The organism is Streptomyces sp. CB01201, from assembly GCF_002803085.1.
GTDB classification, from domain to species: domain Bacteria; phylum Actinomycetota; class Actinomycetes; order Streptomycetales; family Streptomycetaceae; genus Streptomyces; species Streptomyces hundungensis.
The window spans coordinates 866656-979383 of the sequence record NZ_NNBJ01000001.1; the positions used below are offsets into that span (position 1 = coordinate 866656).

Here is a 112728-nt window from a genome sequence, read left to right on the forward strand (position 1 = left end):
CAGGAAGAGCGGCAGCAGGAACAGGATGCCGGGGAACATCTGGGTGGACAGCACGGTGACCGTGAAGACGCGCTTGCCGCGGAAGGAGTAGCGGCTGACCGCGTACGCCGCGAAGACGGCGATCACGACCGAGCAGACCGTCGCGGTGCCCGCCACGATGAGCGAGTTCACGAAGTAGCGCGCCAGCGGGACGGTCGACCAGATGTCGATGTACGGGCGGATCGTGAGACCGCTGGGCAGCCAGCGGAACTTCCCGGAGACGTCCTGGAGCGGCTTGAGCGAGCTGGACACCATGACGTACACGGGCAGCAGCACGAAGCCGGTGAGCAGGGTGAGGAAGACGCGCCGCGACCACAGGAAGGAACGCGGCGGCGCCATCGGTGAGGGCGCGGGCCGGCGGGACGTCCGGGGAGCGTCGGTGGTGCTAGACATCGGCCGTCTTCCTTCCTCGGGAGGTCAGCAGCAGATAGCCGCCCGTCACGATCAGCAGGAAGAGCAGCAGCAGGACGGACATGGCGGAGCCGGTGCCGAAGTTCCAGGTGACGAAGGACGACTGGTAGATGTGGATGGAGATCAGGTCCGCCGCCGCGGGCGCCGACTTGCCGAACAGGACGTACGGCGTGTTGAAGTCGTTGAACGTCCACAGGAACAGCACCAGGACGAGGACTTGGTTGACGGGACGCAGCGAGGGCAGTGTGATCCGACGGATCTGCTGCAACATGCCCGCCCCGTCGAGCGCGGCGGCCTCGTACAGCTCCTTCGGAATGTTCTGGAGGCCGGCCATCACGATGAGGAAGGCGAACGGCCAGCCCTTCCACACCGACACGATCAGCAGGGCGTAGAAGCTGTTGTCGCCGATGAGCCAGAAGGAGGGCTTGTCGGTGAGGTGCAGCTGGTCGTGCAGGACGTGGTTCACCAGGCCGTTGTCGTGCTGGAACATGAACGCCCAGGTGATGACGGCCGCGTAGACGGGCAGCGCGTACGGCACCAGGAAGATGGTCCGCAGCACGCCCCGGCCGCGGAAGTTGTCCTGGAGGTAGAGCGCGGCCGTGGTGCCGATCAGCCAGCACAGGCTGACCGAGAGGAGCGTGAAGACGACGGTGACGAGGAACGAGTGCAGCAGCGCCTCGCCGACGGCGCCGTGGAAGTCCACCGCCAGACGGTAGTTGCCGGTGCCGGACCAGGGCGCGGTGCTCCAGTCGCGGATGTAGAACTGGGTGAGTTCTTTGAAGCTCATCGCGACGCCGATGACCATCGGCACCAGGTGGACGAGGAGTTCGAGGAGCAGGGCCGGAAGCAGGAGCAGGTACGGCAGTCCGATGCGCCTGATCCGCCCGGGGCGGCGCGGGCCGCGCGCCGCCCCGGGGGAGTGCTCGGGCACCGACCGCGTGCCTGCGGGAGGGGCCGTGGTCGTCATGAGGGTGTCGGTCCTCACTTCGCGGGCATCTGCTGCTGGGCCTTTTGCAGCTTGGCCTTCACCGACTCGGTGGTCACCGTGCGACCGGCCGCCGTGTCGGCGAACAGGTCCTTCACGGCGGTGCCGACGGCGGTCTCGAACTGCGACTCGTCGGGCACCTGCGGCAGCGCCTGCGCACTGCTCGTCAGGGTCTGCCGGAGGACCGCCGTGGCCTGGGAGTTGAAGGCCGGGTCCGACTGTGCCGACTTGACCGGCGGGATGGATCCGTAGGTGGTGTTGAGGAGCTTCTGCTCCTCGTCGCTGGTCATGAACTTCACGAACTGGGCCGCGCCGTCGAGGTTGTGGGTGTTCTTGAAGACGGCCATGTTGATGCCGGCGACCATCGAGTTGGTCTGCGCTCCGGTCCCGGGCGCTCCGGACTGGACGGGGGCCGCGGTCACGCCCCAGTCGGAGTCCTTCATCCCCAGCGACTTGAAGGTGGCCGACGCGGTCTGCCAGAGCACCATGCCGGTCTTGCCCTTGGCGAAGTCGCTCAGGGACTGGTTCTGGGCGTACTCGGCGTTGCTCTGGTTGACGATCTTGTCCTTGGCCATCAGATCGACGTACTGCTTGACCGCCGTGACCGCGCCGTCACTGGTGAAGCTGGGCCTGCCGTCCGCGGTGAAGAACTCGGCGCCGTGCTGCTTGGCGAGCACGAAGACCTGGTGGATGTTGTTCGACAGGTTGGAGCCTTCGGCGCCGAGCCCGTTCCTGCCCGTGCCCTCGATCTTCTTGCCGTCGACGACCAGCTCGTCCCAGGTGGCCGGGGGCTTGGTGATCCCCGCGTCCGCGAAGGCCTGCTTGTTGTAGTAGAGCGCGTACGACATCGAGTACAGCGGCACCGCGGCCGGGTCCTTGCCCGGGACTCCGGTGGAGCCGAGCGCCGAGTCGACGAACCGGTCCTTGCCGCCGATCTTGGAGAAGTTGGCGGCGTCCCACGGCAGCAGCGCGCCGGTCGCCTGCAAGGAGGCGCTCCAGCTGTTGCCGATGTTCATCACGTCCGGGCCCTGGCCCGACGTGGTGGCGGTCAGGATCCGGTTGAGCAGATCCGCCCAGGGCACGACCTCCAGCTTGACCTTGATGCCCGTCTGCTTCTCGAACTTGTCGAGCTCGGGCTGGAGGACCTTCTCGTCCACCGAGATGCTGGCGCCCTGGTTGGAGGCCCAGTACGTGAGCGTCTTGGGCGAGTCGTTGGAACCGCCGCCGGAGGCGGAGCCACCGCCGCAGGCCGTGGCCGCGAGGGCGAGTGAAAGGGTGGCGGCGCCTATGGCCGCGGCTCTGATGGTGCGCATGGCCCCTGGTGTCCCTTCCCGGGAGTCGAAAACCGTGAGGTCGCCTTCGGAGACGCCGGAACGGCGGCGTTCGACTCCTGAAGGTCCGCATGGCTTAATTTAAGACGTGAGTTAAGCGGCGCCGGAAGTGAGGCGTCAAGATGTAAAGCAGGGTGTCTCATCCAACGAACTCGCCGCGTGAGGTGCCCGAGTCGGTGTCTGCGGCGGCTGTACGGCCTGTCACCTGCGACGGCGCGACCGGACCGTGCTTTGCAACGGTTGTATCTCGGTCGGGTGTTGAGCCCGGGGCCCCGATTGATGGGTTCAGTGTCCGCTCGGTACGCCGCGAAGTGACATGACACGCGCGCTCTGCTGATACACCGTCAACTGCTCGGCCCGGGATGGGTGCTGGGGACGCCGAGGGTGTCACCACGACGTCGCCAGCAGGTGCTCCGCCGTGGCGGCCGGCCGTGGTTACGCCGTCTCGCGGATGACCAGTTCGGGGTCGAAGACCACGGAAGTCGCCTCCGTGCGCTCGCCACGGATGTGCTGGTCCAGGAGCCGGGCCATCTCCGCCGCCATCTGCTCCACCGGTTGACGGACCGTGGTCAGCGGCGGGCGGCAGGACAGGGCGATGCCGGAGTCGTCGAACCCGATCACCGCCACGTCGTCCGGCACCCGCCGCCCCCGCTCCCGCAGGAGCTGGCAGACACCCTGGGCCATGAGGTCGTTGGCCGCGAACACGCCGTCCACATCGGGGTGTTCGGCCAGGAGACGGGTCATGGCGGCGATGCCGCTGGCCAGGGTGAAGCCGCCCTCGGCGACCGGCACATACGGATGGCCGCCCCGCGCCATCGTGTCGCGGAACCCGGCGAGCCGCTCCTGACTGGCGGGCACGGCCAAAGGCCCCGCCACCGTCGCCGGGCGCCGGCAGCCTCGTTCCAGGAGCCGCCGGGCTGCGAGCCGTCCGCCGTCGCGGTGGTCCAGGTCCACATAGCTCAGCGGCACCGCCGGTGTGGGACGCGCGAACAGGACGGTCGGCAGGTGCGCCGCCGCGAGCAGGGTGGGCAGCGGGTCGTCGGGGTGTGTCGAGACGACCAGCGCGCCGTCGGCGCGACCCTGCCGCAGATAGGTGAGCACCTCGTGGCGGTCGTCGGGCGACTCGGCGAACATCAGGACGGGGTGCATCGAGCGCGGTCGCAGGAAGCCGACCACCCCCGCGACCACCCGGCCGAAGAACGGGTCGGCGAAGACCCGCGCGGCGAAGGCCTCCTGGCTCTCCTCGGGGCCGCCGCCCGCGCCGGACACCACCAGGGCGATGGTCTCGGCGCGCCGGGTCACCAGGGACCGGGCCGCCCGGTTGGGCGCGTAACCCGTGCGCTCGATCGCCCGCTGTACCTGTTCCTGGATCGCCGGGTCCACATTGCGGACGCCGTTGACGACCCGGGACACGGTCGCCCGGGAGACGCCCGCCTCGCGGGCGACGTCCTCAAGGGTGGGGGCCTGCCTGCTCATGCCCCGCACCCTAACGGCATGCCGGGGACACCGTATAGAGCGCTCTCCCTCCTCCCGAAAGGACGCCGGGCCGGTCGTTTCCACGCAGGTGCGAGCAGACTCAGCCGGCCGCCCGCAGTGCCACTTCCAGGGACAGCGGTACGTCCCCCGCGGAGCGGCCCGCGAGCACCCGGAAGGGCCCCGCCTCGGTGCGCCAGCGGCCCGCGCGCTCGTCCCAGTGCCGCAGTGCCTTCGCCGGGACGTGCACGACCGCCGTCACCGTCTGCCCGGCACGGGCATGCACGGCCGCATAGCCCGCGAACCACCGTCGCGGGTACTCCACCGCGCCGTCGGGCCGGGCCAGATACACCTGGACCACCTCACGGCCCGAGCGGGGACCGGTGTTGCGTACCCGGACACGCACGGCGAAGGACTGGCCCACCGTGAGTTCCGGCGGTCCGCTCAGCTCCTCGTAGTCCCAGGACGTGAACCCCAGGCCGTGTCCGAACCAATAGGCCGGTGTCCGGCCCGCCCGCAGCCAGCCCCGGTGACCGATGTGCAGTCCCTCGGTGTAGTCGAGGCGTCCGTCGGACGGGGAGGTGTTGGTGACGGGGGCGTCGGCGAGCGTGGCCGGCCAGGTGGTGGGCAGGCGCCCGCCCGGTTCCCGCAGCCCGAACAGCACATCGGCGAGGGCCGCGCCGCCCTCCTGGCCGGGAAACCAGGACAGGAGCAGCGCCCCGACCTCATTCCGCCAGGGCAGCTCCACCGGCCCACCGCTGTTGACGATCACCACCGTGCGGGGATTGGCCGCCGCGACCGCGCGGACCAGGGCGTCCTGATCGGAGCCGAGCCGCAGATGGACGCGGTCCCGGCCCTCGCACTCGTCGTCCTCGGTCGTGCCGACGACCACGATCGCCACGTCCGAGGTGCGGGCCGCCCGCGCTGCGGCGTCCAGCGCGGCGTCCGTGTCGGGGACGGGCGGGGCGGCGCCGACGATCACCGCGCGACCCGTGTCCGGGGCGAGCTCGCGACGCGCGACAAGGAGGGGGAGGGTACCTGCCGTGACCTCGGCCGTGACGGTCCGCACCGGAGGCATGACATGGATCAGGGCCGGGTCGTCGGTCTCCCTGGCGAAGTCGCCGTTCAGGAGCTCGCGGTCGTCCAGGCGCAGGCTCATCCGGCCGAAGCCGGCGATGCCGAACGTCCAGGCCCCCGTCTCGCGCGGACGCAGCTGGGCCCGGATCTCCACCGTGTGCGCGCCCGGAGGCAGCTCGGGCTCCAACTGCCTTGCACAGAAGCGGTGTTCGGCGTGCAGCTCGACTCCGTCGGCGTCCAGGATCCGCAACAGGACACCGGGCGCCCCGGAGTCCGGATCGGTGCACAGGGTCCCGTCCAGCGCGGGCGGTGGCCCGGCGAGGGTGGGGCCCGGCACATGCACCACTTCCGCCCGGCCGCGCAGCCGCCCGCGCACGCCGTCCAGGAGGCCGACCTCGGCCTGTGGGAACACCCCTGCGCTGCCGCCCCCCTGGGTGCGGGTGCGCGTGGCACGGGCGCCGATGACGGCCACCGTCGCCAGGCGCTCGGTGTCCAGCGGCAGGACGTCCCGGTTGGCCAGCAGGACCGTACCGGCGGCCGCCGCCCGGCGTACCAGGGCCCGAACCGCCGCCGGGCGCGGACGCGGCCGGCTGGGCGGCCGGTCCATCGAGCCCAACGCGCCGAGCCAGTGGCCCAGTTGAAGCAGATGGCGCACCTTGGCGTCCACGGCCTCCTGGGGGACCTCCCCCCGCTCCACCGCTCGCAGCAGCGCGTCCCCCCACGCTCCCTCGGGCCCCGGCATCACCAGATCGAGGCCGGCGCGCGCGGTCTCGCACGTGCTGCGGACCGCCCCCCAGTCCGATACGACCACGCCGTCGAAGCCCCACTCGGTCCGCAGCGGGGTGGTGAGCAGTGAACTCGCCGTCGTGGTCGTGCCGTTGACCGCGTTGTAGCCCGCCATGACGACCCGGACGCCGGCCGCCACCGCCGCCTCGAACGGCGCGAGGTACACCTCCCTGAGCGCCCGTTCCCCGACCCGCACGTCCACGGTCAGCCGGTCCGTCTCGGAGTCGTTGGCCACATAGTGCTTGGCCGCGGCGGCCACCCCCTGTGACTGGACGCCGCGTACCAGGGCCGCCCCCATGCGGCCGGTCAGTTCGGGGTCCTCCGAGAGGCACTCGAAATGCCGGCCGCCGAGGGGGCTGCGATGCAGATTGAGGTTGGGCGCGAGAACCACGTGCACGCCCTTGCGCCGCGCCTCCAGGGCGAGGAGCGAGCCGAGCCGCTCGACCAGCGGCTCGTCCCAGGTGGCGGCGAGGGCGGTGGCCGAGGGCAGAAGCACGGCGGTGTGCCGCTCGTCCCACGACGGGCCGCGCACCCCCGCCGGGCCGTCCGACATCACCCACGGCCGCAGCTCGACGGCCGGCTCCGCCGCCGTGCGCCAGGTGTCCGCGCCGGTGAGCAGCCTCACCTTCGCCTCCGGCGTGAGCTTGTCGATCAGCCGGTCGAGCTCGTCCTCGTCCCTCATCCCGTCCCCCCTCGTCGCCCGTCCCCGTACTCGTCAGTGACGGGTTGTCAGTTATAGATGCCGAACTCGTACAGCGAGTAGCCGTAACCGGTCCCGCGCGCGGTGCCGTTGACGCGGACGTAGCGTCCGGTGCCCTGGAGATCGAAGTCGTCCACACCGCCGTTGCCGTCGGTCACCGTGCGCAGGGTTGCCCAGTTCTGGCCGTCGTCGGACGTCTGGATGGAGTAGGCCTTGGCGTACGAGGCCTCCCACAGCAACTGCACGTGCTTGAACGACGTGCGGGTGCCGAGGTCCACCTGGAGCCACTGCGGGTCGCTCCAGTCGCTGGCCCAGCGGGTGGTGTTGTTGCCGTCCACCGCGTTCGCCGCCGTGCACGGGCAGTCGCCGTAACTCGCCTGGAAGGACGAGGCGGTGGCGGGTTTGCCGCGGGCGATGTTCGTTCCGTTCACCACGGGTGGCACGACCTTGATGGAGCGGGTCTCGACGCCGACATTGCCGTGGCCGTCGGTCGCCTTGACGTAGACCTTCCAGACGCCCGGCCGGTCCGGCGCGGTGAACTTCAGCCTGCCGCCGCCCAGGTTGGTGAACGGCAGGGACACCAACTGCTTGCTGGCGTCAATGTAGTTGCTGTTGTCCAGGACCTCATAGGTGATCGGATCGCCGTTGGGGTCGGTGGCCCGGACGTCCAGCGTGACATCACGGCCGGCCTGCACACTGCCCGCGCCGCCCTCGACATCGAGCGCGGAGATGACCGGGGAAGTGTTGTCGTGCGAGGTGTCCGCGCCGTACGCACGCTTCACCGCGTAGTAGGAAAGCCGCTTCTGGCCGGCGGGCAGCAGGTTGAACCAGATGCCACCGAAGTCGTACTCCGTGCCGTAGTGGAACATCGTCGCACCCAGGGCGACACCCTTGTGTCCCGTGACGCAGCCCCACGCCTTGGTGTAACCGTCGGCCTTGGCCTGGTCGGTGGGCTCCTGCGGCACGCCGTTGGCGTCGTTGGGCACCTCCCACTCGCCGGCGGGCCCGGTCTCCGTGACGATGTACGGCTTGTTGTAACCGCCCTGCTCCCATGCCGACTTGACGTCGCACACGGCGTTGTAGGAGTTGACCGCGTACAGGTCGAGGTCGGGAGCGTTCTTCTTGAAGTACGGCCACGCTCCCACCCAGGCGTCGGTCGAGGTCACCGGGTGGTTGGGATCGATGCTGTGGATCTTCTTGGTGATGTCATTGACGAGCGTGGTGTAGGCGTTGCGCTGCTGCTCCAACGCGGTGCCGCTGTAACAGTTCTGGAGGCCGAGCACGGATTCGTTGCCGACGTCCCACATCAGGACCCCGGGGTTGTCCTTGTAGGTCTGCACCCACTTCGGGAACTCGTCGAGCACCTGGTTCTTGTACGCCGTGTCGGTGAGGTAGTTGACACAGCCGCCCGAGCCGGGACCGCCGCCCGGCTGGAGCCAGAACCCGGCGATCACCTTGATGCCGTGCGCCGCGGCCGAGTCGAAGAGGGGCTTGCTTGAGGCGTCGGTGCCCCAGGTGCGGATGGTGTTGACGCCCATGGACTGGAGGTCGGGCAGGTACTTGTCGGCATCCGCGACGGAGGGACCCCAGGTCAGGCCCTTGATCTGGTACGGATGTCCGTCCACGGACAGCTGCCAGTTGCCCTGGGTGCCGGTCACTTTGACGACACTTCCGGCGGCGTGCGCGGTCGTCGCGGGCAGGGCGGCGAGGGCGCCGACGGTCAGGACTCCTGCGGCCAGGGGGGCCAGCAGTCGGCGTGGGCGGGTGCGGGGTGGTCGGCTCATTGCGGGTCCTCTTGGTGTGGGGGCCGGTGGTGGTGGCCGGCCCGGCCGCGGCGGGACGACGGGGCGGCCGGGCCGGCGTATGGGGAGGGCGAACTGGCCTACGGGAGGCGGTAGTTCGCGTCCAGGGCCGCACCCGCCTCCGGGTGGGTCTGGTCGTAGCCGCGCGCGTCGCACTGGAGACCGCCGACGACGCAGTGGTTCACGAGTGCCTTGAGCGTGGCGTCGTCCCAGGCGTTGAAGAAGTCGTAGTGGAACGAGTAGCTCGGTCCGCTCGCGAGCTTCGCCTGGGAGAGGTCGCCGTTGACCGGGAAGGCCATCTTGAACTCGATCATCGGCAGGGCGACCGGGTGGTCGGCCGGGCAGACGTTGTCGTTGGTGCCGGGCTTGACCACGGGGTAGGCCATGTGACTCTTATGGTCGGGGGTGTCCAGGTACTTCCCGTCCCAGCAACTCGGCGCCTGGAAGCGGATGTTGAGCTGGACATCGGCCCGGTTGGGGCAGTTGGCCGGGAAGTTGACGTTGAAGTAGCTGTCACCGCATTCCCAGCCCTCCACGAAGCCCGGGTGGTTGCGGAACTCGTCGGCCGTCTGCATGGGGCTGCCGACCACGAAGCGAAGCCCCTTGGGGAAGGGCCGGACGCTGGTGTAGTCGGTGACGCCCGCCTTGTAGTAGATGGTCTGGAGGCCCACCGGCAGGATCTTCTGGGTGCCGTTGAACAGGGAGGGCATCCAGTAGCCCGACTTGTCCCCGGGTGCCTTGCAGGTCGTGGAGCCCGCGTCCAGCGAGGCGGTGGTGCTGTTGGCGTTCGTGGTGGTGTTGCCCATGAAGGTGTGGTCGTGGGACTTGCCCGGCTGCTGCGGATAGACGATCGGGTCGTCCGGAGCGGTATGGGTCACCGAACAGTTCGCCTGGAACTCGTGGAAGTAGCGGTGCGGCGGATCCTGCGTGGACGGTGATACCCCGGTGACCGGCGGGTTCGCCGGAATGTAGCCGTCGCCGTCGGGGTCGTCGGGCGAGCCGGCGGTGGACGCGGGCATGCCCGCCATCCCCGCCATGCCGCTCATGTCGTGACCCTGCTGTGCGGCGGTGGCCGACGAGGCGGCAGGGGAACCGCCCGCGGGTGCGTCGACACTCGCGGCGACGCCGCCGAGGCCGAGCGTGGTCAGCAGGACCGCGCCCGCGACCAGCGTGCCGGAAACGAGCTTCGATCTCCGTGGCATGGAGACCTCCTGAAGGTGGGGGATGGGGAGGCAGAGCGGGCCACCGGCTGCGCTAGTTCACCGGCCGGTTGCCGGGAGAGCGCTCTCCCGTCCTGGAGTCTCGGGGCGCCGGAGTGAAGGTGTCAAGGGATGCGACCGGAGAATGGAGAGCGCGCCGCGGCCCGGCCGGCGGACCCAATGGCCTTGCGGGCAGGGCGGGTTGAGCCCCACCTGGCGGATCGTCAGGTTCCCGTCTGTAAGGTGACGACCTATGAACGCAAACCCCGGGGATTTCTGCCGCAACCCTTGACGTTGCCTTCGGCGGGATGAAGCATTCCCCGGCGAGAGAGCGCTCCCCCACCCCCCTTCGTTCACCTCTTGAACCAGGAGAGTCGCCCCATGCCCCCAGTTCCGCCCGACTCCAGCGACCCCCGCCCGTCCACGGTCACCCGCCGCACCGTGCTCGGCGCCGTCGCCGCGACGGCCGCCTCGGCCCCCCTGCTCACGGGGCTCGCCGCACCCGCCTCGGCGGCTCCCGCGGCCGTTCGGCCGCGCGCCCTGCCCGGCGGGGGAGACCTCGGCCCCAATGTGCTGATCTTCGAACCGGGCACCGCCGGCATCCAGGCGAAGCTCGACCAGATCTTCCACCAGCAGGAGTCGGCCCAGTTCGGCACCGGCCGCTACGCCCTGCTCTTCAAGCCCGGAACCTACAGCGGCCTCAACGCCCAGATCGGCTTCTACACTTCGATCGCCGGGCTCGGGCTCTCACCGGACGACACCACCATCAACGGGGACGTCACGGTCGACGCCGGCTGGGCCAACGGCAACGCCACCCAGAACTTCTGGCGCTCCGCGGAGAACCTCGCACTCGTCCCGGTCAACGGCACCGACCGCTGGGCCGTCGCACAGGCCGCGCCGTTCCGCCGGATGCACGTGCGCGGCGGCCTCAACCTCGCGCCCTCCGGCTACGGCTGGGCCAGCGGCGGCTACATCGCGGACAGCCGCATCGACGGGCAGGTCGGGCCGTACTCGCAGCAGCAGTGGTACACCCGGGACAGCGTGATCGGCGGCTGGGTCAACGCCGTGTGGAACATGGTGTTCTCCGGCGTCCAGGGCGCCCCCGCGCAGAGCTTCCCGAACCCGCCGTACACCACGCTCGACACCACGCCGGTCTCACGCGAGAAGCCCTTCCTCTACCTCAACGGCAGCGAGTACCGGGTCTTCCTGCCGGAGAAGCGCACCAACGCGCGCGGGGTCACCTGGGGGAACGGCACGCCCAGGGGCACCTCGCTGTCCCTTTCCCAGTTCTACGTGGCCAAGCCCGGCGTGAGCGCCGCCACCCTCAACCAGGCCCTCGCGCAGGGCCTCCATCTGCTGCTGACCCCGGGCATCTACCACGTGGACCAGCCCATCCAGGTCGACCGCGCCAACACCGTGGTGCTGGGCCTCGGTTACGCGACGATCGTGCCGGACAACGGAGTGACCGCACTGCGCGTCGCCGATGTGGACGGTGTGCGCCTCGCCGGATTCCTCATCGACGCCGGGCCGGTCAACTCCGCCACCCTCCTTGAGGTCGGCCCCGGTGGCGCCTCGCGCGACCACTCGGCCAACCCCACCACCGTGCAGGACGTGTTCGTACGCATCGGCGGGGCCGGCGCGGGCAAGGCCACCACCAGCATGGTCATCAACAACCGCAACACCATCGTCGACCACACCTGGGTGTGGCGCGCCGACCACGGCACGGGAGTGGGCTGGGACACCAACCGCGCGGACTACGGAGTCGTGGTCAACGGCGACGACGTGCTGTGCACCGGTCTGTTCGTGGAGCACTTCAACAAGTACGACGTCCAGTGGCTGGGCCAGCGCGGTCGCACCATCTTCTTCCAGAACGAGAAGGCCTACGACGCACCGAACCAGGCCGCGGTGCAGGACGGCAACGTCAAGGGCTACGCCGCCTACAAGGTGGGTGACAACGTCACCGCACACGAGGCCTGGGGGCTCGGAAGCTACTGCAACTACACCGCCGACACCGGCATAGTGCAGCACCACGGCTTCGCCGCTCCGAACACCGCCGGGGTGAAGTTCCACGGCGTGCTCGTGGTGTCGCTCGGGGGCAACGGGCAGTACGAACACGTCATCAACGAAGCCGGTGCGCCGACCTCGGGCACGTCGACGACGCCGTCCACGGTGGTGTCGTACCCCTGAGCCCGGTCGGACCCGGTCCCTCCCCGGCGCGGGGGAGGGACCGGTGGCCGGGGCGGCCGGAGGCCCTCCATGGGGGTCTACTGGGCAGGCCCCCGGGGCCGAGGCCCCGGCGAGCAGGTGCCGCCCTGCTCGTCACCGGTCGGGGGAGGAGCGCCGACAGGGAGGCTCACGGTGTGGGAGCGGATTCCCGGCCGGGGGCGGCCACCGTGCGGACAAGCAGCACGGCCGCGGCGATGATCATCAGGAAGCCGAGGGCGTAGGGCGTGGCGTGGCCGGTGCTCGCGTAGAGCCATCCGGCGAGCAGGGGCGCGGTCATCTGTATCGCCGAGCCGATGGATGAGATCCCGCCCGCCAGCCACCCCTGTTCGTCCGCGCCGACGGCATTGGACATCAGCCCGTCCAGCGCCGCGGCCATCGCGCCCTGGCCGGAGGCGAACAAGAGGGCTGCCACGGCGAGGAGTTGGGGCATGTCGAGGGACAGGGCGACCAGGGCCATGCCGCCGCACCCCACCGCTTGGGCGACGATCCCCGAGATGACGACACCGCGCTCCCCGATGCGGGGCAGGAGCAGGGCGAGCAGACCGCCCTGGACGGCTATGTCCAGGATCCCGGCGGCCGAGAGCAGCAGGCCGACCTGGGTGGGTCCCCACCCCACGGCGTCCTTGCCGAGGACGGACAGGTTGTTGGCGTAGAAGTAGAAGGGGATGCTGACCAGCGTGAACCCCGTGAGCAGGACGCGTAGTTCGGTGCGGGCGAAGGCGTCCTTGAGGACCTTGAACGGGTGGAGGTCTTCGAGCCCCAGCCGGGCCGTCCGGTTCTGCGGGGCGAGGCTCTCCGGGAGCGCGAAGATCGAGACGACACCCACGAGAACAGCGGTGACCGCGGTGGCGTAGACGGGCGCGTCGAGGCTCACCTTCGCAAGGAAGCCGCCGATGGCGGGCCCGAGCATCATGCCGACGCCGGTGAGCGCGCCGAGCAGCCCGTAGCGCTTGGTGCGGTCCTTCGCCGGGGTGATGTCGGCGACGTAGGCGAATATCGCCGGCATGTCCCCGGCCGTCAGCCCCTGGATGGCCCGCGCCGCGACCAGCACCCACAGAGCGCCGCCGACGCCGAACATCGCATAGCCGGCCGCCGCGCCGAAGGCGCTGATGATCAGGACGGGCCGGCGGCCGACCCGGTCGGAGAGGCCGCCGAGCAGGGGCGCGACGATGAATGCGCACAGGGCGTTGACGGATTCGAGGACGCCGACCCACAGGGCGAGCGAGCCCCCGCCGACGTATTCGAGCGTCACGAACGGAAGGACCGGAAAGACCACGGTCATCCCGATCGAGTTCAGCAGGGTCAGACACACGATGACGAACCAGGCCCGCCGGGGTGCGGCCGGCTCCTTCGTCGTCAGGGGCGCGGGATCAATGGGTGACAGGGTCACGGCTTCCTCCAGCCAGCGTTCGGAACGCCGCGACGCAGCGCCTTTCAGAACGGTACCGTAATCAGAACCGTTCTGACTTCGCAACTGCTATGGTTATTGCATGACGGCACGCGAGGCGACGAATGACCAGCTCGGGCGGCGGGAGCGAAAGAAGGCGCAGACGCGCAGAACGATCGCGGAGACGGCCCTGCGGCTCTTCCTGGAGCGGGGGTACGACGACGTCGGCGTGCGCGAGGTGGCCCAGGAGGCGGACGTGGCAACGGCCACGCTGTTCGCCCATTTCCCGTCGAAGGAAGCGCTGGTGTTCGACCAGGACGACGAGCAGGAGGAGGCACTGCTCGACGTCGTGCGCCGACGCGCCGAGGGTGTCTCCATTCCGGAGGCCCTGCGGCGCTGGTTCCATGCGATGGCCGACACGGCCAGGGGCGAGCCGGACCTCGACCGATTCCACCGGCTCATCGAGACGACACCGGCCCTGCGGGACTACTCGGCGAAGATGTGGCTGCGTCATGAGCAGGCGCTGACGGATGCCATCGCCGCCGAGAGCGGCCTGGCCGCCCCCGACACCGCCTCCCGCCTGGTCGCCCGTACGGCCCTCGGGGTCATCCCGTCGATCACATCGCTCGACGAGGCCACCCGGATCATCGACGAGACCTTCGACTTCGTCGAAGCCGGATGGGCCGCCACCGCGGCGCGGGCGCACGGCGGTGTGGGAGCGAAGAGCGGTCGTCGCGGCTCCGCCGGTGCGTAGTGACACCACCGGTGGGTGGTCGGGGCGGCCGGTCGAGAAACCGCTTTCGCCGACGGCGCGGCACGACGATCATGGGATGGAGCCGTTGTGCCACCTGAAAGGAACCGCTGCCATGCCCGTACCAGCCGACCGGACGGTCCTCCATCCGATGCCCGGGCAGCCGAGGGTGGTGCTGCTCAAGCCCCTCGTGAAGTCGCCGCTGATCGAGGTCGGTGAGTACTCCTATTACGACGACCCGGAAGACGCGACCGCCTTCGAGACGCGCAACGTGCTCTACCACTACGGGCCGGAGAAGCTGATCATCGGCAGGTTCTGTGCGCTCGGCACCGGAGTGCGGTTCCTCATGAACGGGGCCAACCACCGCATGGACGGGCCGTCGACCTTCCCCTTCCCCACCATGGGCGGCTCATGGGCCGAGCACTTCGACCTGCTCACCGGCCTGCCCAACCGCGGGGACACCGTCGTCGGCCATGACGTCTGGTTCGGGCACGGCGTCACCGTGATGCCCGGCGTGCGCATCGGACACGGAGCCATCGTCGCCGCGGGGGCGGTGGTCACCTCCGATGTGCCCGACTACGGGATCGTCGGCGGAAACCCGGCCCGGCTCATCCGCACCCGCTACAGCGATCCCGACGTGGCCCGGCTGCTGGCCGTGGCGTGGTGGGACTGGCCGGCGGAGCACATCACCGAACACGTACGGGAGATCATGGCGGGCAGCATCGACGATCTGGAGGCCGCCGCCCCGCATTCCGCGCATTCCGCCAGGGAGTAGCCGGGGCTCAGTGCCGGGGGCTCACGATCATGCGGATGTCGTCCGCCGCCCGTAGCACGAACCGCTCGACCGGGACCACTTCGTGCCCCGGCTCCGGCGCGAACCGGAGGCGCCTGAGGAGCACGGCGAGCGCCAACTGCGCCTCGACGGTCGCCAGTTGTGCGCCCTCGCAGCCGCGCGGCCCGAAGCCGAAGGGGATGTGGGCGAGCCTCGGCCGCTGGGCCGCCTCCTCCGGGGTGAACCGTCCGGGCCGGGGCCCAGCGGTCCGCGAGCGCCGCCGCCAGTACGGTGAACCGCGCGAAGTGCCGCTCGTGGCCGTCCCGGTGCCCGGCAGCTGGGAACCGTACGACGGGACCGTAGGCGGCGTGCAGCAGCCGCTGGTAGTAGTGGTACAGGCCGCCCGCTGCCGCGATGGCGCCCGCACCACCGTCCGTCCGGGGCTCGGGGCCGGGGATCCGCATGGCCGCTCCTCCTGGCTCGAATCGCGGGACGGCCCGCCGGGCCGCCGCCACCGTGCTGGTGGAACAGCCAACGGGAAGGACCGCCCGGCACAAGGGTGCCGTGAGCCGTGTCTCACCTGGCCGGTGCCGCTTGTCTATGCAACGAGTTGCATAGAAGGATTCGGGCATGGCGCTTGAGCACGCGATCCTCGTCTCGCTGTTGGAGAAGCCGGGCTCCGGTTATGAGCTGGCCCGGCGCTTCGACCGTTCCATCGGCTACTTCTGGGCGGCCACCCACCAGCAGATCTACCGCATCCTCAAGCGCATGGAGGGCGACGGCTGGATCGACGCCCGAGCGGTGGCGCAGCACAGCCGGCCGGACAAGAAGGAGTACTCCGTCTCCGACCCGGGGCGGACCGCCCTCTCGCGGTGGCTGCACGAGCCGATCGAACCCGAGAGCGTCCGGCACGAACTCGCCGTGAAGATCCGGGGAGCGGCCTTCGACGACCCCGCGGCACTGCTCCGCGAGGTCGAGCGGCACCACCGCGCCCACGCGGACCGCCTCGCCCACTATCTCGCCGGCGAACTGCGCGACTTCACCGGACCCGGGGCCCCCGCACCCGACCCGGGCCGCGAACTCCAGCACGTCGTGCTGCGGGGCGGCATCGCGTACGAACGGATGACGCTCGCCTGGCTCGACGACGTGATCGCCACCCTCCACCGCCTCGGCGCCGAGCGCTGAACCGACGACATCCGTACGGGCGCCCGCCCGCGCCGCACCTCCGGCGCCCGCGCCCACCTCGACCGACCGACGATCCCCGCTCCACCGACGTCCTCCGCCCACCCTTCCGAAGTCTTCCGTCCACCCCTCCTCAACTCCCCGAGCCGGAAAGGCGAATGGCCATGGCCGACGCGCTTTTGTTCAACCCGCACACCTATGACCCGACGCACTTCGACCCCGAGACCCGCAGGCTGCTGCGTGCGACCGTCGACTGGTTCGAGCAGCGCGGCAAGCGCCGGCTCATCGAGGACTACCGATCGCGGGCCTGGCTCGCCGACTTCCTGGCGTTCTCCGCCAAGGAGGGCCTCTTCGCCACCTTCCTCACTCCGGCCTCCGCCGCCGGAGAGGGCGAGGGCGACAAGCGCTGGGACACCGCGCGGATCGCCGCCCTCAACGAGATCTTCGGCTTCTACGGCCTCGACTACTGGTACGCGTGGCAGGTCACCATCCTCGGCCTCGGCCCGGTCTGGCAGAGCGACAACGCCGCCGCCCGCACGCGCGCGGCCGAACTCCTCGACCAGGGCGAGGTATTCGCCTTCGGCCTGTCCGAGAAGACCCACGGCGCGGACATCTACTCCACCGACATGCTCCTGGAGCCCGACGGCGACGGCGGGTTCCGGGCCACCGGCAGCAAGTACTACATCGGCAACGGCAACGCCGCCGGGCTCGTCTCCGTCTTCGGCCGCCGCACCGACGTCGAAGGCCCCGACGGCTATGTCTTCTTCGCCGCCGACAGCCGCCACGAGGCGTACCACCTGGTGAAGAACGTCGTCGACTCCTCGAAGTACGTCAGCGAGTTCCGTCTGGAGAACTACCCGGTCCGCGCCGAAGACGTCCTGCACTCCGGCCGGGCCGCCTTCGACGCGGCCCTCAACACGGTCAACGTCGGCAAGTTCAACCTGTGCACAGCCTCGATCGGCATCTGCGAGCACGCGATGTACGAGGCCGTCACGCACGCGCAGAACCGCGTTCTGTACGGCCGCCCCGTGACCGCCTTCCCGCATGTGCGGCGGGAGTTGACCGACGCGTACGTACGCCTGGTGGGCATGAAGCTGTTCAGCGACCGGGCCGTCGACTACTTCCGCTCCGCGGGCCCCGACGACCGCCGCTACCTCCTCTTCAACCCGATGACGAAGATGAAGGTGACCACGGAGGGCGAGAAGGTCATCGACCTGATGTGGGACGTGATCGCGGCCAAGGGCTTCGAGAAGGACAACTACTTCGCGCAGGCCGCGATCGAGATCCGGGGCCTGCCCAAGCTGGAGGGCACGGTCCACGTCAACCTCGCCCTGATCCTCAAGTTCATGCGCAACCACCTCCTGAACCCCGCGGACTACACGCCCGTCCCGACCCGGCTCGACGCGGCCGACGACGCCTTCCTGTTCCAGCAGGGCCCGGCCCGCGGTCTGGGATCCGTGCGCTTCCACGACTGGCGTACGGCCTACGACGCCTTCGCGGAGCTGCCCAACGTGGCCCGCTTCCGCGAACAGGCCGACGCGCTCTGCGCGTTCGTGACCACCGCGGCGCCCGACGAGGAGCAGAGCCGCGACCTCGACCTGCTCCTCGCCGTCGGCCAGCTGTTCGCCCTGGTCGTGCACGGCCAACTGATCCTGGAGCAGGCCCGTTTGACGGACCTGGACGCCGACGTGCTCGACGAGCTCTTCGCCGTCCTCGTGCGGGACTTCTCCGCGCACGCCGTCGAGCTGCACGGCAAGGACTCCGCCACGCCGGAGCAGCAGGGCTGGGCGCTGGGCGCGGTCCGCCGCCCGGTCGTCGACGAGGCCCGCTCGGGCCGGGTCTGGGACCGGGTCGAGGCGCTGTCCGGCACCTACGAGATGGCTCCCTGACCGATGCCCCTGCCGCCGGGCGGCCGCTGACGACCGCCCGGCCGGCACCTCAGCCGAGGTGGGGATAGTCCGGCAGGGTGATCGAGTTGGCCGCGCGGCCGAGCTCGTCGGGCGGGGTCCTGCGCTGCTCCGCCGACCGGTTCTGGGCCAGCCGCTGGTTGTCGCGGACGTAGTCCCGCGTCAGATCCTGGTACCGGGCGAAGGCGGCGCGGTGGTCGTGGGGGTGGTTCGCGAGCTCACCCGCGAGTACATACGCGCCGACCATCGCGATGCTGGTGCCCTGCCCGGATCGGGGCGAAGGGCAGTAACCGGCGTCGCCGACCAGCCCTACGCGGCCGTTCGACCAGCGGTCGAGACGGACCTGGCTCATCGAGTCGAAGTAGAAGTCCGGCGCGTCCCGCATGCTTTCCAGCAGCCGCGGCGTCTCCCAGCCGACGCCGGCGAAACGCTCGGCGAGCATCGACTTCTGCTGGGCGAGGTCGCGGTGGTCGTAGTCCAGTTCCGGGGAGTCGAAGAGCAGCATCGCCCGCGCCTCGGTGTTCTGCCGTGCGCTGTAGACGCCGACCAGCATGTCGTCTCCGGCGTGATACATCTGCCAGTGGTCGAGGTCCAGGTAGTTCTCCACGCTGAAGATGGCGAGATAACTGCCCAGGAAATGAAGGAAGTCCGACTCCGGGCCGAAGGCCAGCCTCCGCACCTGGGAGTGCAGTCCGTCCGCGCCGATCACGAGGTCGAAGGCGCGCGGAGGTGTGTGAGCGAAGCGGACCTCCACGGTGTCCTCGTACTGCTCGACGGAGGTGATGGAATCTCCGAACAGATACTCCGTGCCGTAGCGGCTCGCGTCGAACAGTAAGGTCGTCAGGTCGTCCCGCATGATCTCGACATCGTCGTTGTCGATCAGGCCGCCGGTCAGGGTGGCCTCGGTGGACCGGGACAGCTCCTCGCCCCGGGCGTCCACGAAGGACATGCCCCGCATGTCGGTCGTGGCGGCCCGAACCTTGTCCAGCAGCCCCATCCGCTCCACGACGCCCAACGCCGAGCCGCGGATGTCGATGGCCTGCCCACCCCTGCGCAGCCCGGGTGCCCGCTCCACCACCGTGGGCGTGAATCCGGCCCGCTGCAACCAGTGGGCGAGCGTCAGTCCCGCCACGCTGGCTCCGGATATGAGTACGTTCCTGCTGCTCATGGCTCTCCCGGTCTGCTGATGCGGATCGCTGGTGCGCGTCGCTCGGCCGTGCACCGATGCCCGCGGACGCGCCGAGTCCGAGTCTTCGCAAGGGGCTGCCACGTCCGCAATGCACAGATCGGCAACGAATGGTTGCGTTCCGGGCAATCTGCCGTGGCGCCCCCGCAGGTGGCGCCAGTCGACGGCCGCCGTCCGGTCAGGACCCGTAGACGGCGGTGGCGATCCGGGCGAGCGAGTGGATGAGCGGGGTGGAGGCACTTTCACGCCAGGCGAGCACCAGACGGCTCGGGGGCATGTCGGTCAGGGGCACCACCGTCAGGCCCTCTCCCGCGGGGTGGTCCAGGGGCATCAGTCCGACGGTGCCGTTCCAGAGGACGGCCTGGCGGCACTCCTGGACGGCTCGTACTTCGGGCCCCTCGCGTGGCCGGCCGCCGTTCCAGTAATCCTGCCAGAGCGGGTCGGTGCCCTCCGGAAAGACGAACCAGCGACGATCGGTCAAGTCGGCTACGGATAGAGCGACTTGACCGGCCAGCGGATCGTCGGCGCGAAGCAGGGCGCCCACCCGGTCGGCGCGGAGCCCGTGGACGGTCAGGCCGGTCTCGTCGAACGGCCCCCGGGTCAGGGCGACATCGACCGCCCCGGCGTGCAGCCCGCACGTCGGATCGCTCAAGTCGGCCTCGCGCACGTGCACTTCGACGCGTGGATGCTGCCGTCGGTAGGCGTCGGCCAGCCGTTTGGCGCGCGGGTCACCGCCGTCACCCAGGATGCCGAGGGTGAGGGTCACGGCTCCGGCCGCCTCGGCCACACGCTGGCGTGTCCGCTCCGCCCGGCCGAGCAGGGCACGGGCCTCGTCGAGCAGTACCGCTCCCGCCGGTGTGAGGGCGACCCCCTGCGGAGAGCGGTCGAGCAGCGCGGCGCCGAGTTCCGTCTCCAACTGCTTGATCGCGCGGCTCAGCGGCGGCTGGCTCAGGTGCAGCCGCCGGGCGGCCCGGCCGAAATGGAGTTCCTCGGCGACCGCGACGAAATAGCGCAGCGTGCGTAGCTCCATGCTGCGACGATACCCGTCCGGTATCGGTGCCACGAGACGGGTCTTGGACGGTCGCCGGGCCCGCGCAGTGCAATCGGGGCATGACCTACGAACCGCAGCACAGTGAACTACCCGCCGATCCCGCCGTGTTGGTGGTCGGTCCGGACGACGGCGAGACGATCGTCCTGGGCACCACCCGGCTGCGCCTGCTCGAAGACGGCAGCAACACCGGGCACCGCCTCGGGATCGCCGAATCCGTGCTCGCCCCGCACACCCCCGGCCCGCCGCAGCACCGGCACGCCCAGCACGACGAGGGCTTCTACATCATCTCCGGCACGGTGCGCTTCACCGTCCGGGACCGCGACTACGACGCCTGCGCCGGCACCCTCGTGATGGTCCCGCCCGGAGCCCCGCACACCTTCGCCAATGTGACCGGTCAACCGGCCGTCATGCTCAGCACGTTCACGCCGGACCTGTACGTCCAGTATTTCCGGGACCTCCAGGACATGATCGCCGGCGGTCAGGCGGTGACCCCCGAGGCGACGATCCGAACGATGAGCCGGTACGCCACGGAGCCCGCCGCCGACTTCGGCTGAGGACGGGGCTCAGTAACCGCTCAGCAGGGTCCGGACCCTGCGCAGCTCCTCCGGCCCCGCCGAGCTGCGCCACCGTGACGGGTCGGCCGGCCGGCGCCCCCACAGCAGCAGGACCCGGGTGGCGGCGTCGCTCTCGATGGTGGCGGTCCCTTCGGGCGGGGCCAGCCGAATGCCGGTGCCCTCGGCGTCGGCGGTCACGACGACATCGTCGGTGCCGGGGGAGCGCAGCCGCCCCTCGATCCTGCCGTCGGGCCCCAGATCGAGGCCCTTGCTGCCCTTGGCCAGCAAGGGCCGGCCCACGGACGCCACGCTGTGCTCGGTCATCCAGGGCTCGGTGAGCGCCTGCACCGCCGTGCGGTCGTCGCCGCTCAGGTCCCAGCGGTGCAGGATCAGCTCCTCCCGCATGTGTTCCGCGAAGAACGGCGCGTTCACCGAGCGACCCGTCCACATGATCTCGGTGTCGGGCGACAGATCGCGTTCGGCTGCCGCCGCGACCTCGGCGAGCCGCTCGCAACCGCTCATGAACGCCGCCCAGAGGTCGGAGTCGGACATCCGCCGGTAGGGGTCCTCCCGTTCGAAGCCCCGCGTCTCCACCGGCGCGCCCGAGAGAAACGCCTGGAGGACCCGGGTCAGTTCCTCGGCATTGCCCGTCTGGTGGGCCAGCACGTCCCGTACCGTCCACGCCTCGCACCAGGTGCCGTCGTCGGGCCGGTGGGCCCGCACCTCGTGGAGGAAGGGAGCGAGCTCGGGCAGGGCGTCATCGACGTGGGAGGGAATCACGTGCCACGGGTATCCCGAACCGGCACCCCGCCAAACCGGTCGGCCCGAACGACGCCCGGTCGGCTGACGGACCTCACGACCGCCGCCCGCACCCCGGGCCGGGGCCAGGGCGACCGGCCGGCGATCGGCCCGTACGTACGCGCGATGTCTTCACCCGATCGTGAGTTCCTCCGGCCGAGTACCTGGTGCCTCGCGATTCTGGAAGGGATGGCATATGACGGGCGTCTTCCGTCCGTGCCGCGGGTGATCCGGCTGTGCCGTGGGTGAGGGGAAGCCATGACAGGGGAAGCGGGACGACGTGGGGGCCTGGAGGAACACGCGCTCTTATGCGCGGCGGGCCTCGCCGATCTGGCGGTGAGCACCCTGGGCTCGGCCCTGGGAGTCGTGCGGGGGCTGCTGCGCCGCTCGGACGCCGCCGACCTGGCGGCGGACGCCGAGAACGAACTGCTGGCACGCGGCCGCCTGGTGAGGGACCGGTACGCGGCCGTACCGCCGGCCCATCTGGAGGTGCTCGCCCAACACGCTCTGGCTCGGCGGGCCGGCGATGTCTGAGCGGTGGGATCCGGCCGCGTTCAAGGCCCGCGTCGACGAGGTGCTGCGCCAGTTCGTGGCCGCGGAGGCCGAGCAGCTGTCGGCCGTCGACCCCCTACTCGCGCCGGTGGCAGGCCAGTTGGAGGCGGCGGTCGCCGACGGCAAACGGCTGCGCTCGGCGTTCTGCTACTGGGGCTGGCGCGCGGTGGGGCAGCCCGACAGCGACGCGCTGGTGCGGGCGGCGGCAGCCATGGAACTGGTCCATGCCGCAGCCGTCGTCCACGACGACCTCATCGACGACAGTCCGTTGCGGCACGGCCGCCCCACGGCACACATCGCGTTGCGGGGAGCCGTGCGCCGGCGGCCACGAGCCGTCGCGGCCGCGAGATCACTGGCGATGCTGGTCGGCGACCTGCTGATGTCGCTGGCCGGGCAGCTCTTCGCCACCAGCGGCCTGCCCGCCGCCTATCTGGCGCGGGCCCGCCCGCTGTGGTCGCTGCTCGCCCGGGACCTGATCGCGGGCGAGTGCCTGGAGATCCTGCGCACCGGCACCCCTCCGGACACCTCCGCCTCGCTGAAGGTGATCCGGTACAAGACCGCCAAGTACACCGTCGAACAGCCCCTGTTGATCGGTGCCGCCCTGGCCGGGGCCGGCGAGCGGCTGCGACAGGGCTACTCCGCGTACGGGCTGCCGTTGGGCGAGGCCTTCCAGCTGCGGGACGATCTGCTCGGCCTGTTCGGCGACCCGGCGCGCACGGGCAAGGCCAACACCGACGATGTGCGCGGCCACCGGCCCACCGCTCTGCTGGCCGAGACCTGGCGCCTGGCCGACGACCGTGACCGGGAGCGCCTCGCCGCACTGCTCGGCCGCCGCGATCTGGACGAGGAAGGGCTGGCCGAGGTCCGTGCGGTGATGCGGGACCTCAAGGCCCCCGACCGCATCGAGGTGATGATCGGCGAGCGCGTCGACGAGGCCCTCACCGTGCTGGACACCCTGAACGCGCCGGCGCCCGCCACCGCTGCCCTGAGCGCACTGGCACGCTCCGCCGCCATCCGTCTGTCCTGACCCCCCCCGCGGCAAATCCGTGCGTGCCGCCCCGAGGACTTACCCCACCCGCCGTCGACGACCCTGAAGGACGAGGAGATCTGCCATGACGTACACCGAGGCATCGATGGACGCCCTGCGGCAGGCCGGTGACGAGCTCGCCGACGCCACCGTGGCCACGCTCTTCGAGAGGGGAGAGGTGGGCAAGTTCAACACCCTGATGCGGTACGTCTCCACCGTCGGAGCGCCCCTGCCGGACGGGCTGCCCGACGTGGCGCGGGAGTATCTGCGGGTCACCAGCACGCCGCCGGCCTGGGTGGACTGGGGCGAGATGGAGCGGGCCCGGCTGTTCTTCGTCGACAACAACGTGCACATCTCGACCGCCCTGTCCTTCGCATCCATGCCGGCCTGCTACGTCGTCCCGCAGGTGGCGAAGCTCCTGTCGGCCACCCACGGCCTCAAGTACCCCTCCAAACGCATGGCGGAGACGGGCCAGTTCACCGTCTACCTGATGCGGCCCGACGCCTTCGAGGCGGGCAGCCGGTTCATCCCCGCAGCCCAGAAGGTCCGCCTCCTGCACGCCTCCATCCGCCACCACCTCGAACGCGAGAACCGCTGGGACACGGAGGCGCTCGGCACGCCGATCCCCCAGGAGGACATGATCGGCGGGCAGATGTTCTTCTCGCTGCTCGTCCTGGACAGCCTGCACCGGCTCGGCATCCACATGTCCACGGAAGGCGCCGAGGCGTACTACTACGCCTGGCGTGTGGTCGGCGCGATGCTCGGCATCGACCAGGGCGCCGTCCCCAAGTCCCTCGACGAGGCACGGGAGTTCCTCGATCTGTACATGGTGCGGCACATGGCGCCCTCCGAGGAGGGCGCCGAGCTGACCCGGCAGCTCATCGACCTCTATGAGGAGATCGTGCCCGGCACCTTCTTCGACCCGATCGTCTCCGCGCTCATCCGCCACCTCGTCGGCGACACCTGCGCCGACTGGCTCCAGGTGCCGCGCACCCGCTGGGACACCGTGGTCAAGGCCGTGCCGCACCTCCTGGGCGTACTGGAGACGATCGAGGACCGCTCCCCGCTCGGGGCCTGGGCGCTCGACCGCCTCGGCCACCTCACCGCCGTCCTCGAACTGTCCTCGCTCACCCGTGGCCGCGTCATGCACTACGCCATTCCGGAGCAGCTCAAGAAGGACTTCGGCGTCGACGGATCGGTGCCCCGCACGCACCGGTGGACGCCGCCGCCCGCCACCGTCGCTCCCTGAACGGGCCGATGGGCTCGCGGTCGCTCACCGGATGTCGCACCAGGCGATCGCGTCCTCCACCAGGCTGCCCAGAACCAGGCGCCCGGCGTGCTCGGCCACTCCTGTAGCCATGCGGAACTGCCGCTCGGTGTCGGCCAGTTGACGCAACCCGCGACCTTGGCCGTCGACCTCCACGACAGCGGCGGCGTGCGCGGGCAGGGGCGGTAGCAGCCGGAGCGCGGCGGCCGCCGCCCGGCGCACCGGGGGAGCGGTCCGGTGCAGCCAGTCGAGGGGCGGGGTGGGCGGTCCGGCGAGCGCTACCCAGAACCCGCCGCCCGGGCTGCGGGACATGTTGTCCGGGAAGCCCGGCAGGTCCGGTGCGAACGTGTCGTGGCGGCCCGCCTCGGGGCCGGTCAGCCAATAGCGCGTGAGCCTGCGCGCACCGGTCTCGGCCACTACGACGAACGACTCGTCGGGTGCGAGAGCCACACCGTTCGCGAACTGGAGCCCGTCGAGCAGCACTTCGGGCTCGCCGCCCGGAGCCAGGCGCGCGAGCAGGCCCGTCGGACGGTGCTCCACGATGTCGCTGGGCCAGTCGGCAAGCCCGTACCGCCGACTGGACACCGTGAAGTAGACGGTGCCGTCGGCGGCCGCCGACGCGTTGCTGCAGAACCGCAGCGGTTGTCCGGCCACGGAGTCGGCCAGCACGTCCAGCCCGGGTGTGCCGTCGGGGTCGAGCCGGAGCAGTCCCCGTTGCGCGTCGCACACCAGCAGCCTCCCGTCGGTGAGGACGTCGAGCCCGAGCGGTCGCCCCCCGGTACGGCCGACCTCCACCACCCGGGGGCGACCGCCGGGACGCTCGGGCAGGTCGATCCGCAGGAGGCGGCCGTCGCCCAGGCCGGCGAGCACTCGTCCGGCGTGATCGAAGACGACGTCCTCGGGGCCCGTGCCGTCGAGCTCGATGCGGTGCAGCCGCGGCATGGGGGTGGGACCGTGGCGTCGGCGGCTCATGCGCCGTCCCTGCCCGGGCGGGACCGAAGCAGATGCTCCGGCTCCACGCAGGGGAGCGGGGCGACGGCCGCGCCGAGGAGCGCGACCGGAGCGGCCGGGAAGTGCGCCGGAAGGACGATGGGGACGGGTACGGTCGGGACGGTTACGGTGGGATTCGGCATGGCAGCCCTTCTCATCGCGGACAGGTCACCGGGCTTCGCGCTCGTATCGTCGCGGGTCTCCGCCCGCCGTGGGACGTCCGGGGGTCTTCCCGCGTACGGGCCGTCGGCACGGGTGACCGCTCCCGGCCCCGAAAAACCCGTCGCGAGGCCACGCGGACCCCGTCGCGGTGTGGCGGGGACGGCCCTGACGGGGCCGCCGGGAATCGGATCCAAGTCGTGGCGAATGGATCCGTGAGTTCGGGGCAGACGCGAAACGAATGTTATTTGTACGGGGGACGAGGAGGGGAGTGGCTGTGACTGCCGTAGCGACTGCGACGATGAGGACCGCTGAGCCGGAGACCGGACACGAGGTGTCGGCGCTTCCGGTGATCGAGGACCCGGCCCGCGTGGCCCCTCGTGATGCGCGGGCGCTGTCCCGGCAGTTCTTCGAGCGCCTCGCGGTGCTTGAGGAGGGCACGGCCGAATACCAGTACGCGCGCAACACCCTGATCGAGATGAACATGTCCCTCGTGCGGTTCGCCGCCCGTCGCTTCCGCAACTTCGCGGACGAGATGGAGGACGTGGTCCAGGTCGGCATGATCGGCCTGATCAAGGCGATCGACCGGTTCGAGCTCTCTCGTGAGACGGAGTTCGCGACCTTCGCGGTGCCCTACATCGTCGGCGAGATGAAGCGCTTCTTCCGCGACACCACCTGGGCCGTGCATGTCCCGCGACGCCTTCAGGAGCGTCGTAGCGAGCTGGCCCGGGCCCGCGAGGAGCTCGAAAGCCGCCTCGACCGCTCGCCCACCGTCAAGGAACTCGCCGCCCTCATGGATCTGAGCGAGGACGAGGTCGTCGAGGCCCAGATGGCGGCCAACGGCTACAACTCGGCCTCCCTGGACGCCGCACTCTCGGGCGACGAGGAGAGCGGGGAGGCGGCCCTGGCGGACTTCATCGGCGCCGAGGACCCCGCGATGGATCTGGTGGAGAATTTCCAGAGCCTCGCCCCGCTGATGGCCGAACTCTCCGACCGGGAGCGTCTGTTGCTCCAGCTGCGATTCGGTGAGGAACTGACGCAGAGCCAGATCGGCGAAGAGCTGGGAGTTTCCCAGATGCAGGTTTCCCGACTGCTTTCGCGTACCGTCGCCAAGCTCCGCGCCGGAATGTTCGAGACCGCCACACCCGCCACTGCCTGAGGGTCCGTACGTACGGAACAGAAGAAAAGAAATAGAGCCGACCGGGTTCCGAATCAAGCGCAGAGCTGATTCTTCCTGTCGGCTTTTTTTCGTGTTCGTCTTTTCGCGCTCGTCTCGTGTTCGTCGACTTTGGTTCTCGTGTGTCGGCACACAGCAGGGGCCGGACCCGTCGAAGGGTCCGGCCCCTGCCGTCGGGTGGTTCGGCTACCAGCGGTACCAGCGGCCGCTGCCGCCCCGGGGGCGGGCGACGAAGCCGACGAGCCACACCACCAGGACCACGATGGCCACCCACCAGAGAATCTTGAGGGCAAAGCCCGCGCCGAAAAGGATCAGCGCGAGCAGCAGCACGAGAAGAAGGGGAACCATGGCTATCGACCTCCAGTCCACCGTGTGCCCGAAAGGCACCCGTCACGCACTCGAATCGGCTTGATACATATTCCCTGGCTCAAGCACCCGAATCGCCTGACCGTCCGGAATTCTGGCGCAATCCCGTACCCTTGAAGAAGGCGGCGGACATCCTTCGGGCCCCTGCGGTTTGGATCGGCCGAATGCGGCGAGGAGTACTGCTGTCGCAGTTTGGCGTCGATTCGTGGGAGTGGTTGTCGTGTCCGGTGAGGAAAAGGGCAAGTCGAAGGTCGAGCAGGCCAAGGGCAAGGTCAAGGAGGCCGCCGGCCGTGCCGTCGGTAACGAGCGCCTTGAGGCCGAGGGCCGCGGTGAGCAGGCCAAGGGCGACGCCCGCCAGGCCAAGGAAAAGATCAAGGACGTCTTCAAGCACTGACCGAGTGCGCTGACCGACGCGGTCAGGATGCGGGTGCGGGCCGACCGGAAGATCCGGTCGGCCCGCACCCGTTTTCGTCCCGTCGCCGTAGTCGCATCCGTGGCGGCACCCCGGATGCGGTCGTCCTCGGCGGTACGGGGCGAGGCGGGGTGGCAGGGGGCGGCAGCCGCCTACGCCACCCGGTAAGGCCGGCGCAGAGCCAACGCGAGACGGCCCCTGCGACCCCAGGTGACCTGGAAAAGGACGAACAAGGTGAAGATCGCGGTGGACGACCTCGCCGGCTCCGGCCTCGCCGAATTCTTTGATGAACATGTCAGGCAGAGGGAGTCCATCACGCCTCCGGAGGGCGAACGAGCCCTCGATGCCGACCGACTGGCGTCAGGCGGGCTCGACAGCTTGCATGAGGCGCTGGAAGGCCGTCATGCAGGGCAGACAGTGGTGATCGGTCTGGGTGTCTTCGACGGGTTCGAGGGGCTGGCCGCACAAGGTGGCGCGCTGGTCGTGGGCGACGACGTGCCACACCCGGCGGGTGCCGGTAACGGCCGTGCCGACGTGCATTTCGTACATGGCAGTCCTCCTACAGGGGAGCACTCCACAGCACCATCCCCAGGAGCCCCACGCCTGTCCAGGACGCTATTCGGGTGAATCCGGCGCCGCCGTGGTTAGCCCGCGGCCGCCGGGCCGGGACGCCTGCCGAGCGGCAGGCGTGACGCAGGCCCGGGATGCTGTTCGGAGCCCCGGCCCGGACGTCAGAAGATCACCGTGCCCCACCGGTTGAAGCCCACCTCCGCCGCACCCGGTCCGTGCTGCCCGCGCGTGTCCGCAGGTGGCGGCCTCTCGCCTCGCGGGGAGCCGGCAGCTGCCTCCTTCGGCGGGACGGGACGACGCTTCGCCGGGCGCGGGCCTTTGATCCGATGAGCGCACTCTTCCATGGAGGGGGAAACGAGCGACCGGCCCGGGAGGATACGCCGGGCGCGTCCGGCGCCCGGAACGCACCTGCGCGCCCCCTGGAGGCGCTGGCGGTGTGACTGTCATCCGATTCGCTCGTTTGAAGGGCAAAGGCCACAACGTCCGCCCCGGAGAAGGTGTTCCACCATGCCAGCCCCACAACGCGAGCGTCATCCCCGTCCTGTCGGTCCGGTGCCCGCGCTCGGCCAGGCGGAGGCGACGCTCGTCGAGCACTACCCCCGGCTCGTCCGGCTGGCCTACCTCATCCTTCCGCCTCGGCTCGGTCGCCATCGGCGCGTGCTCGCCGCCCACGGCGTGGTACAGAACGCGCTGCCCGCCCGCCCCGCGCCGATCAAGCAGGGGCGGGTGCCCGCGCCGCGCGACGACCGGGACACCCCGGCCCTCGACTGGATCGTGCGGCGCGTGGTGAGCGCCGCCCTGTCGTACGAGGGCGGCGCCGCCCGCTGGCGCCGGGCCGTGCGGCCGGCGCTGCCCGCCGTGTGGGGGCTGAGGCTGACGCCCCGGATCGGTGGCGCCGACGAACTGGCCCTGGAGCAGCAGTTGGCGACCGTACCCGCCGGGGTGCGGGCGGCCTTCGTGCTCCAGCACCTGGAGGGGTACGCCCCGCACACCGCCGTCGAACTCCTGGCGGCGGCCGGAGTTCCGGACCCGGAGGCCGTCCTGCGCGCCGCCGAGGCGCTCGGGCCGCAGGACGGCACCCGGGCGGGGCTGCTGCTCGGCTCCGTCGAATTCGACCCGTGCACGGTGCAGGCCCGGCCCACGGACCTGCTGCGCCGTCGCCATTGGCGGCGCTGGGGGGCGGCCGGCGCCCTCCTGGTCGCGGTGGTGCTGACCGTGGGCCAGAGCGGCAAGGACCCGGTGTCGCCCGATCTCACCGGCCGCTCCGGCGCCGGAGTCGCGATGGTCGATCCGGCGTCCCTGGGGCGTGCCCCGGGTGCGGCCTGGCAGTCGAGTTCGCGCATCGACTTCACCGTCTGGCCCGCGCGCGGCAGCCTCGTCGAGGACCGGGCGCTGCTGGGCCGCGCGCTGCGCGCCTGGGCACGGCCGGGCGCGGACGTCCGCGTATCGGCCGCGCCCAGGACCGGGACGGGCCCCACGTCCGCACCGCCCCAACTCCTGTACGCGGGACAGGTGGACGACATCGACGTGGTCCTGTTCCACGACGCCGAGCGGATCGTGCGCTACGCGGAAACCGCCGGACACCCGGCCGAACTGACCTTCTCGCGCGCCGACAACGCCGATGTCACCACGGCCGCCGCGCTGGTCCTCGTCCGGACCGAGCACCGGACCCGCTTCCTGTTCGCCCCCTGGGTCGCCGAGTCGACCACGCGCGACCTGCTCGCACCCGACAGTCCGGCCCGCCCGCTGCACGTGGGGGACGACGGAGTCAGCGACGCGGTGGCCCGCCCCGACCTCGCCGGGCCGTGCACCAACTGGCCGGTCCTGCAACTGCGTTCGTCCGAGCGCATCGCCGAGAAGCACGCCTTCCTGCTCACCGACCTCGGCGATCCGTCGCCCGTCCACCTCACCTACACGCCGCCACCCGGCAGCGGCGCCCCGGCCCGTCAGCCACGCGAAGCGACCAGTTCGGCAGCGTTGGTGAGCTGGTCCCACGCGGCCTGTACGTTGCGGTCCGCGGCCGGGGGTGGCGTACGGGCGGTCAACAACTGGGTGTTCGCCGAACAGCAACTGCCGGAGAACGCCGGCCAGGCGGAGTGGCTGTGCTCCCGGGCCGACACCTGGAACGGCCCCGGTCGGGCCGTCGTACGGTTCCAGCCGCCCACCACGGCGGCACGCGAACCCGGCACGCTGATCGCCGACGCGCGCGACACCTCGTACTGCAGTCGCTTCAACCAGCACCTCCTGGCCGACGCCCGCTGGAGCGCGCCCTCGGGCACCCCGTACCTCCTCGCCGCCGGAAGCCGTGCCGTCACCCGGATCACCGTGACGGGCCAGGTGCGGGCGGACGGCACCGGCACGACACTCGCCGTCAAGGCGCCCCCGGGGCGGTCGGCCGACATCAGCGGAGTGCTCAGCACCGGAAGGACGCTCGGCGCCGTCCACTGAGGCCACGGCGAGCAGCATCCGGCCCGAAGGGCAAGTGGACAGCCATGTGCGCGAGGGGCGGCCGGTGTGAATACTGGGTTGTGCCGCCACCGCAACTCGTAGGCCGGGAAGGGGAGTTGACGCGACGGCGGCCAGGGTCCAGCCCGCCCCGCTGTCGAAGGAGCACCGCCATGGACGACTGGTACGTGGACGACCGTTGCACCAACTGCGATGTCGCCCGCCAGTTCGCGCCCGAACTGATCGGTGAGGCCGACGGGAAGTCGCAGATCCTGCGCGCGCCCGGCGACACGGCCGAGAGGCGGCGTCTGCACGCCGCCGTCTTCGCCTGCCCGACCCGCTCGATCCGCCTCAGGTCGGGGCGGGTGGACCGGAGTCTCGACCCGTTCCCGATGGAGCTGGACGACGGACTGTGGATCTGCGGGCACAACTCCCGGCACACCGCCGCGGCCAACTCCTACCTCCTGCTGCGGCCCTCCGGCACCGTGATGATGATCGACACCCCGCGCTGGAGCGCCGAACTCGCCACGCGGTACCAGGCGTTGGGGCCGGTGACCGACGTTCTGCTGACGCACCGGGACCACGCCGCACATGGTCGCCGTTACGCCGACCGCTTCGGTGCCCGGCTGTGGATCCACGAAGGGGACCTTGACGCGGCTCCGGACGCCGACCGGGTCGTGAGGGGCCTCGATCCGATGGAGATCGCGGACGGGGTCACGGTCCATCCACTGCCCGGCCACACCCGCGGGAGCGTGCTCTACCTCGCGGACGACACGTACTGCTTCAGCGGTGACAGCTTCTACTGGTCACGTGCCGCCGGGGACCTGGAGGTGGCGGACAGCGTCACCTGGTACTCCATCGAGGAGCAGGCGGCCTCCCTGGCCAGGACCGCCGGGCGGCTCCGCTTCGCCTGGGTGCTGCCGGGCCACGGCGACCGCCACCGGCTGCCGGCCGCCGAGATGTCCCGGCGGCTGCGGGCGCTGACGGAACGCGCCGCACTGCTGGAGTCCCGGCCGGTCGACTTCACCGCCGTGCGTTGGTGACGACGGGGATCGCGGGGCGAGCGAGGCGCGTGGTGGGGTGTGGCACCGATCTCCCCATCCGTGCCACACCCCGCTCCACAGCGGCCGCCGGCCCTCTGCCCGGCGGCCGACCGGGGCCCCTCAGCCCCGGTCGTACAGGGGGACCCGCAGTCCCACGACGGGCCTCGCACACCGCGGTGTCCAGAGCGGCGCGGGTGCGTACTGCGGCGATCCGGCGCCCATCCGGCGGCTACCGGCCACTGCGATCCGGCCGGGGCCGACCACTCCGCTCCGGCTGATGACCGCGGTCATGACCGTCCTTCGGGGCGGTGTACGAGGTGACGGGTGTAGGCGTCGGTGGTGAAGAACTCCGGCAACTCCCGTGACAGCGCCGTGCGTTCGAAGAGTCCGCGAACGGAGTCGACGGCAGAAGGGGGGAACTCCGAGCCCAGCAGGCCGAGTTCGTGTTCCACCAGCCGCTCGACCGCAGATCGCTCGATCACCCGGTGCCGCAGCCACTGCCATATCTGCACCCGCGCGATCTCGGCAGCGGCGGCGTCCTCCATCAGCCCGTCGATGGCCACCGCCCCGCGACCGTCCAACCAGACGGCGAAGTAGCGCAGGGCGACCGCCACGTTGGTGCGGACCCCCTCGGCCGTGGGCGGGGCGCTGATACGGCGTACGGAGACGAGCTGCGCGGCTGTGACCTCGACGTCGTCACGGGTGCGTTCGAGTTGGTGCGGGCGGGAACCGAGCACCTCGTCGAAGACCTCGCGACAGACCGGTACGAGTGCCGGATGGGCGACCCGGGAACCGTCGAAACCGTCCTCCGCCTCACGTTCCTTGTCGAGCCGGACCTTGGCGAGTGCCGCCCCGTGGGTCCCCGTGTCCTTGCTGGGCACCTGGGCGGCCGTACCGCCGATGGCGTGGGCGCCCCGCTTGTGGCAGGTGTGCACCAGCAGTTCGGCGCAGGCCCGCATGAAGGGGGCGGTCATGGTGACCTGGGCCCGGTCCGGCAGCAGGAAGTCGGTGCGGTGGCCGAAGGTCTTGATCAGGCTGAAGAGGTAGTCCCGGCGGCCCATGCCCAGCCCCGCGCTGTGCTCGCGCAGCTCGTAGAGGATCTCCTCCATGGCGACTGCCGCCGTGATCGTCTCGATCAGGACGGTCGCGCGGACGGTGCCGCGGGGAATGCCGAGACGATCCTGGGCGAAGACGAAGATGTCGTTCCACAGCCGGGCCTCGTCACGGCTCTGCAACTTCGGCAGCGAGAAGTACGGCCCGTGCCCGGCGTCGATCTGACGCCGGGCGCAGTGGAAGAAGTACAGCCCGAAGTCGACGAGGGAGGCGGGCGCGGGGCGGCCGTCGAACTCCAGATGCGCTTCGGTGAGGTGCCAGCCCCTGGGCCGCACGGCGATGGTGGCGAGCTGCTCGCCGAGCCGGTAGTGCTTGCCCTCGGCAGTGCTGAAGTCGATGCGGCGCTCGATCGCGTCGAGCAGAGTGAGCTGGCCGCCCACGATGTTGTCCCAGGTGGGTGCGGTGGCGTCCGCGAAGTCCGCGATCCACACCTGGGCGCCCGAGGTGAGGGCGTTGACCGCCATGCCGCGCTCCGGCTGACCGGTGATCTCCACCCGGCGGTCGGTCAGACCCGGCGCGGGCGGTGCCACCCGCCAGGACTCGTCCGCGCGGATGCCGGCCGTGGCGACGGAGAAGCCGAACGGGGATCCCGAGGCCAGCCGGGATGCCACCCGCTCGCGTTCCCTGAGGACGTGGAGGCGGCGGTCGCCGAACTCGTCCACGAGGAGGCCGACGAACTCCAGGGCCTCGGGCGTGAGGATCTCGTCGTGCCGGTGTCCCGGAGCACCGAGGACCCGGGCACGGACGGTCGGGGCGGAGATGGTCATGCGGGGCTCCTCAGCGGGAGGGGCGGGGGCCGGGCGGCGACGGTCGTGCGGCCCCCCGCCCTCGGGCACGGGCACGGCGGTTCGTGGAGCGGGCGGAGGGCGGCGCGCGCCTCCTAGTGGAACTGCTCCTCCTCGGTGGAGCCCGTCAGAGCTGTGGTGGAGGAGGCCGGGTTGATGGCCGTGGAGACCTGGTCGAAGTAGCCGGTGCCGACCTCGCGCTGGTGCTTCACCGCGGTGAAGCCGTGCTCCTGGGCGGCGAACTCCCGCTCCTGGAGATCGACGTAGGCGGTCATGCCGTGCTCGGCGTAGCCGCGGGCCAGGTCGAACATCCCGTGGTTGAGGGAGTGGAAGCCGGCCAGGGTGATGAACTGGAAGCGGTAGCCCATGGAGCCCAGCTCGCGCTGGAACTTCGCGATCTGGTCGTCGTCCAGCGACGCCTTCCAGTTGAAGGAGGGCGAGCAGTTGTAGGCCAGCATCCGGTCCGGGTGCTCCGCGTGGATGGCCTCGGCGAACTCGCGGGCCTGCGCGAGGTCGGGAGTGCCGGTCTCGACCCAGATGAGGTCGGCGTACGGGGCGTAGGCGAGGCCGCGGGCGATGACGGGGGCCATCCCGCCCCGCACCCGGTAGAAGCCCTCCGCGGTGCGCTCGCCGGTCACGAACCGTGCGTCGCGCTCGTCCACGTCGCTGGTGAGCAGGTTGGCCGCCAACGCGTCGGTGCGGGCCACGATCAGGGTGGGCACGTCGGCGATGTCGGCGGCGAGGCGTGCCGCGTTGAGGGTGCGGATGTGCTGGGAGGTGGGGACGAGCACCTTGCCGCCGAGATGGCCGCACTTCTTCTCGGAGGCGAGCTGGTCCTCGTAGTGGATTCCGGCGGCGCCGGCCGTGATCATCGCCTTGGTCAGCTCGAAGGCGTTGAGGGGACCGCCGAACCCGGCCTCGGCGTCGGCGACGATGGGGGCGAGCCAGTCGGTGGTGTCGGTGCCGCCCTCTGCGGTGGCGATCTGGTCGGCGCGCAGCAGCGCGTTGTTGATCCGACGCACCACCTGGGGAACGGAGTTGGCGGGGTAGAGGCTCTGGTCGGGGTAGGTGTGCCCGGCCTGATTGGCGTCGGCGGCCACCTGCCAGCCGGACAGGTAGATCGCCTGGAGGCCGGCCTTCACCTGCTGCACGGCCTGGCCGCCGGTGAGTGCGCCGAGCGCGTGGACGTAGTCCTGTTCATGCAGCTGGCGCCACAGCCGTTCGGCCCCGCGCCGGGCGAGGGTGGCCTCCTCGCGGACGCTGCCGGAGAGCCGCACCACGTCCTCGGCGGTGTAGGTACGCTCGATGCCCTTCCAGCGCGGGTCGCTCGCCCACCGCCGCGCCAGTTCCGCGGCCGCCGCTGTCGTCCTGTGTGCCTGTGCCATGACCGTCTCCCGGTGGATCGTGAACCGTGCTTCGTGAACGGTGCCAACACGCGGCACTGGGTGCCTTCGTGGTGGTGAGATCGCGGCCCGTCGTTCCCCCTGCCGGCAATCCGAGCAATGGTGCGGAGCTGGCCGAAGAGGGCGGGGATTCCCGAGGTCAGGGCCTGAATCGGTGTCCCGGTTCCGCTTCGGCCGACGGGGTCCGGCGGGCCGCGTTACGACTCTGACACTGGCACTCGGTGCCAACAAGCAGGGGAAGATGCCAAGTTCTGCGTATCTTTCCCTCGCGCTTTGCCAACGTTGCCAACTCCGTGAACGGCGTCGGGGCGACTACGATCACGGACAGTGCAGACGATCGCCACCACACGGGAGCCACGGGTGAGCAAGACGTATGCGGGGGCGCGGCTGCGCCGACTGCGCGAGGACCGGCGGATGAGCCAGGCCGACCTGGCCCGCACGCTCGCCATCTCGCCGAGCTATCTGAACCAGATGGAGCACGACTCGCGGCCACTGACCGTTCCCGTACTGCTGCGGCTGACCGAGGCCTTCGGGGTCGATCCGGGGTTCTTCTCGGAGCGCGACACCAGCCGTTTGGTCGCCGACCTGCGGGACGCCCTCACCGGCGAGGTCTCCCTGGGCCGGGTGTCCGCGTCGGACCTCTCGGACCTGGCCGCGCGCATGCCCGCCGTCGCCGCGGTCCTGGTCGAACTGGGCCGCCGCAACCAGCACTTGACCGAGCAGCTCGCCGCGGTGGCGGAGGGCCGGGGGCCCCGTACGGCGGCCCAGCCGCGTTCCCCGCACGAGGAGATCCGCGAGTTCTTCTACCGTCGGCAGAACTACCTGCACGACATCGACCTCGCGGCCGAGGACCTGGCGGCGGAAGCCGGCGTACGGCCCGGGGAAGTCCTGCGCGCGCTCTCCGCACGCCTCGGTGAACGGCACGGGGTGAGGACGACCACGGCCACGGACTCCGAGCGGCTCCTGCACCAGTACGACGCCAACGCTCGCGTGCTGCACCTCTCCGGCCGGCTGCGCCCGGGCCAGCAGGCGTTCCGGATGGCGACTCAACTCGCCCTGCTGGAGCACGCGGAGGGGATGTCGGCACTGGCGTCGGAGGACTTCGACGAGTCATCCGCCGCATGGCCGCTCGCCCGCATCGGCATCGCCAACTACTTCGCTGCGGCGCTGATCCTGCCCTACCGGCGCTTCCACGCGGCTGCCGAGGAATCCCGCTACGACATCGAGCGCCTCACCGACCGGTTCGGGCTCGGCTACGAGACGATCTGCCACCGCCTCAGCACCTTGCAGCGCCCGCGGCTGCGCGGGGTGCCCTTCTCCTTCGTCCGGGTCGACCGGGCCGGCAACATGTCCAAGCGCCAGTCCGCCACCGCCTTCCACTTCTCCCGGGCGGGAGGCACCTGCCCGCTGTGGAACGTGTACGAGGCCTTCGCCGCCCCCGGCCGCATCCACGTCCAGGTCGCCGCGATGCCGGACGGCCGGCGCTACCTGTGGACCGCGCGGGCGGTCACCCGGCACCGGGGCGGCTGGGGCGAGCCGGGCAAGACCTTCTCCATCGGCCTCGGCTGCGAACTCCGGCACGCCGCACGGCTGGTGTACTCCGACGGGCTCGACCTGGACAACACCTCCGCGGCCGTCCCCATCGGTATGGGCTGCCGCCTGTGCGAACGCACCGACTGCCCCCAACGCGCCGTACCGCCCCTGGACCGGCGCCTGGCCATCGACGAGAACAGCAGCACGTTCATTCCCTACCCGGTGACGGACGCGCAACCGGTGGCGGACGCGTCGGCGGCCGACGGCTCAACGTCCGTCCGCAGCAGGTGACATGGCTCTCGCCGGTGTCGTGACATGACCCCGCACGCCCTGCCGCAGCACCCACCGCTCCAGCTCCACCACGTCCGCCCCGTCGAGCAGCGCCGGGTCGACCGTGGTGCGGATCTGGTGCGGGATCCCGGCGTCGAGGAGCAGGCGCAGGCTGCGGGCGGCCGGGGCCGCGCTGTTGGCGACGCCCGTGACCCTGTCGTACGCGGCAGGCGCGGCCTTCACGTCGAAGCCCACCCAGTCGAGCAGGCCCTCCGAGAGGAGCCGATCGAAGCGGCGCGGGTAGGCGCCGCCGGTGTGCAGGCCGGTCTCGAAGCCGAGCGCCCTCGCCTCGCGCAGCGCGTCGGCCAGCCCCGCCTGGAGGAGGGGTTCGCCGCCCGACAGGACGATGCCGTCCAGGAGCCCGCGGCGGCGGCCGAGATGGGCCGTCACCGTCTGCCAGGAGACGACGGCCGGTGAACGGGGCGGCAGGAGTGCGGGGTTGTGGCAGTATCCGCACCGCCACGGACAGCCCTGGCAGAAGACGGTGGTGACCAGGTGGCCCGGCCAGTCACAGCTGGAGAGCCGCGACCAGCCGCCGATCCGTATCACGCCGTCGTCCCCGCACCTTCGCGGGGACGCGCACTCTCGCGGAAGTGGACCCGCTCGGCGTGCTCGCCCTTCTTGCCGATGTTGAAGGAGGCGACCGGGCGGTGATAGCCCATGACGCGCGTCCATACCTCGCACAGGGCGTCACACCGGGGGCAGTTGACGTGCTCGCCCGCCAGGTATCCGTGCGCGGGGCAGATCGAGAAGGTCGGCGTCACCGTCAGGTACGGCAGCGAGAACCGTTCGAGGGAGCGGCGCACGAGGCTGCGGCAGGCCTCCCCGGTGGAGATGCGCTCCGACATGTACAGGTGGAGCACCGTGCCGCCGGTGTACTTGCCCTGCAACTCGTCCTGCATCTCCAGCGCCGTGAACGGATCGTCGGTCCAACCGACCGGCAGCTGCGAGGAGTTGGTGTAGTAGGGGTGCGCGTCCGAACCGGCCTGGAGGATGCCGGGGAAGCGCCTGCGGTCCTCCTTCGCGAACCGGTACGTCGTTCCCTCCGCCGGGGTCGCCTCCAGGTTGTACAGGTGGCCGGTCTGCTCCTGGAACTCGACCATCCTGGCCCGCACATGGTCGAGCAGCCGCACGGCCAGGGCGTGTCCCGCGGGGGTGGTGATGTCGTGGGTGTCGTACGTGAAGTTCCGGATCATCTCGTTGATCCCGTTCACGCCGATGGTGGAGAAGTGGTTGCGCAGCGTGCCGAGGTAGCGCCTGGTGTACGGGTAGAGCCCGCCGTCGATCAGGTCCTGGACGGTGACGCGCTTGATCTCCAGGCTGGTTCGGGCGAGTTCGAGGAGTCGGTCGAGCGCGGTGAACAGGCCGTCCTCGTCACCGGCGTGGACATGGCCCAGCCGGGCGCAGTTGACGGTGACGACGCCGAGGGAGCCCGTCTGCTCGGCGCTGCCGAACAGTCCGTTGCCGCGTTTGAGCAGCTCGGTCAGGTTCAGCTGGAGCCGACAGCACATGGAACGGATCTGGTTCGGCTGGAGGTCGGAGTTGATGAAGTTCTGGAAGTACGGCAGCCCGTACTTCGCCGTCATCGCGAACAGCCGCTCGGCGTTCTCGCTCTCCCAGGGGAAGTCCCGGGTGATGTTGTAGGTGGGGATGGGAAAGGTGAACACCCGCCCGCCGGCGTCGCCTTCGGCCATCACCTCGATGTACGCGCGGTTGATCAGGTCCATCTCGGCCTGGAGGTCCCCGTAGCGGAAGTCCATTTCCACACCGCCGATCACGGGCACCTCCGCACGCAGATCGGCCGGGCAGGTCCAGTCGAAGGTGAGGTTGGTGAACGGAGTCTGGGTGCCCCAGCGCGAGGGCACGTTCAGGTTGTGCACCATCTCCTGGACACACTGCCGGACCTCGTCGTACGTCATGGCGTCCTTGCGGACGAACGGAGCCATGTACGTGTCGAACGAGCTGAAGGCCTGGGCGCCGGCCCACTCGTTCTGGAGCGTGCCGAGGAAGTTCACGACCTGGCCGGCCGCGGCGGAGAAGTGGCGCGGTGGCCCCGAGTCGATCTGGCCGGGCACCCCGTTGAACCCCTCGGTGAGCAGAGTGCGCAGCGACCAGCCCGCGCAGTAGCCCGCGAGCATGTCGAGATCGTGGATGTGGAGGTCGCCTTCGCGATGGGCGCGCCCGACCGCCTCCGGATACACCTGGTCCAGCCAGTAGTTGGCGATGACCTTTCCCGCGGTGTTGAGGATCAGGCCGCCGAGCGAATAGCCCTGATTGGCATTGGCGTTGACCCGCCAGTCGCTGCGGTCCAGATATTCGGTCACGGAATCGACGGCGTCGACAACAGTCACGTCGGCCCTCCCACGAGGCGTCGGAACGTTCTCCGGGCGTGAGTACGCGCGGATGTGCGCCGGCAGGTATCGGACTCGCGGGTTCGTACGAGTGCGGATGCGTACGCACCCGGCCGTCGTTCCCACTCACCGTTGCGGGGCAGTCCCGGATTCCCACCGGGTTCCCTCTTGCCTCGACGAACGGCATCAGCCGCAGCCGTCGAACCGGCAGAACGAAACACTACATCTGTGATGGGAGGCGATATGCCGACACAAGATGTTGTGTGACCTTGGTCCCGTATGTCGGGCCATGGGGAAGGGACTTCGGTCCCGGCGGGCGGCGGTGACAGGACAGGTACCGCCCGTCGCGCGTCAGGGTCGGCCGACCGCCGACCGCCGACCGCCGACCGCCGACCGCCGACCGCCGACCGCCGACCGCCGAGCGCTTGCGCGTGGGTCAGGCGATGAGCGAGGCGACCGCCTTGTCCACCGGAACGCTGCCGCCGATCAGCTCCAGGGTCTGCCCCGCCGTGCCGGGCTCATGGAGCAGGGCGGCCAGGACGGAGGCGACGTCGTCGCGGGTGATGGCCCCGCCCCCGGTGGACTCGGCGAGGGTGACCAGGCCCGTGCCCGGCCCGTTGGTGAGCTGGCCCGGGCGCAGGATCGTCCAGTCGAGCCCGGCCCGTGCCTGGACGTCCGCGTCGGCCGCGGCCTTGGCGTACAGGTAGGCGGCGAATACGGAATCGGAACCACGGGGCGCGGGCGCGTTCCGGGCGCCCAGCGCGGACACGACGATGAAGCGCCGCACCCCGGCGGCCTCCGCCGCGTCCGCGAACAGGGCACACGCCGCCCGGTCCACGGTGTCCTTGCGGGCCACTCCGCTGCCCGGCCCGGCGCCGGCCGCGAACACGGCCGCGTCCGCGCCCGCCAGGTGCGGGGCGAGTTCATCGAGGGACACCGACTCCAGGTCGCACACGACGGGCTCGGCACCCGCCGTCAGTAGATCGCCTGCCTGCCCCGCTTTGCGGATGATCCCCGCGACGTCGTCTCCGCGTGCGTGCAGCAGCCGTGCGAGCCGCAGTGCGATCTGACCATGACCACCAGCGATAACAATGCGCATGTCACCGACCCTAGGCGCCCGGCCCGGACCGCGCCGGGAAATCACCGATCCTCCACGCCCCCTGGCCCCCGCCCCGATGGCACCACCGCAGCGGGGTGGTGTCGGCGCAGCGGTTCCTCAGGTGGGCAGGCCGGCCAGCCAGCCGGTGAGGAGCCGGTTGACCTCGGCCGGACGTTCCTGCTGGATCCAATGGCCGCAGTCGTCGAGCACATGGGAGGCGACGAGCCCCGGCAGGGTGTCCGGGTACGCCTTGATCGCATCGGACAGCCATGTCGTGGACGCGTCGCGGGCGCCGCCGATGAACAGGGACGGCTGGGTGATGGGGGCGCCGTCGTAGGCGGCGAAGTCCTCCCAGTCGCGGTCCATGTTGCGGTACCGGTTGAGGGCCGGGGTGAGGCCGGTGTGCTCGAACTCGCCCACGTAGAAGTCGAGTTCACGCTCGCCGAGCCAGGCGGGAACCCGGCCGGCGGGGAAGCGCTCGCGCAAGGTGCCGTTCCTGCTGACGAAGTGCGGGTCCGGGGCTCCGGGGGCCGGCATCGTGTCGGCGGACAGTGCCGCGTAGAAGCCCGTCAGCCAGCCGCGGACATCCGGCTCGATCTCCGCCTCCGCGCGGCCCGGTTCCTGGAAGTACGAGACGTAGAACTCCTCGTCCCCGCCCATGCCGTTGAAGAGTTCGCTGGGGCGCGGCCCGCCGCGCGGCGCGTACGGAACGCTCAGCAGCCCCACCGCGCGGAAGACCTCCGGGTGGCACAGCGCGGAGTTCGCCGCGATGGCCGCACCCCAGTCGTGACCGACGATCACCGCCGACTCCTCGCCCAGAGCGCGCACCACCGCGAGCTTGTCCTGGACCAGCTCGACCATCCGGTACGCGGATGCGGCGGCCGGTTTGGAGGAGCGGCCGTAGCCGCGTACGTCGAGGGCGACCGCGCGGAAGCCCGCCGCCGCGAGCAACGGCAACTGATGACGCCAGGAGTACCAGGACTCCGGGAACCCGTGAACGAGCAGCACCAACGGCCCGGTTCCCTGCTCCACGAGATGGATCCGGCCGGCCGGGGCGGGGACCGATCGATGCGTGACCTCCGCGCTGTGCTGCGCCATGCGTTCCCTCCGGGACCGTCGATCGGATGCGAGCCGGACCGGCCCGGCTCGCCGTTCGACTGGTTCACCTCAGGCCCAGCTGCTGTTGGCAGGCGCGTACGACCGAAGGGTCAAATCCGGTGCCCTTGGCCCAGGCGCACACCTGCCCGGGGTCATAACGGGGGCGGGGCTGTTCGCGGTGGTGATGCGGCGGGGTCGCGGGCGCGGGGTGCCGGGCGGCGGCCCGACGCTGGACCGGGGTGCGGTGAGCGGAGGTTGCCGTGTCCTGGCGCGGGCGGTCCGGGGCCGGCCCGTCCGGCGGCCGGACGCTGCCCGTGCCGCGGGTGGTGGGCGCCGAGCCGGTCGCCGGGGCCAGGGCCTCGCGGGCGGGCGCCTGCTCCGGCCCGGGCGACACGGCGGTGAGACGGCCGCCTTCCGGCTTCAGCTGCCGGTCGGGCGGCCCGGACTCGGAGGCGACCGAGACGCAGCCTGTGGCGAGCAGCCCGGCGCACACGACGAGCAGCAGACGGGGCCGGGCCATCAGGACGTCTCACCGGGGAGGGCCGTGGCTGTCGCCCCGGTGGTCGTCGTGGAACGGATGGCTGCCCTGGCGCGCATGCGCATGAATACCCCTCTTGGAAGCTCCTGTACTGGAGGAACTTCGTAGCGGGCGGTCGAGACGGAAGTCGAGCCGAGGGGAGGTCCGTTCATTCCTGAGCGTGAGAAACGTGATCATCGCACCGGGCGACCGTCGCGACGGTCCGCAGGCTCGCCGGTTCGCCGGGCGTCACCGGACGTCACGGTTCGCGTCCCGTGCGCAACGGGCACGTTCACACGGATGGCGTAACGCGCCCGGCCGCCCAGGACGGCTGCCGCCGTGCGTGGTGGCTGGGGGTGGTGGCCCGCGGGTGAGCCGTTGCGCACGGTCGGTTGCGGTCGCCGGGGCGGGTGGGATGTGGCGGGGTGGTAGCGAGGGCCGAGGCTCCGTGTGCGGATGCCGCCGTGCCCATCCCCCGACAGGTCAGGAGTGATCCGCATGAGTACCGGTGACATGTTCAACCGCCCCGAGGGTCTCAAGGGCTTGGTGGCTTACGACCCCGATGGAGAGAAGATCGGCGGGGTCGAACAGGTCTACCTGGCCGACGGCTCGGGCCGCCCGGAGTGGGTCACGGTCAAGACCGGCCTCTTCGGCACCAAGGAGTCGTTCGTGCCGCTGGCCGGCGCTCGCCGTGACGGCGACGCCCTGCACGTCGCGTATCCGAAGAGCCTGGTGAAGGACGCCCCGCGGCTGGACGCCGAGGAGCACCTCGACGCCGCGGCGGAAAGCGAGCTGTACCGCCACTACGGCGTCGACGGCTACGGCAAGCACACCCCGGGGCCCGGTGGCGCCGCCGGGAGCGTCGATGTCCCCGGGAATGCCACGGGTACGGACGTCCACGCCCGGTTCGCCGGTGACGAGGACGCCCTGATCCGGTCCGAGGAGCGGCTGCGGGTCGGTACCGAGAACGAAGAGGTCGGCCGGGCGCGACTGCGCAAGGTCGTCGTCACGGAGGACGTGACCACGACCGTCCCGGTCAGCCACGAGGAGGTTCGCGTCGTGCGCGAGCCGATCCGCGAGGGCGACCGCGCGCGCGTGGACATCGGTGAGGCGGAGACCGAGGTCACGCTCCACGCGGAGCGCCCGGTCGTGCGCAAGGAGGCCGTGCCGGTGGAGCGGGTGCGTCTGGAGACGGAGAAGGTCACCGAGCAGAAGGAGGTGTCCGACACCGTCCGCAAGGAAGAGATCCGGTACGACGACGCCACCGGCAAGGACGAGCGCCGGCGCGGCGAGGGCGGCCGGGGCGACCGCCGTCGCTGACCGGCGTCGCCTGCGACACATGTGACGCGGTCTCCCTCCACTCCCGGCATGCGGGGTGGAGGGAGACCGCGTTGCGAGCGCTCGGCGCACCGACGGCCGGTGGCTGCCGGAGCCGTGCCGAGACGGCCGTGAAGGGTCCGCTCGGGAACTCAGCGGCGATGACGGTTGTGGTGTGGGCTGCGCAGGGTGAGGACGACCGCGAGAGCGACGGGCACGAGGATGAGCGTCGTGAACATCATGCAAGACGCGTGCCCGTGACGCCGCGCCCTACACGCGCTGTCACCCGTGCGGGACGGTCCGCTGCTGCAACCGCTCCCTTGTTCCACCTGCGTGGATCCTCGTTCCCGGCGCTCGTCCGGGGTGAACGGCAACACGTTCGGGGTATCCGCCGCCTGCGCGCGAACCGCTGCCCCGGGCGGGCGTACGTCAGGCGCGGCAGCGCAGCATCTCGAAGGCCGGGTTGGCCCGGTAGTCCGCCCAGAACGCGTCCCCGTACGCCTCGATCCCCGTGGGCGACACCGTGGTCGGCACCCAGGTGAGCTCGCTGAAGCCCGCCTTGGTGAGTGCGGTCTCGAACACCTCGCGCCGTGCGAGCCCCGAAGTGAACGAGATCGGAACGCCCTCCAGCAGAGCGGTGGTCCGCACCCGGGGGCCGGTTTCGAACTCCTCACCCGTCAGCTCGGTGAGGAATCCGTACGGGCGCGGCGACGGCCCGGAGAAGTCGTAGTCCGGTGTCTGGTGGAGCATGAAGAAGTCGCCGCCGCTCTTGAGGTTTTCGTGGACACGACGACACAGAAGCTCGAACTGGCCCACCGTTTCGGCGTAGTTGAGCAGCATCACCGCGGTCGCCACGTCGAACGGCTGCTCCGCGGGCGGCAGGTCGGCCACATCGCCCACCGCGTACCGAACACCCAGTGGGTTCGCCCGCTCGATGCCCAGGGCGGCGGCGATCATCTCGCCGGAGACATCGATGCCGAACACGTCCGCCGCACCGCGCCGTTTCACCTCACGGCTGTAGAAGCCGGTGCCGCAGGCCAGGTCGATCACCTTCTTGCCGGTGACGTCGCCGACCAGGGCGAGGAAGCTGGGTGCCTCCACGTACCGGGCCAACGGCAGCGCCTTGAACCCCTCGAACGCCTCGCCGATCCCGTCGTACGTCTCCTGTGTGCTCACCGCACACTCCTCCCGTAATGATGTCCTGGTTCGGACACCCGGCAGTCTCTCCACACGTGGTGGAAGGCCCGTACTGGCAGAAGCTCCAAAGATCGGTCGGGTCGGGGCGGGGGTCGCACGAACGAGGGGCGGCCACCCGGCATCCGGGTGGCCGCCCCTCGCTGTGGACCGGGCCGCCCCTCGCTGTGGACCAGGCCGGCCGTTGCTGTATTCCGGGCCGGTCAGGCGGGCCTGCCGCCGAAGGGGGCGCCGGTGCCGTAGTAGGTGCCGAGTTCCTCGTTGTAACCGGAATTGCCGAGGTGCTTGTCCCGGTCGAACTCGGGGGCGTTCTTGATCTGCTCCTTGGTGCGGTCCACGTAGATCTTCTGCTCGTCCGCGTCGATGCGTTCGATCGTGCCGGCGGGCAGGAGTACTTCCTTGCCGAAGATCCACGGACCGGTGTCGACCACGATGTAGGCGGATCCCACCTCGTCCGAGTGCTTGTCGACCTTGCCGATGGAGCCGTCCGTCGCCTCGACCTTGTAGCCCGTCAGATCGGCACCGGCCAGGCGGCCGGACGTCTCGCGGTAACCCCAGATGCTGTCGGACATGAGAACAACCCCTTCATCAATTCCATCGATCGCGCTATCCGCGGCCCTGTTTCCTTCTCTCGATTTCCGTCTCTCGAATGGGAGAACCGGGAGGTGGACGAGATCCGCTGACGCTCCAGGTGCCCCCGAATATCCGTTCCACGCGGGCAATCGGCGATTTCTCGCGGGCGCCGTAGGGAATTCGCCGGCGCCTCAACCCGTCGATTCGTGGGGGACGGGATGATCGGGCCGCTTGCTTCCGGAGTGCGGGGCCCCACGACGACCCGTGCCCGCCTCGTCGGTGTCCGGGATCCCGGGATCGGGCCGCTCACTCCGCGCACCGGCCGCGGACCGGTCCGGCGCTTCCCACGGATCACCGTCGGCGCCGGCCTGCTGGTCGGGCAGATCGTGGGGTATCGGCTCGGGTACGGGAGCCCCGGCGGCTCCCGGCCCTTCGGGCCTGCGGTCGCTCATGGCGAAGTACTCGCTTTCGGTCGGCGCTGTGTCGCGCTGCGCGTACCCCGCCGGGCGCGGGTGATTCCGCCCGAAAACGGCTTCCGGACGGGGCACTTGAACGTACTGGGCCCGTCCCTGGGCAGCGCGCGTGCGGTGCCGGGCGGACTGGCGCGGAGCGGCCTGCGCACCGCGCGGAACTAACCTGGTCACAGGCAGGGCACTTCGACAGGGTTCGGTACGCGGCGGGACGCGCCGCGGGCGGGGGAGAGATGGCGGCGAAGTCGCGCGGCGGTGTGGTGGTTCGCGGGGTGGGGATGGGAGGCGCGCCCCGGCCCAGCGATCGCGCCTCGATCCGGCGGACCAACCTCGGTCTGGTGCTGCGTCTGCTGCGCGACGCCGGTCCCCGGTCGCGCGCGCAGATCGCGGCGGACACCGGTCTGCCGCGCCCCACCGTCACCAACCTGGTCGCCGAACTCGTCGAGCTGCGCCTGGTGCGCGAAGGGGACTCGCAGCGGGAGGGCGCCGTGGGGCGACCGGGGGTGAGCGTCGAGATCGACGGCCGGACCATCTGCGGCCTGGGTCTGGAGATCAACGCCGACTACATCAGCGCCGTGGCCCGGTCCCTGCGCGGTGACTGCGTCTTCGAACGCCGGATCCCGCTCGACGTCCGCGCCACCGGGCCCGAAGCGGTGCTGGACACGACAGCCGAGCTGATCCGCGCGGCCGACGCGGCCGTGAGCAGGGTCGACGCCCGGCTCGTGGGCGCGGCGCTGGGAGCGCCCGGCAACATCGACCTCGGCACCGGCCGCGTCCTGTACGCCCCGAACATCGGCTGGCGGGACGTGCCGGCCCTGGCCGGACTGCGCGGACGCCTGGGCCGGGCCGCTCCGCTGCTGCACCTGGAGAACGACGCGAAGCTGGGCGCCATCGCCGAGTATGCGATCGCCTCGGCCGCCGGCATCCACGACCTGATCTCCATCACGGGCGACATCGGCGTCGGCGGCGGCATCATCAGCGGTGGCCGACTCATGCGCGGCGCCCGGGGCTTCGCCGGCGAGATCGGCCACATGCCGCTCGCCCCCGGCGGCCGGCTCTGCAACTGCGGCCGCCGCGGCTGCTGGGAGACCATGGTGGGCCTCGGCGCCCTGCTGCGCCACGCCGCCGACCCGGACGACGCCGTCCATGACGCGGCCCTGGACGTCGCCACGCGCCTCGCCGAGCTGCGAGGGCGGGCGGAGGCGGGCGACCCCCGCACCCTGGCCGCGCTGGACCACATCGCCGACGGCCTCTGCCTCGGCATCGCGCTCTTGGCCGATGTGCTCAACCCGCGCGCGGTCGTCCTCGGCGGCTATTTCCCGGTCTTCGCCGACCAGATCCTGGACCGCGTACGCGAAGGCGTGGCGCGCCGCGTCATGGCCCCCGACTCGGGCGGCTGCGAGATCCTCCCCTCGCCCCTGGGCCTGGACGCCGCGGCCCGCGGCGGGGCCCATCTCGCCCTCGACGCCGTGTACGAGGACCCGAGCGCGGCCGTTGTGTGAGGGCCAGGACGGTCAACGGGGGAGCGCCATCCGGAACGTCGTGTCGCCGGGCCGGCTGGTGACGGCGATGGTTCCGCCGTGGGCGGCGGTGACGGCCTGGACGATCGCCAGGCCGAGGCCGGTGCTGCCGGTCGTGCGGGAGCGGGCGTGGTCGCCGCGCACGAACCGGCCGAAGACCTCCGTCTGAAGGTCCTCGGGAATGCCGGGACCGTCGTCGCTCACGCTCACGGACACCTCGGTGCGCTCGGCGGCGAGCGCGACCGTGACCGAGGTGCCGGGCGGAGTGTGGGTACGGGCGGTGGCGAGAAGGTTGCCGATGGCCTGCTGGAGGCGGTGGGCGTCACCGGTGATGTCGACGGGCGCCTCGGGCAGGTCGAGGAGCCAACGGTGGCCGGCCCCCGAAGCACGCGCGTCGTCCACGGCGTTGAGGACGAGCAGCGTCAGATCGACGGGGTCGTGATCGAGCGGACGCCCGGCGTCCAGGCGGGCCAGCAGCAGCAGATCGTCCACGAGCCGGGTCATGCGCCGGGACTCGCCGTCGACGCGTTCCAGGGCATGGCGCACCTCCGCCGGGACGGGCCCGTGGTGGCGCAGCGCGAGTTCGGCGTGACCGCGGATGTTGGCGACCGGGGTGCGCAGCTCGTGGCTGGCGTCGGCGGCGAAGTGCCGCAGCCGCTGCTCACCGGCCTGGCGGCGGGTGAGCGCGTCCTCGACATGACCGAGCATGTGGTTCAGCGCGCCGCCGACCTGACCCACCTCCGTATGCGGATCGGCGTCCGGCAGCGGCCCCGGCATGGCGATCTCCCCACTGGCGAGCGGGAGTTCGGCCACCTCCGCCGCGCGCGCGGTGACCCTCTGCAAGGGGCGCAGCCGGATCCGTACCCACAGGGCGGCCGCGAAGCCGGTGACGACGAGGGCGGCGCCGAAGAGTGCGGCCTCGACGGCTTCGAGGCGGTGGACCGTCTCCTCCACCGGGTGCAGGGGCAGGCCCGTGAGGAGGATGTCCTGGTCGTCCCCGCGCACGGCCATCACCCGGTAGGCGTGCAGCGGGGCGAGGCGCAGGGTGTGGCCGTGCCCGTCCGCGGGAACGGCCGCCAAGGCGCGGCGGCCCGCGGCGTCGGGCGCGAGAGTGCGGTCGGTGGCGTCGGCCACGACGGCGGCCTGAGTGACCGTGCCGTTCAGGAGCCGGGCGCCGAAGGTACCCTCGGCCTGCCCCCGGGTGTCGGGCCGGTTGTCGGCGTCCGGGGTCGCCTCGTGCTCCAGGCTGGCGGCGAACCGGCCGCCGGAGGAGGCGAGTTGCTCGTCCAGACGCCCGATCAGGAATCCCCGCAGGGCCACGGCGGTGGCGGTGCCGACGGCGAGACAGGCGAGGGCGAGCAGCACGACGAGCCCCACGGTGAGCTGCCCGCGCAAGGTGCGCGGCGGCAGCCGCCTCATGAGGCATCCGGCTTGAGGACGTAACCGACACCGCGCACGGTGTGGATCATCGGAGCCCGCCCGGCGTCGATCTTCTTGCGCAGATAGCTGATGTACAGCTCGACGATGTGGGCCCGGCCGCCGAAGTCGTACGCCCAGACCCGGTCGAGGATCTGCTCCTTGGACAGCACGCGGCGGGGATTGCGCATCAGGAACCGCAGGAGTTCGAACTCCGTACGGGAAAGGTCCAGAGCGACGCCGGCGCGATGGACCTCCCTGGCCTCCTCGTCCATGGTGAGGTCCCCGACGGTCAGCCGGTGCGCGCCGGGTGCGGCGGCCATCCCGGCCCGCCGCAGCAGACCGCGCAGCCGGGCCAGTACCTCTTCGAGGCTGTAGGGCTTGGTCACATAGTCGTCGCCCCCGGCGGTGATACCGGCGATGCGGTCCTCGACCGTGTCACGGGCGGTCAGGAAGAGCACACACACCCGAGGTGCCTCGCGGCGCAGGGCCCGCAGCACGCGCAGCCCGTCGAGGTCGGGCAGCATCCAGTCCAGGACCACCGCGTCGGGGCGGAAGTCGCGGGCGACCGCGAGCGCGCTCGTCCCGTCCCCGGCGCTGCGCACCCGCCAGCCTTCGGCGGTCATGACGGCGCTGAGCACGTCGGTGACATCGGGTTCGTCGTCCACGACCAGGACCCGTACGGGCGCTCCGTCGGGGCGGTGCAGCTGGGAAGGGGGGTGCGGCTCGTTCATCGTTCCCCAGCATCCCCCGGCCCCGCGTGCCCCGGGGCGCACCGTTCCTTTGAGTTTCCTCTGAATCGGCTCCGAGGACGGCCGCGGGCGGCGCTTTCAGAGGGTTCACAGAGGTTCGGCTGTGAGGCTGGCCGCTCCTCGCCCGGACGAGCCCCTATGGGAGGCGCCCGATGACCACCGCGTTCACCAGCACCGCACCGGGACGCGCTGTCGGACACCACCGGCGCTCGCGCCGCAGCCCGGTGCCACTGCTCGCGCAATCGCTGATCTGGGCCGGTGCCGGGGGAGTGCTGGCCCTGTGGTGGAGCGATACGAACGCGGTGGTCGGCCCCGCGGGATGGCTCACCGGCGCGGGCCGCATCACCGGCCTGCTCGCCGGTTACGGCTGCGCGGTGCTGCTGGCCCTCATGGCCCGCGTGCCCCTGCTCGACCACACGGTCGGCACCGACCGCCTCGCGCGCTGGCACGCACTGGGCGGGCGCTGCACGGTGTCGCTGGCCCTCGCCCACACCCTGCTCATCATCTGGGGCTCCTCGGTGGCGTCCCATTCGAACGTCATCAGCGAGACGTCCACCCTGGTCCTCAGCTTTCCCGATCTGCTCAGGGGCACGGCCGGATTCCTGCTGTTCCTGCTCACAGCAGTACTCTCGGCACGCGCCGCCCGGCGCCGGATGAGCTACGAGACGTGGCACTATCTGCACTTCGCCACCTACCTGGCCGTCTTCCTCGTCTTCGGCCACCAGCTCTCCGACGGGGCCGACTTCGTCGCCAACCGAACCGCCCAGGCCGCCTGGTACGCGCTGTTCCTGGGTGTCGCCGCACTGCTGATCCGGTACCGGTTCCTCGTTCCCGTACGCCGTGGACTGCGACACCGGCTGCGCGTGGTGGCGGTACGCCCCGAAGCCCCGGGGGTGGTCTCCGTCCACCTCACCGGCGAGCACCTGGACCAACTCGGCGCCCGACCGGGCCAGTTCCTGCGCTGGCGCTTCCTGACCCGGGGGCTGTGGTGGACCGCCAACCCCTACTCGCTGTCCGCCCCCGCGCATCCTCAGCACCTGCGCATCACGGTGAAGGCGACCGGAGGGCACAGCGCCGCCCTCGCCCACCTGAGGCCCGGTACCCGGGTGTGGGCCGAGGGCCCCTACGGCAGCTTCACCGCGGACCGCCGCACGGGCTCCAAGGTGCTCCTGCTCGCCGGAGGCGTCGGCATCACCCCCCTGCGGGCCCTGTTCGAGACGCTGCCCGGCGAGGTGACCCTCATCCACCGGACCCGCCGCGTCGACGACCTCGCCCTGCGCGCCGAGATCGACGCCATCGCCGCCCACCGGCAGGCCGCCGTCCACTACGTCGTCGACGAGCCGGCCCGTCACTCCTCGCCGCTCACGGCCCGGGCACTCAGCGATCTGGTGCCCGAACTGGCCACGCACGACGTCTACTTGTGCGGTCCGCCGGGCATGACACGGACCGCGATCGAGGCCCTGCGCGCCGCCGGTGTGCCGGCCCGGCACATCCACCACGAGTCGTTCGAGTTCTGAGGAGAACGCGCCATGCGCCGCGCCGTCGTCGCCACCACCGGAACCAGCGCGCTGATCGTCACGCTGCTGGCCCTCAAGCCCCATCAGGTCCCGGTTCCCGCCAGTACCGCGCACCCGTCCGCCTCCTCCGCCGCACCCGCGGGAAGCACCCCATCGGGCGCGGCCACCGGCACGTTCACCGGGGACCCCGTCGACACCCGGTACGGGGCCGTGCAGGTCGCCGTCACCCTGGCCAAGGGCAGGATCACCGCGGTGAACGTGCTGCGGGCACCCGACGAGAACGGCCGCGACCAGCGCATCGCCGACTACGCCCTGCCCCGTCTCACCCAGGAGGCGATCGGCGCCCAGAGCGCCCGGATCGACGCCGTCTCCGGGGCGAGCTACACCAGCCAGGGCTACGCGCAGTCCCTGCAAAGCGCCCTGGACCGGGCCGGTGCCTGAGCCCGGAGCCGGACAGCGACACGTCGAGCACGTGATGGGCACCGTGTTCTCGTTCGACATCCGGGACCGGCCCACCCCCGCCATCCGCCACGCCCTGACGGAGGCCGTACGCCACCTGCACCGGGTGGACGCGGTGTTCTCCACCTACCGGCCCGACAGCCACATCAGCCGGCTCGGCCGCGGCGACATCCACCTCGACGACTGCCCGCCCGAGGTCCACGAAGTCCTGGCCCTGTGCTCCCGGGCCGCCCGCGCCAGCGACGGCTACTTCAGCGCCACCCCCGCGGGCGCCCTCGACCCCTCCGGACTCGTCAAGGGCTGGGCCACGGAGGCGGCCTCGCGCATCCTGCGTGACGCGGGCGCACGGCACACCTGCGTCAGCGGCGGCGGAGACCTCCAACTGAGCCTGCCGGACGCCGACTTGCCCCCTTGGCGCATCGGAATCGCCCACCCCCTGCGGCCGGGTGGGCTCGCCACCGTCGTGACCGCCCACCACGACCTGGCCGTCGCCACGTCCGGGACCGCCGAACGCGGTCCCCACATCCTCGACCCGCACCGCGGCGCCCCCGCCACCTCCCTCGCCTCCCTCACCGTCATCGGCCCGCGCGTGACCCCCACGGACACCTACGCCACCGCCGCCTTCGCCCGCGGCCACGGCGCCCGGGAGTGGCTGGAGGCCCTGGACGGCTACGAAGGCTTCGCCGTCCTGCCCGACGGCCGGCAGTGGCGGACCTCGGGCTTCGACCGGTACGGGTCGTGAGCGCCCCCGACCGGCCCCGGACCCGGCGGGCGGAACCGCCCCCGGATCATTCCGGATGCCGCGCCCGCCGCCGCAGCCACTAGCTTGACGGTCGTCCGCCAGCGCGACGAGCCCGGGGAGCAGTGATGACGACGACCGCGACCACCGCCCGGCCAACGGCCGCCGACCTCGGGCAGCAGGAGCGCAAGGTGCTCCGCGCGATCGGTTGCGGACTGCGGGACGACGAGATCGCCGCCGCTCTCGCGATCCCCGAGGACTCGGTGGCCGGGCACGTGGCGCGCGTCCTCGCCCGGCTCGGGCTGCGCGACCGCTCCGCCGCCATCGTGCACGCCTTCGACTGCGGTCTGGTCGTCCCCGGCCGCGGCCCCCGCACCTGGGCGCCGAGCCCGGTGCCGCGAGCCGCCGCGGGCCGGGCCGAGGTGCGCCAGGTGCGGATCTCGGTGCTCGGCCCGCTCCAGGCAGCACTGGACGGGCGGCTGCTGAACCTGGGGCACCTCCGCCAGCAGGCCGTGCTGGCGGCGCTCGCGCTTGCGGCCGGGCGTACGGTCAGTCAGCGTGAACTGCTCGACGGCATATGGGAGGTGGAGCCGCCCCTCACCAATGTGATCCCGGTGTATGTCTACCGTCTGCGCAAGGCCCTGCGCACCGGGGACGACCCGGGCTCGGTGATCGAGCACAAGCGCTGCGGCTACCGGCTGGTGCCCGGCGCGGTCGATGTGGACGTGACGCGGTGGGAGCGACTGCTCGCCGACATCACCCGGGCCGAGCGCGCGGGCCGGGCGGCCGAAGTGCTGGCTTCCTGCTCCCGGGCGCTGGCCCTGTTCCGCGGTGAGCCGCTGGCCGGTCTGCCCGGGCCGCTCGCCGAACTGGAGCGGACGCGACTGCACGAGAGCAGGGTCGCCCTCATGCAGCGCAAGCTGACCTGGCAACTGCGACTGGGCCAACACCAGCAGGCCATCGGCGAGTTGTACGCCCTCGCCGCCGCCCACCCCTTCAACGAGCCGGTGGCCGCGCTGCTGATGCGCGCCCTGTACCGGACCGGCCGGCAGGCCGACGCGCTGACCGTCTTCGAGCGTGCGCGCCGCCGGCTGGCCGAAGACCTGGCCGTGGTGCCGGGCCGGATGCTGCGACGCACGTACGAGATGATCCTGCACGGCGACGAGGCCGGCCTCGCGGGACCCGCCACCGGACGCGCCAACGGTTCCCTCTCCGGCGCCGTCGCCGACTTCGCGCCCGCTCCGGAGCCGCGCACCGCGGCCGGTTAGCCGGCCGCGGTGCCCGGTCGAGACGGGTGGGACGGTCGAGGAACTCCTATCCGGGGTACCAAGCGCCGTTGTACCAGGTCTCGTTGGCGACGTCGTTGTGGTGATCCATGTCGAAGTCCGGCCAGTAGTTGTCGTTGTGGTTCTTCGGGTAGGTCCCGATGCCGGCGGACTCGTCGCAGATGTAGTCCCAGTAGCAGATCGTCTTGACCGGCACATTGCCGAAGTCCCGGTCGGCGCCCGCGAGCGGGGCGCCGATGACGCCGCCGAACGGCGTGGCACTGCCGTTGGTGCCGGGAGGGCCCTGCCGCTTCGGGTCCGCGAGGAGAATCGCGTTGACGTTGTCGAACGTCCTCCAGTTCTCGCTGACCCACACGTGCACCACCGCGGCACCCATGGAGTACCCGCCCATCTTGACGTGCTGCCACGGGCAGGCGGCACGTTGCAGCCGGACCAGCCGGTTCAGCTCACCCACGCCCTGCCGGACGCTCGGGCCGCTGGGAACCTGGCTGAAGTAGCTCACGTGCTGCTGGATGTTGCCGTGGAACCGGTCGTTGTCCCAGGTGCTCCAGGTGCCGCCGACCACGATCGTGTAAGTGCCGTCGCACGAGGCCGCGGCCCCCGCGGAGGCCGCCTGTGCGGTGGTGCCCTGGGCTGCGGACAGCCCGGCCGTCAGCAGAAGTCCGGCTCCGGCGGCTGCGATCCTGTTGGCTCGCATTCGATCCTCCCCATGTTGGTGGCCCGTGCGTCCACGTCGTCGCGACGCCGGACGCGGCGGACCAGGTCACCAGCACACTCGCAGCGCGGGATGACATCGCGATGAAACCTCCCGGCGCCGACTCCGGCCGCACACCTGCGCCATCGCGATTTCATCGCCGCTTCCTACCGTGTGGGCGCTCGGACGTGGGTCCGGGCCACAGGGAAGGACGGCTCGATGGCGCGCAGGAGATTCAGAGCGAGGCTGCCGATGGCGGTCATGGCCGCGGTGGCGGTGATCAGCACCATGACGGCCGCGGGATCGCCCGGCGCCACCGCGGCGTCGGCCGCCGCACAGGGACCGGACAAGCCCACGATCCGCTACACCGAATACGGGATCCCGCACATCATCGCCTCCAACTGGGAGGGCCTGGGCACCGGGTACGGGTACGCCGCCGCCAAGGACAACATCTGCACCCTGGCCGACACCTACCTCATGGTCAATGCCCAGCGGTCCCGCTACCTGGGACCCGACGGCCGGGCGAGTCCCGGCGAGCAGCAGAACACCACGACCAACCTCAACAGCGACCTGTACTTCCAGCGCATCAACGACAACCACGTGGTGGAGCGGCTGCTCGACAAGCCGGCCCCCGAAGGACCGGAGCCTGAGGTCAAGGAAGCCATCCGCGGCTACGTCCAGGGTTACAACCGGTACCTCGCCGAGACCGGCGTGAACAACATCACCGACCCCGCCTGCCGCGGAGCGGCCTGGGTGCGGCCGATCACCGAGCTGGACGTCTACCGGCACGCGCACGCCGAGATCATCATGGGCAGCGCCGACGCGCTGCTGGACGGCGAGGTGAACGCCGTACCCCCGGGGGCGTCGGCCGCCGCGCCGCCTGCGTCCACGCCCGCCCGGACCGCCGAGAAGATCCGCGACGCCATGGCCGCGAGCCGCCAACAGAGCATGGGCAGCAACGCGTTGGCGGTCGGATCACAGGGCGTGGCCGGGGGAGCGGGCAGCATCATGCTGGCCAATCCGCACTTCCCGTGGCAGGGCAAGAACCGTATGTGGCAGAGCCAGTTGACGATCCCGGGCAAGGTCAATGTCTCCGGCGGCAGTCTGCTCGGGTTCCCCGCGGTGAACATCGGGCACAACGACGACGTCGCCTGGAGCCACACCATCGCCACGGTGGCCCCGTTCGGGCTCTTCGACGTACAGGTGGACCCCCTGCACCCCACCAACTACCTGGTCGACGGCGCCTGGCAGCCGATGACCTCGCAACAGGTCGCCGTCGACGTGCTGAACAAGGACGGCTCGCTCGGCAAGGTCACCAGAACGCTGTGGTCCACCCGCTACGGTCCCATCACCTCGTCGATGCAGGGTGTCGCGCTTCCCTGGGTGGTGAGCGCGCACGCGGTGCGCGATGTCAACATGGACAACCTGCGGGCGCTCAACACCTGGTTCCACCTGGACCAGGCCACGGACGTGCACGACGTGGTGAACACCCTGGAGACCACCGAGGGCGTGCCGTTCTTCAACACCATCGCCTCCGACCGCAAGGGCAACGCCCTGTACGCGGACATCCAGGCGACCCCGAACATCACCGACGAACACGCGCAGTCGTGCCTCACCGCCACCGGTCAACTGCTGTTCAACCAGGCCCTACGGCTGCCCAATGTGCCCCCGGTGTCCATCTTCGACGGCAAGCGCAGCGCGTGCGACTGGCCCGACGACCCGAACGCGGTCGCGCCGGGGCTCCTCGATCCGCACAAGCAGCCGCGCCTGATCCGCTCCGACTTCGCGGGCAACGCCAACGACAGCGCCTGGCTCGCCAACCCCGAGCAGCCGCTCTCCTTCCCCCGGGTCATGGGCGACACGGCACAGCCCCGCTCGCTGCGTACACAGGAGCTGATCCTGACCGCGCAGAACCGGATCAACGGCACCGACGACCTGCCCGGTCGCGGCTTCACACCCGAGAACATGCGGCAGTTGCTGTTCGCCGACAACAGCCGAGCGGCCGATCTGGCCCTCGACGCCACGGTGACGATGTGCCGGAGCCAGCCCTTCGGACTCATCCTCGTGGACGGCAACCTCGTCAACGTGAGCGAGGCGTGCCCGATCCTGGCCGCCTGGAAGGACCACAACTACGGTGCGGACAGCAGGGGTTCGGTGCTCTTCGAGAACTACTGGGCCAATCTGCTCGCCGGGCAGGCGAACGAGAAACTGCCCTGGCGCGTGCCCTTCGACCCCAAGGACCCGGTGCACACGCCCAATTCGCTGGACCCGGGGAGTTCCGCGGTCCGTGACGCGTTCGGCCGGGCGGTCCTCGCGATGCGCAGGGCGGGCTTTCCGCTGAACGCGCCCTTGTCGGACGTCCAGAGGATCACGCGTGGCGCCGAGCAGATCCCGATCCACGGCGGGATCAGTGAACTGGGGGTGCTGAACGTGGTCACTCCCGGCCAGGTCGACGGCAAACTGGACATCACCTTCGGGTCCAGCTTCATCCAGCAGGTGCGGTTCACCGCGGACGGGCCGCCGCAGGCCGCCTCGGTGCTGACCTACTCCCAGTCGGCCAACCCGAACTCGCCGCACTACGCCGACCAGACCAAGCTGTTCTCGGCCGGCCAATGGGTCACCGAGCGCTACACCGAGGACCAGATCGCGGCCTCGCCCGTACTGGAGACCAAGGTCCTGGACTGAGCCGGAATGCCGGTACGCCGGGGACATCCGGCCAGTACCGGCAGGCCGTTTCATCAGGACGTCATCGCGTTCCGATAGGTTTCCGTGCCGCACGACGAGAAGACTCACAAGGGGGCATGCTGCAATGCGGAGAACGAGTCGATGGCGAACAGTGGTGGCCCTGATGGCCGCCATGGTGGGAATGGCCCTGCCGGCCGGTGCGGCCCAGGCCGCCACCGCCGGACCGACCGGGACCACGGCCACTGCGCCGCCACCGCTGACGAACGGGTTCGGCCTGACCCAGGTCGACACCCCGGCGGGAAGTTCCACCAACTTCTCCATCACGGTGACCACGCCCGAGGTCGCGGGCAAGCACCACATCAAGATCATCCTGCCGAGTGGCTACTACGACGACCCCGCCCGGCGTTACCCCGTGCTGTATTTCCTGCACGGCTCGCCCGACGATCCCGTCGCGCAGAACTATCCGGCGCTGACCACCTCGAACTCGATGATCACCGTGATTCCGGACGGCGGCGCCCGGGGCTGGTATGCCAACTGGCTCAACCAGAACACCCCGGCCGGTGCCCAGAACTGGGAGAACTTCCACATCAAGCAGGTGATCCCGTTCATCGACGCCAATCTGCGCACCATCGCCACCAAGAAGGCGAGGGCCGTCGCCGGGGTCTCCATGGGCGGTTTCGGGGCGCTGCACTACGCCCAGGACCACCCCGAACTGTTCAGCCAGACCGCGTCCCTCTCGGGTGACATCGATCTGTCGGCCAACTCCATGGACCTGCGTCTGGCCGTGGTCGCCTCGCTCATCGACGCGCAGGGCGTGATCTGCGGCTCGTCGTCGGGTGTCTGCGACCCCAACAACGATCCGTACAAGCCGGGTGTGGACAGCGACGCCGCGTTCGGCTCGCCCTATCCGGTCTTCAACGCCGACTGGCGGTGGAACGAGGTGGACCCGTCCCAGCACATGGACAAACTCGCCGGTGTCGGTGTCTCCATCTATGTGGGCAACGGGCGCGGCTCGGCCGTCGAGCCGGAATTCTGGCTCGAAAGCGCGTCGAAGCACGTCAAGGACCGCATGGACGCCCTGGGCATGCCGTACTACTACGTCGACTACGGTGACGGCGCCGCCTGGGGCAGCCAGTGCAACGGCGGCCACAACGGGGGGTGCTGGGAGCAGGACCTGCGCGACCTGATCCCGCGTCTGGAGAAGGCCTTCGCCTCCGCCTGACGCCGAGTCAGCGATCTGGGACCGGACTACGGGACGCCATGTCCCGTCTGACGAGACCCAGTTGAGGGGTCGGACCCTGCCATGGTCATGCGCAGGGTCTCGATCCACCATTCGACCAGATGGTCCCGTGCCGAGGCGTCGAGCCCGACGCTCCTGCGGAACTCGTCGCCGAACAAGGGCTCGGTCGCCACGGCTTGGTGCAGTGCGGCCAGCGTGAGCCGGATCGCCCCGCGTGAAGGCGGCGTCCGGCCGGTGGCCGCACAGGTGGTCATGGCCTGGCTGTGGAGTCGGTGCACGGCCTCGTCGAGCAGTCCGCTGCCGGTGTCCCGCCAACCCAACTGCCGCAGCGCGAGGGCCAGTTCTGCGAATCCGTCCGCGTAGAGCGCGAGCAAAGCGCGGACGAGCCCGGCGGGGTCGGCCGCCTGGTCGTCGTCCCACGCGTCCAGTGCGGCGCGCAGCTCGGACTTGAGCTTCGCACCGCCGAAGCGCAGCAACGCCGACAGGAGCTGCTCGCGGGTGCCGAAGTGGTGGTTGACCGCGGCATCGGACACGCCGACCTCGGCAGCCACCGCCCTCACCTGCACGGCCCCCGGGCCGCCGGTGGAGAGCAGCTTGGCCGCCGCCTCCAGGATCTGACGTCTGGCCTCGTCGGGTGTCCGTCGTACGCGCGTAGCCACCCGCACACCCTACCTTGACCCATCAAGGCAAGCGGCTTACCTTGGAGTGTCAAGGTAGGAGGTGCGCGGATGGGCGAGCAGAGCACGGTTCCTGCGATGACGGACCTGGCGGCGGCACTGGGGGTCCGGATCCGCGACCCCGAGCCGCCCGCGTCCGAGTTCTTCCCCTCCCGTGCGGGCTGCCGACTGCACGCCTACGACTGGGGCGGCACGGGCCCGGCCGTACTCCTGCTGCACGGCGGCGGACTGACCTCGCACACCTGGGACTTCGTCTGCCTCGGGCTGCGTGGCGCTGCCCGGCTCGTCGCCCTCGACCTGCGCGGGCACGGCGACAGCGACTGGTCCGAGGACTACCGCATCGCCGCGATGGCCGAGGACGTCATCGCCGCGGCCGATCACCTCGGCTTCGGCCGGGTGGGTCTGGTCGGCATGTCGCTCGGCGGGGTGGTCGCCGCCCACGTCGCCGACACCCATCCCGAGCGTGTCGAACGCCTGGTGCTGGTCGACGTCGCACCCGGCGTCGACTTCGAAAGCAGCGCCCGCGTAAGGGAGTTCATGGCCGGTCTGGGTCCCGTCGCCGAACTCGACGTGGTGGTGGACGCCGCGCTGCGGGTCAACCCGCGGGCGCACCGTGCGAGCGTCGCCTACCGCATGAGCACCCTGTTCCGGCGCGGGGCGGACGGCGGGTGGATGCCGAAGAACGACCCCCGGCCGCCGGACTTCCCCGCCATCCTCGCCGCCATCGAGCAACTGCCCCTCAGGCTCGGCAGGTTGCCGGTCCTCCTCGTGCGAGGCGGGCGCAGCCGGGTACTCCCGCAGTCCACCGCCGAGCGCCTGGTGGGGCGCCTGCCGGACGGTGGACTCGTGGTGGTCCCGGACGCGGGCCACAACGTGCAGGAGGACAACCCGGCCGCGCTGATCGCCGCGCTGCGGACGTTCTTGACCCGCTGACCCGCTGACCCGCTGGGACTCCGGTCCGGCGCGGAGCTACGGGGTGTAGACGGCGTCGCTTCCGTACAACTCCCTGGTGATGCCCGACAGATAGGTGTGCCGGTCCGTGCCGTCCAGGTTGTAGGTGAGGTACACGCCGTAGCCCTCGCTGACCGTACGCTTCGCGAGGCCGGCCGCCGTGCTCGATGACGTCGCCGCGAAATCGATGGCCGCCGGAGAGAGGGCCGACTTGGGCAGGGCGATGCTCGGGACACCCCACGTGCCGTAGTAGGGGTTCCAGGCGTAGTTGAACTTGGACGAGACGTTCACCCCGCCGTAGGAGAGGCGTGATGCGGCGGGGCCGATGTTGTACAGGGAGATGAGCTTGTCGGGCATGTTGGCGCGCAGCGCGGTGACCAGGTGGACGAACGAGCTGCTGTTGGGCTGCCCGGTTCCGTTGTTGCCGTATTCGGCGTACTCGTCGTCGAAGTCGATGCCGTCCAGACCGTACTTGGCGACCGCGTCGGACAGTTGCCTGGCGAACGTGGCGGCCGCGGCCTGGGACGGGAAGTTGGCGAAGCCCGCGCCCTGGTGGTTGCCGAGTACCGACAGCATGACCTTGATGCCCTTGGCCTGGAGCGGGCGTATCTGCGTCTGGACGTTGTCCAGGACCCGCCGCACGTTGTCGTTGAAGTACAGATACGCCGACTTCTTGCTCGTGTCGTAGTTGATGTTCGCCGCGAAGACGACCGCGACGTCGAAGACGTTGCCGCCGCCGTTGGCCAGCGTGTACTTGCCCACGTTGAGCATGCTCTCGTTGTTCACCTCGACGTAGGCCACCGAGGTCGGACCCTTCTTGGCCGTCGCCGAGGGCGCGGGGGTGGCCGCCGGTGCCGCCTGGGTGGTCGCCGTCGCGCCGCCCACCAGGGCCGCGGCGGCCAGGAGCGCGAGGGCGGCGGTCCGTACTCTGCTCCGGTCGAAGATGCGCATTGTCCATCAGCTCCCTGTCACATGGACTTGCCTCATGAACGCATGGGTTGAACCAGCGGTGGGTTGAACCAGCGACGGGAGCCTGCCACACGGGATGCGACACGGATAGGGTGCCTCCGCTTCTCGCGGACGTACGTCGCCCCACTCACCTCCGTCGATCGGCGGGAAGCTCAGGCGCGTTCGCTCAGGTACGCCTCCAACTCGGCCGCCCCGGCCAGCAGCGACCGCCCACGGTCGCGGAGCCGGCCGTGCCATGCGTGCAGGGTGGCCGTCAACGGTTCGAGCCCGCCGGCCTCCCGCACCCGGGTGATGAGCGGGGCGATCTGCTCCAACAGGTATCCGCCGCGCCGGAGTTGATGCACCAGGCGGGCGTCGCGTACGGCCGCCTCGCCATAGCGCCGGTACCCGGTCAGCGGGTCGCGGTGCGGCCGCACCAGCCCGGCGCGCTCCCACTTGCGCAGCGTCGCGGGCCGGATCCCCAGCGACTGCGCCAACGGCCCGATGAACGTGTCCCCGAGCACGGGCCCGTCGCCCGCGCCTGGCTCCGCCGTGTGCTCCAGGCCGCGCAGGGCGTGCTCCACCGCCTGAAGGGTCCTGCGGTCGTCGAGGAGCCGGCCGTGACTCTCGTCGATCAGCCGGAAGGCTTCCTCCAGGGCGTCCGCGTTGACCGCCCGCATGATCGAAGCCGCCGTCCGGTGACCGTGACCGGGCAGCAGGGCGAGAAAGGCCCGCAGTGCCGTCGCGTGCAGCGGCGTGTAGGAGCGGTAGCCGTTCGGCGCGCGATCGGCGGCCGGGAGGATGCCGGCCTCCTCGTAATTCCTGACGGCCTGGGTGGAAAGACCGTGTCCGCGCGCCAGATCGACCGGCCGGAGCCGAGACCCGCTTTGAAGGTTCCGTCGCATTGTCCTGCCAGGATTCATCCATAAGTTTCAACCGAAAGTTCAACGATACCGTTGAAGGCATGGTTACCGACATCAAGAGCGAGCTCAGGGACTGTGTCCAAGCGCTGGAGGCCCGCGCCGTCATGGGCATGCTCCCGGACCGGCCGCGGCTGCTCGCCCTGGGCGAGCCCACTCATGCGGAGGACACCCTGCTGGACGTGCGCAACGACCTCTTCCGGCAACTCGTCGAGGAGGGGTACCGGACCATCGCCATCGAGAGCGACTGCATGATGGGCCTGGTCGTGGACGACTACGTGACCACGGGGGAGGGCACCCTCGACGACGTCATGGCGCGTGGCTTCAGCCATCCCGACATCGGGCTCGGCGCCTCCGCGGCCAACCGTGAGCTCGTGCGCTGGATGCGCGCCTACAACGAGGGCCGGCCCGCGGGCGAGCGGCTCCGCTTCGCAGGTTTCGACGGCCCCCTTGAGATGGCCGCGGCCGCCAGCCCCCGTGGCGCCCTCACCGCACTCCACGACTACCTCTCCACCCACCTGGGCCCGGACCTCCTTCCCCGCACCGAGCAGAGGCTCGACCATCTGCTCGGCTCCGACGACCGCTGGACCGAGCCGGCCGCCATGTTCGACCCGGCTCGGTCCATCGGGCGATCCGCCGAGGCCCGCGAGCTGCGACTGCTCGCCGACGATCTCTCGGCGCTGCTCGACTCGCACACACCGCGGCTGATCGCGGAGACCTCGCGGGACGGCTGGGACCGGGCCCGTCTGTACGCCCGCACCGCTACCGGGCTGCTGCGCTACCACTTCTGGATGGCCGACACCTCGCCGCACCGCATGACGTGGCTGGTGAGCCTGCGCGACCGGATGATGGCCGACAACCTGCTCGCCCTCGCCGAGCGGGGCCCGGCGATGGTCCACGCCCACAACGGCCATCTCCAGCGGAACCGGAGCACCATGTGGATGAGCGGTCTGCCGGTGGAGTGGTGGAGCGCCGGCGCGCTCGTGAGTGCCCGGCTGGGCAAGGAGTACGCCTTCCTGGCCACGGCGCTGGGCACACTCAGGCACCGGGGCGTGGACGCGCCGCCCCCGGACACGGTCGAAGGCCTTCTGTACGCGCTCCCGGAGCAGCGGCTACTCCTCGACGCGCCCCGCCTGGCCACCGCCCTCGGCGCCGAGCCGCCTGCCCCCAGGGTCTCCCCGTACTACGGCTACGCCTCACTCGACCCGGCGCAGCTCGCTCTGAGCGACGGGATCGTGTTCATCAAGGATGTGCCGTCGATGGCACGTTGACCGTCCGTTCCCGCTGCTCAGCGGAGGTGCTTGGACGTTCCGCCGACGGCCTGGCGCGTCCATGGTCGGGAAAGCGCATTGAGGGCCCGGGCGTTACGGGGGTTGGATTGCGGGCCGGAGCGGAGAGGTCCATCTCCGACGTGTCGAAGGGGGCGGCCATGCTCAAGGGTTGTGTGCCCTGGCCCGAGGGTTTCGTCGACCGCTACTGGGCGGCGGGGCACTGGCGCGGCTACACGCTCGACAACCTGCTGCGCGACTGGGCCCTGGAGCACGGGCCGCGCACCGCGCTCGTGCACGGTGACACGCGCCTGTCCTACGCCCACCTGAACCGGCGGGTGGACCGCATGGCCGCGGCATTCCGGCTGCGGGGCCTGCGGCCCGGCCAACGGGTCGTGGTGCAGCTTCCGAACGTGCCGGAGTTCGTGATCACGGTGTTCGCGCTGATGCGCGCCGGAGCGGTCCCCGTGTACTGCCCGCTCTCGTACCGCACACCCGAAGTGGCGCACATCGTGCGAGTCACCCAGGCGGTCGGCTACGTCGGCCCCGCGACGCACCGGGGCTTCGACCACACCGCGATGGCGGCCGGCATCGCGGCCCAATGGCCTTTCCTGCGCAGGGTGTTCACCTTCGAGGAGCCCGGCACCGCGTCCCCGTACGGGGGTCTGACGACCGACCCCGCGGGCTGCCAGTACTCACCGCTCGGCGCCCTGGACTCCCCGCCCGGTCCGGCACTCGCGCTCAGCGCCGATGAGGTCGCACTCTTCGAACTGGCCGATGCAGAAGGCGAGTTGCCCCGCCTCGTGCCGCGCACGCACAACGACTACGCCTACCAGGCGCGTGCCGCAGCCGAGGTGGTGGGGCTGACCGGGGACGACGTGTATCTGGCCGTGCTGCCCGCCGAGTCGCTCTTCGCGTTCGGCGGGCCCGGCATCGTCGGCACGCTCTCCCTCGGTGGCACCGTGGTCCTGGCCGACGGCCAGGACCCCTCCGCCTGGCTCTCGGCCATCGAGCGCGAGCGGGTCACCATCACCTCGTTCCCCTCCGGCTCCGCCCGTCACCTGGCCGACGTACTCCCCACCATCCAGGCCGACTTGGGCTCGCTGCGCCTCGTGCAGATCTGTGGCGAGCTCCTGCCCCGGGAGGCCGCGGAGCGGCTGGGCGCCGCCTTGGGGTGCCGACTGCAGCCGGTCTTCGGCCTCCCCGAGGGGCTGCTCCTGCTGACCCGGCCCGAGGACCCGGCCGAGACCCTCCTCACCACACACGGCCGTCCGCTCTCGCCCGACGACGAGATCCGCATCGTGGACGCCGACGGCAGGGACGTGCCCGAGGGCGAACCGGGTGAGCTGCTCGCACGGGGGCCCTGCACGACCCGAGGCCACTACCGCGAGCCCGAAGGGAACGCGCTCGTCTTCACACCCGAGGGCTACTTCCGCAGCGGCGTTCTCGCCCGGCGCGACCCGGAGGGAAACGTCGTGGTGAGCGGCCGTCCCGGCGGACCCCGGAATGCCCGCCACGATCACTAGGGAATACCGACCGTGTTTGCCGAGCCGTATTTCGGTTACCTGACGTAGTGAAAGGCCGTCAGTAACCGACGGAAGGCAAGGACATGATCCTCGTTACGATGCTCATCCTCGTCGCGGTTCTCGCACCCCTGACCGTGCTCGCGCTCGCTCCCAAGGCGCCCGCGCGACGCAACCCCCTTCCCCGTGGCCGGTTCGCCCGTCGGCGTCTGCCCGTCGTGCCCCCGCAGCCCGGCGGCCGCCGGCACGCCCGCTGACGCCCTGACCTCGTAGGGCCAAGGGGATTCCCGTGGGCCGGGACGCACGATCTGCCGGACAACCACTGGTTGGTGGCTGGATCGTGCGGTCTCGGACACTCGCTCCCGGCATGAGCTGATACCTTCCGCGAGTTGATCTTGCTGGCCGTCGGACGTGGCGGCCGGGTAACCGCGAACAAGGAATCCCGCATTGGCTCGTCATCCGCGCAAGCGCCGGTCCGCTCTCGTCCTGCGCACCGCTGTCCCGACCCTGGTGGCCCTGCTGCTGCCGGTGGCCCCCGCATCGGCGGACACGGGGGCCGCGTCGGGCACCCCGCATCTGGACGCCGTCGAGCAGACGCTCCGTCAGGTCTCGCCGGGCCTCGAAGGGCGGGTGTGGGAACGCACCGCGGGGAACACCCTCGACGCCTCCACGCCCGGCGGCGCCGACTGGCTGCTCCAGACTCCTGGGTGCTGGGGTGACGCCACCTGCGCCGACCGGCCCGGGACCCGGCGCCTCCTCGCCAAGATGACGGAGAACATCTCCCGAGCCACCGAAAGCGTCGACATATCAACCCTGGCGCCGTTCCCCAACGGGGCCTTCCAGGACGCCGTGGTGAGCGGCCTCAAGGCTTCCGTCGCGTCCGGCCACCAGCCCAAGGTGCGCATCCTGGTGGGCGCCGCACCGATCTACCATCTCAACGTCGTGCCGTCGAAGTACCGCGACGAACTCGTCGAGAAGCTGGGCAAGGACGCCGCGAAGGTCACCTTGAACGTCGCCTCGATGACGACCTCGAAGACCGCGTTCTCCTGGAACCACTCCAAACTCCTCGTGGTCGACGGCCGTTCGGCCATCACCGGCGGCATCAACGGCTGGAAGGACGACTACCTCGACACCACCCACCCGGTCAGCGATGTCGACCTGGCCCTGAGCGGTCCGGCCGCCGCCTCGGCCGGCAAGTACCTGAACGAGCTGTGGTCCTGGACCTGCCGGAACAAGAACAACATCGCCAGTGTCTGGTTCGCCTCCTCCCACGGCGCAGGCTGCATGCCGACCCTGGAACCGGTGGCCTCGGCCGAGGCGCCCCGGGGCGATGTGCCGGTGATCGCCGTCGGCGGGCTCGGCGTCGGCATCCAACGTGACGATCCGGCCTCGCGGTTCCGCCCCACGCTGCCCACCGCGCCGGACACGAAGTGTGTCGTCGCACTGCACGACAACACCAACGCCGACCGCGACTACGACACGGTCAACCCGGAGGAGAGCGCACTGCGGACGCTGATCTCCAGCGCGGACCGGCACATCGAGATCTCCCAGCAGGACCTCAACGCGACCTGCCCGCCGCTGCCGCGGTACGACATCCGCGTGTACGACGCGCTCGCCGCCAAGATGGCCGCCGGTGTCAAGGTCCGCATCGTCGTGAGCGACCCCGCCAACCGCGGTGCCGTCGGCAGCGGCGGATACTCGCAGATCAAGTCGCTCGCCGAGATCAGCGACACGCTCCGTGACCGGCTCGCTCTGCGCACCGGCGACCGGGCGTCGGCGCGCGCCGCGATGTGCTCGAACCTCCAGTTGGCGACGGCACGCAGTTCCACGAGCCCGAAGTGGGCGGACGGCCATCCCTACGCCCAGCACCACAAGCTGATCTCCGTGGACGGCTCCGCGTTCTACATCGGATCGAAGAACCTCTACCCGGCCTGGCTCCAGGACTTCGGGTACGTGGTGGAGAGCCCCGCGGCCGCCCAGCAGTTGGACAGCCAACTCCTCGCTCCGCAGTGGCAGTTCTCGCGCGACACCGCGACCGTCGACTACGAGCGCGGAATCTGCCAGGGCTGACCTTCTCGGGAGAGGTGGCGCAGCGGTGGCGGCCGTGATCGTCAACTCCCCTTTCGCGGTTGCCGATTGTGCAGTCGCATGTCAGGGTTCCGGTGATGTGCAGCCGTGATGTCGCGCGAGCCGGGAGGGTGGATGGCCGAGGACCGTGCCATCGACGTCGTCGTCTTCGACGTACTGGGCACCATGGTCGACGAACCGGGCGGCCTGCGGTCGGCCCTGCGGGAAGCGGTGCCCGAGGGCGACGAGCCGACCGTGACCGGCCTGGTGACTGTATGGCAGGACCACGTCGAACACGAGCAGCGATCCATCGAGAAGGGCAGCCGCCCCTACGCCAACTCCGAGACGTTGGACCGCGAGGCGGCCGAGCGGGTGGCCGACCGGGCCGGGCTCACCGACCGCGGGGCCATCGAGCGCCTGGCGACGGCAGCTCAGCGGCTCGCCCCCTGGGACGACGCCCCGGCGGGCCTCGTCCGGCTCGCGCGGCGCTTTCCGGTCCTGGGGCTCTCCAACGCCGGCCGCAGGACCCTGCTCCGGCTCAATGCCCATGCGGACCTCCGGTGGCACCTTGCCCTGTCGGCCGAGGACGCCCGCGCGTACAAGCCCGCGCCGGACGTCTACCGGCTCGCCCTCGACGCGGCGGGCTGCCCGGCGGAGCGCGTCCTGATGGTCGCCGCCCACGCCTGGGATCTGCGCGGCGCTCAGGCGGTGGGCATGCGCACCGCCCATGTGCGCCGCCCGGTCGGCGACCCTCCGCGCACCTCGGACACCTTCGACTGGCAGGTGGGCGGTCTCGCCGAGCTGGCCGCGGTGCTGACGTCGCCGTAGGCGGTCGGTAGCGGTCCGGGCAGCTGGAAAAGCACCGCCCGACCGCCCCGCCGGCGACCGCGGCCGCCGGCGGGGCGGGGCATCAGAACGCGGGCAGTGCCGGCGCGGACTGCGGAGTGATCACACTGCCGCCGCGCACGGTGGGCAGCGCCCTGATGTGACCGGCGGGCGCGGTGCTGCCGGGGGCGAACAGTTCTACCTGGCGGTCCAGCTCGTACCGGTTGTCGACGGGCGGGAACTGGGTCATCCCGGAGCACGACAGGCTGAGCGGGGTGCGGGATTCGAGGGTGAGGGTCGGCTCGTCGCGCCGCTCGACGGTGACGGTCACGACGATGACGTCGTGCTCGGCGAAGCGCGGCGGCGTGGCCGACATCAGCCGCAGATTGCTCCGGGCGTGTGTGTCGGCGTCCTTGAGCGCGATGGTGACCTTGAACTCCCGGTCCGGCGACGTTCCTTCCAGATGGAAGTCGGTGGTGCGGAGCAGCACGCTCCTGGCCGGGCTCCGCTGCGGGTCGACTTCCGTCCGCTGCTTGATGCCGCCCGCGAGATTGACCTTGATGACTTCGTCGTTCAGCTCGATGACGCTGTTGGCGCCCGTCATGTTCGACGGGATCTCGGCACCTACGGCCGGCATGTCCGGCGAGGAGTGCGCGACCGTCCGGTGCGGGGCGGCCGTGGCGGGGAAGCCGCCCGTGCCGAGTGCGGGGGCGGCGATCAGGACCGCTGTGGCCGCTGTGGCCAGACGCGCGGAGGGAGCTCGTTTCATGCCCGGTGAACGAGCGCGAGTCGCTCCGCGTATCGCCCGTCCCGGGACAAATCCGTACCGATGGGTGCGGGTGTCCGGGTCTCACCCACACTTCACATGCGGCGCCAGCGCGCCGATGCGAAGGAGAAGGCGCCGAAGAGCATCAGCCCGACCGCGACCGCGACCAACAGCCAGGGACCGGCGGGGGTGGCGGCGAAGCTGCGCAGCGTGGCATCCACGCCCTTGGCCTGCTGGGGGTCGAAGCGGACGGCGGCCACCAGCACGAAGATCCCGGCCGCGGCCCCCACCATCCCGCGTGCCACCCCACCGCCCACACCCAGTCCGGTGACGACCTGACGGGTGCCGGTGGGCGTGTTCGAGAGGTCGAGACGGCGCAGGAAGCGGCGCATCGCGGCGCGTACCGCGATCCCCACGCCGACGCCGATGAGCACACAGCCCCCGGCACCCACCAGCTGCTGTCCGTAAGGGAGTTGGAGCGCGGTGCGGGTCCAGTCGCGGGACTTCGCGTCGCCACCGCTTCCCCGGTCGCCGACGGCGAAGGAGGCCGTACCCCAGCACACGGACGCGTAGAACACGGCCCGCCCGGCGTTCATGACGCGCGCGGTGGCCTTGCCGTCGCGACCGCGTCCTCGCACCGCCACGATCCCGCGCCACACGGCCATGCAGCCGAATCCCACCGCCAGCGCCCACAGCACCGCGACACCGAAGGGCTTGCCGGCCACCTCGGCGAGCGCCCCTTCACGGTCCGCCTCGCCGCCACCGGCTCCGAACGCGATCCGGATCGCGAGCACGCCGATGAGGACGTACACGACACCGCGGGCGATGAACCCCGCACGGCCCGCGGCGCTGACCGTCTCCTGCTGTGTGAGGTGCTTGCGGCCAAGGCCGCCGCGGTTCCTCTGTATGTGTGACGATGCCACGCTTCCCCCCACCTTTCCTGACGCCGGACGCGGCACGCGTCCCTGGTCGCCGGGTGCCCCGAAGGCGTCCACCCCATGCGCCGGGCCGGTCCCTCGCTTCAGGTGCGAGGAACCGGCCCGGCGGCAGGTGTGGGGCGATCACCCCCGGTGGTCAGGCCTTCGACTGCATGTCCCGGCGGGCCGGGTTGCCCTGCTGCTCGGCCTTGGGGTCCTTCTCGCCGGCCTTGGCGCGCACCCCTCGCTCGATCCGCTCACCGATCGACTTGTCGATGTTGGACCAGTACTCGAAGGCACGCCGAAGGACCGGCTCGGTGACTCCGTTGAGGAGATGGCCCACGACGTTGTCCACGAGCCGGTCGCGGGCCGCGTCGTCGAGGACCTCGCGCACCATCGTGCCCGCCTGGCCCCAGTCGTCGTCCTCGGCGTGGTCCACATAGGCCGCGCGCGTGATCTCCCCGTCGGCCGTCCAGCTCGGCGGGCTGCCGTACCGCTCGGTGTCGGCGGCCGGTCCGCCCTTCGAGTTCGGGGCGTACACGGGGTCGGAGGTCTTGCGATACGCCATCGCCCCGTCCTTCGAGTACGTGTTGACCGGGGCGATCGGCGCATTGACGGGCAGCTGCTGGTAGTTGCCGCCGATGCGGTGGCGGTGCGCGTCCGCGTACGAGAAGAGCCGGCCGAGCAGCATCCGGTCCGGGCTCGGGCCGATGCCGGGGACCAGGTTGTTCGGCTGGAACGCCGCCTGCTCGATCTCGGCGTGGTTGTCGGTCGGGTTGCGGTCCAGGGTCATCCGGCCGACCTCGATCAGCGGATAGTCGCCGTGCGGCCAGACCTTGGTCAGGTCGAACGGGTTGAACCGGTAGTTCGGCGCGTCCTCGTACGGCATCACCTGCACATGCAGGGTCCAGCTCGGGTACTCGCCGTCCCGGATGTGCTCGAAGAGGTCCCGGGTGTGGTAGTCCGTGTCGGCGGAGGCCATTTGGTCGGCCTCGTCCTGGGTGAAGAACTCGATGCCCTGGTCGGTCTTGAAGTGGTACTTCACCCAGAAGCGCTCACCCTGGGCATTGATCCACATGTAGGTGTGCGAGGTGTAGCCGTTCATGTGGCGCCAGGTGCGCGGGATACCGCGGTCACCCATCAGCCAGGTGACCTGGTGGGCCGACTCCGGCGAGAGCGTCCAGAAGTCCCACTGCATGTCGTGGTCGCGCAGGTTGTTGTCCGCGCGGCGCTTCTGGGACCGGATGAAGTGCTGGAACTTCATCGGATCCTTGACGAAGAACACGGGGGTGTTGTTGCCCACCATGTCGTAGTTGCCCTCGCTGGTGTAGAACTTCAGCGCGAAGCCGCGGGGGTCCCGCCAGGTGTCCGGGCTGCCGCGCTCGCCCGCGACGGTCGAGAACCGGGCGACGAGGTCGGTCCTGGTGCCGGGCTGGAACAGCGCGGCCTTGGTGTAGCCGCTGACGTCGTTGGTGACCTCGAAGTGGCCGAAGGCACCGCTTCCCTTGGCGTGGGGCTGGCGCTCGGGGATCCGCTCCCGGTTGAACTGTGCCATCTGCTCGATCAGGTACGAGTCCTGGAGCAGGATCGGTCCGCCCGGGCCGACGGTGAGGGAATGTTCGTCGCTCTCCACCGGGGCGCCGGAATCGGCGGTGGTCGGCTGGCGTGGCGTGTCTGTCATCGGTCTGCCCTCCGTCATTGCGGTGCGCGATGCAACGTACTCAGGCCGTGATCACGAAATGGAAACCGCGGCAGTACGCGTGTAGCCGTCTCCGGGGGTCGGCAAACCCGCGCATACCAGTCAGGTGGATCAGAATGCCGACGGGGATCGGCTCCGGGGGACTCCGGCCGGTTCCGGGAAAGACCCCGAACGGCGTACCTGGCCGGGGCCGGCCGGGCAGTGGATACCAAAGTCGCGGGCCGCCAGACCAAAGGTCGATCCATCGAGGGGCGCGGCCCGCCGAGGATGAGGCCATGGACCTTCAGGAGAGCCCCCACGACCCCACGTCCGTCCGGCCCGTCGCCCGGGCCACCTACATCGGAGCCACCGCCGACGAGCTGCGCCGCAAGACCGGCGCCGACAAGATCGCCGCCGGTGTCTCGCAGAAGGCGCTGTTCCGGCGCCGCGGCTCCATCGCCCTGCACGAGGACCGCCTCGTGCTCGGTGGCTGGAACGACGCCGGCGACCTGGTGCTGGCCGGCGCCGACATCGCCTCGGCGCGGACCCGCTTCACCGAGCTGTACGGGCGCTTCATCGGCGGCCTGCTCAACGCGGGCAAGCCCCTGATCCTGGAGACCAGGACGGCCGTGGGGGAGATCTACCTCCTCATCGACCGCAAGGAGTTCATGGAGACCACCGACGACCGGGCCTGGGAGCGCCGGATCAACGCGTGGCTCGGCGACGCCTGACCACCCCGGCCGGTGCCAAATCGCCTCAACACCCGCCACTGCCAGCGGATTTGACGTCAGATGTCGAGGAAGCGGACATCCCGCGCGTTGCGCTGGATGAAGGAGCGCCGCGCTTCGACGTCCTCGCCCATCAGCACCGAGAACAGGTCGTCGGCCAGCGCGGCGTCGTCGAGCGTGACCTGGCCGAGGACCCGGTGCTCGATGTCCATCGTGGTGACGCGCAGCTCCTCGGCGTTCATCTCGCCCAAGCCCTTGAAGCGCTGGATCGAGTCCTCCCGGACCCGCTTCCCGGCCTCGCGACCCGCCGCCACCAGTGCGTCGCGCTCGCGGTCCGAGTACGCGTACTCGATGTCGTCCCGAGCCCACTTGATCTTGTAGAGCGGGGGACGCGACAGATAGACGTAACCGCCTTCGATCAGGGGCCGCATGAAGCGGAAGAGGAAGGTGAGGAGCAGGGTGCTGATGTGCTGGCCGTCGACGTCGGCGTCCGCCATCAGGATGATCTTGTGATAGCGGAGCTTCTCGATGTCGAAGTCCTCGTGGACCCCGGTCCCGAAGCCCGCGATCAGCGCCTGGATCTCGGTGTTCTGAAGGATCTTGTCGAGCCGGGCCTTCTCGACATTCAGGATCTTGCCCCGGATCGGCAGGATCGCCTGGAATTCGGGGTCGCGCCCGGACTTCGCGCTGCCGCCTGCGGAGTCGCCCTCGACGATGAAGATCTCGCACTTCGCCGGGTCGTTGGACTGGCAGTCCGACAGCTTGCCGGGCATCGCGGCCGATTCGAGGAGACCCTTGCGGCGGGTCAGATCCCGCGCCTTGCGTGCGGCGACGCGCGCGGTGGCGGACGCGACCGCCTTGCGCACGATGTCGGCGGCTTCGTTCGGGTGGCGGTCGAACCAGTCCGACAGGTGCTCGTGCACCACCCGCTGCACGAACGTCTTCGCCTCGGTGTTGCCGAGCTTGGTCTTGGTCTGGCCCTCGAACTGCGGCTCGCCCAGCTTGACGGAGACGATCGCCGTCAGGCCCTCGCGGATGTCCTCGCCGGTGAGGTTGCCGTCCTTCTCGCGCAGCAGGCGCCGTTCGCGGGCATAGCGGTTGACGAGGGTGGTCAGGGCGGTGCGGAAGCCCTCCTCGTGGGTACCGCCCTCATGGGTGTGGATGGCGTTGGCATAGGAGTACACGCTCTCCGTGTACTGGGTGTTCCACTGCATCGCGACCTCGACGGACAGCAGGCGCCCGGTGTCCGCTGCCGCGATGCCGATGACGGTCGGATGCACGGGCTCGCGCTTGCGGGCGTTGAGGTGGCGCACGAAGTCGACGATGCCGCCGTCGTACCGGTAGGCGACGCTCCTGGCGGCCTGCTCCCGTGGGAGGTGCGATCCGGCCTCGCCCGCGCCGGCCGTCTCCCGCGCCGCCGTCCGTTCGTCGGCCAGCGTCAGTGTCAGGCCCTTGTTGAGGAAAGCCATCTCCTGGAAGCGCCGGGACAGCGTCTCGAAGGCGTAGTCGGTGGTGTCGAAGACGTCGGGGTCGGCCCAGAACGTGATGGACGTACCCGTGCGCGAGGTCTCCTCGTGCCGGACCAGCGGCCCGGTGGGCACCCCCTGCGTATAGGACTGGGTCCACCGGTGGCCGTCCGCACGCACCTCGGCCGTCAGCCGTGACGAGAGCGCGTTGACCACCGACAGGCCCACGCCGTGGAGCCCCCCGGAGACGGCGTACCCGCCGCCGCCGAACTTGCCGCCCGCGTGCAGCACGGTCAGGACGAGCTCGATGGCCGGGCGGCCCGTTCCGGGGTGGATGCCGACGGGAATGCCACGGCCGTTGTCCACGACCCGCACTCCGCCGTCGGCCAGGATCGTCACGTCGATCCGGTCGGCGACCCCGGCCATCGCCTCGTCGACGGAGTTGTCCACGATCTCCTGCACCATGTGGTGCAGACCCCGCTCACCGGTCGAGCCGATGTACATGCCCGGCCGCTTGCGGACGGCGTCAAGACCCTCCAGAACGGTGATCGCGTTCGCGTCGTAGGAACCGGGGGACGCCCCGCCCCCGGCCGACATGGCGGTGGCGGCGCCGGCGGTAGCGGTGGTGGTCGGAACTCCGGAGTCGGTCAAGGCGAGGCTCCCTTTCGGGCACGACGAACCACGTTGCCGCGCATGCGCACGGCAGCGGTGGGTCACTGACGGATTGGAGAAGCCCGGGCAGGCGCAAGTACGCCCTCAGGGCTGTGACTTCGAGCGTTCCGGACGCCCGAAGGTGATGTTCACTTTACCGGTCGAGCGAACCGGAGATGGGGCACCAAGGCCCCTGTGTGGCCACTGGAGGCCCTGACGCCCATCCCGGTTAACCCCTCCACGTGGAACCGGCCTTCTCGGCCTCAGTGGCCGCATGCAGCCTTCTGGGGGCATCTGGGGGACGGGCTCAGAAGGGTAATTCCAGCGTCACACACCGTCTGCCAACGGCGACCAATCCGCAGGGCCCGCGGGACCGAATCACTGACAGACGGGGGCCGGACGGTCGGCCCTGCCGTCGTGGTCGGTACGAGGAGGCGCGCGGAGATGGAGCGGCGACAGATAGCCGTGGTGGGCAGTGGGGTGGCCGGTCTGACCGCGGCCCATGTGCTGCAACGGGCCTGTGACGTGACGCTGTACGAGGCGGACGACAGGGTGGGCGGGCATGCCCACACACACGAGCTGCCCCAGGGCCCGGGGAGGATGGTGCGGGTCGACAGCGGGTTCATCGTCCACAACGAACGCACCTACCCCCTGCTGCTGCGGCTGTTCCGGGAACTCGGGGTGTCCACCCAGGACTCGGAGATGAGCATGTCCGTGCGGTGCGACGGCTGCGGACTCCAGTACGCCGGGGCTCGCGGGCCCGCAGGCCTCTTCGCCCGGCCGAGCAGTGTCGTACGGGGTCGCTATCTGCGGATGCTCGCCCAGGTGCCGGCTTTCCACCGGGCCGCGCGCGCCGCACTCGCCGCGGACCGGGAGGGCGAGCTGACCCTCGGGGAGTTCCTGGCCGAGGGCGGCTTTACGCCCTACTTCGTCCACCACTTCGTGACCCCGCTGGTGTCCGCGGTGTGGTCGTGCGGCCCCGAGATCGCCATGGGCTACCCGGCCACGTATCTCTTCCGGTTCCTTGAGAACCACGGGATGCTGTCGGTTCGTGGCGCGCCCAAGTGGCGGACGGTGACCGGTGGTTCGGTCGAGTACGTCAGCAGGGTCGTCAAGCAGCTGACCGCCGTCCACACCGCGACCGAGGTGCGGGAGGTGCGACGGGAGCCGGGCCGGGCCCGGGTGGTCACCGACGACGGGGAGCACGCCTACGACGCCGTGGTCATCGCCGTCCACCCCGACCAGGCGCTCCGGCTCCTGGCCGACGCCACCCCGGACGAGTCCCGTGTACTGGGTGCGTTCCGGTACTCGCGCAACCACACCGTGCTGCACACCGACACCACTGTGCTGCCCACGGCCCGCCGGGCCAGGGCCTCCTGGAACTACCGGATGCCTTCCTGCCGAACAACGGCGGACAAGGTGCAGGTCAGCTATGACATGAGCCGGTTGCAGCACCTTGAGGGACCGCGGCCCTACATCGTCAGTCTCAACGCGGAGGGCCGCATCGACGCCGGCCAGGTGCTGCGCCGCATGACGTACGAACACCCCGTCTACACAAGGGAGTCGGTGGCCGCGCAGAGCCACCTGCCGCGGCTGAACACATCCGTGACCGTCTACGCGGGCGCCTACCACGGCTGGGGCTTCCACGAGGACGGCTGCCGGTCCGGGGTCCGGGCCGCCGCCGCGCTGGGGGTGCCCTGGTGACCGCACCGACCCTGGATCCGACGGTGGACCGGGCACGCACCCCGGTGGCGCCCGCGCTCTACGAATGCGTCGTCTCCCACGCGCGGACCGTCCCGCTGCGGCACTCCTTCCGACACCGCACCTACATGTGGCTGGTCGACCTGGACGAGCTGCCCGTGCTGCCGCGCCCGCTGCGCCCGCTGGCCCGTTTCGACCCCCGCGACCACTTCGCCGGCACGGAACCCTCGCTGCGCGCCGGCCTCGACCGCTTCCTGGCCGCGCACGGCACGCACCTGGACGGTGGCCGCGTCCTCATGCTCGGGCACGCACGCGTGCTGGGGCATGTGTTCAACCCCCTCACGCTGTACTGGTGTTACGGCCCGGACGGCGACCTCAGGACCGTAGTGGCCGAGGTCCACAACACGTACGGCGAACGCCACTGCTATCTGCTGCGCACCGACGAGCGGGGCGCCGCTTCGGTGGCCAAGGAGTTCTACGTCTCGCCGTTCTTCCCCGTCGACGGCTCCTACCGGATGCGGCTGCCCGAACCGGCCGCGAGGCTTGAACTGAGCGTGCAACTGCGACGCGGCGGCGAGCGTCCGTTCACCGCGACCGTGCGCGGCGTACGCACCAGGGCCACGCCCGGGCGGCTGCTGGCCGCCGCGCTGCGGCACCCGTGGTCGACGGCTGCCGTCTCGATCGGCATCCGCCGACACGGCCTGCGGCTGTTCCTGCGCAGGCTGCCCGTCCAACCCCGACCCCGCCACTGTCTCCAGGAGGGCATGAAGTGAAGGCCGCTGTCTCGTACCCCGACGACCGGAGCACCACCGCCGCACCGCGGGTGCGCGTGGACGCGTCCCGGTGGCCCGACGTGGCCAGGGTGCCCCGCAGCTCGCCGGTGCGCGCACGGGTGGCCGAGCGGATCGTGCGGCGGGCGCTCGGCCGGCTGCCGTTGCGGGTGGAGCTGGGCGCCGCCCCGCACACCGGCGACCAGGGCCCGCTCGTCACGGTCCACGACCCGCAGGCCTTCTTCCGCCGCCTCGGCACGGACGGGCTGATCGGGTTCGGCGAGTCGTACATGGCGGGGGAGTGGGACACCGACGACCTGGTCGGTGTCCTCACGGTGCTTGCCGCCAACGTCGCCTCGCTCGTGCCGCGTCCGTTGCAGAGCCTGCGCGGGCTCTGGGCGCGGCGCCACCCGGCCCCGCAGCGCAACACCCTGCACGGGGCGCGGGCCAACATCAGCCGGCACTACGACCTGTCCAACGATCTGTTCGCCCTGTTCCTCGACGAGACCATGACCTACTCCGCGGCCGTCTTCCGCGGCTTCCCGGCCCAGTGGCCGAAGCTGGCCGACGCACAGCACCGCAAGATCGACCGCCTGCTCGACCTGGCCCAAGTCACCGAAGGCACAAGGCTGTTGGAGGTGGGCACCGGCTGGGGAGAGCTCGCCCTGCGGGCGGCCGCCCGGGGCGCCCAGGTGAAAACCGTGACCCTCTCCCAAGAGCAGCGCGCCTATGCGATCCAGCGCATCGAAGCGGCCGGCCATGCGGACCGCGTCAGTGTCGAGCTGTGCGACTACCGGCAGGTGACGGGAGACTTCGACGCCATCGTCAGCGTCGAGATGATCGAAGCCGTCGGCGAGGAGTACTGGCCCGTCTACTTCGACACCCTGTCCGGCCGGCTGGCCCCGGGCGGGCGGATCGTGCTGCAAGCCATCACCATGCCCCACGAGCGCATGCTGGCCACCCGTGACACCCATACCTGGATCCACAAGTACATCTTCCCCGGCGGCCTGATCCCCTCCGTCGAAGCCATGGACCAGGCAGCCCGAGCGGCGGGCCTCGCGACGGTGTACGACGACGCGTACGGACCGCACTACGCCGAGACCCTGCGGCTGTGGCGCGAGCGGTTCGCGGAGCAGGGCGAACAGGTCGCCGCGCTCGGCTTCGACGCCACCTTCACCAGGATGTGGGAGTTCTACCTCGCCTACTCCGAGGCCGGTTTCCGGGCCCGCTACCTGGACGTCCACCAGCTGGTGCTCACGAAGGCGGGTGCCCGATGAAGCCGCTCGCGCCGCGCCTGGCCGAGGCCGTCGAGGGATACCTGGGAGCCATGCCGCTACGGCTGCGGGCCTGGGACGGCAGCGAAGCCGGGCCCGCCGAGGCGCCGACGGTGGTGCTGCGCTCACCACGCGCCCTGCGCCGTCTGCTCTGGCAGCCCGGTGAACTGGGCCTGGCCCAGGCCTACATCGCGGGCGACCTCGACATCGAGGGCGACCTCACCGCCGGACTCGGCGCCGTGTGGCGCGCGGTCCGCGAGCGCGGGCCCGGCCCCGGCCCCGGCCGTCAGCTGCCGCACCGGCACCTGACCGCCGCCCTCGCCGCACTCCGGTGCGGCGCCGTCGGCCCGCGCCCGCCCGCCCCCGGCGCCCGCCAGGCCCGCCTGCGCGGCCGACCGCACTCCACCGACCGGGACCGTGCGGCGATCAGCCACCACTACGACCTGTCCAACGAGTGGTACGCGCTGCTCATGGACGACTCCATGGCGTACTCCTGCGCCTACTGGACCCGCCCCGACGACCCGCACTACGGACTGGCCGAGGCCCAGCGCGACAAGCTGGAACTGATCTGCCGCAAGCTGGCCCTGACCCCCGGCGCCCGCCTCCTGGACGTGGGCTGCGGCTGGGGGAGCCTGTCCCTGTACGCCGCCCAGCACTTCGGTGCCCGCGTCACCGCGGTCACCCTGTCCCGGGAACAGCGGGACTTCGTCGCCGCCCGAGTCCGGGAGCGGGGCCTCGACGACCTGGTGAAGGTGCACCTGCGGCACTACCGGGACATCGCGGGGGCCGACTACGACGCCGTCTGTGCCATCGAGATGGGCGAACATGTCGGCGCGGCGCAGTATCCCGCCTTCGCCGCGCGCCTGCACGCGCTGCTGCGCCCCGGCGGCCGACTGCTGATCCAGCAGATGTCGCGCACCGGAACCGCCCCCGGCGGCGGCGCGTTCATCGAGTCCTACATCGCCCCCGACATGCACATGCGGCCGCTGGGAGACACCGTCTCGCTGCTGGAGAACGCCGGGCTCGACGTGTGGGCCGTGGAGTCGTTGCGCGAGCACTACGTCCGTACCATCGCCGCCTGGTACGCCACCCTGGAGGCGCGCTGGGCGGAGTTCGTGGCCCTTGGCGGGCAGGAGACGGCCCGGGTCTGGCGGCTGTATCTGGCGGGGGGCGGTCTCGCGTTCGCCGAGCGCCGCATGGGCGTCGACCAGATCCTCGCCGTCCGCCCCGGCACGGACGATACGGCGAGCATGCCCGCGACCCTGTACGACTGGTACCGGCCCGAGGAGACACCGTGAACGGTTTCCCGTGGCACGCCTTCGCCGGCAACCTGGCCCTGACGGCCGTCACGGCACTCGCCGTCGTGCTCATCACCTTCGCCGTCGCCGTGGTCAAGGGGCACCACCGGATCGTCGACATCGCCTGGGGCCTCGGTTTCGCAGCGGTGGCTCTGGTCGGCTACGCGGCCTCGGCCGGCCACGGCGACGACGCGCGGCGGCTCCTGGTGACCGCGGCGACCGTCATCTGGGGGGTGCGCCTGGCCGCCCACATCGCCTGGCGCGGCCGTGGGCACGGCGAGGACCCCCGCTACGACCGCATGCTCTCCAAGGCCCCGGGCAGCCGCAATGCCTACGCCCTGCGCATGATCTACCTCTTGCAGGGCGCCCTCATCTGGCTGATCTCGCTGCCCGTCCAGGCCGCCCAGTACACGCACGGGCCGCTGGTGCTCACCGCGGTGGCCGGCGGTGTGCTGTGGGCGGCCGGCCTGGTCTTCGAGAGCGTGGGCGACTACCAGCTGGCCAGGTTCAAGGCAGACCCCGCACAGCACGGCCGGATCATGGACCGCGGCCTGTGGTCGTGGACCCGCCACCCGAACTACTTCGGCGACTTCCTCGTCTGGTGGGGCCTGTTCGCCCTGGCCTGCGGCACCTGGCAGGCGGCCGCGGTGTCCGTCCTGTCGCCGCTCGTGATGTCGTACCTGCTCACCCGGGGCAGTGGGCAGCGGCTCCTGGAGGAGCACATGAAGGACCGCCCCGGTTACGCCGCCTACGCGGCCCGCACCAGCGGCTTCGTTCCGCTGCCGCCGCGCCGCCGGCCAGGGTCGCAGGCGCCCCGCCCGTGAACGCGCCCAGCCTCTGAACGCGCCGCCCGTCCGTGAACATGCCCCGTCCCTGAACGTGCCCCGTGTCCCTGAACGTGCCCCGCCCCTGACCGCGGACGGTCAGGGGCCGCGGCATGTCAGGACAGAACACCCTCCGGCACCTCGACGCCACGCGCGATGACCAGGCGGGCCGTGCCGTCGACCAGGCGGTAGGACAGGCCCACCACCGCCGTGGTGCCCGCCTCGACCGCGTCCGCGAGAACACGCGAGCGGTCGAGCAGCAGGCTGACGCTGTGCCTTATGTGCTCGGCGATGAAGTCCTCGTCCTCGGTGTGGCCCGCGGCCTGCGAGGCGAGCACGCTCGGGGTGACCCGCTCGATGACGTCCTGGACATAACCGGCCGAGGTCGTGCCGCTCCGCACGGCGGAGCGGGCCGCCGCCACCGCGCCGCACGCGTCATGGCCGAGGACCACGACCAGCGGGCAGCCGAGCACACTCACTCCGTACTCGATGCTCCCCAACACCTCCGGGCCCACCACGTGACCGGCGGTGCGCACCACGAAGAGGTCGCCGAGTCCGCGGTCGAAGATGATCTCGGCGGCCAGCCGGGAATCGGAGCACCCGAACAGCACCGCGAACGGATTCTGGCCGGGCACCACCTCGGTGCGACGGGCGGCGTCCTGGTTCGGGTGATCCGGCGACCCTGTGACGAATCGCTGATTGCCGCTCAGCAGCGTCTCCAGGGCGGCACGGGGTGTGGGGGTCTGCGGTGTGGTCATGGGCGGCAGGGTACAACGCCGCCTGCCAGGCAATTCATGGCAGGCCTTGGCAATCGCGGGCCCGGAGCGGCCCTGCCCGACGGGGTGCCGGGAACAGGCGGGAGCAACTCGTAAGGGTGAGTGGCCAATCCGGCTGCCGATCCGCTCCGAATAGGAGCCGTGATGAAAATTCTGAGCAGAGGGATTCGCCTTCCGCTCGCAGCCCTGTCCGGACTTCTCGCCGGGTTCGCCGCTCTGGCCGTCGCGGAACTGGTGTCGGCGGCGGTGCGGCCCGAGTCCGGCCCGGTGATCGCGGTGGGCGGTGCGTCCATCGACCGCACTCCGCCGGCCCTCAAGGACTGGGCGATCCGGCACTTCGGCACCAACGACAAGCTCGTCCTGCAACTGGGCATCCTCGCCGTGCTCGCCCTGCTGGCACTCGTACTCGGCGTGCTGGCACTGCGCTTCCGCCGTGCCGGGGCGGCCGGGGTGCTGTTGTTCGGCGTCGTCGGGGCACTGGCCGCGACGGGCCGGCCCGACTCGACCAGCGCGGCCGACGCACTGCCTTCGGTGGTCGGCGCGGTGGCGGGCGCGGGTCTGCTGTACCTCCTGGTCGGGCGACTGACCGCCCGCCGTGGAAGCTCAACCGGCGCTGTGGGCAAGGGCGTTGAGGGTCCCGTCGGCGGGGAAGGCGCCGTTGGCGAGGAGGACGAGGAGAGGGACGGCTCCCCGGGCTGGGACCGGCGGGGGTTCGTGATCGCGGCCGGTGCCGCGGCCGTGGTCTCGTCCGGGGCCGGCCTCCTCGGCAGGTCGCTGAACGACTCCCGCGGTCAGGGGGCGGTCGCCTCGCGCGCCAAGCTGACGCTGCCGAAGCCGGCCTCCCCGGCCCGGCCGATCCCGTCCGGAGCGATCCTGCACACGCCCGGCATCAGCCCGTTCGTCACCCCCAACGCGGACTTCTACCGCGTCGACACCGCGCTGGTGATCCCGAAGGTCGACGCCACCTCCTGGCGGATGAAGATCCACGGGAAGGGTGTCGGCCGTCCGCTGACACTCACCTACCAGGACCTCCTGAACCGCCGACTCATCGAGCGGGACATCACGCTGACGTGCGTCTCCAACGAGGTCGGTGGCCCGTACGTGGGCAACGCGCGCTGGATCGGGGTACCGCTGGCCGAGCTCCTCAAGGAGGCGGGGGTCCGCCCGCCGTCGCGGGGCGGCCCGGCCGACCAGCTCGTGGCGCGCTCGGTGGACGGCATGACGATCGGCAGTCCCGTCGAGGACGTCATGGACGGCCGGGACGCCATGCTCGCCCTCGGCATGAACGGCGAACCGCTTCCGTTCGTGCACGGCTTCCCAGTGCGCATGGTCGTGCCGGGCCTGTACGGCTACGTCTCGGCGTGCAAATGGCTCCAGGACCTTGAGCTGACCACGTTCGACGCCTACGACTCGTACTGGGTCAAGCGTTCCTGGTCCCGGAAGGCGCCCATCAAGACCGAGTCGCGCATCGACACCCCGAAGCCGTTCGCGCGTCCGAAGCCCGGCACGGTGATGATCGCCGGCGCTGCCTGGGCGCAGCACCGGGGGATCGACCGGGTCGAGGTGCGGGTCGACGAAGGGTCCTGGATGCCTGCGGACCTCGCGGCCGAGGACTCCAGCGACACCTGGCGCCAGTGGTCCCTGCCCTGGAGGGCCACCTCCGGCACCCACACGCTGACGGTCCGCGCCACCGACCGCACCGGTCAGGTACAGACCGAGCAGCGCACCCAGACCATTCCGGACGGTGCGAGCGGCTGGCACTCGGTGGTGGTCACCGTGGACTGACCACACACCCCCGCCAAGCCCGACAGTGCGCCGAACGCGCCCGCGACGCGGCAACCTCCGCGTCCGTCCCACGACAACGCATCACGCCTTGCACCCCGATTCCGCCTCCCTTCCACCCCACAGGAGAAGTCCATGAACGCCCTGCGCATCCGCCGTGCCACCCTCGCCGTCACCGCCGCCGCCGTCCTCCCGCTCGTCCTGAGTGCCTGCGGCGGCAGCGACAGCAAGAAGGACAGCTCCTCCTCGTCCTCCGAGGCCGCCGCGCCCCCCGCCGCCCAGTCCTCCGCCGGCGGCGACACCGCCATGACGGACAAGCCCTTCGGCACGGCGTGCGCCTCCGTGCCGAAGGACGGTGCGGGTTCCTTCGACGGCATGGCGAAGGACCCGGTCGCCACCGCCGCCTCGCACAACCCGGCGCTGTCCACCCTGGTCGCGGCCGTCAAGAAGGCCGGTCTGGTCGACACGCTCAACAACGCCCAGAACATCACGGTGTTCGCGCCGACCAACGACGCCTTCGCGAAGATCCCGAAGGCCGACCTGGACAAGGTCCTCAACGACAAGGCGATGCTCACCAAGATCCTCACGTACCACGTGGTCGGCCAGAAGGTCGCTCCCAAGGCGCTGGAGAACGGCTCGTTCGACACCCTGGAGAAGGGCAAGGTCACCACCGCGGGTTCGGGCACCGAGTACAAGGTGAACGACAGCGCCAACGTGGTCTGCGGCAATGTGCCGACCGCCAACGCGACCGTCTACATCATCGACACGGTCCTGATGCCCAAGTAGTCCCGATGCCCAGGTGAGCAGAGTTCGGGCGGTCCTGTCCGTGCCCTCCGGAACGACGGGGGAGCTTTCGTCCAAGACAGGACCGCCGAAGTCGGCGACCGTAGCGGCATGCACAGCTGCACAGCGGGTCCGGCAGTTCCCGCCCACGACGCCTGGGCGGGCTGGGAAGTCGCCTGCCGGTCCTCATCGTGCAGCCGGTGCTCCCCGAAGGCGTCGACACCGCCCCCGCGAGGACTCCGGGGACCTCTGCCGTCGCGCCCGGCCGGCCCCCCGCCTCGTCGCCCCGCTCGGAGGAGCCGCGCCGTACTTCCTCGTTGAGGCCGTCGCCGACTGACCGCGAGCGCGGGGCGGTGTACCTGGTTTGGAGACGCCGTCGCCGCCCGGACACTTGAGGCGGCTGCCGGAAAGCCCGGTGGGTGACCCTGCCTGAAGGGTGCCCCCACGGAGTCCTCTAGGCGAAGGGGCCCTCTTCCGTGAACCGGCGCAGATGGCGGGCGAAGGCCTCGGCCTCGCCCGGCGGCCAGGAGGACAGGCCGGCCGTGATGTGGTCGGCGAGCCGGGTCCGCAGCTCCGCGACCGTGCGCCGCCCCTGATCCGTGAGGACGAGCAGATTCGCCCGCCGGTCATGGGGGTCCGCCTCGCGCCGGACGAGGCCGGCGGCCTCCAGGCGTGAGGCCCGCCGGGTGACACCGGAGCGGTCGATCCCGACATCGGGGGCGAGATCCGCCGCGCTGCGCGGCCCGGTGCGGGCCAGCGCGCTGAGCACCGGGTACGTCACCTCGTCGAGCCCGTCGCCCATGCCCTCGGTGAGCTTCCTGTGCAACTGTGCGCGCGTGGTGCGCCGCAGCAGAATGCCCAGCGCCTCGGCGATCTCATGCCCCAGTTCGTTCTCCACCCGCACGACGATAGCGTGCGCTCCGCACGCGTCTTGCGGTGGTGGCAACGCTCGTTGCGGCGGGGGCGTCCCGGGGGCGGCGCTGACCTCGGGAAGGCGCTGACGCGGGGCGCCAACTGACCGACGCCACGCTCCTGGAGCCCGGCCAGCGCCTGGTCCTCGACCTGGTCGGCAGGGACTTCTGCGACTCCAGCGGCATCAGCGCCCTGGTCGCGGCACGCCACCACGCCCAGGCCGCAGGCGTCGACATCGCGCTCGCCGCCCTACCGGCCAACACGGTGTGACCCCGGTCAGCACGACGTGATCCCGTCATGACGGCGGAGTACTGCGGGCCCGCGGCCGACCGCGGGGCACGGCACGCATCAGCGTGTGCAGGACGGCGTCGATGGTGTCGCGGGGCGGCTCGTCGGCGACATGGGTCAGGAGCCGGGCCAATGCCCGCAGCAGGGGCGGCGACGCCATGACCCGAGGGTGCAGCACCGGCCGGTAGCCGTAGCGGCCCAGGACGAGGTCGCCGGCCAGGTTGCCCAGCCGGTAGTGGCGGCCCCAGCGCCGGTTGATCTCCGCCGGGTACTGCCGCAACGCGTGTTCCCGGCCGGGTCCGGCGGGCCGGGCCAGCGCCAGGGCGATGGTCTCGGCGGCGACCTCGGCCGCCTCCATGGCCTGCCCGATGCCCTCCCCGCTCCAGGGGCTGACCATCCCCGCACTGTCCCCGACCAGCAACAGGCCCCGGTGGTACTGCGGATGCCGGTTGAAGCCCATCGGCAGGGCGGCGCTGCGCAGCGGGGAGTCGGCGTTCTCCTCCGTCACACCCCAGTCATCGGGGAGCCGGGGCAGCCATCGGTCCAGGGTGGCACGCAGATCGACCGCGCCGTGGTCGCGGTGCGGCAGGGCACCGAGCCCCACGTTGATCCGGCCGTCGCCGAGCGGGAACACCCAGCCGTAGCCGGGGAGATCGCGGCCGGTCCTGCTGCACAGGAGGTCGGCCCACAGCTCCAGATAGGGGTCGTGGGAGCGGGCCTCGCTGCGGTAATAGCGACGGGCGGCGGTCGCGATGGTGCGCTTGGGATCGCGTTCGAGCCCCATGTGCAGAGCGGTTCGGGCCGAGGCGCCGTCCGCGGCGACCACCAGCGGCGCCCGGAAGCGGACCGGCTCCTTGTCCGGTCCGGCGACGGCGGTCACTCCGACGATCCGGCCCGCCCGGTCGGTCACCGGCGCGGTGACCCTGACCCCGGTGCGCAGCCGTGCTCCGGCCGCGACCGCGTGGGCGGCGAGGAGGTCGTCGAAGTCCCGGCGGGTGCGGGTGAGCCCGAAGTCGGGGCCGCTGCCGAGTCGGGGCCAGTCGATCTCCACCTGGCGGCCCTCGCACACCCACCGCATGCCCCGATTGCGCATCCAGCCGGGGGCGTTGATGTCGATGCCCATCCGCACCAGTTGGTGCACCCCCCGGGGCGTCAGCCCGTCCCCGCAGACCTTTTCGCGGGGAAAGCCGCTCTTCTCCAGGAGGACGACATCGACGCCTGCCCGGGCCAGATGCAGCGCCGCCGCCGAACCCGCGGGGCCCGCCCCCACCACCAGGACCTGAGCCTCTTCACCACCCGACGCGCCTTCCTGCGAAGGCCCTTCGGCGCCGTCGGTCCCCGCACCATCGTCTCGTGTGATCACTCGTCCACTATGGAGGATCATCGGCGACGGCAGGGTGAACTGCCGAGGACCGGTGCGAGCAAGGCACGCCGATCGCCCGGCTGTTACGCGGACGAGGCCCGACCGGTGCCGGGGCGCTGCTCGCTCTGCTCCTCCAGACGCAGGGCCTTGTCATGGAGGCGCCGGCGCAGCTCGGGGTCCAGTGCGCGCGCCGCGGCGGCACGCAGCGCGTTCACATGGACCCGCAGTTGCCGGGCGGATCGCTCGCGTACTTCGTCTGCCATGTTCATGGGGGAGACCTCCGGAGGTTCGAGGGGAGGGGCGGGGTGCCCCCAGAGAAGCAGTGCGTCGGCCGCCGTGCACGTCGAACGGCCTCGCGCTAGGGCGTTCGTGCGGCAAGCCCGGCACCGGCCCGCCCGCGGCCGTCCGTACGGTCGCCGCCGGGTGACCGCGCGCGCAGGGACGCAGTCCCCGCCCCGGGCGCCGCCCGCTCCCGGGGTGACCCGGCCGGCCCGCGCCCGCGGTCCGCCGGCTGCGGGCCCCGGATCAAGCGGCGTCGAGCTGTTCGGCGAGAGTCTGCTGGCGTACGCGTTTGCAGGCGCGGGTGATAAGGCGCGAGATGTGCATCTGGGAGAGCCCCAGCTCCGCGGCGATCTGGTTCTGGGTCATCTCCTTGAAGAACCGCATGTAGAGGATCTGCGACTCCCGCTCCGGCAGCGCCCGCAGCGCGGGCTTGACCGCCTCGCGGTCGATGACGTGGTCGAAGCCGGGCTCGGTCGTGCCGAGACTGTCGGCCAGGGACGCCCCGGCCCCTTCGCCCTGGGCGCCGCCGGACTCCGCTTCGAGTGAGAGGCTCCGGAACGACTCGATCGCCTCCAAGCCGGCCAGGACCTCGTCCTCGTCGAGCCCGCACTGGGCGGCCAGCTCGGCGATGCTGGGCTCACCGGGCCGACCGGCCTGGAGCTCGCTGCGGGCGGCTCGGACCTTGTTGCGGAACTCCTGGACCCGGCGCGGCACATGGACGGCCCACAGGGAGTCCCGGAAGTGCCGTTTGATCTCGCCGTTGATCGTCGGAATCGCATACGCCTCGAACGCGCCGCGCGCCGCCTCGTACCGGTCCACCGCCTTGATCAGACCCATCGCGGCGACCTGGTACAGATCCTCGATCTCGGCCCCGCGGTTGCGGTACTTGCCGGCCAGTCGGGCCGACATCGGGAGCCACTGCGCCACCAGCTCGTCGCGCAGGGCGTAGTACTCCGGGCCCTCGTCAAGGGAGTTGAGACGGGCGAAGGCGGCTTCGGTGTCGGGGGCGTCGTCATGGTTCCGCGTGCGCGCAACGGCGGCCGTGGTCATTCGTTGGGCTCCTGGACGTCAGGGGTGGCTGTAGGGACCGTCGCCGAACCCCACGCGTCCTGGCCGCATCCGGAGATGGCACGCCCAGGACATACGGGTCCCGCGGGCGTGCCTCCGGTCCGAAGCACACGGTGCGCCTGCCCTCGACTCCCCACCCCAAACGGCCACCCTCGCCCCGGCGGCCGAATTGCCCCGATCGGACGAACCGGGCCCGATGCCCAGCGCGGTGCCGCCGGGACCGGGCCCGGTATCACGCGCGGTGCCGCCGTCGCCGATCCGCCCCGACCGCACGCGAAGGGCCGTCCGCCGGAGTTCCGGCGGACGGCCCCGATGTGACGCTTCGTCCGATCAGTCCTGAGTGCGCAGGAGCCGCCCCGCACGGACCGACGCTTCCGCGTGCCCGAAGAGACCCGGCAGGCCACCGGTGTGGACCAGGACGGTGCGCTCGCCCGGGCGGATGTCGCCGTCGCGTACGGCGGCGAAGAGCCCGGCGGCGGCGCGGCCGGTGTAGACCGGGTCGAGCAGCACTCCCTCGGCGGCCGCGACGGCGGTGATGGCGTCGAGGACGGGTTGGTACAGCACCGCGTAGGCCTCGCCGACCTGGTCCGCGCGGATCCGCAGCGCCTCCGCCGGCTGCGCCCTGCCGGTCAGGTCGCCTGCCATCGCCGCGGCCGTACGCCCCGGATCGGGGAGGGCGCCGACATCGACACCCAGGACGCGTCCGGGGCCGAGGGCGGCGACGAGCCCGGCCATGGTGGCGCCGGATCCGAGCGCTGTGACGACATGGCGTACGTCCGGCTGCTGGGCCAGGATCTCGGCGCCGGCTTCCAAGTAGCCCCGGGCGCCGAGCGCGCTGGAGCCGCCGAACGGCACGAGGTAGGGCCGGGCGCCGCGCTCGCGCAGCGCGGCACATGTCCGGCGCGCCGCGTCGGTCAACTCGGCCGGTCCTGAAGCCTCTTCGACCCAGGCGATACGGGTGCCGAGGAGGGCGTCGAGCAGCAGGTTCCCCGCGACCGGCTTCCCCGCGACCGACTTCCCCACGACCGACTTCGCCGCAGCCGACTTCCCCGATACCGAGGGCGAGCCCGCGGGTGCGGGCATCACCAGGACCGCGTCGAGGCCGACGCGGGCGGCGGCGGCAGCGGTCAGCCGGGCGTGGTTGCTCTGCGGTCCACCGCTCGTGACCAGGGTGTCGGCCCCGTGCCGCAGCGCGTCCGCCACCAGCCACTCCAGCTTGCGGACCTTGTTGCCGCCACCGCCGAGCCCGGTGAGATCGTCCCGCTTGATCCACAGATCGCCCGCGCGCAGCCCGATCGCCTCGGCCAGCCGAGGCGCGGGCTCCATGGGCGTGGGCCACACCGCCAGCGCGCACTTCTCCGGCATCCGTGTCTCCCTTGTGTCCATGACTGTCCACCGACGGATGGCACCGGACCGACGGCCGGGCACATCTGCCCGGCCACCCTTTCACACGCGTCCGGAAACCCCTCGACCTCCGCGTGAGACCTCTCGGCCCTGGCGTGACCGATGAGTCTCGCGTCCCGGAGCAGTCCCCCCATCGAGGGCGCGCTTTCGCGTACCCGACGCTTTCGCGTACCCGAGGACGACAGAGACGAAATGAGACGAGCCCCCATGACGAAGAGCGCGCACACCGCGGCCGATGCACAGGTGAGTGAGAACGTGAGCGCCGGCCTGAAGGTCGCCGCATCCGCCGCGACGGTGTTCGCCGTGCTGGCGGATCCGACGTCCCATGCGGCGATCGACGGAACGGGCTGGGTCAAGGAGGCGGTCGACCCGGCGCCGCTGACCGAGGTGGGTCAGCTGTTCGCGATGGACATGTACCACCCGAACCATCCCGACGGGAACTACCAGGTGGTCAACAAGGTGCAGGTACTCGAACCGCCGCGTGCCATCGGCTGGTTGACCGGCTCCCGAAAGGACAACGGCGACCTGGAGTTCGGCGGCTGGAGCTGGCGTTACGACCTGGTGCCGCTCGGCCCGTCCGAGACCGCGGTCACCCTGACCTACGACTGGTCGGCGGTCCCGGGGGCCATCCGGGAGTACATCCAGTTCCCGCCGTTCGGCCCCGAGCACCTCGGCAACTCGCTGGACCACTTGGCCGGTCTCGTCTCCGGAGGGTGACGTCACCCGGGCTGCCGCGCCGCGCGGCGAGCGGATGCGGGGCCCTGGGGTGCGGAACCCGGGGGTGCGGAACGCGGGCCCTACACCACGGATTGAGGCCGCTTCGCGGGGGCAAACGTGGGCTGGGACGGTGGATGTCCCGTCGTACGAGCGGGTATACGGGAAGGGCGGTTCAGGATGGCCGAGTTGTCGCCGTCGGCGCCGAAGCAGGAGCCGGTCAACACGGAGCACGGTGACGCTCCGACACCACCGCTGCGACCCGCCGCCTACGAGCCGGCCGACTACGCCGAATGCGTCGTCCGCAGCGCCGCCGAGGCGGAGGTGTCGCCCGTGCTGGTGATGACCGTCCTGCACAACGAGGCGTACAAGCCGCACCACCCGCTGTGGGAGCGGCTGTGGCAGTGGTGGAAGCCGGGTGCGTCCTTCGGGGTCGCCAACATGCACAGCGCCACGTTCGAGGAGGTGCGGCGCAGGCACGGCCTGTCGCAGCGGTGGCAGGACCTCCGTGATGATCCCGCGTTCGCGATCCGGGCGGCGGCCCTGCACCTGCGCGACCTCGACCGAAGCCTTCCCGAGCGGCATGTGCGCCGTTACACGCGCGACGAACTCCTCGCCCTGGGGTACAACGCGGGCGAACGCAACATGCGAGCCTTCGCCCGAGGCGTACCCGCCGGCCCCATGGCGCGGTCGTATCTGCGCCGCTACCGCGCCTACCGGAGCCGGGCCGAGTCCGCGCTTCAGAAGGCCCGCTGAGCGGGGCCGCTCAGCGGTCGCCGGCCTTCCGGGCCACTCCGTACGCCCAGAGGACGAGCGGGACCTGCACGGGGAGCCGCGCGATCGCCGCCGCGCGCAGTGCGGGGGAACGGTCACGCCAGTCGTAGGCCATCTTGACGTTGGCCGGGAGCACTCCTACGAAGAACGCCGCGGCCGCGAGCGCGGCAGGCCTGCGGGTCCGGGGCATCGCGACGCCGGCGGCCAGCGCGAGCTCCACCGCCGCGCTGGCGTAGGTCCAGGTCCGCGGGGTGCCGGGCAGCGCGCGGGGCACCATCGAGTCGAAGAGTCCCGGGTTTGCCACGTGCGCGACGCTCGCTCCTGCGAGCAGTCCCGCGAGGAGCCGGTGCGAAGTCGGGGAGGGGGCCACGGGAGTCTCCTTGGCTGGAGTGGGGCTTGAGTGTTACCCGACAGTAGTCCACGGGTGAGAGGTTCCTCCGCGGATAGGGGCAACGCGGGCGCGACTGCCGTCGGTCGTGCCGCGTGGTCTCTCGGCCCATCTCGCCGAGTGCGACCGGCATTTCGGCAACAGGTCCGGAAATGCGCGCCCTGGCGAGCGAGTTCACAGCGTCCTCGGCCATACTTCGCCCGTGGAGCAGCGATCAGAACACCAGTACATGCCCCTGGGTGGCGCCGCGACGGATCCCGCATACGTCCCCGGCCTCGTCCCGCCGCGTCCGGCCGCGCAGGAGGCGAAGCCTCCGTCCGGCGAATCCGGCGTCGACGGTGACGCCGAACCGGACGCCGACGAGGGCGGCCGAGTGGCGGTGGCGACCGAAGCGGGCGCGGCCGAGGCGGCCGAGGCCGAGGCGCGGGATTTCGCGGCCGAATCCGACGGGAGCGCCGCGTCTGACGCCCAGTCGGACGTGGATGACGGGCCCTCCTGCGAGATCTCCGATCGGCTGGGCTCGATCGTCGCGGGTCGCGGGGGAGTGCGCCTGCGCCTGATGGACGAAGAGGCCGACTTCCGCTGGGACGAGATCAGCGCGGTCGAGTACCGGACACCGTGGTGGACCCGCCGGTTCGAGGTCGTCGTGTACACGCCGAACCACCGCCGCTTCTCGCACGACATCCAGGCCCCCGACCGGGCCGCCCTCGCGCAGTGGACCGAGCAGCTCGACGCGGTGCTCGACGCGTACTTCGAGGACTGACCAGGGCGACACAGCAGCGGCCGAGGCAGCCGGAAACCGATCGTGGACGCTGCCTCGGTCGCACGGCCCGCGGCGCGTCCGTTACGGTTGTGTCCATGTCTACGCCCCGAGTTTCCTAGCCAGGGACCCGCTTCCACGCCAGAAGTGTGTCCTTTTCGCTTTTCTCGGAGCGTTCTCCCATGATCACCGTTCGTGGTGTCGAGCTGCGCGCGGGCGCCCGCCTGCTGCTCTCCAACATCTCCTTCACCGTTTCCCCCGGCGACCGCATCGGCCTGGTCGGCCGCAACGGCGCCGGCAAGACCACCCTCATGGCCGCCCTGGCCGGACAGTCCCGTCCGGCCGCGGGCACGATCACGCCGACCAACCCCGTCGGCTTCCTGGCCCAGGACTCCCGCGCCGCGGACCCCGAGGCCACGGTCACCGGCCGCATCCTGTCCGCCCGCGGCCTGGACACCGCCCTGCGCAAGCTGCGCGCGGCCGAGGCGGCACTGGCCGACGCGGGCTCGCCCGCCGCCCTCGAACGGGCCATGGACGCCTATGCCCGCGCCGACGCCGCCTTCCAGGCCGGCGGCGGTTACGGCGCCGAGGCCGAAGCCGCCCGGGTCGCGGCCGGGCTCGGGCTGCCGGACCGGGTGATGGGCGAGCCCGTCGGCAGCCTCTCCGGTGGTCAGAAGCGCCGGGTGGAGCTGGCCCGCATCCTGTTCGCCGGACACCGTGGCACGCTGCTCCTGGACGAGCCGACCAACCATCTGGACGCGGACTCGGTGGCCTGGCTCCGCACGTTCCTGCTGGCGCACCAGGGCGGCCTCGTCGTGATCAGCCACGACACCGCGTTGCTCGCCGCCACCGTCAACCGGGTCTTCCACCTGGATGCCACCCGGGCGACGATCGACCTCTACAACACCGGGTGGACCGCCTACCTCGCCCAGCGGGACGCGGACGAGCGGCGCCGGGAACGCGAACGCGCCAACGGAGAGCGCAAGGCCGCGAGCCTGCACGCCCAGGCGGACCGGATGAAGGCCCGCTCCGCCACCGCGGTGACGGCCAGAAGCATGGCGCGGCGCGCCGACCGGATGCTCGCGGAGCTGGAACCCGTCCGGCGGACGGAGAAGGTCGCCAGAATCCGGCTGCCCGAACCGGCCCCGTGCGGGCGGATGCCGCTGGGTGCGGTCAGCCTGGGCAAGTCCTACGGCGACCATCGGGTACTGGCCGGTGTCGACCTGGCCGTGGACCGGGGCAGCCGCCTGGTCGTCCTCGGCTTCAACGGCGCGGGCAAGACCACGCTGCTCCGTCTGCTCGCCGGACGCGCGCGGCCCGATGCCGGCCGGGTGGTCCACGGACACGGGCTGCGCCTGGGGTACTTCGCTCAGGAACACGACACCCTCGACCTCCACCGCACGGTCAGGGAGAACCTCTCCGATGCCGCCCCGTACCTCACCGACGGCGAGGTGCGGCACGTGCTCGGCGCGTTCCTGTTCACCGGGGACGAGGCCGACAAGCGGGCCGCGGTCCTCTCCGGCGGGGAGAAGACCCGTCTGGCTCTGGCCTGCCTGGTCCACTCCGGGGCGAATGTGCTGCTCCTCGACGAACCGACCAACAACCTCGACCCCGCCTCCCGCGGGGAGGTCCTGGGCGCTCTCGACGCCTACCCGGGGGCCATCGTGATGGTCACGCACGACGAGGGTGCCATCGACGCGCTGCGCCCCGAGCGGGTCCTGCTGCTGCCGGACGGGGACGAGGACCTCTGGAGCGAGGACTATCGCGATCTGGTGTCCCTCGCCTGACGGGCCGTCAATTTCCCGGCCGGTTGGGCCGGCCGTCGTTCACTGCGGCCGGGCCAACAGGCATGAGAATGAGGGGAGTTCGCCCGACGGCCGACGGTGTCGATGTGACCATGACGATCCAGCCGCTGCATTCGGAGGAGTGGACCGGGCGCCTGGTCGCCGGCCGGTAGAACGAGATGGACAACCTGGCGAAGGCCCTGAGGGACGGCTGAACAGGGCCAACCGGGACGGGCCGTGATCGGGTCGCCGCATTCTGGGCAGGGTCGGTACAAGCACCTACTCACTGGGAGGTCACCGTGCGCCAGTCCCTTCGTTCGATGCGCGCCGCCGTCGCTTCGCCCGCCCCCCGTCGCCTCCGCCGGTCGTCCGCCTGGGCGACCGGCGCGGCGGCCGCGTTCCTCCTCGTCACCGGATGCTCTACGCAGGACGCGATCTGCGGGGGCGACGAGTACCCGGTGCTGAACGTGGGCTCCGCGGGCCGGGCCTGCGTGGACAAGAAGCAGCAGCCACCGCAGGGCTATGTCCGCTTTCCCCAGGGCAAGGTGCCGGAACACGTGGATGACAAGTGGGACAAGTACTGGCGGACCCATACTGTCGACAAGAGCGGGACGATCACGCAGCTCTCACCCCAGTCGTGAGCGGATAGGTACCGGCATCGGCACGGCGCTGCGTCGGCACCGGCACAGCACGGCACTGCAATCGGCACCGGCCCGGCCTCGGCGCTCGCTGCGGCGTCCGCGAACCCCGGCGCCGACGTGGCGACCCGTCGTGCCGAGCCGTCGGACCCGGGTCAGGGCTGTGCGCGGATGCCGTCGATGATGCGGGTCCAGTTGTCGCCCCCGTGGCCGTTCTCGATGGCGTGCCGGTAGTGGGCCCGCACGGCCAGCGGCAGCGCGAGGTCGAGGCCGAGTGAGGTGCTGGTTTCGACGATGTGGTCCGCGGTCGCGCCCATCATGGTGACCGTGCTGAGATCGCCCGGGTGCTCTCCCGCGTCGAGTGCGGTACCGGGGACGCTCTCGCCCGCCCGCAGGATGGCGCCGATCGCGTCGGTGGAACCGAGCAGCTCCGGCAGCGCCTGCGCGGCCTTCATCCCCGCGCTGCCGAGCATGGCCGTCGCGTGCATCAGCGCGGACAACGCGGAGAGGAATACGGTGAGTTGGGCCTGGTACATCATCTGGGCGAGCCCCGGTTCCTCGCCCAGATACCTCGGGACCCCGAGCAGCGCCAGCTCCGCGCGGTGGGCCTCCAGCGCCCCCTCCTGCCCGCTGAAGTAGACGTGGGACGCCTCCGTGCCGATCATCGGCGCGGGGACCATGACACCGCCGGTGAGGAAGCGGGCGCCGTGGCCCGCGGCCCAGGCCGCCGCCTCGCGCGTGCGGTCGGGGGTGTCGGAACTGAGATTGACGAGCGTCCGGCCGGTCAAGGAGGCGGCGGCGCCGTCGAGGACGTCGTACATGGCCCGGTAGTCGGTGAGGCTGAGGATGACGAGGTGACTCGCTTCGACGGCCTCGGCGGGTGTGGCGGCCAAGGCCGCGCCCTCGGCGACGACATCGGCGGCCCGGCCGGCCGTGCGGTTCCAGACGGTGACGGGGCGACCGGCGCCGAGGAGGGTGCGGGTCATCGCCTGGCCCATCGGGCCGAGTCCGATCACCGTGACAGGGCGGTTCGCGCCGGTGGTGAGGTGGGTGGTGCGGTGCTGTGGTTCGTTCATTTCTCCATGATCGAAGAGTGCGGATAGTCTCGGAAGTACCCACTATTTTCTGCGGTACTTACCTTTTAGTGAGGGGGACTTGGGATGGGGAGAGGACCGAGGAGCGGGCCTTACATCTGTGGCATCGACGCCGCGCTCGATGTCGTGAGCGGCAAGTGGAAGGGGCTGATCCTGTGGGAGCTCAACGCCCATGCCGTACGCCGCTTCGCCCAGCTCAGGCGCGGTCTGCCGGGCGTGAGCGAGAAAATGCTGACGCAGCACCTGCGGGAGATGGAGGCGGACGGCCTCGTGCACCGAAAGGTGTATGCCGAGGTGCCGCCGAAGGTGGAGTACTCGCTCACCGAGCACGGTCGCACCCTCAACCGGGCCCTCGGGCCCCTCGGCGACTGGGGAACGCAGCGCATGCGCCGGGAGCATTCCGAGAGGGTCGACCTGACCGACACCCACGACTGACGGGTGCTTCGACCCGCAACCCGGTCTGTCCGCTCAACTCCCTTGGGCGCGCCTCCGGTTCGCCTCAAGTTCCCGCTTCAGGTTCCGCAGGGTCGCGTTGATGTTGCGGTTCTGGAAAGCCGCGAACGTGCTGCCGGACGTGGCGACGCGGTCGAACACACCGGCCACGAAGTCGGGCCACGCCCTGCGGTCGTCGATCCACGTCTCCGTGACGCGCGTGCCGTCGTCGACCGGCTCGAAGCGGTACTCCCAGGTGGCGATGGGTGCGCGCAGGCGTGGCTGCTTGATGCCGATCGCGTGGACGCGGAACGCGAACCGGCTGCCGGGGTCGGCCGCGGTGACCGTGCACCGGGTCACCCAACGGAACAGCCCCCGCTTGTTGCGTCCGACGAACGTGGTGCCCAGCGCGGCCGAGCCGTCGTCGGCCTTCGTGGTCGTGCCCTGGTTCTCCGGGCTCCAGCGGCCCATGTCCGCGGGGCGGCTCACCGCCTCGTACGCGTCGTCAGGAGCAACGCCGATGACGATGCTCCTGCTCACCGTGAATACCCGAGTCATGGCGGACCTCTCATCAGCACGCGCGAAGCTACTGTCCGGTAGGGATTGTGGCATGCCGCGTCCGGTCGGGTAAGGCCGGGGCTTCAGGGCGGGCCGGTGCCGTTGGTGCCGGCACCGGTCGAAGCGTCGGGACGGCGGGGCCGCAGGGCCACGAGCAGTGGCGCCGGCCGGCCCCCGTTGGCGCCGCAGCCGTTGTTCGCGACGGGGCAGCCGCCGCAGCCCGACGTCGGGCAGCCGCCGCCGATCTCCTCACGGGTCAGGCGTCCCTTGCGGACCCAGTACTCCGCCATCGCATCGACCTCGCCCCGGCTGAGCCCCAGGGACCGGGCCACGGCGTCGAGGCCCGCCCCGGTGCGGGCCGCGCTCTCGATCCGGGCGAGCACCTCGCGCAGCAGGCTCATGCGATCAGGCTCCCCACCTGGAAGACGAGGACGGCGAGGGCCCAGGCGACCGCGAGCTGGAGGACGAAGCTCACAGCGGTCAACTTGTTGCCGATCTCGGTGCGTTGAGCGGCGATGGTGGTCATACAGGGGGTGTAGGCGAGCAGGAAGACCATGAAGGCGAGCACGGCCGGGAGGGTGTGTCCGCCGGAGGCGTGCTCGAAGGTGGCCCGCAACTGCGGTCCGAGTGCGCCTGGTTGGGCCCCACCATCCACGTCCGCGGTCTGGTACGTCTGCGCCATGGTGGAGATGACCGCCTCCTTGGCGACGAAGCCCGTGACCAGGGTCGCGGATGCGTGCCACTCGCCGAAACCGGCCCAGCTGAAGACGGGCGCGATGCAGCGGGCCAGCGCGCCGAACAGGCTCTGGGCCACGGACACGCCCCCGAAGCCGCCCTTGCCGCTGCCCGCGGGCACCGAGGAGAGCAGCCATACGGCGGTGACGGTGACCACGACGATGCCACCGGCGGTCCGCAGGAACCCCGCGAGCCTCTGCCAGGTCTGGAGCAGGACTCCCCGCAGGGTCGGCATCCGGTAGGGCGGCAGCTCCAGGATCAGCGGCTCCCGCGCGCTGTCGCGGAACAGCACACGGCGCAGGGCCAGTCCCATGACGACGACGAGCACGATGGACAGCACGTACATGAGGAACACCACGGTCCCCGCGCTGCTGCCGAAGAAGACGCCGGCCAGCAGCACGTAGACCGTCAGCCGGGCACTGCACGTGACGAACGGGATCACCATGCCGAGCAGCAGCCGATGCTGACGGTTGCTCAGAATCCGGCTCGCCGAGAGCGCGGGCACATTGCAGCCGAAGCCGACGATCAGTGGGAGGAAGGCCTGCCCCGGGAGTCCGAGCACCCGCATGAGCCGGTCGGCCACGAACGCGGCACGTGCGAAGTAGCCGGAGTCCTCCAGGAGTGCGAGCAGGACGTACATGATCGCCATCAGCGGTACGAACGACAGGAGTTGACCGACACCGCCGACCAGGCCGTCGACGACCAGGCCGGGCAGCCAGCCGCCCTGATCCGGGTCGCCCACCAGGCCGACGGCCAGCGAGGTCACCGGCCCGGAGAAGAAGCCCTGGAGACCGTCCTGGAGGGGCTTGGCCAAGGTGGTGGTCGCCTGGAATATCGCCCACATCACGCCGAGGAAGAGGGGCAGCCCCGCCCAACGGGAGGTCAGCACCCGATCGACACGGTCGGTCCAGGTGGCGCGGCTCTCCGCCGGACCGCGCACGGCGGCGGCATGCACGCGATGCGCCCACAGATAGCGCCCTTCGGCGAGCAGGAGCTCCGCGTCCTCGTGGGGAGATCCATTTTCGGCGACCAGGGTGCGGGCCCGGGCCGCCGCGGCCTCGCGCAGCGCGCCCCGGACACTCGGCGCCTCGTCCCCGCTCAGCAGGGAGACCGCCGTCCAGCGAACGGGGTGGCGTGCCGCAAGCTCCGGCTCCTCGGAGCTGATGTGATCCGCCAGGCCGCGTACGGCGTCCTCCACCACCGCGCCGAGATCCGCGGCGGGGCAGGGGCGGGGCTCGGCCAGAGCGTCCCGTACAGCGATGGCCAGGGTGTCCAGGCCCTTGCGCTCGCGCGGCAGGACCGGAACCACGGGTGCGTCGACCGCCTCGGACAACGCCTGCGGGTCGACCTCGATGCCCCTGGCCGCCGCCGTGTCCGTCATGGTGAGGGCCACGATCAGGGGGACGCCGGTGTCCTTGACCTGGGCCAGGAGATACAGATTGCGGGCCAGGTTGGCGGCGTCGAGCGTGAACACGACCAGATGAGGACGACCCTGTGCCGCCCGGTCCACGAGCAGATCGCGGGCCAGCGCCTCGTCGGGCGAACGCGGCACCAGACTGTAGGTGCCCGGCAGATCGACGAGAGCGACGGGAGCGGCGCCCTCGCCTCCGGTACGCCAGCTGCCCGACGCGACTTCGACCGTCTTGCCCGGCCAGTTCCCCACCCGCTGCCGGGCGCCGGTGAGCGCGTTGAACAGAGTCGACTTGCCCGTGTTCGGATTGCCGACCAGGGCCACCCGGGCGGCCCCCGGATCGGCCGGTATCGCCGAATTGCCGTCCCCGCAACAGGAATTGGGGGTCCTCCTGGCACTGTCAAGCACGGAGGGCCTCCACCTGCAAACCGGCGGCCGTTGCGCTGTCGAGAGCGGTACGGGCGTCTCCGTGCGCCACCAGCAGCCCGCCGGTCGCGCCACGCCCCACCACACGCAGGGTCGCGCCCGGCACAAAGCCGAGTTCGAGCAGTCGGAGCCGGCAGCGTGGATCGGTCTCCACGCGAAGCAGCGCCAACGACTGTCCGACGGGACTCTCCAGCAGGGTCATCTCCGGTGTCCTTCTCTCGTGCGGCGGTCCAGGGGCGGACTCGATGTCGAGCTTAGGGTCGCCTAAGTTGCTTTTGCGTCGCTATTGGCCTTCTTGGCGGTTACTTGACTTTATGGAGCCTTAAGTCCCTTTCGTTCGGGACCAATGCGTGCCGGTCCGGCGACGGAGGCCCCTGAACCGTGCGGCAGGATGGGCGCACGAGCGACCAGGAACAGCTCGCCGAGTGACCGCAACCACACCGTCGTACGGGGGACCAGCGCATGCATACGCGGGCAACGACACCGGTACCGCAGGCAGCGAATCGACCCGAGGGGCCACCGGTTCGGCTCGGCGCGCTCGTTCCCCTGACCCGGCCCGGCTGGGTCGAAGCGGGTCAACACCTGCTCGCGGGGATGGAGTTGGGGGTGCGGGAGGTCAATGAGGGCGGCGGGGTCGGCGGGCAGCCCGTCGAGCTGGTGGTCCGCGACACCGCGGCCGACCCTCGCAGGGCCGAGGCGGCCGTTGGTGAACTGGCGGCCATGGGTGTGGCGGCGCTGGTGGGGGAGTACCACAGCGTCGTCGCCCGCGCGGTCGCCGCCCGGGCCGACGCCCTGCGCGTGCCGTTCCTGTGCTCGTCGGCGGTTCTCGACGCGCTCACCGAAGAGCCCACGCGGTGGGTGGCGCGCCTTGCCCCGGCGCAGTCCCACGGCTGGCGGACCTACGCGGACTTCCTCCTCGCCGCCGGTCACCGGCGCATAGCCGTGGCGGCCGAGCCGACCGTCTACTGGCGGTCCGGGACCCGCATCCTGCGCGACCACCTCACCCCACGCGGCGCCACCGTCATCGACCTAGATATGCGCGAACTCGGCCCCGCGGAGCTGTGCGACGAACTCGTCGCCCAACACGCCACCGCCGTGATCCTGTTGGTCGGCCACCCGGAACCGGCCGTGCCGATCGTCAAGGCCGTACGCCAGGACCCGCGCCTCAAGGGGATCCTGATGGGTGCGCCGGCCGGGCAGCCGGAGTTCGCGGAATGGGCCGCGCTGCTCGGCGGGGACGGCGCCCAAGTTCCGTTCCTGCGTTATCTGCCCGAGCGGCTCTCCCCCCTCGCGCTCCGCGTCGAGACAGCCCTGCGCGAGACCCTGAGTGAGGCGCCCTCGTTCGTCGCCTTCGAGGGGTACGACGCGATCGCCGTCCTCGCCGACGTACTGCGCTCCCACGGAACCGACCGGGCGCACACGGCCGAAGCCTGGTCGCAGGTCGCGGTCGAGGGCACCCGCGGGACGATCCGCTTCTCCCGCATGCCGGGGATCGGCGTCTGGCAGTGGGCCTGGCCGCCCGTTCAGGTCGTGGACCGTGACCCGGCGGGGCCCGACCGCTTCCGGGTCCTCCACACCGCCTGAGCGTCCTCGCGTCCGACGGAGAGGGGTAGGCCTGCCGCGTCCCGTCGATCCACCGACCCGCGGAACTGCCTCAAGGCGAGCTGATCGCCGCCGCCAACGTCCGCTGTCGGACGACCGCGGACGAGGCGTCGGCGGGGGAGGTGAGCGGACCCAGTGTGCGGGTCAGGGCGAGGAGCCGGGTGACGGCGGCACCGGCGTTGCGGACGACGAGGGTCTTGCCCTGGCCGAGTGCGCAACGGCGCCCGTCGAGAAGGGCGTTGAGCCCGGTGCAGTCGCAGAATGGCACCCTGTCCAGATCCACGTCGACGCCGGCGGGGGAGCGGCGCAGCGCGTTGGTGATCGCGTGCTGGAGCTGGGGGGCGGTGTCGAGGTCGATCTCGCCGGCGACCACGACGGTCACCCGGCCCCCGCGCGCGTACGTCGTGATGTGGATGGGGGGCGTCGGCTCGGCCACGGCTCGCTGTGAAGGCGCCGCGCCCGCGTCCGGGTGCGATGGCCGTACTTGGCTCGACATGACAACCGCTCCCCAGGGTCTCGCCGGCTCGTCCGTCTTCGGCTCTCAGGTTCCGCTTCGCCGCTGTACCCGTCAAGGGATACACGAAACCGGCTTCATCCATGGGGAGGCGTGAAGGCCGCGCGGCGGCGCCGCGCCGTAGCCTCGTGGCAGGCGCCGCACGGCACCGCTCGGCGCCTCAGGGAAGCGTCTTCAGGCCGTCCAGGTTGAGGTCGAGGAGACGTTCGGCCCGGCGGCGGTGTTCGGGGCCCGCCGAGGTGAGGGCGATGCCTTCGAGGGCGGCGGCGACATCGGCGGCGCTGATGTCGCCGCGGATCGACCCGGCCGCCACGCACGCGTCCATCAGGGCGGAGATGGCGTCGTGGATCATGTCCCGGCTGTGGCCGTACGGGTTGCTTCCCGTGGCGGCGATGGCGCGCAGGGCGTCGATCATGCCGTACTTGGCACTCACGTAGTCCAGGAACAGGCGGGTCCAGGCGCGGAGTGCCTCGATGGGCGGCCGGGACGCGAGCAACTCGGGTACGGAGTCGCAGAGTTGGGCCACCTCGTTGCGGTAGACCGCCTCGATCAGGGCCTCCCGGGTGGGGAAGTTGCGGTAGAGGGTGGCGCTGCCCACGCCCGCGTCCTTGGCGATGCGTTCCATGTGGGCGTCCAGGCCCTCGGCGGCGAAGGCACGCATCGCCGCCGCGAGAATCCGGTCCCTGTTACGTCGGGCGTCGGCCCGCAACGGGCGCTCGGCGCTGCCGGTCATGTGTGCTCACCTTTCCCTCTGCTTGCTAAGCGGAGGCTACCCCACTTAGTCTCGAATAAGTGGTGGCGCCCCCACTTATTCCGCAGGTCAGGCGTGACCTGCGATATTCCTCTTGGGAAGGCTATTGACGTGTCAGCTGTTGAGGGCAATCCAGGTGTCGAAGGCAAGGTCGTGGCGATCACAGGCGCCAGTAGTGGCATAGGCGAGGCAACAGCGCTCCATCTCGCCGGGAAGGGGGCCCGGCTCGTGCTCGGAGCCCGTCGTGAGGGTCGGCTGAAGGACGTGGTGGACCGGATCGCGGCCCAGGGCGGCGAGGCCGTGGGGGTCGTGACGGATGTGACGAAGCGCGAGGATCTCCGACGACTGACCGATACGGCGGTCGAGCGGTTCGGCCGGCTCGACGTGCTGATCTCCAATGCCGGCACGATGGCGGTGTCCCCGCTCGACGATCTGCGCCAGGACGACTGGGACGCCATGGTGGCCACGCACATCACGGGCCTGCTGAACGGCATCGGGGCGGCGCTCCCCGTCTTCCGGCGTCAACGGTCCGGCCATTTCGTCAACGTCGCCTCCACCGCCGCCTATGTCGTGAAGTCCCCCCAGGCCGTCTACGCGGCGACCAAGACGGCGGTGAAGGTGCTGACCGAGGGGCTGCGCCAGGAATCCGGACCCGACCTGCGGGTCACGCTCGTCTCGCCGGGATTCACCCACACGGAAGGCGTGGGGAAGGGCGCGAGCCCCGAAGTGGCGGCGGCGTTCATCCGGCAACGGGACGAGATGGCCATCCCTCCCTCCGCCATCGCCACCGCGATCGGTTACGCGATCGAGCAGCCCGCCGGTATCGACGTCAGCGAGATCGTCGTCCGGCCGACGGCCCAGGCCTGAGGGTTCCACCTCACGGAAGGCCCGGGTCACGGGAGAAAGGAAAGGACAAGAGACTCGTGGATGGCCTGAAGGTGGCCTGCCCGGCCGATCGCTCCGGGCAGGCCCCTGGCGCCCCGACCTCAGGGCTCCGGCCTTTCACGCGGGGCGCCGGTATCGCTGATCCCCGGGGGATCAGCGCTTGAGCGTGAAGGTGAAGTCGCCGGAGATCCTGCCGCCCAGCCGGACCGCCGAGACGAGCTTCCCCTCCTCTACCAAGCGCGCGACCTCCGCCCGGGACAGGCCGCATCCTTCGGCTACAAGTCGCTCCGGGCGCACGGGAATGCGGGCGGCGAAACGGACCGAGACGTCGATCACCTCGCGGTCCAGGTGATCCGAGCCGCCGGTGTCGAGACGCCAGGCGCCGGCCCAGTCGAGACCGATGCGGTTGCGCCGCTGCACTCCGGGATCCTGGAGCAACTCGGCTGTGAGAGCAGGGTCGTTGGCGTGCAGCAGGTCCAGGCGCTCGGGTCGTACGGAGCGCACGTTCACCCGTTCCAGGAGCGTGAGCTTCGCGGTGTCCCCGCAGCCCGTACAGAGCACGAGGAGCCATGCGTCGATCACCTTGTGGTTGGCGTTGACGCGAAATCTTCCGCTCGCCCGGAATCGGTCGGACGCGCACGCGTGACAACGGCGGCGAACGAGTGGCAGGCAGGTGGGTGCGACCACCCAGTTGTTGAGCAGCACAGAGGTACACCGGTTTCAGTGAGAAGTCCGCAGCGAAAAGGTGCGCGGCGCACAGACGCGACGCGCGACAGGTCAGCGGTGGGGAGGTCTCACACGGTGTACAACGGGACGTCCTTGCCTGGGGGACTCGGTCGGGCAGCAAGGTAGTGGCCCATGGCGGCGTCGTTCCACTGGTTTTCGCGGAAGGCTCGGCTCGGCCGCCGGGTAGGCGTCGGTGGCCCGTGGTGCAGCGGCTGGGCCCGGGGACCGGTCGGTGCAACTCCCGCCTCAGCGAGGCCCGTTCACGCGGATTCCTGCGCGGCCAGCCGGGCGAGGTAGTCGCCGAATCCGCCGCGAGCGCGTGGGCGGAGCCGGCCCGAGGTGGTCACCGCGCAGTCGGGGGTGCGCAGGATGCGGTGGCCCGTCCGCTGGAGGGATCGCACCAGAGCGTGGTCCTCGCCCACTGCTACGGGAGGGAAGCCCCCGGCCTCGGTGTAGGCGCGGGCGGTCAGGCCCAGGTTGGCGCCGTGTACGTGGGGGTGGTGCCAGGTGTGGCCCCCCGGAGGCCGGGAGGCCTCGTACAGGTGCTGGTGGAGGACGGCCAGCCGGCGTGAGTCCAGGGCCGGGCGGTCCAGGACGACCGTGCCGACGACGGCCTCCCAGCCCTGCGCGGCACGGGACAGCTGGAAGTCGAGCCAGTGCTCGGGTACGACGCTGTCGGCGTCGGTGGAGGCGATCCACACGTCGTCGCGGCCCAGAAGCTCCAGGGCCGTGCGGGCCGCCGCAGCGCGGGCTGCCCCCGCGCTGCGGGCGTCGACGTCGACGGTCAGGGCGCCCGCCTGCCGGGCCACCTCGGAGGTGGCGTCGGTGCAGCTGTCCGCGGCGACCACGACAACGACCCGGCTCCCTGCGACCTCCGGATGCCCGGCGGCGGTCCGGACCGCGGCGAGGCATGCCGGGAGCAGACGCTCCTCGTTGTGTGCCGGGATGATGACCGCGACCGATTCCGGTCCCCGGGTGAGTCCCTGACGGGACGTCATACGAGTCCCTCGTCGGCGGCGGGGGACGCGGGAGGGGACCCGTCGGGGTGCGCGCGGCCGAAGGTCTGGAGCACGAAGTCGTCCTCGCGGTGGTCGGCCAGGAGTGCCAGACCGGGTACGGAGGCGAGGACACCGGTCAACTCGTCCCCGGTCCACAGGTGTTCTGCGACAGGATGGTTCCAGTGCACGGTGACCAGCGTTCCGCCGGGTTCGAGTGCGGACGCGGTGCGCCGCAGGATGTCGTCGAGCGTGTCCCGGTCGAAGTAGTAGAGCACCTCGGACAGCACGATGAGGTCGAAGGTCCCGGGCGGCCACTCCTGGGGCAGGGTGAGTTGACGCACCGTCACCTGAGGCAGGTGCGAGGTACGGGCGACGGCCGTCGCGACGGCCGACTCAACCCGGTCGCAGGCCAGCACCTCATCGCAGCGTTCGGCCAGGCGGAGAGTCAACTCCCCTACGGAACAAGCGGGTTCGAGGGCGCGTCGATAGCGCCGACGCGGCAGGGAAGCCACCGTGAGGTCGTACTTGCGCCTCTCGTACCACCGTTCTGCAAGGTGCCACGGGTCGGCGGACTCGCGGTACATGCCCTCGAAGTACGACGACGGGGTACTCATCGAAAGACCACCTCCTGCTCCCTCGCATGATGGGCGATCTCCTCCGGCGGAAGGATCGCGGCGTCCTCGGGGTCCGGCCCCAGAGGCCTGATCTGGCTGGCGTACCGCGCGATCGCGGCACGTTTCCGGAACTGGACGTCCCCGGGCAGGGTGATGCGCGCAGCCGAATGCCAGGGCACCTCGGGAGCCTCCGGCCGCGCCCAGTGCCACATCCAGACGGGGTAGAGCCAGCAGGGGATCGCCGTCTTCCGGGCCGCCGCGAGCGCGGCCCGGCCCGCGGCCTCGTGGTCGCCGTGCAGATCGCCCGTCCAGGGCGCCACGACCAGGTCCGCGCCGGTGACCAGCGGGAGCAGACGCGCGACAACGCGGTCCTCGTACGCCGCGACCTGAGTGTCAGGGATGCCCCAACGGGCCACCCGGGCACGGGAGATGCCCAGTTCCGCCAGCGCGGCCCGGGTCTCCTGGGCCCGTATCCGCACGAGTTCCCCGGGGGTGACGCTCCTGCTGTGGGGGTGTGATGCCTCGCCGTCCGTCAGGATCACCAGCGTCACATCGACGGCCGATCCGGCGAGCAGGGCGAGCGATCCGCCGAAGCCGAGCACCTCGTCGTCCGGGTGGGCGGCCACGACGACGACCCGGCCCGAGCGGGGCAGGGCCGCCTCGGGCAGCCGGTCCCAGCCGGACCACGCCCGCCACACACTCTCGTCGGTGCCGGGCGCCTGGATGGCGTTGTCGAAGTGCTCCGCCGCGGGGGGAGTGCTCATGGCCGCGGCTCCGGACGTGCGAGGAGCGCGCCGAGCTCGGCCAGATTGCGTTCGGCGTGATGCTGGCGGATGTACACCGACAGGTCGGCGGCATTACGTGCGTGCCGGGGATCGTGGCAGAGGGGGCCCGCACCCGTCGCCCGGCCCACATGGGTCAGCACGTGGGCGCAGACCGATTCGACGAACGCGCGCACGCGGAGGCTGCGCACGCGCGCCACGCCCGCCACGTCGTCGGGATCCTGGTCGATCTCCATGCCCGCCTTCTCCAACACGGCCCAGGCCGCATGGAGTTGAACGTCGACGCTTCCCAGGTGCGCGTCGGTGTGCGGGTCGGCACGGCGTTGGGCGGCCTCCCGCAAGGTACGGGCGACGGCCACCGCGCCGCCGTACCAGCAGGCCGCCACACCGATGCCGCCGTGCTGGAATCCCGGCCGAGCGAGGTACCCGCCGACGGGTCCCACAGGCACCGCCGGCACTTCGGTCAGGCGCACGTCGGGTGTGTCACTGCCGGCCATCCCGAGCGCCTGCCACGTGCCGGGGACGGGTCGGTACCCCACCACGCCGGTATCCACGGCGAACAGCCGCTTCCCCTCGGCGGTATCCGCGGTGACCAGGGCGTGGGTGCAGCTGTGGGCGCCCGAGCAGTACTGCTTGAGCCCGCTGATCTCCCATCCGGATCCGGTCGTCGTGGCCCTGAGTCCTTCGCCGGGCGGCTCGGCCGCCCACACGCCCCATCGTTGGCCCGGGGCCGGTGGCGGGGCGCCGAGTTCGGCGAGTATGGCGGTCGCGTCCACATGGCCCTCGACGAGACGGGCGGCGCACAGGTTCCGCTCGGCCACATCCCGCAGGGCCGCGAACCGCTGAACGGTCCGGCCGGCACCCGGCAGGGGGAATGCGGTCTTCCCCGCGCCGACCTCCTCGACCGTCAGGGCGAAGACGCGTGCGGCTTCCTGACGGGCCGAGTCGAGGCGTGGCCCATCGGCGCCGTCCTCGCCCGGCTCCGCGGGGGAGGACGGCGCGGTTGAGGGCGACAGACCACCAGGCATCGACGCGTACCTCCTGAGTAGCGGTTCATTCCCACTGTGCGGCAAACCGGCGGGCCTCGCACGAGACGGGCCGCCCGTGCCTCGGGCGCCGGGCCGGAGCGTACGGCCTTGATAGGGATCGGTCGGGCTAGGCGGCCAGATCTGTCTCGTCCTGGTCGGCGCCGACGGGCGAGGTGTCATGGGCCGTCGTGAGAAGGGTGTCCGCCACCGCGATGGCGTCCTCCACGCAGGCCGTCGAGGTCAGCACGCACAGGGTGTAGGCGACGTCCTCCAATTCCCTGGCCGCGCTCGGGCCACCGTGGCAGGAGTGGGCGATACGTGCCTCCGCGTAGCGAGCAAGGAGGATGCGCAGGGTCTTCGGGTGAGGTTCGAGCATCGCAGCAGGGCCTCTCGTCTTGGCTTGTGTCCATCGCGTGCCCCCGTGTCCCGCCCGCATGCGCACACATTTCGGTCAGAGTCGCAGAAAGCCCGTTGCGGGACGGAAGCCCGTTGCGGGACGGATGGGAAGCGGGGCTGGGGATGAGGAGAGGAACGCGGGGCACCCGCATGGAGGCGGAACGACGGAACGCAAGGCCCGTCGATCACGACCCCCAAGCACCGAAGGAGTTGTTCTCGCGTGACTGAGCAAGTGTGGAGTTACCAGCCGAACGCGGGCCACCTGGCCGGTGCGGACCTGACCGGCTACAAGGTCGAGGCCACCGACGGAAGTATCGGCAAGGTCGACAAGCACTCCGACGAGGCCGGCGACGCCTATCTGGTGGTGGACACCGGAGTGTGGATCTTCGGCAAGGAGGTGCTCCTGCCCGCGAGCACGGTCGTGCGGATCGACCAGGACGACCAGAAGGTGTTCGTTGACCGGACCAAGGACCAGATCAAGGATGCCCCGGAATTCCACCGGGACAAGCACCTCGGCGACCCGGCCTACCGGGAACAGCTGGGCACCTACTACGGGTCCGGCGCTCCCCTCGGCGGCCCCTTCGGCGGCCGTGCGATATGACGCCGGCTCGCCCCTTCGTTCGCCGCCCCCGGCTCTCCGGCCGGGGGCGGCGCGCGTAACGCTCGTCAGGCCGCGGTGTGTTCCCGCTCGGCCAGCATGCGGAGCTGCTTCTTGTCGGGCTTCCCGGCGTCCGTCAGCGGCAACGCGTCGACGAAGGTGATGTCCGCCGGTACGTACATCGCGCCGCGCTCCTCGCGCACCAGGTCGCGCAGTCGCTGTGCGTCGATGCCACTGCCGGGCACGGGAACCACGGTGGCATGCACCCGCTCCATGCGGTCGGCGTCGCGGACTCCGAAGACGGCGCTCTGCCGCACATGCGGGTGGGAGTTGAGCAGGTCCTCCAGCTCGGTGGTGTACACATGACCGCCGACCACCACGATCATGTCCTTGATCCGGTCGACGACGGTCAAGTAGCCCTCGCCGTCGAGGAATCCGATGTCACCGGTGTGCAGCCATCCGTCCCGCAGCACCTCGGCGGTCAGCTCCGGCTGCTTCCAGTACTCCTTCATGAGCATGGCGGACCGTACGCAGATCTCTCCGTGCTCACCCGTCGGGAGGTCGCGGCCGGACTCGTCGCGGATGGCCACCTCGACCTGGGGCAGCACCTTCCCCGCCGAACGCAGCCGGTCCGGACGCCGAGGGTCGTGGTCCTCCGGCATCAGGAGACTGATGCCGCCGGCCTCGTTCTGGCCGTAGAACTGGACCAGGACGGGACCGAAGCGCCGTATGGCGTCGGCTATGCGCGCGGGGGAGGACTGGCAGCCCCCGTACGAGATGCTGCGCAGCGAGGAGGTGTCGCGCTTGGCCGAGTCGGGGTGGTCCATCAGCTGGTACAGGAGCGGCGGCAGCAGGAAGAGGTGGCTGATGCGGTGGCGCTCGATGGCGTCGAGCACGGCACCGGCGTCGAAGTCCTCAAGGAGTACGACGCTGCCGCGACCTCGGAGCACGGAGTCGGTGATCATCCCGGCGGCGTGCGCGAGCGTGGTGCACACCAGGAGCCGGGGCGCCTCCTCCTCGGGATCGACGATCGAACCGCGGAAGGACTGCACCTGCTCGTGCGTGGTGCAGATGCCCTTGGGGTGGCCCGTGGTGCCGCCGGTGTGCCGGATGGTGCACACATCCTCCGGCCGGGCATCGCCCGCCAACGGCTCGGCGGACTGTTCCGCCGCCAACTCCAGGAGATCCGCGCCCACTTCCCCGGGGCCCAGCACAAGCACGACCGGCACGGGGGCGGCCCCGGAGATCTCGATGGCCCGCTCCGTGTAATGGGGATCGACGATCAGGGCACGCGTCTCGACATCGCGGACGATGGCGGCCTGGGACTCCGCCGAGAGCTTGTTGTAGAGGTGGTTGACCCGGCAGCCGAGCAGATGTGCCGCGTAGCGCACGGCGATCGTCTCCGGCAGGTTGCCGCACAGCAGGGTGACGGTCTGCCCGCGGCCTATCCCCTGGACACGCAGCGCCCGGGCCAGGCGGTACACGAGGGAGCGGAACTCACCTGCGGTGACGCGCCGTTCGTGGTGGACGAGGATCTCGCGCTCCGGGTCGTCTTGCAGTGAGTCGAGATTCTCCGCCACGTAAGTACGGAAGGTGTGGGGGGCTGTTGACATGGTGGGGTGATTCCTCCTGTGAGCCGTACGGCGGTTGGGGGCCGCACGACGGTCACGTATGCGCGATGTCGCCTTGCCATATGGTTGCTACAGGCAACCAAAGCTAGCGTAACGTCTGTAGATCAACATCTCCAACTGGGGCCGCGTGGCTGGATTTGAGGGTCGCCCGAGCTATCGCCCGTGTATCGAAAATCGCATATGCCCCGGCCGTTGAACGTGTCGTAGCAGCCGTGCCGGCGTCCGGCCACACACGGGGGAGCGGACATCGTGAGCGGCCGCCACAGAACGCGAGCGATGCCCACGACCCTGAGGACGGCCGGGCCGGCAAGCAGGACCGCTGCGTTGGCCGCTCTGCTGGTATGGGCGCCGGCGAGCCGTCGGCGTGCGGCCGGTGTCGCATCGCCGTGGCGGAAATCGCCGGCCGAGGTGAGCCTGGTGCACGGGACGGCGGACGCCGCCGAGGGCGGAGTGGTCAGCGCCGAAGAGCTGCTTGAGCGGTGCCGGGGACGCCGTCGAAGACGGCGGGGCGCGTACCTGGGCGCCCGGGGCTCAGCGTCCGGCTGAAGCTGACCCTGAGCCATGCCGGATCCCTCCTCGCGCGGCCTCCTCGGGATCGCACCCAGCCGCTACCTCCTGGCGCGAATGGTCGCTCCCGCCGCGGCCGTGGCCATGGCATGCCTGCTCGTGTTCGGGCTGCTGGGAGGCTGGATCCTCGTCGGCCGGATGCTCGCGCCGCTCACCCGGATCAGGGATGCAGCACGGTTGGCCGAAACCGGGTCCCTGTCCCCCCCGGATCCGCATGAAGGGCTGCCGGGGCGAATTCCGTGAGCCCTTCGACGCCTTGGACGCCAAGCTGTTGGCGGCGCGCAGCCCGCCGATGGAAGCGTGCGGTCCACACCGGGGCGTACGGCGACCAGAGCGTGCCGCGGGTCGAGAACACGGGGCGCGCCCACGGTCCGCCTGTCCAGCACACCGCAGATACGGTCCCGGGCGGCGCGGTGCATTGGATCTTCGGTCGATCTCGGGTCGATCAATTCACCGGGATCTCATCCACCTGTCATCGGGTGCACCCGTCACAGCCGCCGGATTCTTCCTCATATGGCACGCGACCTGCGGTGATAAAAGAAAAATCAAATGTACGCGCATGGCCGGGCCGATGAAGGGCACTCGGAGTTCCGGAGGTTGATAATCATGGTTCCCCTGCTTCTCGTTCTTCTGCTCGCGCTGATTCTTTTCGGTGCCGGCTTCGCGCTCAAGATCCTCTGGTGGGTCGCGATCGTGGTGCTCGTGCTCTGGCTCATCGGGTTCGTCGCCCGCCCGAAGGGTGGTAGCGGCCGCTGGTATCGCTGGTAAGGCAACTGCCGTGTGACCGTGGGGCCCGTGCCGATACGGCACGGGCCCCACGGTCGTGCCCGCACCCCACCGCGGCCGTTCTGCGCACCGCACGTGCGCATCCCGCTTTTCCGGGTAGGCGTCCGGGTGCCGGGGTGGTTGTCGGCGCCGCAGTCGGGAACCGGTTGCCTCCACAGGCACGGCAGCCGCTCCGGTCCTTCGTCCGGCGTGCGTCTCTTCTCGTCGCCTTTTCTTCTCGGCGCGCATTTCCTGTCTGATCCTTTCTGATCCTTTCTGAACCTTCGCCGGACCGGCGATCCCGGTGCCCGTTCGGTCAAGTTGCCCGTGCGGTCCCGTCGGGGCGGTGTTGGAATGAACCTCCCGGCCCCGCGATCATCAGCGCGGCTTCGGCCGAGGGGGACCACCAGTAAGGAGCGAGCCGTATGGGCATGGGCCACAGCTTTCACCGCCCCGAGGACCTGAAGGGCCTGGTGGCCTACGACCCGGAGGGCGAAAGGATCGGCGGCGTCGAGCAGGTCTACGTCGACGACTCCGCGGGGCGCCCCGAGTGGGTCACCGTGAAGACCGGCCTGTTCGGCGCCGAGGAATCCCTCGCACCCCTCGCCGGAGCTCGCCGAGAGGGCAACGCCCTGCACATCGCGCACACGAAGAGCACGGTGAAGGATGCGCCCCGGCAAGACGTACACCAGCACTTGACGGCCGATGAGGAACGCGAGCTGTACCGCCACTACGGCGTCGACGGCCACGGAACGAACGCCCCGGTCTCCGGCCCGGCGCCCGATTCCGCCGGCCCGGCCGAGGAATCATGGACCGGGGCGCCGGCCGGGGGAGAGGGCCGCGAGCCGGGGCGGGCACGGTTGCGGAAGGTGGGCCGGGTGTGAAGTGGACAAAGGTGGACAGTCGAATCGAACGGGCCCCGCGTACGGAGGCGGGGCCGTGGGCCGTTCGCAGGCCGTGGCAGCGGAGCGGCGCGGATGTGCGGATGAAGAAGGAGCGTGTCTGATGGCAGCCAACGACGACCGTGGTGACGACGTCTACCAGCCGGACGGCGGGGACGACGTCGTGGAGGACACCGGCATCCTGGATCCCGAGGACACGTTGAACGACCGGGGAGCCGATCCGTACGACGAGGGCTGGTCCCCGCCCGAGCGGCCGCTGGCCGTGAACCACGTCGGCACCACCGCGCAGGAGCAGCACGACGGCGAGAGCCTCGACCAGCGGCTCGCGGAGGAAGTGCCGGACCCCGAACTCGACTTGGGGGACGACGAGGAGGATCAGGAACTCGCCGACGCCGAGGTGGGCGACCAGCGGGCGGGACGGCTCGTCGCCCCCGACGAGGGCGCGCACGAGGACGCCGAGAAGGACATGCTCGCCTCGGACATGGGCATCGACGGAGCCGGCGCCTCGGCCGAGGAAGCCGCGGTGCACCTGATCGACGACGCCGAGGGCGCATGGCCCGAGGACGAGCGTCCCTGAACCTCGGGGCGCAGGGACGGCGCCTCAGCGCTTGAGGTCCGAGCGGACCAGTGCCGAGGCCAGCCGGGGTAGCTCGTCCGGCGGAACGAGCCGGGCCAGGCCCTTGGCGGTGGACGGCAGGCCCAGCGCGGAAGCGGCTTCCCGGGCCCGGTCGTCGAAGAACGGACGGAGTTCGGGCCACAGTCCCTGGGCCTCACGGCAGAAGATGCCTGCCCCGACCGGGCCGATCCGCGGCACCTCCTGGAGGAGTTCGCGGATCCGCCCCGGGCTGCCGTCCGCCTCGTCCCGCAGCCTTCGCAGGTCACCGCGCCAGCGTCGGAGGATCAGCTCGGCCCCGTCCAACAGGGCGGTGGCCGTGCTCTCGTCGTAGCGACGGTAATGGGCTCGGCCGAGGGCGTCCACGATCGTCTGCCAGTCCGTGGCAGCCATGGCCCGGGCGGTGCGCAGGCGCGTTCGGAACAGTTCGCGTGCGGCGGCGGTGGCGATGTCGGCCTTGATCCGCGTCGAGCACAGCACGGCCAGCACGAGGAGCTGGTAGAGCGGCGACGGCTTGTCGCGCAAGGTGATCCCGGCTTCGTCGGCGTAGCTGTGTCCGTGTTCGCGCAGCAGCTCGGCCAGGGTGGCCTCGGTGTTCACGAGCGCCTCACTCCTCACGTGGGCTGGTGGGACATGCGGGTGGGGTGCCGCCCGCCATGTGCCGCCTGTCGTAAGTACGTAGGCCATTCCTTGCCCGGCACGCTTCACGCCACGCCCACGCCCACGCCCACGCTCTACGTCACACCACGCTCTGCGTCACGCCCCCCCGGCTGTCGAACCATCTGTCGGCCGCATGGACCAGCCGGGGATCCACAGGGCATGGGTTTCGTGGTGCCGGGCGATCTGGCACGCCGCCGCGGGTGGTGCGTGCTGCTCAGCGGGCGCTGCCGAGGTCGCGGTCGGCCTCGCTGCCCTGGAGCATGAGGGTGGTCTCCTCGATGCGGCGGAAGCGGCCGTCGGAGGTGAGGTCGGCGAAGACATAGACCTCCATGGCGACGGTGGTGCCGTCGGTCTTGGTGATGTGGCAGGTGTGGCGGTCGGCGTACCTGGCGCCGTCGTACAGCTCTTCGTGGACGTCGACGTGGCCGTGGGCGACGATGCCGCGCAGGTGCTCGATGTGGTCGAGGAACTCGGCACGGTCGGCCCACACACCATCCGTGCGCTGGCGGTAGTCGGGGGCGAAATGCTGGTCGGCGGCCTCGGTCGGCGTGATGTCGCGGTTGAAGAGAAGGTCGTTGAGGGCGGCCTCGATGCCGGTGCGGGTCATGGGAGTTCCTTCCGGGGAAAGTGCGAGAGCGAGCGATGCGTGCGCTGCGCACGCTTCGCCTCAACCGTAGCATCGAATGCGTGCGGCGCGCACGCGTTGAGGTCAACGACCCGACCAGCTGGGGGATTTGGGTAGCCGTAGCCGAAGCCGTGAGTAGGAGCGGCCGATGCCGGTCGCCCCGCAATCGCAGTGGGGGCGACGCGCGGGGGTCGGCTCTGCGCGCCGCATGCGACCCGTCGCCTGGAGATGCACCCGGCCCGTGAAAATGGCCCGTGCGAATATGGGTTCATGACTCAACGAAAGCCTGCGGGGATGAGCTTTGAGTCCTGGGTCGATCGGCAGATCCGGGAGGCGGAGGAGCGAGGCGAATTCACGCGTCTCGCCGGGATCGGTGAGCCGCTGCCCGATGAACGGGCGCCGTACGACGAGATGTGGTGGATGAAGCGGAAGATGACCCAGGAGGGTCTCTCCGTTGTCGCCTCGGGCTCGCTCGGCCTGCGGAAAGAGGCTGAGGACGCACTGGTGGAGGCGGCCGCCGCGCCCTCCGAGCGCCGGGTGCGGGCCATCCTGGAACCGGTCAACGCGAAGATCGCGGCCAATCTGCGGATGCCGCCGCCGGGGCCCCCGTTGGGCCGCGGCGAGATCGACGTCGAGGCGTTCCTGCGGGAGTGGCGTGAGTCCCGTGACCAGGATGGTCGAAGCACGCGCCACGCCGAAGGTGAGCCGGGTGGGGCACCGGTCCCGAGGGG

The 112728-nt window shown here is 70.9% G+C and carries 106 protein-coding genes, 3 pseudogenes and 1 riboswitch; of the genes and pseudogenes, 50 read left to right on the forward strand and 59 right to left on the reverse strand.

Going from position 1 to position 112728, the window contains the following annotated elements; genetic code table 11:
• The 7 genes and pseudogenes from CG740_RS40720 to CG740_RS03890 all read right to left on the reverse strand — a co-directional run.
• A pseudogene (locus CG740_RS40720) lies at nt 1–378 on the reverse strand (carbohydrate ABC transporter permease); the annotation flags it as partial.
• A 46-nt stretch (nt 379–424) separates the two neighbouring features.
• Nucleotides 425–1417, reverse strand: coding sequence for a carbohydrate ABC transporter permease (locus tag CG740_RS03865; RefSeq protein ID WP_100573419.1), 993 nt, complete (start codon nt 1415–1417; stop codon nt 425–427).
• Between the two features lie 14 nt (nt 1418–1431).
• Nucleotides 1432–2748, reverse strand: coding sequence for an ABC transporter substrate-binding protein (locus CG740_RS03870; protein ID WP_100573420.1), 1317 nt, complete (start codon nt 2746–2748; stop codon nt 1432–1434).
• A gap of 453 nt (nt 2749–3201) precedes the next feature.
• Entirely contained in the window at nt 3202–4242 is a 1041-nt protein-coding gene (locus CG740_RS03875) for a LacI family DNA-binding transcriptional regulator (RefSeq protein ID WP_100573421.1), read from the reverse strand.
• A 100-nt stretch (nt 4243–4342) separates the two neighbouring features.
• A complete protein-coding gene (locus CG740_RS03880) occupies nt 4343–6784 on the reverse strand; it encodes a glycoside hydrolase family 3 C-terminal domain-containing protein (RefSeq protein ID WP_100573422.1) in 2442 nt (813 codons plus the stop codon).
• Nucleotides 6785–6831: 47 nt separating this feature from the next.
• Nucleotides 6832–8586, reverse strand: a complete 1755-nt coding sequence (locus CG740_RS03885) for a discoidin domain-containing protein (RefSeq protein WP_100573423.1) — start codon at nt 8584–8586, stop codon at nt 6832–6834.
• A 98-nt stretch (nt 8587–8684) separates the two neighbouring features.
• Nucleotides 8685–9806 carry a DUF1996 domain-containing protein gene (locus CG740_RS03890; protein ID WP_100573424.1) on the reverse strand — a complete coding sequence of 374 codons (1122 nt, stop codon included), beginning with the start codon at nt 9804–9806 and terminating at the stop codon, nt 8685–8687.
• Nucleotides 9807–10184: 378 nt separating this feature from the next.
• Here CG740_RS03890 and CG740_RS03895 point away from each other — a divergent pair, with 378 nt between their 5' ends.
• A complete protein-coding gene (locus CG740_RS03895; protein ID WP_100573425.1) occupies nt 10185–11990 on the forward strand; it encodes a coagulation factor 5/8 type domain-containing protein in 1806 nt (601 codons plus the stop codon).
• A gap of 166 nt (nt 11991–12156) precedes the next feature.
• Here CG740_RS03895 and CG740_RS03900 read toward each other — a convergent pair whose 3' ends face one another.
• Entirely contained in the window at nt 12157–13419 is a 1263-nt protein-coding gene (locus CG740_RS03900) for an MFS transporter (RefSeq protein WP_199846312.1), read from the reverse strand.
• Between the two features lie 100 nt (nt 13420–13519).
• Here CG740_RS03900 and CG740_RS03905 point away from each other — a divergent pair, with 100 nt between their 5' ends.
• Both CG740_RS03905 and CG740_RS03910 read left to right on the forward strand, forming a co-directional pair.
• Complete coding sequence (locus tag CG740_RS03905; protein WP_100573426.1) at nt 13520–14170, forward strand: TetR/AcrR family transcriptional regulator; 651 nt, start codon at nt 13520–13522, stop codon at nt 14168–14170.
• 112 nt (nt 14171–14282) lie between these two features.
• Nucleotides 14283–14942, forward strand: a complete 660-nt coding sequence (locus CG740_RS03910) for a CatB-related O-acetyltransferase (protein ID WP_100573427.1) — start codon at nt 14283–14285, stop codon at nt 14940–14942.
• A gap of 7 nt (nt 14943–14949) precedes the next feature.
• On the opposite strand, the gene CG740_RS41825 is transcribed toward CG740_RS03910, so the two are convergent.
• Nucleotides 14950–15519, reverse strand: coding sequence for a cytochrome P450 (locus CG740_RS41825; RefSeq protein WP_100573428.1), 570 nt, complete (start codon nt 15517–15519; stop codon nt 14950–14952).
• Nucleotides 15520–15569: 50 nt separating this feature from the next.
• On the opposite strand from CG740_RS41825, the gene CG740_RS03920 reads away from it, so the two are divergent.
• Together CG740_RS03920 and CG740_RS03925 are read left to right on the forward strand one after the other, a co-directional pair.
• Nucleotides 15570–16124, forward strand: coding sequence for a PadR family transcriptional regulator (locus CG740_RS03920; RefSeq protein WP_100573429.1), 555 nt, complete (start codon nt 15570–15572; stop codon nt 16122–16124).
• 161 nt (nt 16125–16285) lie between these two features.
• Entirely contained in the window at nt 16286–18010 is a 1725-nt protein-coding gene (locus CG740_RS03925; RefSeq protein WP_100573670.1) for an acyl-CoA dehydrogenase family protein, read from the forward strand.
• 49 nt (nt 18011–18059) lie between these two features.
• Here CG740_RS03925 and CG740_RS03930 read toward each other — a convergent pair whose 3' ends face one another.
• Nucleotides 18060–19196 (reverse strand): FAD-dependent monooxygenase, encoded by a 1137-nt coding sequence (locus tag CG740_RS03930; protein WP_100573430.1) that lies wholly within the window; start codon nt 19194–19196, stop codon nt 18060–18062.
• A 196-nt stretch (nt 19197–19392) separates the two neighbouring features.
• On the reverse strand, nt 19393–20244 hold the full coding sequence (locus tag CG740_RS03935; protein WP_100573431.1) for a LysR family transcriptional regulator: 852 nt from the start codon (nt 20242–20244) through the stop codon (nt 19393–19395).
• Nucleotides 20245–20324: 80 nt separating this feature from the next.
• Between CG740_RS03935 and CG740_RS03940 the strand changes: the two genes are divergently transcribed.
• Entirely contained in the window at nt 20325–20819 is a 495-nt protein-coding gene (locus CG740_RS03940; protein WP_100573432.1) for a cupin domain-containing protein, read from the forward strand.
• A gap of 9 nt (nt 20820–20828) precedes the next feature.
• Here CG740_RS03940 and CG740_RS03945 read toward each other — a convergent pair whose 3' ends face one another.
• Nucleotides 20829–21599: a maleylpyruvate isomerase N-terminal domain-containing protein gene (locus tag CG740_RS03945; RefSeq protein ID WP_199846313.1), complete on the reverse strand. Its 771-nt coding sequence runs from the start codon at nt 21597–21599 to the stop codon at nt 20829–20831.
• 276 nt (nt 21600–21875) lie between these two features.
• Here CG740_RS03945 and CG740_RS03950 point away from each other — a divergent pair, with 276 nt between their 5' ends.
• The 3 genes from CG740_RS03950 (at nt 21876) to CG740_RS03960 (ending at nt 24445) form a co-directional block, all read left to right on the forward strand.
• Nucleotides 21876–22151, forward strand: a complete 276-nt coding sequence (locus tag CG740_RS03950) for a polyprenyl synthetase (RefSeq protein WP_100573433.1) — start codon at nt 21876–21878, stop codon at nt 22149–22151.
• The gene (locus CG740_RS03955) at nt 22144–23196 is read left to right on the forward strand and encodes a polyprenyl synthetase family protein (RefSeq protein ID WP_100573434.1); all 1053 of its coding nucleotides are present in this window, start codon (nt 22144–22146) and stop codon (nt 23194–23196) included. The genes CG740_RS03950 and CG740_RS03955 overlap by 8 nt, the downstream gene beginning before the upstream one ends.
• Nucleotides 23197–23281: 85 nt before the next feature.
• Complete coding sequence (locus tag CG740_RS03960) at nt 23282–24445, forward strand: oxygenase MpaB family protein (RefSeq protein WP_100573435.1); 1164 nt, start codon at nt 23282–23284, stop codon at nt 24443–24445.
• Between the two features lie 24 nt (nt 24446–24469).
• On the opposite strand, the gene CG740_RS03965 is transcribed toward CG740_RS03960, so the two are convergent.
• Nucleotides 24470–25435, reverse strand: a complete 966-nt coding sequence (locus CG740_RS03965) for an SMP-30/gluconolactonase/LRE family protein (protein ID WP_199846314.1) — start codon at nt 25433–25435, stop codon at nt 24470–24472.
• Entirely contained in the window at nt 25432–25596 is a 165-nt protein-coding gene (locus CG740_RS39540; RefSeq protein ID WP_159030221.1) for a hypothetical protein, read from the reverse strand. The genes CG740_RS03965 and CG740_RS39540 overlap by 4 nt, the downstream gene beginning before the upstream one ends.
• Nucleotides 25597–25913: 317 nt before the next feature.
• Between CG740_RS39540 and CG740_RS03970 the strand changes: the two genes are divergently transcribed.
• Entirely contained in the window at nt 25914–26771 is an 858-nt protein-coding gene (locus CG740_RS03970) for a SigB/SigF/SigG family RNA polymerase sigma factor (RefSeq protein WP_100573437.1), read from the forward strand.
• Nucleotides 26772–26975: 204 nt separating this feature from the next.
• On the opposite strand, the gene CG740_RS03975 is transcribed toward CG740_RS03970, so the two are convergent.
• Nucleotides 26976–27137: a hydrophobic protein gene (locus CG740_RS03975; protein WP_100573438.1), complete on the reverse strand. Its 162-nt coding sequence runs from the start codon at nt 27135–27137 to the stop codon at nt 26976–26978.
• A 238-nt stretch (nt 27138–27375) separates the two neighbouring features.
• Here CG740_RS03975 and CG740_RS03980 point away from each other — a divergent pair, with 238 nt between their 5' ends.
• Nucleotides 27376–27549 carry a CsbD family protein gene (locus CG740_RS03980; protein ID WP_100573672.1) on the forward strand — a complete coding sequence of 58 codons (174 nt, stop codon included), beginning with the start codon at nt 27376–27378 and terminating at the stop codon, nt 27547–27549.
• A 378-nt stretch (nt 27550–27927) separates the two neighbouring features.
• Here CG740_RS03980 and CG740_RS03985 read toward each other — a convergent pair whose 3' ends face one another.
• The gene (locus tag CG740_RS03985; RefSeq protein WP_100573439.1) at nt 27928–28116 is read right to left on the reverse strand and encodes a hypothetical protein; all 189 of its coding nucleotides are present in this window, start codon (nt 28114–28116) and stop codon (nt 27928–27930) included.
• 528 nt (nt 28117–28644) lie between these two features.
• Between CG740_RS03985 and CG740_RS03990 the strand changes: the two genes are divergently transcribed.
• Together CG740_RS03990 and CG740_RS03995 are read left to right on the forward strand one after the other, a co-directional pair.
• Nucleotides 28645–30585: a hypothetical protein gene (locus CG740_RS03990; protein ID WP_100573440.1), complete on the forward strand. Its 1941-nt coding sequence runs from the start codon at nt 28645–28647 to the stop codon at nt 30583–30585.
• A gap of 170 nt (nt 30586–30755) precedes the next feature.
• Nucleotides 30756–31625, forward strand: a complete 870-nt coding sequence (locus tag CG740_RS03995; protein WP_100573441.1) for an MBL fold metallo-hydrolase — start codon at nt 30756–30758, stop codon at nt 31623–31625.
• 287 nt (nt 31626–31912) lie between these two features.
• Here the strand turns inward: CG740_RS03995 and aceB are convergent, their stop codons facing one another.
• Complete coding sequence (aceB, locus tag CG740_RS04000; protein WP_100573442.1) at nt 31913–33505, reverse strand: malate synthase A; 1593 nt, start codon at nt 33503–33505, stop codon at nt 31913–31915.
• A gap of 113 nt (nt 33506–33618) precedes the next feature.
• On the reverse strand, nt 33619–34908 hold the full coding sequence (aceA, locus tag CG740_RS04005) for an isocitrate lyase (RefSeq protein ID WP_100573443.1): 1290 nt from the start codon (nt 34906–34908) through the stop codon (nt 33619–33621).
• A gap of 378 nt (nt 34909–35286) precedes the next feature.
• Between aceA and CG740_RS04010 the strand changes: the two genes are divergently transcribed.
• Nucleotides 35287–36750, forward strand: a complete 1464-nt coding sequence (locus CG740_RS04010; RefSeq protein ID WP_100573444.1) for a short-chain fatty acyl-CoA regulator family protein — start codon at nt 35287–35289, stop codon at nt 36748–36750.
• Here CG740_RS04010 and CG740_RS04015 read toward each other — a convergent pair.
• From CG740_RS04015 to CG740_RS04035, 5 genes are all read right to left on the reverse strand, one after another.
• Nucleotides 36727–37338: an anaerobic ribonucleoside-triphosphate reductase activating protein gene (locus CG740_RS04015; RefSeq protein WP_199846315.1), complete on the reverse strand. Its 612-nt coding sequence runs from the start codon at nt 37336–37338 to the stop codon at nt 36727–36729. The two genes, CG740_RS04010 and CG740_RS04015, sit on opposite strands and share 24 nt — an antisense overlap.
• The gene (locus tag CG740_RS04020) at nt 37335–39140 is read right to left on the reverse strand and encodes a ribonucleoside triphosphate reductase (RefSeq protein ID WP_234376032.1); all 1806 of its coding nucleotides are present in this window, start codon (nt 39138–39140) and stop codon (nt 37335–37337) included. The genes CG740_RS04015 and CG740_RS04020 overlap by 4 nt, the downstream gene beginning before the upstream one ends.
• Nucleotides 39141–39184: 44 nt before the next feature.
• Nucleotides 39185–39364, reverse strand: a riboswitch (cobalamin riboswitch).
• Between the two features lie 212 nt (nt 39365–39576).
• Complete coding sequence (locus CG740_RS04025; protein ID WP_100573446.1) at nt 39577–40239, reverse strand: NAD(P)H-binding protein; 663 nt, start codon at nt 40237–40239, stop codon at nt 39577–39579.
• 117 nt (nt 40240–40356) lie between these two features.
• Nucleotides 40357–41337 (reverse strand): alpha/beta fold hydrolase, encoded by a 981-nt coding sequence (locus CG740_RS04030; protein WP_100573447.1) that lies wholly within the window; start codon nt 41335–41337, stop codon nt 40357–40359.
• Between the two features lie 64 nt (nt 41338–41401).
• Complete coding sequence (locus CG740_RS04035) at nt 41402–41857, reverse strand: hypothetical protein (RefSeq protein WP_100573448.1); 456 nt, start codon at nt 41855–41857, stop codon at nt 41402–41404.
• Nucleotides 41858–42352: 495 nt separating this feature from the next.
• On the opposite strand from CG740_RS04035, the gene CG740_RS04040 reads away from it, so the two are divergent.
• Nucleotides 42353–43174 carry a DUF2382 domain-containing protein gene (locus CG740_RS04040; RefSeq protein WP_100573449.1) on the forward strand — a complete coding sequence of 274 codons (822 nt, stop codon included), beginning with the start codon at nt 42353–42355 and terminating at the stop codon, nt 43172–43174.
• Nucleotides 43175–43600: 426 nt separating this feature from the next.
• Here the strand turns inward: CG740_RS04040 and CG740_RS04045 are convergent, their stop codons facing one another.
• The 3 genes from CG740_RS04045 to CG740_RS40730 all read right to left on the reverse strand — a co-directional run bounded on the left by CG740_RS04045 (nt 43601) and on the right by CG740_RS40730 (nt 45390).
• Nucleotides 43601–44347 (reverse strand): class I SAM-dependent methyltransferase, encoded by a 747-nt coding sequence (locus CG740_RS04045; RefSeq protein ID WP_100573450.1) that lies wholly within the window; start codon nt 44345–44347, stop codon nt 43601–43603.
• Between the two features lie 221 nt (nt 44348–44568).
• Complete coding sequence (locus CG740_RS04050) at nt 44569–44937, reverse strand: PRC-barrel domain-containing protein (RefSeq protein WP_100573451.1); 369 nt, start codon at nt 44935–44937, stop codon at nt 44569–44571.
• Between the two features lie 192 nt (nt 44938–45129).
• Nucleotides 45130–45390, reverse strand: a complete 261-nt coding sequence (locus tag CG740_RS40730) for a hypothetical protein (protein ID WP_100573452.1) — start codon at nt 45388–45390, stop codon at nt 45130–45132.
• A 251-nt stretch (nt 45391–45641) separates the two neighbouring features.
• Between CG740_RS40730 and CG740_RS04060 the strand changes: the two genes are divergently transcribed.
• Nucleotides 45642–46910, forward strand: a complete 1269-nt coding sequence (locus tag CG740_RS04060) for an ROK family transcriptional regulator (protein ID WP_199846316.1) — start codon at nt 45642–45644, stop codon at nt 46908–46910.
• A gap of 12 nt (nt 46911–46922) precedes the next feature.
• On the opposite strand, the gene CG740_RS04065 is transcribed toward CG740_RS04060, so the two are convergent.
• Together CG740_RS04065 and CG740_RS04070 are read right to left on the reverse strand one after the other, a co-directional pair.
• Nucleotides 46923–48347: a sensor histidine kinase gene (locus tag CG740_RS04065; RefSeq protein WP_100573453.1), complete on the reverse strand. Its 1425-nt coding sequence runs from the start codon at nt 48345–48347 to the stop codon at nt 46923–46925.
• Nucleotides 48344–49078 carry a response regulator transcription factor gene (locus tag CG740_RS04070; RefSeq protein ID WP_100573454.1) on the reverse strand — a complete coding sequence of 245 codons (735 nt, stop codon included), beginning with the start codon at nt 49076–49078 and terminating at the stop codon, nt 48344–48346. Before CG740_RS04070 ends, CG740_RS04065 begins: the two co-directional genes overlap by 4 nt.
• 170 nt (nt 49079–49248) lie before the next feature.
• Here CG740_RS04070 and CG740_RS04075 point away from each other — a divergent pair, with 170 nt between their 5' ends.
• From CG740_RS04075 to CG740_RS04090, 4 genes are all read left to right on the forward strand, one after another.
• Nucleotides 49249–50613 carry a ferredoxin reductase family protein gene (locus CG740_RS04075; protein ID WP_100573455.1) on the forward strand — a complete coding sequence of 455 codons (1365 nt, stop codon included), beginning with the start codon at nt 49249–49251 and terminating at the stop codon, nt 50611–50613.
• 12 nt (nt 50614–50625) lie between these two features.
• Nucleotides 50626–51054, forward strand: coding sequence for an FMN-binding protein (locus CG740_RS04080; protein ID WP_100573456.1), 429 nt, complete (start codon nt 50626–50628; stop codon nt 51052–51054).
• Between the two features lie 34 nt (nt 51055–51088).
• Nucleotides 51089–51814: an FAD:protein FMN transferase gene (locus CG740_RS04085; protein WP_199846338.1), complete on the forward strand. Its 726-nt coding sequence runs from the start codon at nt 51089–51091 to the stop codon at nt 51812–51814.
• Between the two features lie 125 nt (nt 51815–51939).
• The gene (locus tag CG740_RS04090; RefSeq protein WP_100573458.1) at nt 51940–53079 is read left to right on the forward strand and encodes a BTAD domain-containing putative transcriptional regulator; all 1140 of its coding nucleotides are present in this window, start codon (nt 51940–51942) and stop codon (nt 53077–53079) included.
• 46 nt (nt 53080–53125) lie between these two features.
• Here the strand turns inward: CG740_RS04090 and CG740_RS04095 are convergent, their stop codons facing one another.
• Nucleotides 53126–53794, reverse strand: a complete 669-nt coding sequence (locus tag CG740_RS04095; RefSeq protein ID WP_100573459.1) for a cutinase family protein — start codon at nt 53792–53794, stop codon at nt 53126–53128.
• 216 nt (nt 53795–54010) lie between these two features.
• Here CG740_RS04095 and CG740_RS04100 point away from each other — a divergent pair, with 216 nt between their 5' ends.
• Together CG740_RS04100 and CG740_RS04105 are read left to right on the forward strand one after the other, a co-directional pair.
• Nucleotides 54011–56476 carry a penicillin acylase family protein gene (locus tag CG740_RS04100; RefSeq protein ID WP_100573460.1) on the forward strand — a complete coding sequence of 822 codons (2466 nt, stop codon included), beginning with the start codon at nt 54011–54013 and terminating at the stop codon, nt 56474–56476.
• 163 nt (nt 56477–56639) lie between these two features.
• A complete protein-coding gene (locus CG740_RS04105; RefSeq protein ID WP_376231502.1) occupies nt 56640–57698 on the forward strand; it encodes an alpha/beta hydrolase in 1059 nt (352 codons plus the stop codon).
• A 26-nt stretch (nt 57699–57724) separates the two neighbouring features.
• On the opposite strand, the gene CG740_RS04110 is transcribed toward CG740_RS04105, so the two are convergent.
• Nucleotides 57725–58375 carry a TetR/AcrR family transcriptional regulator gene (locus tag CG740_RS04110; protein ID WP_159030222.1) on the reverse strand — a complete coding sequence of 217 codons (651 nt, stop codon included), beginning with the start codon at nt 58373–58375 and terminating at the stop codon, nt 57725–57727.
• A gap of 69 nt (nt 58376–58444) precedes the next feature.
• On the opposite strand from CG740_RS04110, the gene CG740_RS04115 reads away from it, so the two are divergent.
• A complete protein-coding gene (locus CG740_RS04115) occupies nt 58445–59326 on the forward strand; it encodes an alpha/beta fold hydrolase (protein WP_100573463.1) in 882 nt (293 codons plus the stop codon).
• Between the two features lie 36 nt (nt 59327–59362).
• Here CG740_RS04115 and CG740_RS04120 read toward each other — a convergent pair whose 3' ends face one another.
• Together CG740_RS04120 and CG740_RS04125 are read right to left on the reverse strand one after the other, a co-directional pair.
• Nucleotides 59363–60295: an endo-beta-N-acetylglucosaminidase H gene (locus tag CG740_RS04120; RefSeq protein WP_100573464.1), complete on the reverse strand. Its 933-nt coding sequence runs from the start codon at nt 60293–60295 to the stop codon at nt 59363–59365.
• Between the two features lie 170 nt (nt 60296–60465).
• Nucleotides 60466–61197: a TioE family transcriptional regulator gene (locus tag CG740_RS04125; RefSeq protein ID WP_100573465.1), complete on the reverse strand. Its 732-nt coding sequence runs from the start codon at nt 61195–61197 to the stop codon at nt 60466–60468.
• Between the two features lie 59 nt (nt 61198–61256).
• Between CG740_RS04125 and CG740_RS04130 the strand changes: the two genes are divergently transcribed.
• The 5 genes from CG740_RS04130 (at nt 61257) to CG740_RS04145 (ending at nt 66898) form a co-directional block, all read left to right on the forward strand.
• Nucleotides 61257–62483, forward strand: a complete 1227-nt coding sequence (locus CG740_RS04130) for an erythromycin esterase family protein (protein WP_100573466.1) — start codon at nt 61257–61259, stop codon at nt 62481–62483.
• Nucleotides 62484–62641: 158 nt separating this feature from the next.
• Nucleotides 62642–64006: an AMP-binding protein gene (locus CG740_RS04135; RefSeq protein ID WP_100573467.1), complete on the forward strand. Its 1365-nt coding sequence runs from the start codon at nt 62642–62644 to the stop codon at nt 64004–64006.
• Nucleotides 64007–64089: 83 nt separating this feature from the next.
• Nucleotides 64090–64260: a hypothetical protein gene (locus tag CG740_RS40220; protein ID WP_167160746.1), complete on the forward strand. Its 171-nt coding sequence runs from the start codon at nt 64090–64092 to the stop codon at nt 64258–64260.
• 190 nt (nt 64261–64450) lie between these two features.
• Nucleotides 64451–66073 carry a phospholipase D-like domain-containing protein gene (locus tag CG740_RS04140; RefSeq protein ID WP_234376033.1) on the forward strand — a complete coding sequence of 541 codons (1623 nt, stop codon included), beginning with the start codon at nt 64451–64453 and terminating at the stop codon, nt 66071–66073.
• A gap of 132 nt (nt 66074–66205) precedes the next feature.
• Complete coding sequence (locus tag CG740_RS04145; protein ID WP_100573468.1) at nt 66206–66898, forward strand: haloacid dehalogenase type II; 693 nt, start codon at nt 66206–66208, stop codon at nt 66896–66898.
• Between the two features lie 82 nt (nt 66899–66980).
• Here the strand turns inward: CG740_RS04145 and CG740_RS04150 are convergent, their stop codons facing one another.
• From CG740_RS04150 to CG740_RS04160, 3 genes are all read right to left on the reverse strand, one after another.
• Nucleotides 66981–67664: a hypothetical protein gene (locus tag CG740_RS04150; protein WP_100573469.1), complete on the reverse strand. Its 684-nt coding sequence runs from the start codon at nt 67662–67664 to the stop codon at nt 66981–66983.
• A gap of 92 nt (nt 67665–67756) precedes the next feature.
• The gene (locus CG740_RS04155) at nt 67757–68584 is read right to left on the reverse strand and encodes a DUF1206 domain-containing protein (RefSeq protein ID WP_234376034.1); all 828 of its coding nucleotides are present in this window, start codon (nt 68582–68584) and stop codon (nt 67757–67759) included.
• A 151-nt stretch (nt 68585–68735) separates the two neighbouring features.
• A complete protein-coding gene (locus tag CG740_RS04160) occupies nt 68736–70259 on the reverse strand; it encodes a catalase (protein ID WP_100573470.1) in 1524 nt (507 codons plus the stop codon).
• A 293-nt stretch (nt 70260–70552) separates the two neighbouring features.
• Here CG740_RS04160 and CG740_RS04165 point away from each other — a divergent pair, with 293 nt between their 5' ends.
• Nucleotides 70553–70987, forward strand: coding sequence for a hypothetical protein (locus CG740_RS04165; RefSeq protein ID WP_100573471.1), 435 nt, complete (start codon nt 70553–70555; stop codon nt 70985–70987).
• 56 nt (nt 70988–71043) lie between these two features.
• On the opposite strand, the gene gyrB is transcribed toward CG740_RS04165, so the two are convergent.
• Nucleotides 71044–73101: a DNA topoisomerase (ATP-hydrolyzing) subunit B gene (gyrB, locus tag CG740_RS04170; protein ID WP_442802797.1), complete on the reverse strand. Its 2058-nt coding sequence runs from the start codon at nt 73099–73101 to the stop codon at nt 71044–71046.
• Nucleotides 73102–73545: 444 nt separating this feature from the next.
• On the opposite strand from gyrB, the gene CG740_RS04175 reads away from it, so the two are divergent.
• Genes CG740_RS04175 through CG740_RS04195 form a run of 5 tightly spaced genes read left to right on the forward strand, consistent with a single transcriptional unit; the run spans nt 73546 to nt 78968 of the window.
• Nucleotides 73546–74805, forward strand: a complete 1260-nt coding sequence (locus CG740_RS04175; RefSeq protein WP_100573472.1) for an NAD(P)/FAD-dependent oxidoreductase — start codon at nt 73546–73548, stop codon at nt 74803–74805.
• On the forward strand, nt 74802–75575 hold the full coding sequence (locus CG740_RS04180) for a DUF1365 domain-containing protein (RefSeq protein WP_234376035.1): 774 nt from the start codon (nt 74802–74804) through the stop codon (nt 75573–75575). The genes CG740_RS04175 and CG740_RS04180 overlap by 4 nt, the downstream gene beginning before the upstream one ends.
• Nucleotides 75572–76849 carry a class I SAM-dependent methyltransferase gene (locus CG740_RS04185; RefSeq protein ID WP_199846317.1) on the forward strand — a complete coding sequence of 426 codons (1278 nt, stop codon included), beginning with the start codon at nt 75572–75574 and terminating at the stop codon, nt 76847–76849. The genes CG740_RS04180 and CG740_RS04185 overlap by 4 nt, the downstream gene beginning before the upstream one ends.
• Complete coding sequence (locus CG740_RS04190) at nt 76846–78144, forward strand: SAM-dependent methyltransferase (RefSeq protein ID WP_100573473.1); 1299 nt, start codon at nt 76846–76848, stop codon at nt 78142–78144. Before CG740_RS04185 ends, CG740_RS04190 begins: the two co-directional genes overlap by 4 nt.
• Nucleotides 78141–78968 (forward strand): DUF1295 domain-containing protein, encoded by an 828-nt coding sequence (locus CG740_RS04195; RefSeq protein ID WP_100573474.1) that lies wholly within the window; start codon nt 78141–78143, stop codon nt 78966–78968. Before CG740_RS04190 ends, CG740_RS04195 begins: the two co-directional genes overlap by 4 nt.
• Nucleotides 78969–79084: 116 nt before the next feature.
• Here the strand turns inward: CG740_RS04195 and CG740_RS04200 are convergent, their stop codons facing one another.
• Nucleotides 79085–79726, reverse strand: coding sequence for a carbonic anhydrase (locus CG740_RS04200; protein ID WP_100573475.1), 642 nt, complete (start codon nt 79724–79726; stop codon nt 79085–79087).
• Nucleotides 79727–79888: 162 nt separating this feature from the next.
• Between CG740_RS04200 and CG740_RS04205 the strand changes: the two genes are divergently transcribed.
• Nucleotides 79889–81529, forward strand: coding sequence for a sulfite oxidase (locus CG740_RS04205; protein ID WP_100573476.1), 1641 nt, complete (start codon nt 79889–79891; stop codon nt 81527–81529).
• Nucleotides 81530–81661: 132 nt separating this feature from the next.
• On the forward strand, nt 81662–82312 hold the full coding sequence (locus CG740_RS04210) for a fasciclin domain-containing protein (protein ID WP_100573477.1): 651 nt from the start codon (nt 81662–81664) through the stop codon (nt 82310–82312).
• Between the two features lie 451 nt (nt 82313–82763).
• Here the strand turns inward: CG740_RS04210 and CG740_RS04215 are convergent, their stop codons facing one another.
• Nucleotides 82764–83207, reverse strand: coding sequence for a MarR family winged helix-turn-helix transcriptional regulator (locus CG740_RS04215; protein WP_100573680.1), 444 nt, complete (start codon nt 83205–83207; stop codon nt 82764–82766).
• 134 nt (nt 83208–83341) lie between these two features.
• Here CG740_RS04215 and CG740_RS04220 point away from each other — a divergent pair.
• Nucleotides 83342–83488 (forward strand): annotated as a pseudogene (locus CG740_RS04220) (STAS domain-containing protein); the annotation flags it as partial.
• Nucleotides 83489–83516: 28 nt separating this feature from the next.
• On the opposite strand, the gene CG740_RS04225 reads toward CG740_RS04220, so the two are convergent.
• From CG740_RS04225 to CG740_RS04240, 4 genes are all read right to left on the reverse strand, one after another.
• Nucleotides 83517–84872 carry a geranylgeranyl reductase family protein gene (locus tag CG740_RS04225; RefSeq protein ID WP_234376036.1) on the reverse strand — a complete coding sequence of 452 codons (1356 nt, stop codon included), beginning with the start codon at nt 84870–84872 and terminating at the stop codon, nt 83517–83519.
• Between the two features lie 83 nt (nt 84873–84955).
• A complete protein-coding gene (locus CG740_RS04230) occupies nt 84956–85141 on the reverse strand; it encodes a DUF6381 family protein (protein WP_100573479.1) in 186 nt (61 codons plus the stop codon).
• Nucleotides 85142–85397: 256 nt separating this feature from the next.
• The gene (locus CG740_RS04235; protein ID WP_100573480.1) at nt 85398–86204 is read right to left on the reverse strand and encodes a SigB/SigF/SigG family RNA polymerase sigma factor; all 807 of its coding nucleotides are present in this window, start codon (nt 86202–86204) and stop codon (nt 85398–85400) included.
• A gap of 348 nt (nt 86205–86552) precedes the next feature.
• Nucleotides 86553–87587 (reverse strand): pyridoxal-phosphate dependent enzyme, encoded by a 1035-nt coding sequence (locus CG740_RS04240; RefSeq protein WP_100573481.1) that lies wholly within the window; start codon nt 87585–87587, stop codon nt 86553–86555.
• Nucleotides 87588–87833: 246 nt separating this feature from the next.
• Between CG740_RS04240 and CG740_RS04245 the strand changes: the two genes are divergently transcribed.
• Nucleotides 87834–88343, forward strand: coding sequence for a polyketide cyclase (locus tag CG740_RS04245; protein ID WP_100573482.1), 510 nt, complete (start codon nt 87834–87836; stop codon nt 88341–88343).
• Between the two features lie 177 nt (nt 88344–88520).
• A complete protein-coding gene (locus CG740_RS04250; RefSeq protein WP_100573483.1) occupies nt 88521–89096 on the forward strand; it encodes a hypothetical protein in 576 nt (191 codons plus the stop codon).
• A 10-nt stretch (nt 89097–89106) separates the two neighbouring features.
• Here CG740_RS04250 and CG740_RS04255 read toward each other — a convergent pair whose 3' ends face one another.
• Nucleotides 89107–89484 (reverse strand): DoxX family protein, encoded by a 378-nt coding sequence (locus CG740_RS04255; protein WP_100573484.1) that lies wholly within the window; start codon nt 89482–89484, stop codon nt 89107–89109.
• Nucleotides 89485–89704: 220 nt separating this feature from the next.
• Between CG740_RS04255 and CG740_RS04260 the strand changes: the two genes are divergently transcribed.
• From CG740_RS04260 to CG740_RS04270, 3 genes are all read left to right on the forward strand, one after another.
• Nucleotides 89705–90265 (forward strand): hypothetical protein, encoded by a 561-nt coding sequence (locus tag CG740_RS04260; protein WP_159030223.1) that lies wholly within the window; start codon nt 89705–89707, stop codon nt 90263–90265.
• Nucleotides 90266–90444: 179 nt separating this feature from the next.
• Nucleotides 90445–92049 (forward strand): ABC-F family ATP-binding cassette domain-containing protein, encoded by a 1605-nt coding sequence (locus tag CG740_RS04265; protein ID WP_199846318.1) that lies wholly within the window; start codon nt 90445–90447, stop codon nt 92047–92049.
• A gap of 317 nt (nt 92050–92366) precedes the next feature.
• Nucleotides 92367–92687, forward strand: a complete 321-nt coding sequence (locus CG740_RS04270; protein WP_100573486.1) for an SCO0607 family lipoprotein — start codon at nt 92367–92369, stop codon at nt 92685–92687.
• 152 nt (nt 92688–92839) lie between these two features.
• Here CG740_RS04270 and CG740_RS04275 read toward each other — a convergent pair whose 3' ends face one another.
• Nucleotides 92840–93760, reverse strand: coding sequence for an NAD(P)-dependent oxidoreductase (locus CG740_RS04275; protein WP_100573487.1), 921 nt, complete (start codon nt 93758–93760; stop codon nt 92840–92842).
• A gap of 84 nt (nt 93761–93844) precedes the next feature.
• Here CG740_RS04275 and CG740_RS04280 point away from each other — a divergent pair, with 84 nt between their 5' ends.
• Nucleotides 93845–94213, forward strand: coding sequence for a winged helix-turn-helix transcriptional regulator (locus CG740_RS04280; RefSeq protein WP_100573488.1), 369 nt, complete (start codon nt 93845–93847; stop codon nt 94211–94213).
• Nucleotides 94214–94246: 33 nt separating this feature from the next.
• Here CG740_RS04280 and CG740_RS04285 read toward each other — a convergent pair whose 3' ends face one another.
• The 4 genes from CG740_RS04285 to CG740_RS04300 form a co-directional block, all read right to left on the reverse strand.
• Entirely contained in the window at nt 94247–94768 is a 522-nt protein-coding gene (locus tag CG740_RS04285; protein ID WP_100573489.1) for an SRPBCC family protein, read from the reverse strand.
• An 83-nt stretch (nt 94769–94851) separates the two neighbouring features.
• Nucleotides 94852–95169 (reverse strand): FeoC-like transcriptional regulator, encoded by a 318-nt coding sequence (locus CG740_RS04290; RefSeq protein WP_100573490.1) that lies wholly within the window; start codon nt 95167–95169, stop codon nt 94852–94854.
• Entirely contained in the window at nt 95166–97322 is a 2157-nt protein-coding gene (gene feoB / locus CG740_RS04295) for a ferrous iron transport protein B (RefSeq protein ID WP_100573491.1), read from the reverse strand. The genes CG740_RS04290 and feoB overlap by 4 nt, the downstream gene beginning before the upstream one ends.
• The gene (locus tag CG740_RS04300) at nt 97315–97542 is read right to left on the reverse strand and encodes a FeoA family protein (RefSeq protein ID WP_100573492.1); all 228 of its coding nucleotides are present in this window, start codon (nt 97540–97542) and stop codon (nt 97315–97317) included. The genes feoB and CG740_RS04300 overlap by 8 nt, the downstream gene beginning before the upstream one ends.
• 260 nt (nt 97543–97802) lie before the next feature.
• On the opposite strand from CG740_RS04300, the gene CG740_RS04305 reads away from it, so the two are divergent.
• On the forward strand, nt 97803–98924 hold the full coding sequence (locus tag CG740_RS04305; RefSeq protein WP_100573493.1) for an ABC transporter substrate-binding protein: 1122 nt from the start codon (nt 97803–97805) through the stop codon (nt 98922–98924).
• Nucleotides 98925–98994: 70 nt separating this feature from the next.
• Here the strand turns inward: CG740_RS04305 and CG740_RS04310 are convergent, their stop codons facing one another.
• Nucleotides 98995–99438, reverse strand: coding sequence for an STAS domain-containing protein (locus CG740_RS04310; RefSeq protein WP_100573494.1), 444 nt, complete (start codon nt 99436–99438; stop codon nt 98995–98997).
• Nucleotides 99439–99616: 178 nt separating this feature from the next.
• Entirely contained in the window at nt 99617–100189 is a 573-nt protein-coding gene (locus tag CG740_RS04315) for a TetR/AcrR family transcriptional regulator (RefSeq protein ID WP_100573495.1), read from the reverse strand.
• 129 nt (nt 100190–100318) lie between these two features.
• Here CG740_RS04315 and CG740_RS04320 point away from each other — a divergent pair, with 129 nt between their 5' ends.
• Complete coding sequence (locus tag CG740_RS04320; RefSeq protein ID WP_100573496.1) at nt 100319–101074, forward strand: SDR family oxidoreductase; 756 nt, start codon at nt 100319–100321, stop codon at nt 101072–101074.
• A gap of 171 nt (nt 101075–101245) precedes the next feature.
• On the opposite strand, the gene CG740_RS04325 is transcribed toward CG740_RS04320, so the two are convergent.
• The 6 genes from CG740_RS04325 to CG740_RS04350 form a co-directional block, all read right to left on the reverse strand.
• Nucleotides 101246–101794: a DUF1062 domain-containing protein gene (locus CG740_RS04325; RefSeq protein WP_100573683.1), complete on the reverse strand. Its 549-nt coding sequence runs from the start codon at nt 101792–101794 to the stop codon at nt 101246–101248.
• A gap of 284 nt (nt 101795–102078) precedes the next feature.
• Entirely contained in the window at nt 102079–102816 is a 738-nt protein-coding gene (locus CG740_RS04330) for a glycosyltransferase (protein WP_100573497.1), read from the reverse strand.
• Nucleotides 102813–103430 (reverse strand): class I SAM-dependent DNA methyltransferase, encoded by a 618-nt coding sequence (locus CG740_RS04335; protein ID WP_100573498.1) that lies wholly within the window; start codon nt 103428–103430, stop codon nt 102813–102815. Before CG740_RS04335 ends, CG740_RS04330 begins: the two co-directional genes overlap by 4 nt.
• Entirely contained in the window at nt 103427–104194 is a 768-nt protein-coding gene (locus CG740_RS04340) for a PIG-L deacetylase family protein (RefSeq protein WP_100573499.1), read from the reverse strand. Before CG740_RS04340 ends, CG740_RS04335 begins: the two co-directional genes overlap by 4 nt.
• Nucleotides 104191–105240 (reverse strand): acyl-CoA dehydrogenase, encoded by a 1050-nt coding sequence (locus tag CG740_RS04345; protein WP_199846319.1) that lies wholly within the window; start codon nt 105238–105240, stop codon nt 104191–104193. The genes CG740_RS04340 and CG740_RS04345 overlap by 4 nt, the downstream gene beginning before the upstream one ends.
• Nucleotides 105241–105367: 127 nt before the next feature.
• Nucleotides 105368–105616, reverse strand: coding sequence for a DUF5133 domain-containing protein (locus CG740_RS04350; protein ID WP_100573500.1), 249 nt, complete (start codon nt 105614–105616; stop codon nt 105368–105370).
• 240 nt (nt 105617–105856) lie between these two features.
• Here CG740_RS04350 and CG740_RS04355 point away from each other — a divergent pair, with 240 nt between their 5' ends.
• Nucleotides 105857–106237, forward strand: coding sequence for a PRC-barrel domain-containing protein (locus CG740_RS04355; RefSeq protein WP_100573501.1), 381 nt, complete (start codon nt 105857–105859; stop codon nt 106235–106237).
• Nucleotides 106238–106302: 65 nt separating this feature from the next.
• Here CG740_RS04355 and CG740_RS04360 read toward each other — a convergent pair whose 3' ends face one another.
• Nucleotides 106303–107847 (reverse strand): AMP-binding protein, encoded by a 1545-nt coding sequence (locus CG740_RS04360; protein WP_100573502.1) that lies wholly within the window; start codon nt 107845–107847, stop codon nt 106303–106305.
• 1191 nt (nt 107848–109038) lie between these two features.
• On the opposite strand from CG740_RS04360, the gene CG740_RS04380 reads away from it, so the two are divergent.
• The 3 genes from CG740_RS04380 to CG740_RS04390 all read left to right on the forward strand — a co-directional run bounded on the left by CG740_RS04380 (nt 109039) and on the right by CG740_RS04390 (nt 110676).
• The gene (locus CG740_RS04380) at nt 109039–109200 is read left to right on the forward strand and encodes a hypothetical protein (RefSeq protein ID WP_037650588.1); all 162 of its coding nucleotides are present in this window, start codon (nt 109039–109041) and stop codon (nt 109198–109200) included.
• Nucleotides 109201–109628: 428 nt separating this feature from the next.
• Nucleotides 109629–110081 carry a PRC-barrel domain-containing protein gene (locus CG740_RS04385; RefSeq protein WP_324901047.1) on the forward strand — a complete coding sequence of 151 codons (453 nt, stop codon included), beginning with the start codon at nt 109629–109631 and terminating at the stop codon, nt 110079–110081.
• Nucleotides 110082–110202: 121 nt separating this feature from the next.
• Nucleotides 110203–110676 (forward strand): DUF5709 domain-containing protein, encoded by a 474-nt coding sequence (locus tag CG740_RS04390; RefSeq protein WP_100573504.1) that lies wholly within the window; start codon nt 110203–110205, stop codon nt 110674–110676.
• A gap of 24 nt (nt 110677–110700) precedes the next feature.
• On the opposite strand, the gene CG740_RS04395 is transcribed toward CG740_RS04390, so the two are convergent.
• Both CG740_RS04395 and CG740_RS04400 read right to left on the reverse strand, forming a co-directional pair.
• Complete coding sequence (locus CG740_RS04395; RefSeq protein ID WP_100573505.1) at nt 110701–111312, reverse strand: endonuclease; 612 nt, start codon at nt 111310–111312, stop codon at nt 110701–110703.
• A 274-nt stretch (nt 111313–111586) separates the two neighbouring features.
• Nucleotides 111587–111979 (reverse strand): nuclear transport factor 2 family protein, encoded by a 393-nt coding sequence (locus tag CG740_RS04400; protein WP_100573506.1) that lies wholly within the window; start codon nt 111977–111979, stop codon nt 111587–111589.
• Nucleotides 111980–112267: 288 nt separating this feature from the next.
• On the opposite strand from CG740_RS04400, the pseudogene CG740_RS04405 reads away from it, so the two are divergent.
• Nucleotides 112268–112663 (forward strand): annotated as a pseudogene (locus CG740_RS04405) (J-domain-containing protein); the annotation flags it as partial.
• Nucleotides 112664–112728: the final 65 nt, after the last annotated feature.

Coding starts and splice junctions, on each gene's coding strand:
- CG740_RS03920 (WP_100573429.1), top strand. CDS start 15,570: ATGGCGCTTGAGCACGCGATCCTCGTCTCGCTGTTGGAGAAGCCGGGC.
- CG740_RS03925 (WP_100573670.1), top strand. CDS start 16,286: ATGGCCGACGCGCTTTTGTTCAACCCGCACACCTATGACCCGACGCAC.
- CG740_RS04285 (WP_100573489.1), bottom strand. CDS start 94,768: ATGACTCGGGTATTCACGGTGAGCAGGAGCATCGTCATCGGCGTTGCT.
- aceA (WP_100573443.1), bottom strand. CDS start 34,908: ATGGCACAGGCACACAGGACGACAGCGGCGGCCGCGGAACTGGCGCGG.
- CG740_RS04145 (WP_100573468.1), top strand. CDS start 66,206: ATGGCCGAGGACCGTGCCATCGACGTCGTCGTCTTCGACGTACTGGGC.
- CG740_RS04035 (WP_100573448.1), bottom strand. CDS start 41,857: ATGGCCCGGCCCCGTCTGCTGCTCGTCGTGTGCGCCGGGCTGCTCGCC.
- CG740_RS04360 (WP_100573502.1), bottom strand. CDS start 107,847: ATGTCAACAGCCCCCCACACCTTCCGTACTTACGTGGCGGAGAATCTC.
- CG740_RS03875 (WP_100573421.1), bottom strand. CDS start 4,242: ATGAGCAGGCAGGCCCCCACCCTTGAGGACGTCGCCCGCGAGGCGGGC.
- CG740_RS04390 (WP_100573504.1), top strand. CDS start 110,203: ATGGCAGCCAACGACGACCGTGGTGACGACGTCTACCAGCCGGACGGC.
- CG740_RS04125 (WP_100573465.1), bottom strand. CDS start 61,197: ATGCGACGGAACCTTCAAAGCGGGTCTCGGCTCCGGCCGGTCGATCTG.
- CG740_RS04135 (WP_100573467.1), top strand. CDS start 62,642: ATGCTCAAGGGTTGTGTGCCCTGGCCCGAGGGTTTCGTCGACCGCTAC.
- CG740_RS04290 (WP_100573490.1), bottom strand. CDS start 95,169: ATGAGCCTGCTGCGCGAGGTGCTCGCCCGGATCGAGAGCGCGGCCCGC.
- CG740_RS04400 (WP_100573506.1), bottom strand. CDS start 111,979: ATGACCCGCACCGGCATCGAGGCCGCCCTCAACGACCTTCTCTTCAAC.
- CG740_RS04270 (WP_100573486.1), top strand. CDS start 92,367: ATGCGCGCCGCCGTCGCTTCGCCCGCCCCCCGTCGCCTCCGCCGGTCG.
- CG740_RS04060 (WP_199846316.1), top strand. CDS start 45,642: ATGGCGGCGAAGTCGCGCGGCGGTGTGGTGGTTCGCGGGGTGGGGATG.
- CG740_RS03975 (WP_100573438.1), bottom strand. CDS start 27,137: ATGGTTCCCCTTCTTCTCGTGCTGCTGCTCGCGCTGATCCTTTTCGGC.
- CG740_RS04200 (WP_100573475.1), bottom strand. CDS start 79,726: ATGACCACACCGCAGACCCCCACACCCCGTGCCGCCCTGGAGACGCTG.
- CG740_RS04350 (WP_100573500.1), bottom strand. CDS start 105,616: ATGCTCGAACCTCACCCGAAGACCCTGCGCATCCTCCTTGCTCGCTAC.
- CG740_RS04175 (WP_100573472.1), top strand. CDS start 73,546: ATGGAGCGGCGACAGATAGCCGTGGTGGGCAGTGGGGTGGCCGGTCTG.
- CG740_RS03955 (WP_100573434.1), top strand. CDS start 22,144: ATGTCTGAGCGGTGGGATCCGGCCGCGTTCAAGGCCCGCGTCGACGAG.
- CG740_RS04235 (WP_100573480.1), bottom strand. CDS start 86,204: ATGACCACGGCCGCCGTTGCGCGCACGCGGAACCATGACGACGCCCCC.
- CG740_RS03935 (WP_100573431.1), bottom strand. CDS start 20,244: ATGGAGCTACGCACGCTGCGCTATTTCGTCGCGGTCGCCGAGGAACTC.
- CG740_RS04250 (WP_100573483.1), top strand. CDS start 88,521: ATGGCCGAGTTGTCGCCGTCGGCGCCGAAGCAGGAGCCGGTCAACACG.
- CG740_RS03865 (WP_100573419.1), bottom strand. CDS start 1,417: ATGACGACCACGGCCCCTCCCGCAGGCACGCGGTCGGTGCCCGAGCAC.
- CG740_RS04070 (WP_100573454.1), bottom strand. CDS start 49,078: ATGAACGAGCCGCACCCCCCTTCCCAGCTGCACCGCCCCGACGGAGCG.
- CG740_RS04150 (WP_100573469.1), bottom strand. CDS start 67,664: ATGAAACGAGCTCCCTCCGCGCGTCTGGCCACAGCGGCCACAGCGGTC.
- CG740_RS04025 (WP_100573446.1), bottom strand. CDS start 40,239: ATGCGCATTGTTATCGCTGGTGGTCATGGTCAGATCGCACTGCGGCTC.
- CG740_RS04075 (WP_100573455.1), top strand. CDS start 49,249: ATGACCACCGCGTTCACCAGCACCGCACCGGGACGCGCTGTCGGACAC.
- CG740_RS03990 (WP_100573440.1), top strand. CDS start 28,645: ATGCCAGCCCCACAACGCGAGCGTCATCCCCGTCCTGTCGGTCCGGTG.
- CG740_RS04230 (WP_100573479.1), bottom strand. CDS start 85,141: ATGAACATGGCAGACGAAGTACGCGAGCGATCCGCCCGGCAACTGCGG.
- CG740_RS04100 (WP_100573460.1), top strand. CDS start 54,011: ATGGCGCGCAGGAGATTCAGAGCGAGGCTGCCGATGGCGGTCATGGCC.
- CG740_RS04245 (WP_100573482.1), top strand. CDS start 87,834: ATGACGAAGAGCGCGCACACCGCGGCCGATGCACAGGTGAGTGAGAAC.
- CG740_RS04330 (WP_100573497.1), bottom strand. CDS start 102,816: ATGACGTCCCGTCAGGGACTCACCCGGGGACCGGAATCGGTCGCGGTC.
- CG740_RS04190 (WP_100573473.1), top strand. CDS start 76,846: ATGAAGCCGCTCGCGCCGCGCCTGGCCGAGGCCGTCGAGGGATACCTG.
- CG740_RS03965 (WP_199846314.1), bottom strand. CDS start 25,435: ATGAGCCGCCGACGCCACGGTCCCACCCCCATGCCGCGGCTGCACCGC.
- CG740_RS03905 (WP_100573426.1), top strand. CDS start 13,520: ATGACGGCACGCGAGGCGACGAATGACCAGCTCGGGCGGCGGGAGCGA.
- CG740_RS03880 (WP_100573422.1), bottom strand. CDS start 6,784: ATGAGGGACGAGGACGAGCTCGACCGGCTGATCGACAAGCTCACGCCG.
- CG740_RS04080 (WP_100573456.1), top strand. CDS start 50,626: ATGCGCCGCGCCGTCGTCGCCACCACCGGAACCAGCGCGCTGATCGTC.
- CG740_RS03890 (WP_100573424.1), bottom strand. CDS start 9,806: ATGCCACGGAGATCGAAGCTCGTTTCCGGCACGCTGGTCGCGGGCGCG.
- CG740_RS03895 (WP_100573425.1), top strand. CDS start 10,185: ATGCCCCCAGTTCCGCCCGACTCCAGCGACCCCCGCCCGTCCACGGTC.
- CG740_RS04340 (WP_100573499.1), bottom strand. CDS start 104,194: ATGAGCACTCCCCCCGCGGCGGAGCACTTCGACAACGCCATCCAGGCG.
- CG740_RS04165 (WP_100573471.1), top strand. CDS start 70,553: ATGGACCTTCAGGAGAGCCCCCACGACCCCACGTCCGTCCGGCCCGTC.
- CG740_RS04115 (WP_100573463.1), top strand. CDS start 58,445: ATGGGCGAGCAGAGCACGGTTCCTGCGATGACGGACCTGGCGGCGGCA.
- CG740_RS04275 (WP_100573487.1), bottom strand. CDS start 93,760: ATGAACGAACCACAGCACCGCACCACCCACCTCACCACCGGCGCGAAC.
- CG740_RS04310 (WP_100573494.1), bottom strand. CDS start 99,438: ATGTCGAGCCAAGTACGGCCATCGCACCCGGACGCGGGCGCGGCGCCT.
- aceB (WP_100573442.1), bottom strand. CDS start 33,505: ATGACCATCTCCGCCCCGACCGTCCGTGCCCGGGTCCTCGGTGCTCCG.
- CG740_RS04205 (WP_100573476.1), top strand. CDS start 79,889: ATGAAAATTCTGAGCAGAGGGATTCGCCTTCCGCTCGCAGCCCTGTCC.
- CG740_RS04315 (WP_100573495.1), bottom strand. CDS start 100,189: ATGACCGGCAGCGCCGAGCGCCCGTTGCGGGCCGACGCCCGACGTAAC.
- CG740_RS04265 (WP_199846318.1), top strand. CDS start 90,445: ATGATCACCGTTCGTGGTGTCGAGCTGCGCGCGGGCGCCCGCCTGCTG.
- CG740_RS04040 (WP_100573449.1), top strand. CDS start 42,353: ATGAGTACCGGTGACATGTTCAACCGCCCCGAGGGTCTCAAGGGCTTG.
- CG740_RS04105 (WP_376231502.1), top strand. CDS start 56,640: ATGGCCGCCATGGTGGGAATGGCCCTGCCGGCCGGTGCGGCCCAGGCC.
- CG740_RS04065 (WP_100573453.1), bottom strand. CDS start 48,347: ATGAGGCGGCTGCCGCCGCGCACCTTGCGCGGGCAGCTCACCGTGGGG.
- CG740_RS39540 (WP_159030221.1), bottom strand. CDS start 25,596: ATGCCGAATCCCACCGTAACCGTCCCGACCGTACCCGTCCCCATCGTC.
- CG740_RS04160 (WP_100573470.1), bottom strand. CDS start 70,259: ATGACAGACACGCCACGCCAGCCGACCACCGCCGATTCCGGCGCCCCG.
- CG740_RS03870 (WP_100573420.1), bottom strand. CDS start 2,748: ATGCGCACCATCAGAGCCGCGGCCATAGGCGCCGCCACCCTTTCACTC.
- CG740_RS04305 (WP_100573493.1), top strand. CDS start 97,803: ATGCATACGCGGGCAACGACACCGGTACCGCAGGCAGCGAATCGACCC.
- CG740_RS04090 (WP_100573458.1), top strand. CDS start 51,940: ATGACGACGACCGCGACCACCGCCCGGCCAACGGCCGCCGACCTCGGG.
- CG740_RS04130 (WP_100573466.1), top strand. CDS start 61,257: ATGGTTACCGACATCAAGAGCGAGCTCAGGGACTGTGTCCAAGCGCTG.
- CG740_RS03930 (WP_100573430.1), bottom strand. CDS start 19,196: ATGAGCAGCAGGAACGTACTCATATCCGGAGCCAGCGTGGCGGGACTG.
- CG740_RS04210 (WP_100573477.1), top strand. CDS start 81,662: ATGAACGCCCTGCGCATCCGCCGTGCCACCCTCGCCGTCACCGCCGCC.
- CG740_RS03950 (WP_100573433.1), top strand. CDS start 21,876: ATGACAGGGGAAGCGGGACGACGTGGGGGCCTGGAGGAACACGCGCTC.
- CG740_RS04335 (WP_100573498.1), bottom strand. CDS start 103,430: ATGAGTACCCCGTCGTCGTACTTCGAGGGCATGTACCGCGAGTCCGCC.
- CG740_RS03940 (WP_100573432.1), top strand. CDS start 20,325: ATGACCTACGAACCGCAGCACAGTGAACTACCCGCCGATCCCGCCGTG.
- CG740_RS03985 (WP_100573439.1), bottom strand. CDS start 28,116: ATGTACGAAATGCACGTCGGCACGGCCGTTACCGGCACCCGCCGGGTG.
- CG740_RS03970 (WP_100573437.1), top strand. CDS start 25,914: ATGAGGACCGCTGAGCCGGAGACCGGACACGAGGTGTCGGCGCTTCCG.
- CG740_RS04345 (WP_199846319.1), bottom strand. CDS start 105,240: ATGCCTGGTGGTCTGTCGCCCTCAACCGCGCCGTCCTCCCCCGCGGAG.
- CG740_RS40730 (WP_100573452.1), bottom strand. CDS start 45,390: ATGAGCGACCGCAGGCCCGAAGGGCCGGGAGCCGCCGGGGCTCCCGTA.
- CG740_RS04030 (WP_100573447.1), bottom strand. CDS start 41,337: ATGGCGCAGCACAGCGCGGAGGTCACGCATCGATCGGTCCCCGCCCCG.
- CG740_RS04085 (WP_199846338.1), top strand. CDS start 51,089: ATGGGCACCGTGTTCTCGTTCGACATCCGGGACCGGCCCACCCCCGCC.
- CG740_RS04300 (WP_100573492.1), bottom strand. CDS start 97,542: ATGACCCTGCTGGAGAGTCCCGTCGGACAGTCGTTGGCGCTGCTTCGC.
- CG740_RS03910 (WP_100573427.1), top strand. CDS start 14,283: ATGCCCGTACCAGCCGACCGGACGGTCCTCCATCCGATGCCCGGGCAG.
- CG740_RS04120 (WP_100573464.1), bottom strand. CDS start 60,295: ATGCGCATCTTCGACCGGAGCAGAGTACGGACCGCCGCCCTCGCGCTC.
- CG740_RS04280 (WP_100573488.1), top strand. CDS start 93,845: ATGGGGAGAGGACCGAGGAGCGGGCCTTACATCTGTGGCATCGACGCC.
- CG740_RS04380 (WP_037650588.1), top strand. CDS start 109,039: ATGGTTCCCCTGCTTCTCGTTCTTCTGCTCGCGCTGATTCTTTTCGGT.
- CG740_RS04095 (WP_100573459.1), bottom strand. CDS start 53,794: ATGCGAGCCAACAGGATCGCAGCCGCCGGAGCCGGACTTCTGCTGACG.
- CG740_RS03995 (WP_100573441.1), top strand. CDS start 30,756: ATGGACGACTGGTACGTGGACGACCGTTGCACCAACTGCGATGTCGCC.
- CG740_RS03885 (WP_100573423.1), bottom strand. CDS start 8,586: ATGAGCCGACCACCCCGCACCCGCCCACGCCGACTGCTGGCCCCCCTG.
- CG740_RS40220 (WP_167160746.1), top strand. CDS start 64,090: ATGATCCTCGTTACGATGCTCATCCTCGTCGCGGTTCTCGCACCCCTG.
- CG740_RS04050 (WP_100573451.1), bottom strand. CDS start 44,937: ATGTCCGACAGCATCTGGGGTTACCGCGAGACGTCCGGCCGCCTGGCC.
- CG740_RS04240 (WP_100573481.1), bottom strand. CDS start 87,587: ATGCCGGAGAAGTGCGCGCTGGCGGTGTGGCCCACGCCCATGGAGCCC.
- CG740_RS04385 (WP_324901047.1), top strand. CDS start 109,629: ATGGGCCACAGCTTTCACCGCCCCGAGGACCTGAAGGGCCTGGTGGCC.
- CG740_RS03960 (WP_100573435.1), top strand. CDS start 23,282: ATGACGTACACCGAGGCATCGATGGACGCCCTGCGGCAGGCCGGTGAC.